The sequence below is a fragment of the Stenotrophomonas sp. GD03819 genome (genome assembly GCF_029841665.1).
GTDB lineage: Bacteria > Pseudomonadota > Gammaproteobacteria > Xanthomonadales > Xanthomonadaceae > Stenotrophomonas > Stenotrophomonas geniculata.
In genome coordinates this window covers 1-111602 of sequence record NZ_JAOCEW010000006.1, presented here as the reverse complement: position 1 = coordinate 111602, position 111602 = coordinate 1, and the positions used below count along the sequence as shown (strand labels likewise).

The following is a 111602-nucleotide window of genomic DNA, read 5'->3' as shown; positions in this document are numbered from 1 at the left end:
GCCGACCTGCTACCGTCTGCGCGGTGCGGCCACGGCCGCCACCGCCCGCCCTGCCACCTGACGGAGCCCGCGTGACCGACGTTCCCCTTACTGCTCCGCCCACCGATGCCTGGCAGTCGCTGCCGCGCCGCGCCTCGCGGCTGGCCGCACTGGAAGGTGCCTTCGGTGGCCTGTTTGTGCCAGGCCTGCCGCTGGCCGCTGCATGGTGGTTCTTCGATCTGCCCGGTGGCGTATGGGTCGCAGCCCTCGGGCTGCTGGTGGGGGCTGCATGTGGTGCGTGGCTCGGCCACCGCCGCCTGGTCCGCACCCGTTGGCGGCTGGACGCACAGGGCCTGGGCCTGCGACGAGACCTGATGTGGCAGCTGGAAACGCGCATTCCCCTGTCGCGCGTGCAGCACCTGGACCTGCGCCGCGGGCCACTGGAACGCCGCGCCGGTCTGGCCACGCTGATCGTGCACACCGCCGGCACCCGCATGAGCGCGGTGACCGTGAGCGGCCTGGACGAGGCGGATGCCGAGCGCCTGCGCGACACCCTGTCCCATCAGCTCGACCAGGACGCCGACGCCCTGTGAGCCTGCCACCGCCTCTGCCTGCAGCACTGCCCGCCGGTGGCGAGGACCACCGCCTGCATCCGTGGTCATGGTTGTTCGTACTGTTGATGCAGCTGCGCCATTACTTCCTGCCGCTGGTCGCGCTGCTGGTGTTCGGCCAGCGGGGTGACCGCGACCCGATGTGGGCGCAGCTGATTCCGCTGACGGCAATTGCCGCACTGGTACTGGTGTCGGTGCTGCAGTACCTCAGCTACCGCTACCGCATCGGCAGTGATGCGATTACCGTGCGCAGCGGTCTGCTGGCGCGCAACCGGCGCGAGATTCCGTTTGCGCGCATCCACAACGTGGAGGTCCGGCAGAACCCGCTGCACCGCCTGTTCGGTGTGGCCGAGCTGCGCCTGGAATCGGCCGGCGGCGTGCGTCCAGAAGCCGAAATGCGGGTGCTGAAGCTGGACCAGGCGCTGGCGCTGGAACGACTGGTGCGCCAGCGCGGGCAGGCGCCGCAGGCCGCCGACGTTGTCGCCGCCGCCTCGATCACCGAGGCCGACACCGAACAGGTACTGCTGCGCCTGTCGAGCTGGGACGTGGTGCGCATGGGGCTGCTCTCCAACCGTGGCTGGGCGCTGGCGATCGCCGCGTTCGGTGTCCTGTTCCAGACCGTGCCGCGACCGGTGATGGACGATGCCCTCCAGCGCGGTGGCCGCGAGGCCTTCGGCTACGCCAGCCACCTGCACCCCGGCGTGGCCGGCGCGTTCCTGCTGCTGGCTGCGGCTCTGTTGCTGGGCTGGCTGGCGCTGCGCGTGTTGTCGGTGGTGCTGACCCTGCTGCGCTACCACGGCTTCACCCTCAGCGAGCAGGATCGCCGCCTGACCGTTTCGGCTGGCCTGCTCAGCCGCACCCGCAGCAGCGTGGCGCGCCGGCGCATCCAGGCCTGGACGCTGCGCGAAGGTACGTTGCAGCGCTGGTTCGGGCTGCGCCAGCTGCGCATCGACAGCGCCGCCGGTGGCCCTGCGCGCGATGAGGATCGCGCCCTGCGCGAACTGGCACCGCTGGCGTCAAGTACGCGTTGCGAGCAGCTGGTGCAGCACCTGCTGCCACAGTTGCAGTGGCCACCCGCGCAGTGGCAGTCCATTCCGCAGCGCGGCTGGTGGCGGCTGTGCCTGGGCGCGCTGCTGCTGGTGCCGCTGCTGGCTGTGGCCGCGTACTGGCGCTGGGGCCCATGGGGCCTGCTGGTGCTTGCGTGGCTGCCGGTGGCGCTGCTGGTCGCGCACCGGCAGATGGCGCGCATGGGCTGGTCCCTGGACGAGCACTATGTGGCGGTGCGCGGCGGCTGGTGGAAGCGCTGGTGGCGCTGGGCCGAGCTGGACAAGGTGCAGGGCCTGCGCCTGCAGCGCTCGCCGCTGGACAGGCTGCTGGGCACCAGCAGCCTGCAGCTGGATACCGCCGGCGCGCATGGCGATGTGGCGCTGACCCTGCACCATCTGCCGCAGGCACAGGCGCAACAGGTGATGGAGCAGCTGGCCGCAGCACTCGCGCGGCGCAAGCTGCGCTGGTGACGGCGGGGCCGGATCCCGGCCGCGCATCCACGCATGGCGTGGATCTACTGTAGAGCCGAGCCCATGCTCGGCTTGACGCAGCCGAGCATGGGCTCGGCGCTACATCACCCCCGTTACCGCTGCGAGGGGCCCCAATAGCCCAGGTCCTTGCGGATCTGCAGATCGCGCACCCAGCTGCCGAACGGCTTGCGCCGCAGCGCGCCCATTTCACCCGACAGGAAATCCTCGGTGGCCGCGATCACGCGCTCGCTGGACAGGCCATCGCGGTACGGGTGGATGGCATCGGCGTAGCGCACGATTTCCGCCTGCAGCGCCGCGTCCGGGTGCAGCGCGCGCTGCAGCATCGCCTGCAGCTGCGCAGGATCATCGAAGTCGATCATGTGCGGCTTGGGCACGCGGTTGCGGAAAGTCACCACTGGCTTGTGCTGGACAATGAACTCCGAAACGATCGACGAGGTATCCGATACCAGCACATCGGCGGCGCGCTGCGCGGCCATCACCTGCTCGGGCTCGATGAAGCGGGCATTGGCACCGGCCAGCGCGCGGTAGCGTTCGAACAGTTCCGGCGGGCACTTCGGGTGCAGGGTCAGCAGCCAGTAGTGATCACCAGCAGCGATATCGGCGGCGATCTGCGCGTGCAGGTGCGGGGCCGCGCTCAACCGTTCAGTGAAGGTCGAGCCGAACAGGATCACCGGGCGCTCGCCGGCCGGAGCACGCAACGCGGCGCTCTCGCCACCGTCATCGCGGAACAGCGGGTCCAGCTTCGGCCAGCCGGTCTCTGCCACCGCGAAATGGCCCTGCAGGGCAGCGATCTCGCGGAACGGCGCAGTGGTGGCCGGCCCCTGCGTGCAGTACAGGTCGAACATGCCGCGCACCCGGAAGTGGCCGCGCGCACTGTCGCGCTTTTCCACGTTGAAGCCATGGAACAGCTGCACCTTGGCCCCCGAAAGGAACGTCGGCACCCAGTTGGCCGCGCTGAATACCGCCCGCGGACGCATTGCCAGGGCCTGCTTCAGGCCCAGGTTGGGCACCCCCGGCAGGCTGCTGCCGGCCGCGCCATCCTCGAACCAGGCTGCTACCTCCTGCCCGGACGCGTGCAAGGCCTGCGCCAACGGGGCGAGAATAGGCAGCGCATAGCGCTCCGTCGCAAACAACAGGTACCCGGCCATCATGTCCTCCACGACCGCTCCCATCGAACGGCCTCGCATCTCGGCGTGCATTATCGCGTTCAACGAGGCCGGGCGCATCGGCGACTGCCTGGCCTCGCTGGCCTTCTGCGATGAGATTGTGGTGGTGGACTCGCAGTCCACTGACGCCACCGTAGCCATCGCCGAGGCCGCCGGTGCCCGCGTGCTGCAGCGCCGGTTCGAGGGTTTCCGCAGCCAGAAGGCGTTCTGCGTCGAGCAGGCCAGCCATGACTGGGTGCTGTGCCTGGATGCCGATGAACGGATCAGCCCGGAACTGCGCGCGGCCATCGAACAGGCCCGCGACGGCGGCTTCAGCGGCCACGCCGGCTACCGTTTCGCCCGCCTCTCGGAGTATTTCGGCAGGTTCCTGCGCCACGGCAACGCCTATCCGGACCGGGTGATGCGGCTGTTCGACCGCCGCCAGGGCGGCTGGCGCGGCAAGCGCGAGATCCACGAGGCGGCCAGCGTCGACGGCAGCGTCGGTACGCTGCGCGGCGACCTGATCCACTACCCGTACCGGTCATTGCAGCAGCAGCTGGCCAAGACCGAGAAGTATGCGCGGATGATGGCCGAGCACGAGTTCGCACGGGGCAAGCGGGCCACCCTGGGCAAGCTGGTACTGGCGCCGGCCTGGCGGTTCTGGCGCGGCTTCCTGTTCCGTGGCGGCTTCCGCGATGGCTGGCATGGCCTGGTCTACGCCTACGTACGCGCCAACTACGTGCGGCAGAAGACCATCATGCTGTGGATGCTGGGCAATGGACAGGCGGTGGCCGACCCGGCGCCTTCCGCGGACCGGCCGTGACCACGCTGTGTCACACTTCGCGGGCGTTGCCTGAAGATCCCCCATGAAAATCCTGTACACCAACTTCCACTACGGCGACGGTGGCGGCCACACCACGTACATCGTCTCGTTGGCGCGTGCGTTGCACGGCCAGCACACGCTCCATGTCGCCGCGCCGGCCGACAGCCGGCTGCTGCGGACCATGGCCGATGAAGGCCTTGCCCGCACACTGCCGATTGCGTTCGGCAGCGGCCTGCCAACGCTGCCCCGGCAGCTGGCCGAACAGCGTGCGCTGCGCAGGCTGGTGCGCGATGAAGGCATCGACCTGATCCACGTCAACGGTGCGCGCGACCACCGCTTCGTGATGCAGGGGCTGCTTGGCATGCGCCGCCCGCCGATCGTGCTGACCAAGCACAACAGCAAACCCACCGATACCTTCGGCAATGTGCTGCGCGCGCGCTGGGCCACCGATCGGCTGATCGCAGTCTCGGCCGACACCAAGCGCCTGCTGGAACAGGGCCCATACCGTCGCTGCCCGATCGACGTGGTCCGCAACGGCGTGGACCTGGAGCGCTACTCGCCACAGCCGGCCGGCACCGGCAGCGCGCTGCGCCAGCAATGGACGCAGGATCCACAGGCGCTGGTGCTGGTCAGCAATGCCGGCACCGACGATTACAAGGGCTGGATCGACCTGGCCCAGGCCATCGCGCGACTGCCCGATGCGGTACGCCCGCACGTGCACATGGCCGTGGCCGGCCACCTGCCCACCGCGCAGCAGCGCGAACAGGTGCAGGCGCTGGGCGAGGTGGCCGCGCAGGTGCACTTCACCGGCCTGCTGGCCGATACCCGCGTACTGATCGCGGCCGGCGATGCTGGCTTCGTGCTGTCCCATGACGTCGAGACGATCTCCTTCGCCTGCCGCGAGATGATGGCCAGCGCCAAGCCGATGCTGGTCAGCGATTACGCGGGCCTGCCGGAAAACATCGAACAAGGCGTCGATGGCTGGGTCGTTGCCACCCGCGACATCGACGCCATCGCCGCACAGGTGCAGGCGCTGTACGCACAGCGCGATGCGCTGCCGGAACATGGCCGGGCAGCACGCCGCCATGCACAGCGGGAGTTCGGCCTGCAGACATTCGCCGACGCCACGCTGGCCAGCTACCACGCCGCCCTGGCCAGCCCCTGAGCCAGGTTGCCCGAACGCTCAATCGGTGATGCTGGGCCCCTGCAGGCGGCGCTCGTGCTCGAGTTCCGCCGCCGACGGCCGGCAGGTGCCGGCGACCGCGTCGGCAGGCACCAGCCACCAGCGGCGACGATTGGAAATGCCCGCCATTTCGGCCTGCGCACGATCAATGCAGGCCTGCATCGCATCTTCGTTCACCAGCAGCCAGCGGTGCTGCGGAACCAGCCGCTGCCAGCGCACGGCTGCCTGCAGCTGTTGATGCCAACGCGCTTCGAACCCAAAGGTGGCCGCAGGACGATCGGCCATCAGCAGGTTCTGCTCTTTCCATGCCACCAGTCCCAGCTCGGCCTGCGGGCCGATGCGTGCGCTGACCTCGCGCATCAGGCCACGGGCCGAGCTGGAATCGTTCAACACCGGATAACCGACCAGGCTGTACAGCACCCAGACCCCGGCCAGAGTAGCGACCAGGGCAACGTGCCTGCGCCGGCGCCCGCACACCCACAGGCTCAAGGCCGACCAGACCGCCATCGCCAGCGCCGCCCAGGCCAACGCATCGGTGGCACCGGGAAGCAACCCGCGGCCATGGGTAAGGCGCACTTCGAAATCCGGATCACCCAGCAGCGCCAGCGCACCGACCAGGCCCAGCGCCAGTGCCAGCAACGCGGTGAATGCGCCCAGCACACGCTGCACATCGCGCCGCCTCAGCAGCCCCGGCAGCAACGGCGCCAATGCCAGGCAGAACATCGGCAATGCCGGCAGGATGTAGACGTCGCGCTTGCCGTGCGGAATGGAGAAGAACAGCACGACCAGCAGCCACCAGGCCAACGGCAGCAGGTAGCGCGCATCGCGCCGGCGCAGCCGCCGGAACCAGGCCGGAAGCGCCCACGGCAGCAGCAGGAACGCGGGGATCCACATCGACGGCATGATCGCCAGGAAGTACCACCACGGCTGGTGATGGTCCCAGGACTGCGTATAGCGCCGTGCGGTCTGCCGGAACAGGATGTCGTCCATGTAGGCGCGATACGGCTCCGAGCCGGTGGCCAGGCCGGCCAGCAGCATCGGCACCAGCCACAACGACACCGCCAGCAGGAAGGCCAGCGGTGCCAGCCAGAAGCGCAGGTCACGCACGTGCAGGCTCACCCGCGGCCAATGCAGCATGGATGCGACTGCGGCCGGCACGATCATCATCAGCGCCAGCACGCCTACGCCCTTGGTGATCACCCCGATGCCGGCGAAGAACCAGCCCATCCACCACCAGCGCCAGGCCGGGCCCAGCAGCAGATGGCGCAGCAGGCCGTAGTTGGCCAGGGTGATGAACAGCACCACCAGCGGATCGATCTGCGCCTTCTTCGCCTGGAAGGTGAAGTGCAGCGCGAACAGCAGTGCCCAACCCGCGTACAGCCCCACCTGCCGCGTCCACAGGCGGCGGCCGAGATCGACCACGCACCACAGCGTGCCCAGCGCGGCCAGCAGCGAGGGCAGCAGGAACGCCACCCGCCAGTGGCCGACCAGGCTGTACAGCGCGGCCTGCCACCACATCAGCATCGGCGGCTTGTCCGAATACAGTTCGGGGCCGCGATGCGGGAACAACCAGTAACCGCTGTCGACCATCTGCTTGGCCACCAGCGCGAAACGTGGCTCATCCGATGGCCACGGATCACGGAGGCCCAGGCCGGCCCCCAGCACCAGCAGGGCCATCACCACCAACAACCACGTCTGGCGCGACGCGTGGGTTTTCAGCATGGGACTCGAAACGGCAGCGGGGGTCAGGCTGCTTTTAACAGACGCGCGTAGAAGAAACCGTCAGCATCGTTTTGACCCGGCAGCCGCTGGCGTGCCACCCCTTCGCAATCCACGCCGAACGCGTCGCCCAGTGGCTGCGCCACGGCATCCGGATGCCACTTCAGGAACGCGCGCACCTGATCGATGTTCTCGGCGCGCAGGATCGAACAGGTGGCATACAGCAGCACGCCACCCGGGCGCAGCATCGACCAGCAGGCTTCCAGCAGGCGCGCCTGCACGCCAACCAGTGCATCGATATCTTCAGCGCGACGGTGGAACATCACATCCGGCTGGCGGCGGATCACGCCAGTCGCCGAGCACGGCGCATCCAGCAGGATCGCGTCGAACGGCACGCCATCCCACCAGGCACCGGGATCACTGGCATCGGCAGCCAGGGTCTGCGCATGTTCGCCCACGCCGGTGCGGGTGTAGGTATCGCGTGCGCGGGCCAGACGGCGCGCGTCGATATCCAGCGCCAGCAGGCGCAGGCTGGGGTCGCGCTCCAGCAGGTGCGCCGACTTGCCGCCGGGTGCCGCGCAGGCGTCCAGCACGCGGGCACCGGCCACCGGGGCCAGCGCATCGGCCGCACACTGCGCCGACAGGTCCTGCACCGAGATCGCGCCCTCGGCGAAGCCGGGCAGCTGATTCACGGCAACCGGAGAGGCCAGGCGCAACGCGTCGGCGCTGAGCAGACTGGCTTCCGCGGCGATGCCGGCTTCGGCCAGCGCTGCCAGTGCCTTGTCACGGCCGCCCTGCTGGCGGTTGGCGCGCAACCACAGTGGCGCCGGTTGCAGGCTGGCGCTGAAGATCGCGTCGGCCTGCGCCGGCCAATCGCGTTCCACCGCATCGGCCAGCCATTCCGGGAAGGCATCGCGCGCGGGCTGTTCCGGGAAACCTTCGCGCTGCGCGCGGCGCAGGATCGCATTGACCAGGCCTGCCTGGCGCTCACGGCCCAGTGCACGCGCGGCATCGACCGTGGCCGACAGCGCCGCGTGCGCCGGCAGCTCGAGCACGTCCAGCTGGGCGAACCCGACCATCAGCAGCGTGCGCAGGTCGGCATCACGCGCCGACAGCGGCTTCTGCATCCACGACTGCAGCGCCGCGTCATAGGTGCTGCGACGACGCAGGACGGCAAAACACAGGGCCTCCAGCAGCGCGCGGTCGCGGCTGTCGGCCAGCTTCGGCAGCGCCCAGGCCAGCTCGGCCTTCAGCGAACGGCCACGGGTGAACACCTGTGCCAGCACACGTGCGGCCAGCATGCGCGTGGCCGCGCCCGGCGCCGCCTTGGCGACGGAGAAATCGCTCTGCTTCGACACCGCTTATGCCCCCACGCGCAGATCGCGGCGGGCGTTGAGGTAGTCGGCCGCAGTAATCGCCTTGCCACCTTCCCGCTGCAGCACTCGCAGGCGCAGCGCGCCCTGGCCACAGGCGATGTCGATGCCATCGCGGCTGGCGGCCAGTACGGTGCCCGGTGCCTGGCCGTGGTCCGCCTCCAGCGCCACCGCACCATGGATGCGCACGCGTTCACCGGCCAGCGTCGCCTCGGCGATCGGCCACGGATTGAACGCGCGCACGGTACGCGCCAGCGCGCCGGCGTCCTGCGCCCAATCCAGCTTCGCTTCGGCCTTGTCCAGCTTGTGCGCGTAGGTCACGCCCTGCTCCGGCTGCGGCCGCGCGATCGGCTTGATGCCGGCACGCAGCAGGCCCAGGCCATCGGACAGCACCTGTGCGCCCAGCTCGGCCAGCTTGTCATGCAGCTGGCCACCGGTATCGGTGGCCGCGATCGGCAGTTCCTGGTGCAGCAGCACCGGGCCGGTGTCCAGGCCGGCCTCCATCTGCATCAGGCAGACGCCGGTCTTGGCGTCGCCGGCCTGGATCGCGCGCTGGATCGGCGCGGCACCGCGCCAGCGCGGCAGCAGCGAGGCATGCACGTTCCAGCAGCCGTGGGTCGGAATGGCCAGCACCGCCTTGGGCAGGATCAGGCCATAGGCCACTACCACCATCAGATCCGGCTGCAGGTCGCGCAGCTGCTGCTGGGCGGCCGCGTCCTTCAGCGACTCCGGCTGGTAGACCGGAATGCCACGGGCCACGGCTTCCAGCTTGACCGGCGACGGCGCCAGGCCACGGCCACGGCCGGCCGGACGATCAGGCTGGGTGTAGACGGCCACGACCTCATGATGGCGCGCCGCCGCGCGCAGCGATGACACCGCGAATTCCGGCGTACCGGCAAAGACAATCCTCATGGCTACCCCACTTGCAGGATGGATTCGTGCAGGAAAGAAAACGGCGCCGTCGGCCGGCGCCGTACAGCCCGCGCGTGCCGCGCAGGCGCGGGCCACCCGAAGGGTGGCCCGGATTGGCGATCACGCCACGTGCTTGCGCTGCTTGGCCAGCTTCTTGCGCACCATCTCGCGCTTGAGCGGCGACAGATAGTCGATGAACAGCTTGCCGTCCAGGTGATCCATCTCATGCTGGATGCAGGTGGCCAGCACTTCGCCGGCTTCCATCTGCTGTTCCTGGCCGTTGCGGTCCAGGTATTTCACGGTGATGGTATCGGCACGGGTGACGTCAGCGAAGATGCCCGGAACCGACAGGCAGCCTTCCTGGTACACCCGGCCCCCGTCCTTGGCGACGATCTCCGGGTTGATGAACACATGCGGTTCATTCTTTTCTTCGCTGACGTCGATGACCATGAAGCGCTTGTGCACGTCCACCTGGGTGGCGGCCAGGCCGATGCCCGGGGCGTCGTACATGGTCAGGAACATGTTGTCGATCAGTTCCTGGAAGGCCGGCGTGGTGACTTCGGCGGCTTCGATCAACGCAGCCTTGGTACGCAGGCGCGGATCGGGGAACTCGAGAATGGGGAGAAGGGCCATGGCTGTTTCCGGATAGGGGGCCGGCACGCCGGCATACGTCGCAGATTCTAGCTCCAACGCTTGCCTTGCGCCCCGGTTTCTGGACTATAGTGCGCGAACCTGTTGGGGAATCAGGGCTTCACACCTATGTTGCTTCGTTTTCGTACGGTCGTCGCCGCGGCGATGCTGACCGTGGCTGCCTATGCTACCGCCGTGGAAGTGAATGGCGGGCACCCGGACACCTATGTGGTCCGAAAAGGGGATACGTTGTGGGATATCGCCGCACGTTTCCTGCAGAAGCCGTGGCTGTGGCCGGAGATCTGGCAGGCCAATCCGCAGATCGCCAATCCGCACCTGATCTATCCCGGTGACGTGCTCAGCCTGGCCTATCTGGACCGGGTGACCGTCGCTGCCAAGCCCGGCCCGCGCCAGGAAGCCCCGATCGATGCCATTCCGCTGGCCCAGGTCGAGCCGTTCCTGAAGCAGCTGAGCGTGGTCGACAGCATCGAGCAACTGCCCTACGTGGCCGGCCTGGAGGAAGAACGCCTGCGCGTCACCAGCGGCAGCGCGGTGTACGTACGCCTGGCCGACGCCCAGCTGGGCCAGCGCTGGGCCGTGGTCCGCCCGACCGTGCGCTATGCCCAGCCCAAGCCGACCGAGGACCTGACCGCCAACGGCGACGTCACCCCGGGCAGCGGCAACCTGTGGCGGGCCTACAACGCCCCCAACCACCGCCGCGGCGTGCTCGGCTATGAGCTGGCCCAGGTCGCCACCGGCACCATCACCCATGTCGCCGGCGGCAAGGTCGAGGCGTCCACCCTGGTGCTGGACAAGAACGAGGGCGGCCGCGAGGTGCGTGCCGGCGACCGCTTGGTCCCGGTCGAGGCCAAGCCGTACGACCTGCAGTTCATTCCCCATGTCCCGGCCGCCGGTGTGGAGGGCGTCGACGTGCGCGTGCTGGCCGTCACCGACATGTTCACCGCCGCCGGCCCGCGCGATGTGATCGCGATCTCGGCAGGCCGCGCGCAGGGCGTGGACAACGGCACCGTGTTCTCGTTGTGGCGCCCAGGCCGCCACGTGGCGCACCGCATGAAGTACCCGACCTCGTCGCGCATGGACGATTCGCTCAGCACCGGCGCAGGCCGGGTCTCGCTGCCGGACGAATACGCCGCGCACGCCATGGTGTTCCGTACCTTCGACAACGTCAGCTACGCGCTGGTGATGCAGGGCGTGAAGCCGGTGCGCGTGGGGTTCAACGCACTGCACCCGGACGCGAAGTAGCCATCGCCAGGCGGCCCGGCCACTGCGTGTAGTGCCGGCCTCTGGCGGGCAGGCACCTCCGGCAAAGTCTGACAGCCACATGCGAAGGCGCCCTAGGGCGCCTTTGTTGTATGCGCTCGATAGTGGGGGGATGACCAACCCAACTGACGAGGCGCTGCTGCGCCTGTTGATGGCAGGCGGCGCGCTGGCACCACGTCGGGCCCTGCTGGAGGCCGCAGGCAATGCGGAAATCGCGATCGCGCAGGGCACCGCGAACTGGCGCGCCCACGGCTGCACGCCAGAGCAGTGCGCCGCACTGGAACGCCCGGACGCCCGGGCCTCGGCCGTGGCACGGCGCTGGCTGGAACACGACAACCAGCACCTGCTGGCCTTCACCGATCCGGCATTCCCCCCGGCCCTTCTGGATGTCCCCAACCCACCCCTTGCGCTGTTCATCGCCGGTGACCCCAGCCTGGCCTGGCGCCCGTCGGTGGCGCTGGTCGGCAGCCGCTCGCCAACGCCGGGCGGACGCGCGCTGGCAGCCCGCTTTGCCGGCTGTTTCGTCGAAGCCGGACTGACGGTGACCAGCGGCCTGGCGGCGGGCATTGACGCCGCCGCCCACCAGGCGACACTCGACGCCGGTGGTTGCACCGTGGCGGTCATCGGCACCGGCCCGGACCGGGCCTACCCGGACAGCCACGCCCGCCTGCAGGCCCGGATCGCTACCGAAGGCGCGGTGCTCAGCGAGTACCTGCCAGGCACGCCGGCACGCCCCGGCCACTTTCCCGCCCGCAACCGGCTGGTGGCCGGGCTGGCACTGGCGACGGTGGTGGTCGAGGCCGCCCAGCGCTCCGGCGCCCTGATCACCGCACGCCTGGCCGCCGAAGCCGGCCGCGAGGTCTGCGCCCTGCCCGGCTCGGTGCTCAATCCACGCGCGGCGGGCTGCCATCGGCTGATCCGTGAGGGTGCTGCATTGGTCGAGCGCCCGGAGGAGGTCCTGGAACTGCTGGCCCCAGCCCTCCGCCAGCAGCTGCCGGGCTTGCAATCACGGTTGGCCACCCCCACTGAACAGGCACCGCCGGTACTCCTGCCGGCGCGCTGGGCCGACGACCCTGACTACCAGTGCTTGTGGCGGGCCCTGGACCACAACCCAAGCAGTATGGATTCACTGATCACGCGCTGTGGATTGACGGCGCCCCAGGTGTCCTCCATGCTGCTGGCCATGGAACTGGCGGGAATCGTGGTGTGCGTACACGGCCGCTACTGTCGAACTCCCTAGTTTCTTCACCTCCACAGCGTCGCGCGACGCAGGCCGAGGGGCAATGAAAGAGAGCATCCTGGACGTACTGCTGTACCTGTTTGAACACTATTTCAGCGAAGATGCGGACCTGATCCGTGACCGCGATTCGCTCCAGAACGGCCTGATCCAGGCCGGTTTCAGCCCAACCGAGATCAACAAGGCATTCGACTGGCTCGATGCCCTGGCCGCGCAGCGGCCGAGCGTGGCCCAGGCACGGGTCGATGGCCCCGTGCGCGTCTACCACGGTCCCGAGCTGGACAAGCTGGACGTGGAATGCCGCGGCTTCCTGCTGTACCTGGAACAGCACGGCATCCTCGACGCCGACCAGCGCGAGCTGGTGCTGGACCGGGCGATGGCCCTGGACCAGGACGAACTGGACCTGGACGACCTGAAGTGGGTCGTACTGATGGTGCTGTTCAACCAGCCTGGCTCCGAGGCGGCGTATGCCTGGATGGAGACGCAGATGTTCATGGACGAGCCAGAACCCCTGCACTGACCGTACACTTGGGGGCATAGCGCATTCAGGAGCGTCCCCGTGAGCGAGTGGTTCCATGCAGAAGGCAACCGGCAGCAGGGTCCGCTGCCAGCGGAACAGTTGGTCGAGTTGTTCCGCAACAACCAGATCTCCCTGGACACCCTGGTCTGGCGCGACGGCCTGCCGCAATGGCAGCCGTTGCGCACCGTGGTCGACGAACTCGGCCTGATCGTGCCGGCGCTGGACGCTGCCACGCCACCCGTGGAACCCGAGCCCGAACCGGAACCGGTGGCACCGCCTCCGCCGCAGCCGCCGGTACTGCCGCCGTCCACCCCCTACACCACCAGTGCATCGGCCACCGCCCTGCCGGCGCCGAAGAAGAAGCTGTCCGGTTGCGCACTGACCGCCATCATCGGCGGCGGCCTGCTGCTGGTGCTGGTACCGATCGTGGCCATCCTGGCCGCCATCGCGCTGCCTGCCTACAACGACTACACCGTGCGCGCCAAGGTCGCCGGCGCAGTGACCGCACTGCAGCCGTTGAAGGACCAGGTGCAGCATTTCGCCGATGACGAAGGCCGTTGCCCCGGTGCCAACGACGCCGGCTTCCCGGCCCCGGGTGACTTCGCCCATGCAGGGCTGTCGGCGGTGAACATCGGTCGCTTCAACAATGGCCACTGTGGCATCGAAGCCACCCTGGCGCTGCCCGGCAAGAGCCTCGATGGCGACCTGCTGTGGCTGGAATACGATCGCGACAGCGGCCGCTGGGAATGCAGTGGCGAAAGCAACGACAAGTACCTGCCGCCGTCGTGCCGCGGCTGAGCCACGCGCACGCCAGCACCTCCAAGGATGATTCAACAGGGAACATGCAATGACTGAGTGGTACTACGCCGAAGGACAGCAACGCCAGGGCCCGCTGCCGGTCCAGGAGATCCGCCAGCGCTTCCAGCGTGGCCAGCTCAACCTGGACACCCTGGTCTGGCGCGAGGGCATGGCCCAATGGGCTGCACTGCGCCAGGTGGTCGACGAGCTCGGCCTGCAGACGCTGGCCGATGCCAGCACTGCCACCAGCAGCGGCGGTTTCGACCTGCGTGGCGACTATGCCGCCATCGACAACGGCAGCGCCCCGCTGCCCGGCACCGGCGCACTCAGCAGCTCGCCATACAGCGCTCCAGCCGCCGCCGGCGGCGGTGGCCACGCACAGCCGGTGGTTGGCGGTGAAGTGGTCTACGCAGGCTTCTGGAAGCGTGTGGCGGCCTACATGATCGACTACTTCGTGCTGGTCATCCCCGGCAGCATCATCGGTGCCATCCTCGGTGCGATCCTCGGCGCCAGCATGGGCGCGGTGGGCAGTGGCGAATCGGCCATCGAGATCGTGGCGCAGCTGGCCAGTGCCCTGATCAACCTCTGCATCGGCATGGCCTACTACACCTGGTTCCACGCCTCGCAGGGCGGCGCCACGCTGGGCAAGATGGCGGTCGGCATCAAGGTCGTGCGTGGCAACGGCGAGCGCCTGACCAAGGCGCGCGCATTTGGCCGCTACTGGGCCATGCTGCTGAGCAGCTTCACCCTCGGCATCGGTTTCCTGATGGCGGCCTTCACCGAGCGCAAGCAGGGCCTGCACGACATGATCTGCGACACCCTGGTGGTCGACCGCTGGGCCTACACCGACCAGCCGCAGCTGCAGCGCCGCGAGCTGGGCACGGTGACCGTGCTGGTGCTCGTGCTGACCGGCCTGCTGTCGCTGGCGGGCGTGGTCCTGCTGGTGTTCGCGGTCGGCTTCATCGCCAAGATGGCCTCATGAACGGCCATCCTCACGCCTGGCTGCTTGACATGGGCTGGCCGGGCGTGATTCCTCTAATAAGGTGAAACCTGAACGCCCGGCACATTACCGGGCGTTCAGTTTATGGATTTGCCCGTGGCCGCTTCACTAATGCGGCCGTTTGCTCCACCCTAGCGGCCCCTCTCCCCCGGTCCGCCCACAGACCTTTCCTGACATGCCCAAGCACCTGCTCATCGTCGAATCGCCGGCCAAGGCCAAGACGATCAACAAATACCTCGGCAAGGACTACACGGTCCTGGCCTCGTATGGGCACGTGCGCGACCTGATCCCGAAGGAAGGCGCGGTCGACCCGGACAACGGGTTCGCCATGCACTACGACGTGATCGACAAGAACGAGAAGCACGTCGATGCGATCGCCAAGGCCGCCAAGGTCGCCGACGACATCCTGCTGGCCACCGACCCGGATCGCGAGGGTGAGGCGATCAGCTGGCACATCGCCGAAATCCTGAAGGAACGCGGGCTGGTCAAGGACAAGCCGATGCAGCGCGTGGTGTTCACCGAGATCACCCCGCGCGCCATCAAGGAGGCCATCAGCCAGCCGCGCGCGATTGCCAGCGATCTGGTCGATGCCCAGCAGGCGCGCCGCGCGCTGGACTACCTGGTCGGCTTCAACCTGTCGCCGGTGCTGTGGCGCAAGGTCCAGCGTGGCCTGTCCGCCGGCCGCGTGCAGAGCCCGGCACTGCGCATGATCGTCGAGCGCGAGGAAGAGATCGAAGCCTTCATCGCCCGCGAATACTGGTCGATCGCCGCCGAGTGCGCACACCCGTCGCAGCACTTCAACGCCAAGCTGATCAAGCTGGACGGGCAGAAGTTCGAGCAGTTCACCATCACCGATGGCGACACCGCTGAAGCAGCGCGCATGCGAATCCAGCAGGCCGCGCAGGGCTCGCTGCATGTCACCGATGTGGCCAGCAAGGAGCGCAAGCGCCGCCCGGCGCCGCCGTTCACCACCTCCACCCTGCAGCAGGAAGCCTCACGCAAGCTCGGCTTCACCACCCGCAAGACCATGCAGGTGGCGCAGAAGCTGTATGAAGGCGTGGCCATCGGCGACGAAGGCACCGTCGGCCTGATCTCGTACATGCGTACCGACTCGGTGAACCTGTCGCAGGACGCGCTGGCCGAGATCCGCGATGTGATCGCCCGCGACTACGGCATCGCCTCGCTGCCGGACCAGCCGAACACCTACCAGACCAAGTCCAAGAACGCCCAGGAAGCGCACGAAGCGGTGCGCCCGACCTCGGCGCTGCGCACGCCGGCCCAGGTCGCACGCTTCCTCACCGACGACGAGCGCCGCCTGTACGAACTGATCTGGAAGCGCGCCGTCGCCTGCCAGATGATCCCGGCCACGCTCAATACCGTCAGCGTCGACCTGTCGGCCGGCAGCGAGCACGTGTTCCGTGCCAGCGGTACCACCGTGGTGGTGCCCGGCTTCCTGGCCGTGTACGAAGAAGGCAAGGACAACAAGAGCGCCGAGGACGAGGACGAAGGCCGCAAGCTGCCGGCGATGAAGCCCGGCGACCGCGTGCCGCTGGAACGCATCCAGGCCGAACAGCATTTCACCCAGCCGCCGCCGCGCTACACCGAAGCGGCGCTGGTGAAGGCGCTGGAAGAGTACGGCATCGGCCGCCCCTCGACCTACGCTTCGATCATCCAGACCCTGCTGTTCCGCAAGTACGTGGAAATGGAAGGCCGCAGCTTCCGCCCGTCCGACGTCGGCCGCGCAGTGTCCAAGTTCCTGTCCAGCCACTTCACCCGGTACGTGGACTACGACTTCACCGCCAAGCTCGAAGACGAGCTCGACGCCGTCTCGCGTGGCGAAGAAGAGTGGATCCCGCTGATGGCCCGCTTCTGGGAGCCGTTCAAGGAGCTGGTGGAAGACAAGAAGGAATCGGTCGACCGTGCCGAGGCCAGTGGCGCGCGCGAGCTCGGCACCGACCCGAAGACCGGCAAGCCGGTCAGCGTGCGCCTGGGCCGCTTCGGGCCGTACGCCGCCATCGGCAGCACCGCCGAAGATGCCGAAGAAAAGCCCAAGTTCGCCTCGCTGCGCCCCGGCCAGTCGATGCACACCATCTCCCTGGAAGACGCGCTGGAGCTGTTCCTGATGCCGCGCGCGCTGGGTGAGGACAAGGGCGAGCCGGTCAGCGTCGGCATCGGCCGCTTCGGCCCGTTTGCCAAGCGCGGCAGCACCTATGCCTCGCTGAAGAAGGAAGACGACCCGTACACCATCGACCTGGCCCGCGCCGTGTTCCTGATCGAAGAGAAGGAAGAGATCGCGCGCAACCGGATCATCAAGGAGTTCGAGGGCAGCGACATCCAGGTGCTGAACGGCCGTTTCGGCCCGTACATCAGCGACGGCAAGATGAACGGCAAGATCCCCAAGGATCGCGAGCCGGCATCGCTGACCCTGGCCGAAGTGCAGCAGCTGATGGAAGAAACCGGCAAGCCGGTGCGCAAGGGCTTTGGCGCCAAGAAGGCCGCCGCGAAGAAGGCCCCGGCCAAGAAAGCAGCGGTGAAGAAGGAAGCGGCGCCAAAGAAGGCCGCTGCAAAGAAAGCGCCTGCCAAGAAGGCCCCGGCCAAGAAAGCAGTAAAGAAGGCCGCCGCCAAGAAGGCCCCGGCGAAGAAGGCCGCTGCAAAGAAGTAGATCCATGCCATGCGTGGATGAGGGGCAAGGTGTGCGGACCAGCGGTCCGCACCTACCGTCCGCGCCGACCACCCCTTCTGCACGCAGCCGGGGGATAATGAAGGCCCACGCCGGGCCGGTCGCCGCCATGAAAGAACTCACCCTGGACTCTGCTGTCGCCACGCTCCGCGCGGGCGGCGTGATCGCCTACCCGACCGAAGCGGTCTGGGGCCTGGGCTGTGATCCCTCGCACGAAGCTGCGGTGCACATGGTGCTGCGGCTGAAGCAGCGCCCGATCGAAAAAGGCATGATCCTGGTCGCGGCCGAGCTGGCGCAGCTGGAAGGCTGGGTGCGCCTGCAGGCGCTGCCCGACGCCCGCCAGCGCGCAGTACTGGCCAGCTGGCCCGGCGCCAACACCTGGATCCTGCCCGCCGGCCCGCGCGCGCAGCCCTGGGTCACCGGCGAACACAGCGGGATTGCGGTGCGCATCAGCGCACACCCGCTGGTGGCCGAACTCTGCCGCGCCTGGGGTGGCCCGCTGGTCTCCACCAGCGCCAATCTGGCCGGCGAACCACCGGCGCGCAGCCGCGAAGAGCTGGATCCCCGCCTGCTGCGCCTGCTTGACGGCATCCTTGACGGACAGACCGGTGGCCTGGCCCAACCCACCCCCATACGCGACGCGCTCAGCGGCAACGTGCTGCGCTCCTGAGCTGCCGATTGCACTGCCGCGGACAATCACGCACGCTGCCGCCATGAGCCTGCTCCGCGCCACCTTCAGCCTGTGCCTGCTGCTGCCGTGGACGTCGTCCGCCGCCGGGGCCGAGGACGTGCGGGTGTACCGCTGCGTTGCCAGCAACGGCGCCGTTGCCCTGCAGGACACGCCCTGCAACAGCGGCCGCCAGCAGGTACGCGACCTGCAGCGCCCGCGCGATCCCGCTCCACGGGTGGTACGCAGTGATGCCACGCCTCCGCCGCCCAGCGAACCCCCGGTCATCCGCGAGCGCGAAGTCCGCCACGTCTACATCCAGCCGCCGCAACCGATGTACGAATGCGTGAGCGAGGATGGACGCCGCTATACCAGCGACAACAACGAAGGCAATCCGCGCTGGGTGCCGCTGTGGACCAGTGTCTGGCTGCCACGCGGCCATCGGGGCCCGGCCTACCCGGGTCCGCGCCCGGCCATCGGCACGCCGATCGGCGAAGGCGCGGGTTATCGCCCTCCCTCGATCGGCATGGGCGTGCAGGTCCCGGCCGGCAGCGTGCTGGTTCGCGACAGCTGCCATGCGTTGCCGCCGCAGGAAGTCTGCGCGCGACTGAGTGACCGCCGCTGGGAGCTGGATCGCCGTTACAACAGCGCACTGCAGAGTGAACGCACCGCCATCAGCAACGAACAGCGCGGCATCGATGCGCGCCTGTCGCGCGATTGCGAACGCTGAGCGCAGCAGGCCGTCGCAGCCTGTACGCTGTGCGCATGAACCGAGTGATCTGGCTGCTTCTGGTGCTGCTGACTGGAAGCGCGTTGGCCGAAGAGGGCGTGATCTACCGCTGTACCTCCAGCAGCAGTGACGTCCCTACCCTGCAGCGCACGCCGTGCCCCACCGGCAGCAAGCAGCAGGTGCTGCGCATACCCGACCCGGCCAACTCGCAGCCGGCCGCCGCTGCACCTGTGGCGGCCGAACCTGCACCCGCCCCTGTCGAAACACCCGCGCCGGTGCCGGCCGGAGCGGCCGTTGCCCCTGCGGCCCCAGCGAAGCCACGACGCGCGGATGAAGGACGCACGATCATGGAGGCAGGTATGGTCGAACACGAAGGAGACGACCAGATCCTCGACAGCGCGACGCTGCGCCGCGATGCTGAGGCCCGCGCCGCCGCAGGTGATGGTCCACCGAAGCCGCCGCTTCCTCCGATCTTCCAGTGCACCGACAGCCAGGGCGGCGGCTACCTGTACGAGTACGAGGCCGCGCCCGGCCGCTGCGAGCTGATGACGGTACAGGGCCTTGGCGGAGTGACGCCGGTGAATGCCGCCAGCTGTGAAGTGGTGCGCGACCACTGCGAAGCGCTTCCCGAAGCGCAGCGCTGCGGTGGTTGGCAGCAGCGCTTCCGCGATGCCCGCGGCCGTGAGCGCTTTGCCGCGCCGGAGAACCGCGATACCGCGCGCGGTGAACGCAAGCGGCTGCAGGACGTGCTGGAAGCCAGCAACTGCCCGGTACCGGGGTGACAGCGGCGGCATGGCCGCACCTGCCCATGGGGTGGATCTGTTGTAGAGCCGAGCCAGGCTCGGCTGCCGTTGGCGGAGTGCAGCCGAGCAAGGGCTCGGCTCTACAGCAGAGCGATCAGAACCCGTAGCGCAGGAATCCACCATCCACTGCGATGCACTCGCCGGTGACATAGCTGGCCGCCGGCAGGCACAGGAAGCCCACGGCTGCAGCCACTTCCTCCGGCTCACCGATGCGGCGCATGGGCGTGCGGTTGATCACTTCCTCGTAGTAGTCCGGGTCCGCCAACGGCCCGGACGTGCGCCGCGTGCGGATGTACCACGGCGCCACCGCGTTGACCCGGATGCCATCCTCGGCCCACTCGACGGCCAGGTTGCGGGTCATCTGGTGCATCGCCGCCTTGGTCATGCCGTAGACCACGCCGCTGCGCACATGGGTCAGGCCGGACACGCTGCCGACGTTGACGATGGACGACGACGCGTGGCGGGCCAGCAACGGATGCGCGTAGCGCGACAGCTCGAATGCCGAGAACAGGTTGGTCTCGAAGATCTTCCGCCATTCATCCTCGGAATACTCGGTGGCCGCCTTGGTGACGTTGCCGCCGGCGTTGTTGACCAGGATGTGCAGGCCATCGCTGTGGTCCTCCACCCAGTCCAGGATCTGGCGGCGGTCCTCGTCGTCGGAGACATCGGCAGCCAGTGCATGCACCTGCATCTGCGGATACACGTCCAGCAGTTCGTCACGCGCTGTCTCCAGCATGTCGATATCACGGCCGACGATCATCAGATCGGCGCCGAAGCCGGCCAGTTCATGCGCGATGGCAAGGCCGATGCCGGCGCTGGCGCCGGTGATCAGGGCGGTCTGGCCGTCCAGGCGCCACCGTTGCTGGGTCATGTGCTCTCCGGGGCCGCGCCCGCTGTGTTTCGATGCGGCAAGGATACGCGCTCACGGCCGCCCCCTGCCGAGGATGCGACACTGCCCGCACGCCCATCACGGAGTGCCGCCATGCGCATCCTGATCCTGTCCACGTCCCTGCTGGCCACCGTGCTGCTGTCCGCTTGCCAGCGCCCGCCCACGCCGAATCCGGAGAAGCCGCCGGAACCGCAGGCCATGGCCCGTGCGATCCAGCAGCCAATGGACCGCGCCAAGCGCGTGCAGAAAACCGTCGATGACGCCGCTGCGAGCGAGCGCAAGGCCGAGGCTGACGCCACGCAGTAACCCCGCGAACGAAAACGCCCGGCCAAGGCCGGGCGTTTCCAGTAGATCCACGCCATGCGTGGATGGCTTCCGGTCAGAACCCGCAGAAGCAGTACGCCAGCGCCTTCACCGGCGTGCCGTTGCCCTTCTCGCGGGCCGCGTTCTCGACAAAGCGCAGCTGCGTATCCACTTCCGGCATCGTGCGCGCCAGCACCATCCGCGCCATGCCCGAGTCGGACAGCATCCAGGCACCGGCACGGCTGCCGGCGAAACCGCTGACGAACTGCGCGAACGGCGTTGCCGCCTTCTCGATGTAGCGCACGCGATAGGCATCGGCCTTGCCCAGCTTGGCGCGGCTGGCGGCATCGGCCACGGCATCCTTCAAGCCACCGAAGGCATCGACCAGGCCTCGTTCCTTTGCCTGCGCACCGCTCCACACGCGGCCACGGGCCACTTCGTCGACGGCCTCGACCGGCTTCTTGCGGGCGTCGGCGACGCGACCGGTGAAGTCGGCGTAACCCTTGTTGATCACCGACTGGATGACCTGGCCCACAGCCGGATCCATCGGGCGGGTGACATCGAACGCCCCGGCGAAACGGGTGGTGCCGACACCATCGGTGTGCACGCCGATCTTGTCCAGCGCGCGGCTGAAGTTCGGCACCATGCCGAAGATGCCGATCGAACCGGTGATGGTCGACGGATCGGCATAGATGCGATCGGCGTTCATGCTGATCCAGTAGCCACCGGAGGCGGCCAGGTCGCCCATCGACACCACCACCGGCTTGCCGGCGGCCTGCAGGGCCACCACTTCACGGCGGATCTGCTCGGAGGCGAACACTTCACCACCCGGCGAATTGACACGCAGCACCACGGACTTCACGTTCTCATCGTCACGCGCGGCACGCAGCAGCGCCGAGGTCGATTCGCCACCGATGCGGCCGGCCGGGAGATCGCCGCCGCTGATTTCGCCGGCGGCCACCACCACCGCCACCTGCGGACGGTTGTCGACCGGGTTGCGGCGCGCATCGAGCTGTCCCAGGTAGGTGCCGAAGTCGACGTTGCGGAAACCACCGTCGGCATCGTCGTCGGCCACGCCGCGCTCGATCATCAGATCCTCGAATTCCTCGCGGGTCTTCAGTGAAGTCACCAGCTTCTGCTGCAGGGCGAACTTGGCCAGGTCACCACCGGCAGCGGCGATGCCTTCCGGCAGCGTGTCGATGCCGGCGGCCAGCTGTGCCGGGTCCAGGCGACGGGCCTTGGCGATGTCGCCCAGGTAGCGCTGCCACACGTCGTTCATCCAGAACAGGTCGGCTTCCTTGGAGGCCGGCGACGCAGCATCGAGCACGTACGGCTCGGCCGCGGACTTGTACTCGCCCACCTTGAACAGGTGCACGTCCACGCCGAGCTTGTCCTGCAGGCCGGAGCGGAAATACTGCCGGTAGCGGCCCAGGCCCTCGAGCACCACCGACCCCATCGGATCCAGGTAGACCTCGTCGGCCTGCGCGGCCAGCAGGTACTGCGACTGGCCCATGCTCTCGCTGTAAGCCACCAGCTGCTTACCGGAGGCGCGCAGGTCCTGCAGTGCGGCGGCGACTTCACGCAGCGAGGCGAAGCCCGACGGCTGCAGCTTGTCCAGCTCCAGCACCACGCGTTCGATCTTCTTGTCTTCCTTGGCCGACTCGATCACCCGCAGCAGGTCGCGCAGCTGGATCTCTTCGGCACCGTTGTCGCCCACCGCCTTGGCCAGCGCACGGCTGACCGGATCAGCGCTGAACTGCTCGACCAGGCGGCCTTCCGGCGCGATCACCAGGGTGGTGCGGTCCTGCAGCGATTTGCTGGCACCGGCGCCCATGCCGGCAGCGATGACGAACATCACCAGCAGCAGGAACAGCAGGCCGAAGAACACCAGGTTGAGGATCAACCGGCGGGTGAAGTTCATGACGTCCCACAGCCCGATGAAGAAACTGGCGACGGGGTTGCGACGCGCCGGGGGCAACGGGGGCACGGGTTGATTCATGGAACGCTCCGGATGGCTTCTTGCCGTGGTGCCAGCATAGCCGGTGCCGCGTGATGCGGCATCGGACACAAGTCAGGGGATCGCCCGCCACGGGTCATCGCGGCGGGCGGGGCGGATCAGGACAGTACGGACTGGCCGATGCGCAGGCTGCTGCGCCGCAGGCGCCAGCCCATCAGGATGGCGGCGGCGGTCAGGCCGACGATCAGGCCGATCCACATGCCCTGCGGGCCCATGCCCAGCCCCAGGCCGAGCCCGGCGCCGAGCGGCATGCCCAGGCCCCAGTACGCGAACATGGCGATGAACATCGGCACGCGGGTGTCCTTCAGGCCGCGCAGTGCGCCGGCGGACAGTACCTGGATGCCATCCGGGAACTGGAAGGTGGCCGCGTACAGCAGCAGGGTGGAGGCCAGGCCGGCCACCGCCAGGTCGTTGGTGTAGACACCGACGATGGCATCGTGGCCGAACAGCAGCACCGCCGCCGACAACGTCTGCGTGCCCATGATGATCGCGTAGCCAGCCCACGCCGCACGGCGCACGCCGAAGCCATCGCCACGGCCGACTGCATGGCCGACCCGCACGGTGGTGGCTTCGGCCACGCCCATCGGGATCATGAAGCACAGCTGCGCCACGTTGATCGCGATCTGGTGCGCGGCCGCTTCATTGGCACCGAGGCGGCCGATCAGCAGCGCGGTGACGATGAACAGGCCGCCCTCCATCAGCACGGTGATGCCGATCGGCAGGCCGGTGCGCAGCAGATCCCAGATCGCCTTCCAGCGCGGCCCTTCGAAGTGCGAGAACAGCTGCAGGTGGGCGAAGCGCTTGGTGAACCACAGGTAGGTGGCGAAGGCGATCGCCTGCAGCCACATCATCACCGCCGAGGCGATGCCCAGGCCCTCGGCACCCATTTCCGGGAAGCCCAGCTTGCCGTTGGCCAGCACGTAGCCCATCGGCGCCAGCACCAGCAGGCCGCCGAAGCCGAGCAGCATGGTCGGCAACGTCCAGTGCATGCCCTCGCTCAGATAGCGCATGCAGAAATACAGGGTCAGCGCCGGGCCGCCCCAACGCACCGCATGCAGGAACGCGGTGGCGCCCGGCACGATGTCCGGCGCGATGCCGAAGGCCGGCAGCAGCGGCGGCACCACGGTGAGGAAGGTGAACATGATCAGGCCCAGGCCCAACGCCAGCCACAGTGCCTGGCGGAACAGCGGGCCGATCTCGCGCTCGCGGCCGGCGCCATGCAGCTGCGACACCGAGGCCGTGAGCGAGATCAGGGTGCCGATCGGGATCAGCATCGGCAGCCACAACAGCGCCGTGCCGATGGTCACCGCGGCCAGGGTCGCGGTGGCGTGGTGGCCGGCAATGACGTTGTCGACGAAGGAGATCAGACCGGTGGATACATGCCCGAGCACAAGCGGCAGGGCGAGCAGACCGGTGGCGCCGACTTCCTTGCTGAAGCGCGGCGTGGAGGTTGCAGTAGACATAAGGTGCTTGACGCGAACTGCGGTTGCGCGCGAAGGGCACAGGCACCGGGTTGCGGCCGGTCATCTTACGCGTGCAGCGCGCGCATTCCCATGACATGGCGTGAATGCTGGGTTCCGGCAGGCCCCAGCATCACGCGTTGCGATCGCGTTACGAACAGGAAAGGGGACGGAGGGGATTAAGTCGTTTCCAGCCCGACTGTGCCGAACACGACTTAATCCCCTCCGTCCCCTTTGTTTACTGACCCGCCTGGCGCTTGAGCCAGGTGTCGCGCTCGGCGGCCGGCACCGCGAGGAACGCGCTGCGAACCGTGTCGCGCTCCTGCGGCGGCGTGCGCTGCGCGACCAGGGTGAGCTGGGCCAGCTGCGCCGGGCTGAGCTGGCGCAGCACGGCCAGCGCGGCCTCGCGCTGTTGCGGCGGCACGAACCCGAACAGGCCGTGCAGCTTGGGGAACTCCAGGCCCAGCTGCGGGCCCAACCGCCAGCCTTCGCGGAACGCCTGGTCCTGCGCCTGGAATTGCTGGCGCAGGCGCTGCTGCTGGTCGGCTGGCAGTGCATTGAATCGCGCAGCGGCCTGACGGATCCGCTCGCGCTCGCCTTCCGGCAGGGCGCGCCAGGCCGCGTAATCGGCCCGACGCTGGCGCTGCTGCGGGGCGTCAAGCTGGGCGAACGCGGCGGGTGTCGTGCTTGTGGTGGCCGGGGCCGTAGCCGCCGGTGAACTGCCTGGCACTGGCGGCGGCAGCGGCACGTTCAAGGTCTGCGGCGCGGCGGACAGCGACAACGGCAGGGCCAGCAGCAGGCTGGCGAGCAGGGTCTTATTCATCGGCGGCAGCGGTTTCCAGCGTGGCACTGGCCGGCTCGGGCCGGCTCGGCTTGGATTGTGATTCGTCCACCGGCAGCGGGCCGCCAGCAGCGGTCCACGCATACAGATCAGCATCGGCCACCAGCGGATAGTCGCGGTCGGCCAGCATGGTGGCGTCGTCCGTAGCCTGCGCAGGGGTCGCGTCCGGCGTGGCGTTGACCTTGCTTGGCGGCAGTGCTTCCACCGTGACGGGGCCCGCCTCACCGACCACGCCTTCCGGCAGCGGTGCGTCGCTGCCAGACGAATGGCCCTGCCAATAGCGCCAGCCCAGCGCGGCTGCCAACAGCACAACCACGGTCACCAGCAGGATCAATGGACCGCGCCAGCGCGGCTTTGCATTCGAACGGCGGCGCTTGCCATTGGCAGTCGTGCGATCTTCACGCTGCGGCGCACGCCAGCCGGAGGTCGGGGCTTCATTGTTGGCCGCCGGCGCGGCCGGCTGCTGCAGCTGCTGCAGGCGTTTGGCGGGCAGGTCGCGGATGCGCAACTGCACCTGTTCGGCCAGCTGGCGCCAGGCCGAGGCATCGGGTTGGCCGTGCGCGTCACGCGGGCAGGCCTCGGCCAGCAGGTGCTGGTAGCCGGCTTCATCCTGGTCAAGCACGCGCATGGCGATACCTTCATCCAGGCTGCCGCCCACCCGCAGCAACAGCGCCAGGCGCGGCGACGGTCCCATCTCGCCCAGCGCGGCCAGCGGCGGTTCCCACTGGCCGCCCACCGGCTCGCGCAGCGCCTGGCGCTGGCCCAGCAGGGTCCAGAAGCGGGTCGGCCACTGCGCCATCGGCAGGTCACTGGCGACCGCGGCAAAGGCACGCATCACCGCCACCAGGGTCTGCTCGGCACGCGCGGCATCGCCGCACTGCAGCTCAGCCACCACCAGGGCGCGGCGCTCGACGCCACGCAGGAACGCCGACAGCGCGCCGGCCGCGGTCGAGGAAACAGGGGCGGGCACAGCCGTCATCGGTCACTCCAAAGGTCTGGGGGAATGATAGCGGCAGGCAATCGACGCCCGTAGGACTTGCGCCCACGGATACTTCGTGCTGCAGGTTGTGCACAGCACCACGCTCCCGGCGCGGGAAACTGCGGCATGCAGCTGAATTCACTCTGTTTCAGCAATGTTTCACACTTAAGTCCTTGATTTTGAATTCCTTTTAAGTATGGCGATTTTTTGACCAACCCAAGCGTGAGCTCGTCGCCATCGGCCTCCTGCGTTCCCGTCGACCGGTAACGCACAACGTTATCCACAGAACATGTGGATAAGCCTGAATCTCCAATGGACACCGATATTTAGGTGACATTTATGATTCAACGGGCGCCGCTCCGCCGTCTCCCACCCCGCCATTCGGGCGCGCATGGCCCGGTACACTGGCCCGATGCTTTCACCGATTCCGACCTTGCAGGTCGCCCTGCCCGTCCCCCTGCCCCGCCTGTTCGACTACCTGTCGCCGGAGGGCGATGGCCCCACGGTTGCGGTCGGCTGCCGCTTGAAGGTGCCGTTCGGCAACCGCGAGCTGGTCGGGGTGGTGGTGGGGCACGGCCAGACCGACGACGGCCAGGGACTGCGCCAGGCGTTGGCCTGGTGCGACCCGCAGCCGCTGCTGCAGGGGGAGCTGTGGCAGAGCCTGCAATGGCTGGCGCGTTACACCCACGCACCGCTGGGCGAAGTCCTCAGCACCGCCCTGCCCGGCCCACTGCGCCATGGCGACACCCTGCCTGACACCCATCACTGGGGCTGGCAGCTGACCCCCGAAGGCCATGCCCAGCGCGGGAAGCTGCGCGCCGGCAGCCGCCCGCGACAGTTGGCAGAACTGCTGGCCGAAGCCGTCGTGGACGAGGACGTGCTGGGCGAACGCATGGAGGACTGGCGGACCGCCGCGCGCAGCCTGGCCAAGCGTGCGCTGGCCGAGCGCGTGGCGATGACGGTGGCACCGCAGCATGCGCAGCCACTGCCCGGCCCCACGCTCAACCCGGACCAGGCCGAGGCCGTGGCCGCGATCAACGCTGCCGAAGGCTTCCAACCCTTCCTGCTGGATGGCGTGACCGGCAGCGGCAAGACCGAGGTCTACCTGCAGGCCATCATCCACTGCCTGGCACAGGGCAGGCAGGCGCTGGTGCTGGTGCCGGAAATCGGCCTGACCCCGCAGACCCTGGCACGCTTCCGCGGCCGCCTCGGCATCGCCGTGCATGCACTGCATTCGGGGTTGAACGACAACGAACGCGCGCGCGTCTGGGCTGCGGCTTCGCGTGGCGAGGCACAGGTCATCGTCGGCACCCGCTCGGCGGTGTTCACGCCATTGCCGCAGGCCGGGCTGCTGATCATCGACGAGGAACACGACGGCAGCTACAAGCAGCAGGACGGCATCCGCTATCACGCGCGCGATTTCGCTCTGGTGCGCGCCAAGGCGCTGGGCATTCCGGTGCTGCTCGGCAGTGCCACCCCTTCGCTGGAAACGCTGCACAACGCCTATGCCGGGCGCTACACCCACCTGCGCCTGAAGCAGCGTGCCGGTGATGCGCGGCCACCGCGCGTGCGCATCCTCGATGTGCGCAAGCGGCCGCTCCACGATGGCCTCTCGGCTGATGTGCTGGCCGGCATCGGCGAGCACCTGCAGCGCGGCCAGCAGGTGCTGGTGTTCAAGAACCGCCGTGGCTACGCGCCGGTACTGCTGTGCCACGACTGCGGCTGGACCGCGCCGTGCAACCGCTGCGATGCACCGATGACCGTGCATGGCGGCGGCCGTCGCCTGCAGTGCCATCACTGCGGCGCGCGGCAACCGGCGCCGCTGGCATGCCCGGCCTGCGGCAGCCTGGCGCTGCAGCCGCAGGGCATCGGTACCGAACGCCTGGAAGAGCATCTCACCGCGGCCTTCGCCGATTTCCCGGTGGTGCGCATCGACCGCGGTACCACGTCGCGACGTGACGCGCTGGAACAGCAGCTGGCGAAGCTGGGCGACCAGCCCGGCATCCTGGTCGGCACGCAGATCCTGGCCAAGGGCCACGACCTGCCGAAGCTGACCCTGGTAGTGGTGGTCGGCATCGACGAGGGCCTGTTCTCGGCCGATTTCCGCGCCAGCGAGAAGCTGGCGCAGCAGCTGATCCAGGTGGCGGGCCGTGCGGGCCGTGCACGTGATCCCGGGGAGGTCTGGCTGCAGACCCATCACCCCGGGCACCCGTTGCTGGAAACCCTGGTGAGTGGTGGCTACCACCCGTTCGCGCAAGCCGAGTTGAACCAGCGACAGGCCGCCGGATTCCCGCCGTTCGCGCATCTGGCGCTGATGCGCGCCGAGGCGCAGCAGGTGGAGCATGCCAATGCATTCCTGCTGGCAGCGCGGCAGCTGCTGGGCGAGCAGAACGTGGTGGAGGCGTATGGGCCGATGCCGGCGCCGATGCCGCGGCGGGCCGGTTACCAACGCACGCAACTGCTGCTGTCTGCCGTGCAGCGGCCGCCATTGCACGGCGTGCTCGGGCAACTGGTTCCGCAGCTGTATGCGCTGCCGGAAGCACGCAAGGTGCGCTGGTCGCTGGATGTGGATCCGACGGACCTGTATTGATCCGGTCGGTGCTGCCGGGCATGGCTCGGCACTACGGTAGAGCCGAGCCATGCTCGGCTGCTTCTCTTTCCAGGAAAAGACCCGGCCCCGCTTACGTCAGCGGCGACATCACGCCGCGCTGGTAGGCCGGCCGCTCGCGCAGGCGGGCATACCAGTCGGCCAGGTGCGGCAGTTCCGGGCGCTGGATCGGCAGTTCGAACCAGGCATAGATCAGCGAGCCCAGCGGGATGTCACCCATCGCGAATTTCTCACCCGACAGCCACGGCTGTTTGGCCAGCGTGGCATCGGCCATCGCCAGGTAGTCACCGGCACGCACGATGGCGGCATTGATGCGCGATTCGTCACGGTCGGCCGGGGCGGTGCGCATGATGCCCCAGATCAGGTCGGTGTACAGCGGCGCCATCCGCGAGGTGCTCCAGTCCATCCACTTCTCGGCCTGGGCACGCTCCATCGGGTCTTCGGCGTATAGGATGCCCAGCGCGTAGCGGGCGCTCAGGTAGCGCACGATGGCGTTCGATTCCCACAGCGGCAGGCCGTGGTCTTCGATCACCGGCACCAGGCTGTTGGGATTCATCGCCTGGTACTCCGGCGTCTGCGTGCCGCCGTGGCTGCCACCGACTTCGATGGATTCATACGGCAGGCCGATCTCCTCGGCGCACCACAGCACCTTGCGGACGTTACTGGAATTGCGGCGGCCCCAGATCTTCAACATGCGGATTTTCCTTGCTGGCAATGCGAGCGGCAACGATACGCCTGATCGGTGCGGGTGTGTGCGTGCAGGATGACTGCATCGGGCTTCCGCCGGGCATGGTCCGGGCGTTACCGGTTCTTCTTCGGCAACGCGCGCACGTAGGACGACTTGCCATCCTTCTTCAGCTCGAACAGGCCGATGGCCGCCAGCAGGTCGCTGAGCTTGCCGTAGCCATAGTTGCGCGGGTCAAAGGAGGCCTGGTTGCCGATCTGGCTGCCGACCGGGCCCAGGTGCGACCAGCCATCCTCGCCTTCTGCCGAGGACACCGCACGGCGCAGCATCTTCACAAGCCGCGTGTCGCTGCGCATTTCCGCGCCGCTCTTGCGCGGGCGCGCATCGTCATTGGCCACCGGCTCGTTCGGTGCCTGTTCGTTCGATGACTGCTCTGCATCCTGCACGCTGGCGTGGGTCTGGCCCAGCGCTTCCAGATAGGTGAACTTCGAGCACGCGTTGACGAACGGTTCCGGCGTTTTCTTCTCGCCAAAACCATACACCTTCACGCCATCGGTCAGCAGGCGCATCACCATCGGGGTGAAATCGGCATCGCTGGAGACGATGGCGAAACCATCGAGGTTGCGCGCGTACAGCAGATCCATGGCGTCGATCACCATCGCCATGTCCGAGGCGTTCTTGCCCTTGCTGTAGGCGAACTGCTGGATCGGACGGATCGCGTACTCGTGCAGCACCGCCTCCCAGCCCTTCAAACGCGGACTCTTCCAGTTGCCATAGGCGCGGCGTACGTTGGCCACACCGTAGCGGGCGACTTCGGCCAGGACCTCGTCGATCTTGGAGGCCGGCGCGTTGTCGGCGTCGATCAACAGGGCGATGCGCTTTTCCGGTTCGCTCATGGGCTCCTCACGGGCCGTTGCCTGAACCTGAGTATCGCCGATCCACGCGGGCGCTGACGTGACAGGGGGCCATCATGCGAAGATGCCAGGCGCTTCCCCCAATGCCCCCACTGGAGTAAGTCGATGAGTCGCGAGCGCGTTCCCCACCTGGTTGTTGTCGGCGGCGGTTTTGCCGGTCTCTGGGCCACCCGTGCCCTGGCCCGCGAGCGCATACGCATCACCCTGGTCGACCGCCGCAACCATCACCTCTTCCAGCCGCTGCTGTACCAGGTGGCCACCGCCGGCCTGTCCGCCCCGGATATCGCCGCACCGCTGCGCCACATCCTCGGCCACCAGCGCAATGTGGAAGTCCGCCTCGGCGAAGTGGTGGCCATCGACAAGCAGGCCCGGCAGATCCGCATGGCCGATGGCAGCACGCTGGACTACGACAGCCTGCTGCTGGCCACCGGCGCCACCCACGCCTACTTCGGCAACGACCAATGGGCCGATGATGCGCCCGGGCTGAAGACGCTGGACGATGCCATCGCGCTGCGCCGCAAGCTGCTGCTGGCGTTCGAGCGCGCCGAGGCCGAACCGGACCCGGCGAAGAAGGCCGCATGGTTGAGCTTCGCCGTGGTTGGCGGTGGACCTACCGGCGTCGAACTGGCCGGCACGCTGGCCGAGATCGCGCGCCATACCCTGCGCAACGAGTTCCGCCACATCGACCCGGCCAGCGCCAAGGTGCGGCTGGTCGAAGCCGGGCCGCGCGTACTGTCCTCGTTCCCGGAAGTGCTTTCGCTGAAGGCGCGCCGGCAGCTGGAAAAGCTGGGCGTGGAAGTGCTGACCGGCACCCCGGTGAGCGACATCGACAGCCAGGGCTTCAGGCTCGGCGATCAGTTCGTGCCGGCACGCACGGTGGTGTGGGCCGCCGGTGTGGCCGCTTCACCGCTGGCGCGCACGCTGGAGGTGCCGCTGGACCGCGCCGGGCGCGTGCAGGTGCAACCCGACCTCACCCTGTCTGGCCACCCGGAACTGTTCGTGGCTGGCGATCTGGCCGTATTGAACCAGGCCAACGGCAAGCCGGTGCCTGGCGTGGCGCCCGCGGCCAAGCAGATGGGCAAGTACGTGGCCGAGGTGATCCGCGCGCGCCTGCACGGCAAGCCCGAACCCGGCCCGTTCAAGTACGCAGACTTCGGCAACCTGGCCACGATCGGCCGCATGGCTGCGATCGTGCACCTGGGCCGGCTGCAGCTGTCCGGTGTGCTGGCGTGGTGGTTCTGGCTGGCCGCGCACGTGTTCTTCCTGATCGGCTTCCGCAACCGCATCGTGGTGCTGCTGAACTGGGCCGTGGCGTACTGGAGCTACCAGCGCAGCGCGCGCATCATCTTCGGTGATGACCAGGACGACCGGCGACCGAAGCGCTAGGGCCGCACGCATGCTCCTGTAGCGCCGAGCCATGCTCGGCTGCACTTCGCGCGGTTTGCAGAAGCCGAGCATGGGCTCGGCTCTACGGCGCCTTCGGTTTCGGGTACCACAGTGCGTTGACGATTACCCAGCGCTGGTCGAAGCGCCCCATGTGGAAGTAGTCGACAAACCACGGCGTTTCCAGCCGCACCGACGCCGCGTTGCCGGTCACGTCCAGCACCGTGCAGCGGCGGTCCCATTGATCCTTCGGGGTCTTCAACGCGCCCTGCTTCGTCAGCGAGACCAGTTCTTCCTTCGACATACGGCGCAGGCCCAGGCGTTCGTCAGGTGTATCGCCGAGCACAGCGCGCTTGGCCAGGTCCGGGTGCAGGGAGCGGGCGACGCGCTGCGGGTCGGCTTCCAGCTGGCCATCGACATAGTCGTGGCAGGTGGTTTCGATGGCCGCGAGGGTGGCCGGGTCGGCGGCGGGGCTCGTTGCTGCGGAAAGAGCGAACAGCAGGGCGATCGTGGACATCCGGGTCTCCAGCGCTGAGGGCTGGGCGATCATGGCATGTGCAAGCCGCATCCACGCATGGCGTGGATCTACTGTAGAGCCGGGCCCATGCTCGGCTTCACCATCAGGCAGCAGCAACAACAGCCGAGCGTGGGCTCGGCTCTACAGAAGCGCGGGATCCGGTGCCTGCAGCCAGGCCAGCTTGCGTTCGCGCGGCTGCTGCTTGAGCTGCCATTCGGCCCGTGACGCGGCGGCCCGGTCCGGGTACTTGCGCACGGCCAGCACGCGCAGCGGTGGCCGCGCCCGGGTGTAGCGCGCGCCCTTGCCGGCCTGGTGGGCGGCGAAACGCGCGTCCACGTCGGTGCTGATGCCAGCGTAATAGCTGCCGTCGCGGCATTCGAGCAGGTACAGGAACCAGGGGCGGAGGGACGGGGCCATGCCCGGATTATGCCGTGCTGCACTGCAGCGGATATACTGGCACCCGAATGCAGGAGAGAGGCGCCGCGCTGGCGCCCGCCGAAGGCGCAGGCTCCCATGATCGCTCAGGCCGGTGGGCTGGAATCCCACCAACCATGCATTCGACTCGCCGAGCTGGAGAGAGGTCACCGGGCACGCCCGGGACGATCCGCCGAAGGGGCACGCGGCCTACGCCGCTGAACTCTCAGGCAAAAGGACAGCGGGAGCGGCACCGGTCATCGTCATCCCGTCATTGCGCAGGCAGTGGCGGTAGTCGCGCATGGCCGGCCCCACCGCGCCCGGAGCCTGTCCCATGCTGCTGTCCATCATCTACCTGATTGCCATTTCCGCCGAGGCCATGACTGGCGCACTGTCCGCAGGCCGCCGCCGCATGGACCTGTTCGGTGTGGTCATGATCGCCTGCGTCACCGCCCTCGGCGGCGGATCACTGCGCGACATCCTGCTCGGCCACTATCCGCTGGGCTGGGTGAAGCATCCCGAGTACCTGGGCTTCACCGTATGCGCGGCGCTGATCGCCACCTGGGTCGCACGTTGGATGCACCACTTCCGCCGCACCTTCCTGGTGCTCGACGGCCTGGGCCTGATCGCCTTCACCCTGATCGGCTGCTCGATCGCGCGCGAGGCCGGCCATGCCATGCCCATCGTGCTGATTGCCGGCATGCTGACCGGCGCGTTCGGCGGCGTGCTGCGCGACATCCTCTGCAACGAGGTACCACTCATCTTCCAGAAGGAGCTGTACGCGATCATCGCGCTGCTGACCGGCGCGGCCTACCTGTTGCTGCTGCACTGGGGCGTGGCCGATGCCACCGCAATCCTGTGCTGCCTCGGCGGCGGCTTCGCGCTGCGCCTGCTGGCGATTCACTACCGCTGGGAAATGCCGAAGTTCGTGTACCACGACGAAGTGCATTGAAGTTCGCGTTCTCCACGTCGCCCAGCGCTTGTTGCCGTGTTGCGTTGGGACGCTGTCTCCAGCGCCGCGGCGCCCATCTGGTCCCTCAGTGGCGGACCACGAATCCCCCCGAGCGCCCACTGGACGGCGCCCGCAGCTCTTCATCGAATGCATCCTTGATCGCGTTGATCGCCGCGCCGCGGTCCATCCCGCCACTCACGACCAGAGCATCTGCGACATGCTGGGCGACGTCTGCCAGGATGCGTCCCCACGCATGCTCCTCTCGAATGCCAGGACGATCGCCATACAGGCCAACGTTCAGCGAAGCATGCAATCCCCGTTCGGCAATCCACACGCGGATCATCTCGATGGAATCCTCATCGCGCTGTGCGGCTTCTGGAATGATCAGTTCTTTCATGGCTGCGGCCACCAAACAGGAAGTGGCATTGTGACGTGACCTGGAGCGTACGTGGAGCGGATCTTCTACAAAGCCCCGCGCTTCGCGGGCTCGACGCTACATGAAGGCCCCATCCATCGTTCTCACCACCCCGGCGATGTACCTGGCGCTGTCGCTCATGCGCAGCGCCAGGCGCATCGCCGGTGCAGATGGGCCGGTCTCCAACTCCGACCGGCCCTGATCGCGGCCGCACCCCCGCAGGCGCTGGCCGCCATCCACACACGTGCCGCACTCAAGCGGCTTCGGACACCTTTACGTCGCGACGGGCGCGCACGGCCGCAGCCAGTCGCTCCAGCACCGTCACGGTGGTGTCCCAGTCGATGCAGCCATCGGTGATGCTCTGCCCGTAGACCAGTGGCTGGCCTTCCACCAGTTCCTGGCGACCACCAACCAGATGGCTCTCGATCATCACGCCAACGATGCGCTGTTCGCCGTCTTCCAGCTGAACGGCGATGTCGTCGATCACCTTCGGCTGGTTCTCCGGATTCTTCAGGCTGTTGGCATGGCTGGCGTCGATCATCAGGCGCGCTGGCAGCTTGGCCTTGGCCAGCACCTGGCAGGCCTCGGCGACGCTGCCCGCATCGTAGTTCGGCTGCTTGCCGCCGCGCAGGATCACATGGCAGTCGGGGTTGCCGGTGGTCGACACGATGGCGGTGCCGCCCTGCTTGGTGACCGACAGGAAGTGATGCGGATTGGACGCAGCACCCACCGCGTCAGCGGCGATCTTCACGTTGCCATCGGTGCCATTCTTGAAGCCGACCGGGCACGACAACCCCGAGGCCAGCTCGCGATGCACCTGGCTTTCAGTGGTGCGTGCGCCGATCGCGCCCCATGCCACCAGGTCGGCGATGTACTGCGGCGAGATCACGTCAAGGAACTCGACACCGGCCGGCAGGCCCAGCTTGTTGATGTCGCGCAGCAGGCCGCGTGCGATGCGCAGGCCCTTGTCGATCCTGAAGCTGCCGTCCAGGTCCGGATCGTTGATCAGGCCCTTCCAGCCCACCGTGGTGCGCGGCTTCTCGAAGTACACGCGCATGACGATTTCCAGTTCACCGGCCAGCGCGTCGCGCAGCGGCTTCAGGCGCTGGGCGTACTCGATGGCGGCCTTCGGGTCGTGGATCGAGCACGGGCCTACCACCACTGCCAGGCGGTCGTCGCGGCCATGCAGGATCTGGTGCAGGGCCGCGCGCGAGGCGCTGACGGTGTCGGAGGCTTCATCGTCACAGGGCAGCATCGCCAGCAGCTGGGCAGGCGGTGTCAGCGGTTCGATGGTGCGGATACGCAGGTCGTCGGTGTGCGGGGGCATTGCGGGAGATCTCCGGAACGTTGGGGGTCCCCAGCGTGGCGGCATGAAAAAAGCCGCCAGGTTCGCTGGCGGCTTTCGGGAATGCGTCTGAAGCTTTCTTCAGGGTGAGCGCAGTCCTTCCTCCGCCAGTGGCTTCGGAAAGTAATACCAGTAAAAGCGGGTGGCGGCTGCGTTCATGGGATCTATTGATAACACAGCTTTTGCGCAGTGCAAAATGTTTCATACGCAACTGGGGACGCGGTTCAGCGAGATGCGCGCCAGCCCGGCCTACGCGGCGGCAACCACGCAACGTTGCTCATTTGCCATGCACTTCCACGTCCAGCAGCAGGCCCTCATGGATGTCGACCCAGCGTTCCAGCACGCGATCCAGTTCCTGCCGGGCCTCGTCCAGCTGCTCGGGGTTGAGCAGGGAACGCGCGGTGTAGAGGTCGGAAACCAACCGCCGCAGGGCCGATTCCTGGATGGCCACCGACGGCCCCTCCAGCCCCGGCAACTGCAACGCCGGGCAGTCGCCAAGAGGGCCGAACAGCGTGACCTGGAGCGTGCTCTGCATGATCGACTTCCCTGCGGATGGACATGGGCAATGTCCTGTTTACCGCGTCCGGGTGACAGGCGCATGTGCCACCCATGCCGAGGACCGGGATCTGCCGGCGTCTGCCGCCCCGCTACAAGGAGGCCAGGTCGGCCAAGTGCTGGGCCATGCTGTCCATCGCGCCTACCGCATGGGTGGTGGTGAAGTACTCATGCCAGCCGGTAGCGGCAATGCCAGCCACCAGCGCATCGACCTCCTCGCGGCTCGCGCAGCGCCAGACCGCATAGAACTGTTCATCGCTGCTATGCGGTACGTCCCTGGCAATGCGGCCCATCGCCAGCGGCGTGATGCGGGCTGGATCGAACTGCTGCATGCCGGCGCCAATACGGGCGAAGAAGGCATTCCGCTGCTCGGGCGGCAGTGTGGTCCAGGCCGGCGTGGCGGTATAGAGCTCGATGAAGGTGTGCGACATGGTGGTTCTTCCTTGAGGTTGACGGGGTTGCGGGTTTGTCGGCCAGCATCCGGCACTACCGGAGCGAGCGCAGTGCGCGTTTGCGGATGTAGGCGTTGGCGTCGCTGTGGCGCTCGTGCTGCCAACGCGTGCACAGCACGCGCAGCCACTTCGGCTGAGTCTTGCCGGCATCATTGAGCCAGTTGCCGACCGAATCCTGCACGTAGCGTTCCGGGTCGTCAGCCAGTGCTTCCAGCATCGGCAATGCATGTCCAGGGTGCTGCTTGAACAGCGCGATATGTGTGGCCCAGACACCGCGCGGACGCAGTGCTTCGCAGGCGAAGCGGCGCAGGTACGGCGAAGTTTCCTGTGTCCACGGTTGCAGGTACTCAAGCGCCTGCATCGGCGCGGCAACGATGTTCATGCGTAGCGCCAGCCACGCCCATTCGCGCACACCGAAGTGTGGATCATCGGCCAGCGCGCGCATCTGCTGCAGCTTCTCTGCCAACGTCGCGGGGACATCGCTGCCGATCAGATAGCAGGCCCAGCCGCGCACGGTGTCGGACGCATGGTCCTGCCATTGCACGGGATCACCCTGCCCCGCCTCACGCAGCAGTTGCGCAGCCAAGGCCATGCGCAGTGTGATGCCCTTGCCTGAGGCATCCTGCATGCGTTGCAGCGCTTCCGGTGCAAGCGCAGGCGCCACCACCTGCAGCAGCGCGGCGAAATCCACTGCCAGGCATTCGGCCAGATGGGTGGTGGGGGCATGGCCGGTGTTGAGTGCATGCAGCCGTTGCGCCGCGATCGCCGGGCTCATGCTGCACGTTCTCGTCCAGCATCGGTGTGCTGCCAGACCTTGTGCAGCAACTGCGACAGCTGTTGCTGTTCATCCGTATCCAACCCATTGAACAGGCCACCGATCCATTGCGTGTGCTGCTCGAACAACGTCCCAGCCAGGCGCGTTCCCTGCGCAGTCAACACGATCTGGAGGCGACGGCCATCTTCGGCATCGCTGCGCCGCTGCAGCAGGCCTTCGCGTTGCAGGCCATCGAGCAGGCCGCTGATGGTGGCGCGGGTCACGCCGGCGCGCTCGGCCAGTTCGTGCGGGGGCAACGTGCCGCCGGCGCCATGCAGCAGGAACAGCACGATGAAGCGGGCTTCACTGAGCCCGTGCGGTGCGAGACGGGTGGCGCAGTCGCGGTCGATGGCGGTGGACAGGGAAAGCAGCTGGAAGCACAGTCGCAGCTGCGCGATGTTGGCTTGCCCGCGTCGCTGCGCCTCATCCATCAGGGCATGGTGCTTGGGTTCGATCATCCTATGAAAGACGCATGATTAGGCGCCTAATCATAAATCGGGACATCTGATCCAGGCAAGCCGGGAAGGCGTTTCAGCAAGCGCTTCCCAGCAGCAGGCGCGCGATCAGTCCACCACCCTCCCGGTGCAGCAGCTGCAGTTCGCCCGCATGCCGCCGCGCCACGTTGGCGGCGACCGCCAGGCCCAGCCCGGCCCCACCCGTGGCGCGGCTGCGTGAGCTCTCGCTGCGCTGGAAGGGCTGCAGCAGGCGGGTGCGGTCGGCCTCATCGATGCCTGGACCGCGATCCATCACGTCAAGGTGCGCCACGTTGCCGCACACGGCTGCCCGCAGTTGTACCGCCCCCGCGTAGCGATCGGCGTTGTCGATGAGATTGTCGATCGCCCGTCGCAGCAGTAGCGCATCCCCCTGCCACCGCAACGTATCCGGCCCGTCGAAGGAGATGTCGATGCCCCGCAGCAGTGCGCTCTGCACGCACTCCTCCAGCAACACGGCCAGATCCAGCGGATGCATCTGCAAGGGCTGCAGCTCACCACGCGCGTAGTCGAGAACCTGCTCGATCATCGCGTCCATGCGCTCGATGTCGGCCACCATCCGCGCCGCCTGTTGCGGTGGCGCGAACTCCGCACGCAGGCGCAGGCCGGTCAACGGTGTGCGCAGATCATGCGCGACGGCGGCCAGCATGCGGGTCATCTCCTGCGCCTGTTCGTGCAGCCGCTCGCGCCCGGCACTGATCGCGCGGGCCAGAACCTGCACCTCGCACGGACCATCGTCCGGAAGCGGTGTACTGGCCTGCAGGTCCACGTTGGCGCTGGCCTCGGCCAGCCGCCGCAGGGGCCGGCCGAGGCGGATTGACGCCCATGCCGCCAGTGGTGCCAGCAGCACGGTTCCTGCCACCAGCGCCAGCACGACCTGCCGGCGCCATGCCGCCAGATCGCTGTGGTCGCTGCCCACCACCTGCCACCGACCATCTGCCTGGCGCACTGCCAGTTCGAACGGCGTCCACTGCATTGCGGTCAGCACCGCGACCTGTGCCTGCAACGCGTCCGCGCGCGCTTTGGCGTCAAGCACGGCCCCGCCTTCGATGACCTGCACCTCCGGCGCCTTGCTCCGCCTGCCCCAGACCAGCTTCACATGCTCCAGCGGCTGGCGCAGCTGCGCGGCAACCAGGTGGGTGAGCCAGTCATTGCTGGTGCCCTCCGGCGCAGACGCGCGGGTTTCGAGATGCAGGCCCAGCGCCGCGGCCGACCGTTCACCGCGCAATACCTGAATGGCTTGGTCCAGGCGCATCGGCGGCGGTGGCGGCCGCGGCATCCAGCCGACCACCGCCACACTGACCAAGGTGGCCAGCACCAGGCTTGCCAGCGCCAGCATCGCGATCCAGCGCGCGGTGGACCAGCGCGCCCTCACAGCACCTGCACCTCAGCGTCGAAGCGATAGCCTTCGCCGCGCAGCGTCTGTACCAGTGCCTCGGCACCCGGTGCGGCGTGGCCCAGCTTGCGTCGAAGGCGACTGATCGCCAGATCAACGGCGCGGTCGACGCTCTCGCTGTCCTCACCGCGGGTCAGGGACATCAGCTGCTCGCGCCCCAACACGCGCCCGGCGCGCTCGGCCAGCGCCAGCAGCAGAGCGAACTCGCCGCGGCTGAGCGCCAGTTCGCTGCCATCGGGTGCAAGCAGGCGGCGCTGATCGGGCAGCAATCGCCAGCCGGAAAAGCGCAGCTCGCTGGCCACCTGGGTACGCAGCTTGTCCTGGCGGCGTAGCAGGGCGCGGACCCGCGCCAGCAGTTCGCGTGGGTCGAAGGGCTTGGCCAGATAGTCATCGGCTCCCATTTCCAGACCGATCACCCGGTCCGGCGCTGTTCCCATCGCCGACAGCATCAGGATGGGGATGGCCCGCGCCTGTAGCCGGCGGCACACCGACAGGCCGTCCTCGCCGGGCATCATCCAGTCGAGCACGATCAGGTCCGGACGTTCGACTTGCAGCAGCACATCCAGCGCCGCCGCGTCGGCAGCCACTCGCACGTGGTAGCCATGCAGCAGCAGGCAGTCGGCAATGGCATCACGGATGCTGGCATCGTCATCGACAACGATGACCCGGGCGGGAGTGTTCATGCGGCCAGTATCGTGCAGGCGTGTATCAGGACGGTATCAACACCGATGTTCCGGTGATACGCCGCTGCGCGCCAATGGACCTCCGCATTCACTCTGGAGTTTCCTGTGCGCCTCACCTTGCTGCCCCTGTTTGCTGCCGCCTTCCCCACGCTGGCCGCCGACACCCCCGAACATGTGCTGCCGATGTGGATGCAGGGCGGCCACCCGACGGTAGCGCTCTCGCTGGATGGTCAAGCCGAGCCGCTGCGCTTCGTGGTCGACAGTGCAGCCGGGGCCACGCTCATCGATGGGCGTGTGGCACGCCGCTACGGCCTGGTCGATGGAAAGGCCGACGTTTCCACTGCCCAAGGCGCCAGTGCCTCGGGGGCACAGCTGAGGCGCACGCGCACTACCACCTGGCAGCTGGGTAGCTGGCAGCTGCGGGCCAGCGCACTGCAGGCTGATCTGGGGTCACTGTCCGGGGGCGACGACCCTGCCATCGACGGCCTCGTCGGCAACGACCTGACCGCGCGCTGGGACACCCGCTGGGACTTCGCTCGAGGTGAGCTATCGCTGTCGAGGACCGGCACTCTCCGCTTCGACGATGACAGCTGCCAGGCCAACGCGCTGCAGGACCGCACTGAAGGCCTGCGCGATTTTGGATTCATCACCCTCACCTTGGACGGAACGAACGTCGCCGCTGTTGCCGTGGTCGATACCGGCGCGGCGCAGACCGTACTCAACAATGCCGCCGCGCACGCGCTCGGGTTGCGTACTGATGGAAGCGATCCCCGCCTGCGCAAGCGAAGCAAGGGCACCGAAGGCCTCGGCGGCAAGCCGCACCCGACCTGGCTGTACACCCTGCCCGGCATGCGCAGCACCGCCTGGCAGCACCCGGCCATGGAGGTCAGGATCAGCGAGCTGCCCGTGTTCAAGGCCATTGGCCTGGACACCCGCCCGGCTCTGATCCTTGGCGCCGATGCCATGCGTGGCGGCCAGGTCGACATCAGCACAGGTGCCGCGCGGATCTGCCTGCGCCGCCAAGCGGCCACGTGACCCTGGGGCCATGACGTGTGCGGCGGGCCGGCGTAGCATCGCGCCACGTCCCACCAGGAGGTTCACGCATGCGCCGTGCTGCCCTGTTGTTGCTGACGCTGTTCCCGCTGGCCGTGCTGGCCGCGCCGCCCCCGTTACCCACCCCGGCCCACATCGACGCCGAAGCCCATCGCTTGATGCATGCCGCCCACGCGCGCGGCATGGCGCTGGCGGTGATAGATGGCGGCAGGGTGGTGCATGTGGCCGCCTACGGCGAGCGAAATGCCGCAGGCGAACCGCTGCGCACCGATACCGTGATGTACGCCGCGTCGCTGACCAAGATGGCGTTCGGCCATCTGGTCGCACAGTTGGCGCAGGACCGGAGGATCGAGCTGGATGCCAGCATTGCTGCGGCGCTGGACACGCCCCTGCCGGAATATCCGCCGGAGCCGAAGAAGTACGCCGACTACCGTGTGCTGGCCGACGATGCGCGCTGGCGCCAGCTCACCCCGCGCCTGCTGCTCAACCATTCCAGTGGCTTTGCCAACTTCGGCTTCCTGGAGCCCGATGGGCGCCTGAAGTTCCACTTTGATCCGGGTAGTCGATATGGGTATTCCGGAGAGGGACTGATCCTGCTGCAGTTCGTGATCGAACGCGGGCGGCTGGGCGAGGATGTGGGCGCGTTGATGCAGCAGCGGGTGTTCGACCGCTTCGGCATGACCCGCACCAGCATGATGTGGCGCGAGGATTTCGTCGCCAACCTGGCCGATGGCTGGACGGCGGAAGGTGTGGCCGAACCGCATGATGAGCGCAGCCGCGTACGTGCGGCAGGGTCCATGGATACCACCATTGCCGACATGGCCCGCTTCGCCGCCGGTTACGTGCGTGGCGACGGGCTATCCGCACCGATGCGCAGGGAGCTGGTGCGGCCGCAGCTGCCCATCACCACGGCCAGCCAGTTCCCCACCCTGCAACCGGAGTTGCCGAAGGCGCAGCAACGCAAGGACCTGGCGGCAGGTCTGGGCGTGGTGACGTTTCTCGGCCCGCAGGGCGCAGGCTTCTACAAGGGCGGCCACGACGATGCAGTGGGCAACACGCTGGTATGCGTGGAGCAGCACCAGCGCTGCGTGGTGATCCTGGGCAACGATGTGCGGGCAGAGGCGGCCTTCCCGGCCCTGGTAGCGTTTGTGCTGGGCGACACCGGCGTGCCGTGGCAGTGGGAGTACGGCGCGGCGAAGGCGTTCGTCAGATGATCGAAGCGTTGCCGTTGCACACAGGTCCCGCAGTCGTGCAGCATGCAGACACGGACGCAATGCAGGAGACAGGATGAATCGCCCAGAGATCGATGCCATTGCCGAAGCGGTGTTGCAGCCGGATGCACGGCGCCTGCGCATCGCCGCACGCCATCGCCAGGCTGCACATCGGCAGCGGCGGCAGCGGGTGGGCGCCGGCGCCAGCCTGATCGGCATGGCGGCGGGCCTGCTGCTTGCGCCGATCACGGAGCTGCCGTGGGTACAGGGCATGATCGCGGGTGGCGCGCTGGCCCTGCTGGCGGCCCACCTGTGGCTGCAGCGGCGCGAGGGCCGCGCGTAGATACCCGCCTGGGAGCGGTATCCACGCATGGCGTGGATCTGATTCGATTCCGACCGGCCCCAAAAAAAACCCCGCCTTCCGGCGGGGTTTTTCATTGCATCGGTAACGCGGGGACTTAGAAGTCCATGCCGCCCATGCCACCCATGCCACCCATGCCACCGGCGCCGCCCATGGCCGGCTCGTCCTTCTTCGGAGCTTCGGCAACCATGGCTTCGGTCGTGATCATCAGGCCAGCGATCGAGGCTGCGTTCTGCAGCGCCGAACGGGTCACCTTGGTCGGGTCCAGGATGCCGAACTGCAGCATGTCGCCGAACTCGCCGGTGGCGGCGTTGTAGCCGAAGCTGCCGGTGCCTTCCTTGACCTTGTTGATGATGACCGACGGCTCGTCACCGGCGTTGGCAACGATCTCGCGCAGCGGGGCTTCCATCGCACGCAGGGCGATCTGGATGCCGTGGTTCTGGTCTTCGTTGGCGCCCTTCAGGCCGGCCAGCGCGGTGATCGCGCGGACCAGCGCAACGCCGCCGCCCGGAACCACGCCTTCTTCAACGGCCGCACGGGTGGCGTGCAGGGCGTCGTCGACGCGATCCTTCTTTTCCTTCATTTCGATTTCGGTCGAGGCGCCGACCTTGATCACGGCAACACCGCCGGCCAGCTTGGCCACGCGTTCCTGCAGCTTCTCGCGGTCGTAATCCGAAGAGGTGTCCTGGATCTGGGTCTTGATCTGCGCCACGCGTGCATCAACGTTGGCCTTGTCGCCGACGCCGTCGATGATGGTGGTGTTCTCCTTGGAGACCTGCACCTTCTTGGCGCGGCCCAGGTCCTTGATGGTGGCCTTCTCGAGCGACAGGCCGACTTCTTCGGAGATCACGGTGCCGCCGGTCAGCACGGCCATGTCTTCCAGCATCGCCTTGCGACGGTCGCCGAAGCCCGGCGCCTTGACGGCCACGACCTTGACGATGCCACGGATGGTGTTGACGACCAGGGTGGCCAGCGCTTCGCCTTCAACTTCCTCGGCCACGATCAGCAGCGGCTTGCCGGCCTTGGCGACGCCTTCCAGCACCGGCAGCAGGTCGCGGACGTTGGAGATCTTCTTGTCGTGCAGCAGGATGAACGGGTCATCCAGGTCAGCGGTCTGCGACTGCTGGTTGTTGATGAAGTAAGGCGACAGGTAGCCGCGGTCGAACTGCATGCCCTTGACCACGTCCAGCTCGTTGTCCAGGCCCGAGCCTTCTTCAACGGTGATGACGCCTTCCTTGCCGACTTCCTTCATCGCGTCAGCGATGATCTGGCCGATCGACTCGTCCGAGTTGGCCGAGATGGTACCGACCTGGGCGATCGCCTTGTCGTCGGCGGTCGGCTTGGAGATGTTCTTCAGCTCGGCCACGGCGGCCGAAACGGCCTTGTCGATACCGCGCTTGAGGTCCATCGGGTTCATGCCGGCGGCCACAGCCTTGGCGCCTTCGCGGATCAGGGCCTGGGCCAGCACGGTGGCGGTGGTGGTGCCGTCGCCCGCGTCGTCGTTGGTGCGGGAAGCAACTTCCTTCACCATCTGCGCGCCCATGTTCTCGAACTTGTCAGCCAGTTCGATTTCCTTGGCGACGGAGACGCCGTCCTTGGTGATGGTCGGCGCGCCGAAGCTCTTTTCCAGCACGACGTTGCGGCCCTTCGGGCCCAGGGTGGCCTTGACGGCATTGGCGAGAACGTTGACGCCGCGCACCATGCGCGAACGGGCGTCTTCACCGAAACGAATATCCTTGGCAGCCATTGCGATTACCTCGATGTTTGCGCCGGGCCGGGCCCGGCGACGAAAAGGGATGTCTTACAGAAAAGCAGGTCGCGCCGAGGCTCAGCCGATGATGGCGAGCACGTCGTCTTCGCGCAGGACCTTGTACTCGACGCCTTCGCTCTTGTACGAGCTGCCGGCGTACTGGCCGTAGATGACCTTGTCGCCAACCTTCAGCGACGGCGCGCGCACGTTGCCGTTGTCCAGCGGCTTGCCCGGGCCGACGGCCACAACTTCACCCTTGGTGGACTTTTCCTTGGCCGAGTCGGGGATGACGATGCCACCGGCGGAGATTTCGTCGGCTTCGATCGGCTTGACCACAACGCGGTCGTGCAGCGGCTTGATGCTCATGAGAGACCTCTTAAGTTATTGATTGGTCTGAAAAAGTCCGGCGATGTTAGCAGTCACACCAGGCGAGTGCCAGCAACGCGCGTGAAAAAGCCCGACAAGTCGGGAGCACGACAGAGATGGAGACCTCCACAGGCCTTTCAAGGGCCGATCCCGAAATTTTTCTCGGGACCGGGAAACCTGCCTCCCTGCGTGGACGCCTGTATAGGGATGCAGTGCGGCAAGCCAAGGGGGCAAGGGGTGCTATTTAGTGATAGATGTCCCACTGTCAGATATCTGACGTTCATTTACGACAAAGTGTCACTGGATCGGCCTTAGGCTCGGCCGCGCATTCCCAATCACAAGGAGTAGTCGATGCGATTGCTGTCCCCGCTTGCCGCCGCCTGCCTGCTGGCGCTGGCCGCCGCGCCGGCCCAGGCCGAGGTCTTCATCAACGAACTGCATTACGACGACAGCACCGCCGCCGGTGACGTCGGCGAAGCCATCGAAGTGGTCGCTACCGCGGGCGAGGACCTGTCCGGCTACCGCCTCTACCTCTACAACGGCAGCAATCCTTCGGCCGCCACGGTCTACGCCAACAACCCGGTTCCGGCCGGCACCGCCGCCGGTTGCGGCAGCGCCACCCTGGCCGTGGTCAGCTACCCGACCAACGGCCTCCAGAACGGCCCGAACGACGGCATCGCCCTGGTCGATGCCAGCGGCAAGGTGGTCCAGTTCCTCAGCTACGAGGGCGCCATCACCGCCTCCGGTGGCCCTGCCGCCGGCATGACCAGCCAGAACATCCCGGTGGCCGAGACCAACAGCACCGCGCCGGGCACCTCGCTGCAGCTGACCGGCAGCGGCAGCCAATACGCCCACTTCACCTGGGCCGAATCGGCCGGGCAGACGTTTGGCAGCTGCAACAACGGCCAGACCTTCAGCGGCGGCGGCACCCCGGGCCCGAACACGCCGCCGTCGGTCTCCACCACCACCCCGGCACAGGGCAGCAGCACCTTCCCGGCCGCGGCCGATCTAGAAGTGGTGTTCAGCGAAACCGTGAACCTGGCCAGTGGCGCATTCGCGCTGAGCTGCGGCACCTCCGGCAGCGTGCCGCTGACCTTCCCGGCCAGCGGCCGCAGCGTGAAACTGTCCACCAACACCGCGCTGGTGGCCGGTGAAGCCTGCCGCTTCGATATCCGCGCCGCGCGCATCACCGACCTGCAGGGCGCGCATCCGGCGGCCGACAGCCGCATCGCGTTCACCGTGGCCAGCACCGGCGGCAACCCCGACCCGGGCAATCCGGGTGTACCGGCCGGCTATTACTCAAAGGTCAACACCAGCAGCCCCAGCCAGCTGCGCTGCTCGCTGCACGCCACCATAAAGGGCCATACCGCCTATCCGTACAGCGGCTCGGGCACCAGCACCTGGACCATCCTGGAAATCGCCGACGAGGATCCGAACAATTCCGGCAGGATCCTGGATGCGTATCGCAACCGCAGCTACGCCAAGGTGACCGACCGCGCCGGCAGCGGCAGTGGCCTGAAGTACAACCGCGAGCACACCTGGCCGAACTCGCTGGGCTTTGCCAGCACCACCGGCGACAAGGGCCTGCCGTACGCGCCGTACACCGACACCCACATGCTGTACCTGACCGATGCGCAGTGGAACGCCGACCGTGGCAACAAGCCGTTCGGCAAGTGCGACGCCAACTGCGGCGAGCGCGCCACCGAGGCCAACAACGGCCAGGGCGGCGGCAGCGGCGGTTACCCGGGCAACTCCAACTGGGTACGCACGCCGGACGGCAACACCGGCACCTTCGAGGTGTGGGGCAAGCGCAAGGGCGACATGGCGCGTGCGGTGCTGTACATGGCCATCCGCTACGAGGGCGGCAAGGATGCAGCCACCGGCCAGTCCGAGCCGGACCTGGAGCTGACCGACGACCGCAGCAAGATCGTCAAGACCAGCAGTTCGCCGGCCTACATGGGCCTGCTGTCCACGCTGATCGACTGGCACCTGTCCGATCCGCCGGATGATGCCGAACGTGCGCGCAATGACGTGATCTACAGCTTCCAGGGCAACCGCAATCCGTTCATCGACCACCCCGAGTGGGCGACCCCGGGCCTGTTCACCTCGGCCAAGCCGGCTACCTGCCATCTGGCCAACTGACCGCGCAACGCAGCGGTCCACTGCCGCCGCCGGGCCCTGACCCGGCGGCGGCCCTATACTCGACGGTCATGTCGACCGTCGATCCCGTCCTGCTGCTGTTGACCACCTGCCCGGACCGGGCCAGTGCCGAGCGCATCGCGCACGCGCTGGTCGGCGAGCGCCTGGCCGCGTGCGTGACCCGCCTCGATGGCGCGCAGTCGACCTACCGCTGGCAGGGCGAGGTGACCACCGACGCCGAGCTGCAACTGCTGGTGAAGACCACCGCAAGCCGCGTCGATGACGCGATTGCCCGGATCGTCGAACTGCATCCGTATGAACTCCCGGAGTGCATCGCGGTCGAAACCCGGGCCGGCCTGCCGGCGTATCTGGACTGGATCCGGGCACAGACCCGAGAGGACACTGATTGAAGACTCTGTTTGCGCGTGGCGCCGCCTTGTGCGCCCTGATGTGGCTCTCGCTGCCCGCCTTCGCCCTGGATGAGAAGGACCTGCTGCCGGTGGACCAGGCGTTCGCGCTGACCGCCACCGCCCCCGAACGCGGCCAGGTGCAACTGCAGTTCAAGATCGCACCCGGCTACTACCTGTATCGCCACCGCACCAGCGTCAAGGCTGATCCGGCGTTCAACGCTGGCGCGCTGCAGATGCCCAAGGGCGACAAGCACCACGACGATTTCTTCGGCGAAGTCGAAACCTATCGCGAACGCCTGCAGGCCACCCTGCCCGGCACGCCGACCGACGCCGTCGGCACCATCAGCCTGGAAGTGCGTTACCAGGGCTGCGCCGATGCCGGTGTCTGCTACCCGCCGCAGAAGCGCGTGGTGCAGGTCACCCTGCCCGGTAGCGGCGCACAGGCCGCGGCGCCGGCCACGCGTGCCGGCGCCACCAGCCCGTTCAACAACCCGCTGGCCGGTGCCGGCAACAGCGGCGGCCTGCGCCTGCCGGGTGCCGCCAGCAACAGCCAGGCGCTGCCGCTTCCTTCGGAGCAGGCGTTCGGCTTCGACGCCATCGCCAGTGACGGCAACACCCTGCTGCTGCGCTTCAGCCCGGCGCCGGGCTACTACCTGTATCGCGACCGCACTTCGGTGAAGCTGGACGGCAGCACCGGCGTGCTGGCCGACAAGCTGCGCTGGCCGGCCGCACAGTCGCATCGGGACGAGCATTTCGGCGATGTCTCGGTCTACTTCAACCAGGTGGAAGTGCCGCTGCCGCTGCGCCGCGCCGTCGCCGATGCGGTCGACAGCACCCTGGTGGTGACGTTCCAGGGCTGCCAGACCGATGGCATCTGCTACCCGCCGATGTCCCGCCGGGTGAAGCTGTCGATCCCGGTCGGCAAGATCAACGCCAGCACCGATCAGTCGCCGCCGCGCAACGAGGTGATCAGTCCGCTGCCTACCGCCAGCGGCGCACCACGCGAAGCCGCCAACGGCGCCCCGTTGCGCCTGCTGCCGACGGTGCCCAATACGGATGCCAGCACCCCGGCCGTTGCAGGCGCCGAAAATGGCAATGAGTTCGCTGCCGATGCGCGCGGTGACAACGCCCTGCGCACGCGCCCACCGGCGACCACGCCGAATCCGGACCGTTCGTTCGTTTGGGTGCTGCTGCTGGCCCTGGCCGGTGGCCTGGTACTGAACCTGATGCCCTGCGTGCTGCCGATCCTCTCGCTGAAGGTGCTGAGCCTGGCGCAGAGTGGCGAAAGCCCGCAGCGCGCGCGCAGCCACGCCCTCTGGTACACGTTGGGCGTACTGGTCGCGTTCGCGGTGATCGGCGCGTTGATGGTCGGCCTGCGCGCGATCGGCAACGCCGTCGGCATCGGCTTCCAGCTGCAGCACCCGGGCGTGGTGGCAGTGCTGGCCTACATCATGTTCGCGGTGGGCCTGAGCCTGTCCGGCGTATTCACCCTCGGCGGTGGTATCGGCAACCTGGGCCAGTCGCTGGCCAGCCGCAGTGGCCCGGCCGGTGACTTCTTCACCGGTGCGCTGGCCTGCGTGGTCGGCAGTGCCTGCGTCGGCCCGTTCATGGGCGGCGCGATCGCCTACGCGTTCATTGCCCCGCCGCTGAAGGCGATGACCGTGTTCCTGTTCCTCGGCCTGGGTCTGGCGCTGCCGTTCCTGCTGATCGGCTTCGTGCCGGCACTGGCGCGCCGCCTGCCCAAGCCGGGCCCGTGGATGGAGACGCTCAAGCACGTGCTGGCCTTCCCGATGTACGCCACCGCGCTGTGGCTGCTGTGGGTGCTGGGCAAGCAGCGTGGCGTGGACGGCATGGCGCTGGTGCTGGGTGGCCTGCTGCTGCTGGCCTTCGGCCTGTGGCTATTCGAGCGCAACCGCTGGACTGGTTCGCGTGCAGTGACCCTGCTCGGCGTGCTGCTGGCGATCGGTGCACTGGTTCCCGCCTGGGGCGTGACCCAGCTGGCACCGCCGGCACGCGCCGCACAGGCCACCAGCGACAACGTGGTCGAGTACTCGCCGCAGTTGCTGGACCGCCTGCGCGCCGACAACCGCGTGGTGTTCGTGAACATGACCGCCGACTGGTGCGTGAGCTGCAAGGCCAACGAGCGCGCCGTGCTGTCGCGGCCGGAGTTCAAGGAACTGCTCAAGCGCACCAACGCGGTGTACATGCGCGGGGACTACACCAACGTCGATCCGCAGATCACCACGTTCCTGGAAGAGCACAAGGCCGTGGGCGTGCCGCTGTACGTGGTGTACGGCCCGGGCGCACCGCCGACCGTGCTGCCGACCCTGCTGACCCAGGCGGTGGTCGAGGAAGCGCTGCTGCGCACCGCACGATGAAGTGGCAACGGCCAGCGCTGCTGTGGACAGCGGTGCTGGCCGCCGGCCTTGGACTGTGGGCCGGGCATCGATTGGCTCCTGCGCCGGCTGCGCCTGAGGCCATGCCAGCGGCGCCCGCCGTTGCGGCTGCGGCACCCGCCTTGCAGGTTGGCGACAGCCTGCCCGCATTGTCGCTGCCCGATCTTGATGGCCGGCCGCTGGACCTGCGCCAGCACGCTGCCGGTCGCCCGCTGTTGATCAATGTCTGGGCCAGCTGGTGCGCTCCGTGCGTGGAAGAAATGCCGGAGCTTGCCCGCTTCGCCCATGCCCAGGGCGACAACGGCGTGCAGGTGCTGGGCCTGGCACTGGATACCCCGGAAGACGTGCGCGGTTTCCTGCAGCGTGTCCCGGTGGATTACCCGATCGTGATCGAGACCCCGGGGCCGCGCGATGCCAGCGTGCAGCTGGGCAATACACAGGGCCTGCTTCCCTACAGCGTGCTGTTCGATGCACAAGGGCGGCTGGTGAAGGCAAAGCTGGGACCATTCGCCCACGGCGAGATCGACAGCTGGGTGAAGTGAGGGGGGTTTTTGCAGGGCTTGCAGCCCTGCACCCGGCTCAATGCAACGCCAACAGCCAAAGCGGGCGTTCCGCGGGTTGGCGGGGCGATGTCGGAGTGCGGGGACGCTGCAAGTACGTCCCTGAAAGCTTGTCAGCCGCATCCATGCGGCTGACACCCCGCACTCCGACACCGCCCCACCTCTGACAGATCTTCGCGGCTGTTGGTAGGTGTCGACCTTGGTCGACACATCTGTCAGATATCGATATTCAGAACGGAGTCAGACCCCGTGCCGACCAACGGTCGGCACCCACCAAAGCAGAACGCCGTTCCGACAGATCGCAGGAAACTGTCGAAGGCGGGGTGGGTCCGGTTGAGGGGGACGGCGCAAGTACGTCCCTGTAGCCTTGGCCACGGCATCCATGCCGCGGACACCCCCGCAACCGGACCCACCCCGCCAACCCACGGAAAGCCAGCTTTTGACGTTGACGTTGCTCCGGCTTGTAGCGGGTGCAGGGCTGCAAAGCCCTGCAACAAAACCCTCCTTGACCGTAGCCCGTCCGCCACGGAGAATTCCGCGACTAATTCTCATTTGCTGTTGCGCAGGATGCGGGCGGCAGCCTTCCTGGCCCTCCTCCTTCGATGTTCAAGAACGTCCTGTTCCAACTGCACTGGCTGCTGGGCATCACCGCCGGCGCCGTACTGGCCGTGATGGGCCTCAGCGGCGCCGTGCTGTCCTTCGAGGATGAACTGCTGCGGGCGGCCAATCCCGGTTTCGCCGAGATTGCCGAGCACCATGCCGACGGTCAGCTTCCGCTTGAACTGAGCGAGCTGGTGCCGCTGCTGCAGGCCGACAGTAATCGCCCCCTGCAGCGCCTGCGCGTGGATGCCACCGGGCTGCGGCCCTCGGTGGCACGCTTCGCCGGTGGCAAGGAACACTGGGTCTACTTCGATCCGTACAGCGGCGAGCGATTCAGCGCCCTGCGCGGGCAGGCGTTCTTCGATTTCGTCGAGGACCTGCATCGCCACCTCGCCGCCGGCGAGCGCGGCAAATGGATCACCGGCAGCTGTGCGATCGCCCTGCTGTTCTTCACCCTGTCCGGCCTCTATCTGCGCTGGCCGCGGCGCTGGTGGCACTGGCGCAGCTGGTTGGCGGTGGAATGGAAGCGCAGCGGCCGTGGCTTCCTGTGGAGCCTGCACTCGGTGGTCGGCACGTGGGTGCTGCTGATCTACCTGATGAGTGCGCTGACCGGCCTGTGGTGGTCCTTCGACTGGTATCGCAGCGCCGCCAACACCCTGCTTGGCGTCGCACCGGCCGCCAAGCACAAGATCGCCACCGGCGCCGCCCTGAACCTGGAACGCGTCGAAGCCACGCTGTACGCACTGCCCGGCGTGCGCACCGGCTACATCGACCTGCGCCTGCCGGAGAAGCCCGGGCAGGCACTGAATGTACGCGTGATGGCCGGTGATCCGTCGCAGCGCGGCGGCCAGCATGACCGCGCGCATGATCTGCTGCAGCTCGACCCAGGCACGGGTGCCACGCTCGATGCCCGCCCCTATGCACGCCAGGGCGTCGGCGCGCAGCTGGCCACCAGCGTGTTCGCGCTCCACTCGGGCAGCTACTTCGGCGTGCCCGGGCGTGTCGTGGTGATGCTCAGCAGTTTGGGCATGAGCCTGTTCTTCATCAGCGGCTGGATGCTCTATCTGGACCGCCGACGCAGCCAGCGCGCTGCGCGTGGCCTGCGCCAGTCGCTGCCAGCAACGCCTGCCGATGGCGGTGGCACGCCGTGGCTGGTGGTGCATGCCAGCCAGAGCGGACTGGGCGAACAACTCGCATGGCGCGCAGCCGCGCAGCTGCAGGCATCCGGTCATGCGGTGCAGGTGCTGCCGCTGGCCCGCGTCGATGCCGTGCAGCTGGCATGCACCGCGCAGGCGCTGTTGGTACTGAGCACCTTCGGCGATGGCGAACCACCGGATGCGGCGCGAGGTGCTGCACGACGGCTGATGGCACAGACACTCGACCTGTCAGGCCTGCAGTTTGGACTGCTGGCGCTGGGTGATCGACAGTACCCGCACTACTGCGGCTTCGGCCGCCAGGTTGATGGCTGGCTGCTCGGCAACGGCGCGCGCCCGTTGTTCGACCGCATCGAAGTCGATGCCGCCTCGGTCGCGGCGCTGCGCCAATGGCAGCTGCAGCTGGGCGCGCTGACCGGCATCGCCACCGATGACAGCGTGCTGCCGGCGGCCACGCAGATGCATGAGTGGCGGCTGCTCGGCCGCGACCGGCTCAACCCGGGCAGCGTGGGCGGCGCCATCTGGCGCATCTGTCTTGCGCCACCGGCCGAGGTGCAGTGGCAGGCGGGCGACATCCTGCATATCGCGCCCCGGCACAACGCGCGGCATGCCAGCGCGGTGTTGAAGGCACAGGGGCTGGATCCGCTACAGCCGCTGCTGGTGGACGGCCACCCACGCACCCTGCTGGCGCTGGCCAGTGAACGCGAGCTGCCCGAGGCCGACGCCGCGCTGGCGGTGCAGGATCCGTGCCTATGGCTGGCCGGCCTGCCGATGCTGCCCGGACGCGAATATTCAATCGCCTCGTGCACCGAGGATGGCGCGGTGGAACTGGTGGTACGACTGGTGCACGACGACACGGGCCGCGCCGGGCTCGGCTCGGGCTGGCTGTCGCTGCATGCACCGATCGGTGCCAGTCTCGTCGCCCGCGTGCACCGCAATCCCGGGTTCCACCGCGTCGCCGGTGCACCGATGGTGCTGATCGGCAACGGCACCGGCATCGCGGGCCTGCGCAGCCTGTTGCGCGAAGCCGCGCATGCAGGCGAGGACGGGCACTGGCTGCTGTTCGGCGAACGCCAGCGCGCGCATGACTTCCTGTTCGCCGACGAGATCGAGGCCTGGCAGGCCAATGGTCATCTTGCGCGGGTGGACCTGGCGTTCTCGCGCGATGGCGACGGTGGCTATGTACAGGATCGCCTGCGTGCGGCGGCCGATGCCCTGCGCAACTGGATGCAGCGTGGTGCAGTCATCCACGTGTGCGGTTCGCTGCAGGGCATGGCCGAAGGCGTGGACCAGGTGCTGCGTGAAGCACTCGGTGATGAGGCGGTGGAAACACTGCTGGAGAACGGCCGCTACCGTCGCGACGTGTATTGATTCCTGCCAGCGCGCATTGGCCTGAGCCGAGCATGGGCTCGGCTCTACAGTGTGCCTGCAGCCGATGTAGAGCCGAGCCGACGCTCGGCTGATTCCCGGCCAGCCGACAAGGAACCGCAGGCTAGGCCGCCGCAGCGCGCGCCTGTGGCATCGACTGCAGACGGAACGCGCCCACCGCTTCCGCCAGCGCATGCACCTGCGCCTGCATCTGCGCTGTCGAAGCACCCACCTCTTCCACCAGGCTGGCGTTGCGCTGGGTACTGGCTTCCATCTGCACGATGGTCTGGTTCACCTGGGCGATGCCGGCATGCTGGTCCTGCGACGCGCTGCGGATACCGGCCAGCAGATCCGCCAGTTGCTGCACGCTGCCGACAATCTCGCCCATCGTGGTGCCGGCCTGTTCGGCCTGCTGGTTGCCCTGGCCCACACGCGCCACCGAATCCTCGATCAGGCCCTTGATCTGTTTGGCCGCCTCCGCGCTGCGTTGTGCCAGCAGGCGCACTTCTGCGGCCACCACGGCGAAGCTGCGGCCCTGCTCACCCGCGCGCGCGGCTTCCACCGCAGCATTCAACGCGAGGATGTTGGTCTGGAAAGCGATGCCATCGATCAGCTGGGTGATGTCGCCGATCCGTCGCGAGGCCTCGCTGATGCCCTGCATGGTCGCGGCCACCTGGCCAACGGCCTCGCCACCGCGCTGGGCCACTGCCGCCGCGCCCTTGACCAGCACGTCGGCACGGCCCGCGGCATCAGCATTGCGGCCAACGGTATCGGTCAGCTCGTGCATCGACGCTGCCGTCTCTTCCAGGTTGGCCGCCTGCTGTTCGGTACGCTGCGACAGGTCATGGTGACCGGCAACGATCCCGCCAACGCCGGCATCCAGGCTGGACGTGGCGTGCTGGATGCGGGTGACGATGCGGCCCAGTTGCGCGACGGTGGCGTTGGCATCGTCGCGCATGCGTGCGAACACGCCCTGCAGCTCACCTTCCATGCGCACGCTGAGGTCGCCGCGGGCCAGCGCGGCCAGAAGCGCCTGCAGATCGCCGAGGTTGGTCTCGAAGGTGGTCAACAGGCGATTGATGCTGGTCGACAACGTACGCACAAAGCCCTGCTTTCCCTCCAGCGCGATGCGCCCGTGCAGGTCGCCGTGCGCGGCGGCGTCGACCAGTGCGGCCACTTCGGTTTCCAACAGGGTTTCCAGCGCACGGCTGCGCCACTCCACCGCCACACCAAGGAACTGACCTTCGTCGATGATGGCGTTGGCAATCAGCTGGTAGCGCACCCCTGCATGGCCGATCTCGCGCTCCTCGCGCTGGCGCACACCGGCCAGGCTGGCCAGTGCCGGATGCAGGCGTACCGCATCGCTCGCCACCAGATCTTCAACCTGGAGGTCAAGCTGCTCCAGCAGCGCCGGATTGGCGTAGGCGACCTGCCCTTCCGCATCAATCACCATCAGCCCGGTCTGCGCGCTGTCCAATGCCTGGCGCACCCGGGTATTGCCGCGCGCCACGGCACGCTCGGTCTCGATGCGCGCACGCAGGCGCTGCTGCATGTCGACCAAGCGCTGGGCCAGCTGGCCGATCTCATCATTGGCGTTGTAGACGCGCAGGGTGGTGTCGAGGCGGTCGTCAGCGATATCGCTGGCGAAGCGCAGGGTGTCCTGGATCGGCTGGCGCACCGCACGCAGCACCAGCATCAGGCTGGTGATCAGCACGCCGGCCACCAGCAGCAGGGTCAGTGCGAACAGCACGCTCATCGTGCGTGCACCGGCCTGCTGGCGCGCCTGCGCCGTGGCCAGCGCCGCCACCTGCGCCTGCTGGAAGGCGGCCAGCGCCGGTGCTACGCCCGCGGCGGTATCCAGCAGCGACTGCGCTTCCACATCCAGGCCGACGCGGGCAGCGGTATACCCCAGCAATGCGGCCTGATACGCCTCCATCCCGGTGCGCAGGGTGTCCTGCGCATCTGCGGGAAGGCCCGCCAGCGCGAGGTCGAACGGCAGCTTTTCCTCGCTGGCGCGGTCGGCGTGAGTGGAGTCACCGTCGAGCAGCAGCAGTGCCTCCTGCCTTCGCATCTTCTGCAGTGACAACGCCAACGACGGCCGCTGCAGCGCATCCACCTGTACCTGCAGGGTATCGGCGGCCTGCTGCAGCTGCGCGGCGAGGCCGGCATCACCACGACCCATCTCGTCGACACGTTCGAACAGGGCGGCCACACCCTGCGAGAACGCGTCGGCGGCTTCGGTCAGCGCCTGCAGGGCCTTGCGCCGGCCAGTATCCATCGGCGTCGCGCGCAGCGCCTGCAGATCGGCCTGCAGTGCCTTCTGCGTGGCCAGCAGCTGCGCGCGGTCGGCATCATCGAAACTGCGTGCATACTGGGTCTGCAGGCGACGCGCTTCGGCCACCCGCGTAGACAGGCTGGCGGCCAGATCGCTGCCGCGCTGGTAGCTGGCCTGGCTGCGCGCAGCCAGTGCGTTGGCATGGCCGGTCCAGGCGTAGACAGCGGCGATCGCGACCAGGCCCAGGCCACAGACCCACAGGGTCGCCTTGAGCTTGTTGGCCACGCTGAGCCGATGCGGCTGCAGCCAGCGCAGCAGGCCGGGGGACGCCGAGTGCAACGCGGCAAGGCGCGTGCGCAGGGACCGGAGGTGGGGGACAACGGCCGACATGACAGACTCCAGGCGGAAAGACGCACCTGTATCGGCCGGATTCAGGGCAACTTTAGCGCCTTCTTCGTCCGGGTCCCCCCGTCGCGGGTGGACGCGGCCTTTGTACAGGGTGCAAGCGACGGGGGCATGACACGGGCGCCGCGCTTGACCTCAACCCCGGTTGGGGGAGCACAGTGGACGTTCCTCCCCGCCCGGTGCCTCCATGACGACGCTCGATGTCCCCCGCTACCTGCAACGCCTGCAGCTGGATGCGCCGCCACCGCGGACCCTGGCTGGCCTGACCCTGCTGCAGCAGCGCCACAACGCACTGCTGCCCTTCGAGACCCTCAGCTGCCTGCTGCGCGACGCGGTGCCGATCGACCTGGACAGCGTGCAACGCAAGCTGCTTGACGACCGCCGCGGTGGGTACTGCTTCGAACTCAATGGCGGCCTGCTGGCCCTGCTGCAGGCACTGGGCTTTGATGCGCAGCCGCTGAGTGCGCGCGTGCTGCTGGCAGCGCATGACGGCGAACTGACCGCGCGTACCCATCTGCTGCTGCGCGTGCATGTGGATGGGGACGACTGGCTGGTGGATGCCGGTTTCGGCAGCCTGACCCCGACCGTGCCGCTGCGGCTGCACGATGCGCAGCCGCAGGCCACGCCGCATGAGCGCTATCTGCTGCAGCGTCTGCCTGACGAGGGCGACTTCGTGCTGTCAGCCGAATCCAGCGACGGCTGGCGGGCGATGTACCGCTTCGATCTGCAGGCGCCTGCACCGATCGACAACGTGGTGGGCAACTGGTACGTATGCACCCACCCCGATTCCAGCTTCCCGGGCCAGCTACGCGTGTCGCTGACCGGACCGGACTGGCGCCGCACCATCGGCAGCGGCAACTACACCGAGTACCGCCCCGGGCAGGCGCCGGACAAGCGCCCGCTGCATGATGTGGGTGATGTGCGTGACGTGCTGCAGCAGCGCTTCGGCATGCAGCTGCCGGACGACCCGCGACTGGACCCGGCCATCAATGACTGGCTGCAGCGCTCGCGCGCCGCGACCTTGTAGGGCCGAGCCCATGCTCGGCTGAGCTGGAGCGGCTGGGCCAACAGCAGCCGAGCGTGGGCGGGCTCTACAGAGCTGCGCGTGCCTGCAGCGCAATGCGGTTGCCTTCGCTGTCGCGGATCTCGGCCACACGCCAGTCACCCGCGTCGGCCGGGCCGAAGCGCAGCTCAGCTCCCGATTGCAGTGCACGGTCGAGGCTCGCATCCAGGTCATCGACGCCGATGTAGATGCGGGCGCCCTGCTCGGAGGGCCGGTAGTCCGCGCCGTGCACCAGCGCAATGCTGGCACCGGCGGCGTCATCGGAGAACGGCAGGTAAGCCATCCGGCAGTCGTGCAGCACGATAGGTTCGTCCACCGCGACCTGCAGCCACCGCTGGTAGAACGTGATGGCCCGGTCCAGGTCACTGGCCGGGATTTCCACATGCAGGATCGGGTTCACTGGCACGCCTTGCTCGGTCCACTCAGATGATGCGCAGGGTAATCGCCTTCAGCACTGCACGGGTGCGATCGCGGGTGCCCAGCTTGTCGAGTATGGCCGACACGTAGTTCTTCACCGTGCCTTCGGCCAGGAACAGGCTGCGCGCGATTTCCTTGTTGCTGTATCCACCAGCCAGCAGGCGCAGGATCGCCACTTCGCGTTCCCCGAAGGTATCGGTGGGCGGTGCTTCGTCGTGGAAGCGGTAACGGGCGCGCACCGGCTCGGTGCTGACCGGCAACAGCAGGGTTTCCCCCGCGGCGACGCGCTCGATCGCTTCACGCAGGTCTGCGGGCACGGCGTCCTTGAGCAGGAAGCCCTGTGCGCCGGCCTCGCTGGCACGCAGCAGCAGATCACTTTCATCGAAGGTGGTCAGCAGCAGGCACGGCGTGGCATCACCGCGCGCGCGCAGCTGGCGCAGTGCCTCGATGCCGTCCATCCCGGGCATGCGGATGTCACTGAGCACCACATCCACGCGCTGGGCAGCCAACGCGTCCAGCAGCGCCTGGCCCTCTTCGGCCTCCAGCACCACGTCTACCCCCAGGCCCTGCAGCAGCGCGCGCAGACCCGCACGCACCAGCGCCTGGTCATCGGCCAAGGCAACGCGGATCGCGGCGCCACTCATGCCGGCAACCATGCGGTCAGGTGCATGCCGCCCTGTGCGGTTCGCGCCAGCTCCAAACGCCCCTGTACGGCCGCCAGGCGCTCGCGCATGCCGGCGATGCCATTGCCCTCGCGGATGCGTTCGGCGCGCTGGCCGTCATCGCGGATATCGATACGCAACCGGGAATCCTCTTCACTGATCGTCAGCCAGACGGTGTCTGCATTGCCGTGGCGGGCGGCGTTGGTCAGGGCTTCCTGCACCAGCCGCAGCACGGTCTCGGCCATCAACGGGTCAGCCACGCGCACCCCGTCGCCGATCTGCAGCTGCAGCTTTGGTCGTGGGAAGGGTGCGGCCAGCGCATGCAGTGCGGTGGCCAGATCGAGGCCGCGATCATCGCGCATCGATTGCACCACCTGGCGGATGTCGGCCAGCAACTCGCCGGACAACCGTTCCGCCAGCACCAGTCCCTCGCGGCCGGCCAGTGCTGGGTCAGCGGCCAGGGCGCGCAGGTTGAGCCGCATCGCGGTGAGCTTGTGCCCAGCCACATCGTGCAGCTCACGCGCCAGGCGCAGGCGCTCGGCATCGCGTGCGCTGTCGGCCAGCAGCGCGCGGGTAGCCAGCAGGTCGGCGTTGACCCGGGCCAGGTCATCGCGGGCCAGCGCCGTGCTGCGGGCATAGTGGGCGGTCAGTGCGGCGAAGGCCTGGAAGCCGCCATAGAGCAGCACGACCAGCAGCGGCTGGCTGAAGCCGCTGTGGCGCAGCGCGGCATACACCGCCAGGTTGGCCAGCAGCGCAACGCCCAGCACGAAGCGCGGCGGCCAGTGCTCGGCCAGCTGTGCGACCAGCACCACCAGCAGCACCGGAGCAGTTCCGGTACGCGGCTGCAGCGCAACCAGCGCAACCGCCAGCAGCGCCTGCAACACCGCAGCGACGGCGCGCACGCGGGATGGCATCGACGCCCAGCCGTGCACCACGAACAGCAACAGGAACACGGCAAGCAGCAGCAGGCTCAGCCCGGCACCGTTGCGCTGTACAGCGAACGACAGGCCCACCGCCAGCACGGTAACCAGGCCGGCAAGGCTGAGAGGACGCAAGAGATGGCGGAACAGGCTGGGCATGGCCAGATGCTGACCGCCGCACACGCCGGCGGCAATGGGTCCAGCGCAGAAAGTGACTTCTGGCACGTCGAATCGATGACCACTGGCCCTGAACCCCGTGCACCGCGCCACCCAGACTGGCGCCACACCGCCACACACACTTCCGGAGCCACTGCCATGATCCGCACCGCCCTGCTCAGCACCGCCCTGACTGCACTGGCCCTGGCCGACAGTGCCCACGCCGCCGACCTGGCCGTGACCGTGCACGACGTCCACGCGCAGAGCGGCACCCTGCGCGTTGCGCTGGTCGACAGCGGTGCCGCCTGGGACGGCAAGGCCAAGCCCGTGCAGGCCCAGCAGGCGGCGCCCAGCGGCGACAGCGCTCACTTCACGTTCAAGGGTATACCGGCCGGCAGCTATGCCGTGCTGCTCACCCACGACGAGAACGACAACGGCAAGCTCGACATCAACCTGGTCGGCATGCCGGTGGAAGGCTACGGCTTCAGCAACAACCCGCAGGTGATGCGCAAGCCGACCTTCGACGAAGCACGCGTCAACGTGCCAGCCGCTGGCGCCGCCATCGACATCACCCTGCGCTGATTCCGCATCCAGACCCGAGGCCACCATGGACCGTCGCCACTTCCTTCGTACCTTGCTCAGCAGCAGTGCCTGCCTGGCCCTGGGCGCCACCGCGCTGCGCAGCGCTCCCGCCTTCGCCGGCGACCCGGCGCGGTTCGCGCAGGGTATGCAGGAACACCCCTGGCTGCTCGGCTGGCGCAGCGTCGGCAGCGAAAGCCTCGGCCCGGCCACCGTGCAGCTGCAGGGAAAGCTGCCGTCAGGCCTGGCCGGTACGCTGTACCGCAACGGCCCGGCGTGGACCGAGCGCGATGGCTTCCGCTACGACCACTGGTTCGACGGCGACGGCATGGTGCATGGCTGGCGTTTCAATAGTGATGGCAGCCTGACCCATCACGGGCGCATGGTCGCCACGCCGAAATTCACCCGTGAACAGAAGGCCGGCCGCTTCCAGTATCCGGCTGCCGGCACCAGCGTTCCCGGTGCGCTGGCGGTACGCAACAACGATGATGCCAACGTGGCCAACACCTCGGTGACGATGATCAATGGCCGCCTGTTCGCGCTGTGCGAATCCGGTTCTGCGTTCGAAGTGGACCCCGATTCGCTGCAGACGCTCGGCCCGGTCACCTGGCGCCCGGACCTGGCCGCGCTGCCGTTCTCGGCGCACCCGCTGACCGATCGCGACGGCAGCCTCTGGAACTTCGGCTCGATCAGCCTGATGGGGGGCCATGGCCTGCTGGTCTGGCACATCGGTGCGGACGGCCAGCTGCGCAGCGCCAATGTGATCGAAACACCCGAGCATGGCTACCTGCATGCCTTCGCGATGACCGACCAGCACCTGGTGTTCGTGATGATGCCGTTCGATTTCACCGGCGCAGGTGGCAGCTTCTTCGAGCGCATGCAGTTCGCACCGCAGCGTCCTGTGCGTATCGCGGTGGTCGCCAAGGATGCGCCGGACAAGGCGCAATGGTTCGATGCCCCGTTCGCGGCGATCTATCACTTCGGCGACGCGTTCACCCGCGATGGCGGCATCGTGCTGCGCGCAGTACGCCATGACGACATCAACGAGGCGCGCTCGCCGATGAAGGAAGCGATGGCCGGTGACGGTGCACATGCGGCCAACAGTGGCGCCAGCCTGGTCGAGCTGCATCTGGACCTGCGTTGTGGACAGGCCCGCTGGGAGACGTTGGGCATCAGCGCGGTGGAGTTCCCGTTGTTCGACCCGCGCTCGACGAACACACGTGGCGCACGGCTGTATGCGCCGACCATCGACGGCCCGGCCACCGCACCGTACTTCAACGCCGTGGCTGCGTTCGACATCGATCGCGGGCGCCGCCAGCGGTGGAACTACGGGCCGGACATCATGGCCGAAGAGCATGTGTTCGTACCGCGCCCGGGCAGCCGCGACGCTGATGATGGCTGGCTGATCGGCACCCTGCTTGACCCGGTCAACAAGCGCAGTGGCCTGGCGGTGCTGGATGCGCGCCATGTGGATGACGGCCCGCTGGCACAGGCCTGGCTGCCGTATGCGGTGCCACTGGGCTTCCACGGCACTTTCGCCGCGCACGGCTGAGTCCACGCTACGCGGACACCGTTGTTGGCATGCTGGGTCTCCCCTGCCCCGTGGAGTCCTGCATGTCCTTGGCCGACCATCGAAGTACGCTGGCACCGCACGGTTTCCTGCGCGTGGCGATCAACCTGGGCAACCCGGTGCTGGCACAGGGCGATGCGCGCTCACCGCGCGGCCCCTCGCTGGAACTGGCTACCGCATTGGCGCAACGGATGGGGGTGCAGGCACGCTTCACCTGCCACGATGCCGCAGCCTCGGTGGTTGCCGCAGCGGGCGAAGACGGCTGGGACCTGGCTTTCCTGGCCATCGATCCGGCACGCACCGACCGCATCGCCTTCAGTGCCCCGTACGTGGAGATCGAAGGCACCTATCTGGTTCGCGAGGACAGCCCTGCGCGGCAGGTGGCCGACCTCGACCGCGAGGGGCTGCGCATCGCGGTGGGGCGTGGCGCGGCCTATGACCTGTTCCTGAGCCGTGAACTGCGCAACGCCACGATCGAGCGGGCGGAGACCTCGGCGGCGGCCATCACCCTGTTCGATCAGCAGCGTCTGGATGCCGCCGCCGGCGTGCGCCAGCCGCTGGTGGCCTGGGCACAGGCGCATCCCGGCCATCGCGTGCTGGCCGACCGTTTCACCGCGATCCAGCAGGCCGTGGCGGCGCCAGCGTCGCGCCCAGCCGAGGCACTGCAGACGCTGTTCGACGAGGTGGAAGCGATCAAGACCGGTCCCTTGCTGGGCGAAGCGTTCGCGCGTGCCGGGCAGGCAGTCACGCTGGTGCGGTGACTGTAGAGTCGGGCCATGCTCGCCTGCTTCTTCGAAAGACCAGTCGAGCATGGTTCGACTCTACAGATGCAAGATCGAGCACCGCGCCACGCTACAGATGCGCGTCTGCCATGTGCCGCACGTGCTCGGCGGCCTGCGCATGCAGCCAGTCGCGGAACGCGAGGAAGCCACGATGGCTGGCCGAGCGCTGCGGGTACACCAGCCAATGTGGCCAGTCGGTCTTCAGGCGCTGGCTGGACAGCGCGACCAACTGGCCCGAATCCAGCAGCAGCCGCGCCCGCGTCACCCGCCCGAGGGCCACGCCCACGCCATCCAGAGCGGCGCGATGGTGTGCCTCCGAATCATCCAGCACCGCCACGAAGCGCGACGGCGGGCTCTGCCCACTCAACGCGAACCAGGCGCCCCATGCCCCGTCCGGATCACCCAGCAGCGGCCACTGGGTCAACGGCACACGGTCGACGCCTCCCATGCGTTCGATCAGCGCCGGGCTCGCCATTGGCAGCAGCCATTCGTCGAACAGCGGCTCCACCACCAGACCTGGCCATTGCCCGCTGCCCAGCCGCAGCGCGGCGTCGAACTGGCGCTGCCGCTCGAAATCAATCAGGCGTTCACTCGACTGCAGGTTGATCTCGATCTGTGGGTGCTCTGCCACGAAGTGACCCAGGCGCGGCACCAGCCAGGCCGACGCCATCGACGGTACTGCGCTGATCGTCAGCACGTGCTCGGCACGTGCGGCATAGGGCTGGAAGGCTTCGTTGATCGCATCCAGATGCGGACCCACCTGGTCGAGCAGGCGCTGGCCCTCCAGGGTGAGGGTGACACCACGCGGCTGGCGGATCAGCAGCGGCTGCCCGAGCCGTTCTTCCAGCTGCCGCATCTGATGGCTGAGCGCGCTGACGGTCAGGTTCATCGACGCCGCCGCGCGCGACAGGTTGCCGAGCCGGGCGGCGGCCACGAAACCCTGCAGGGCATGGAGCGGTGGGCGGGACATCAGGCTTGAATTCCTCTCAAGGCACGCTTGCGGAAATGTCGCTTTTTTCCCCGTCCATGCTGCCCGTATCGTGCAATCCACTCAAGTGGAGGCACGCTCATGAACATCTTCGGCGGCTTGTTGTTCCTGCAGGGCCACGTGGCCAGCACCGAGCTGGCACGCCAGCTGGCCAGCCCTACCACACCTGCCCCGCAGTGCGCGCAGCAACCGGCTGCGCCTGTTCAGCCGCCGAGAACCCGTTGAACGCTCCTCACCCTGCGTACCAGCGTTGGACGTGTTCAGGCAGCCACGGGATCGGATCGATATCCAATGCCCGACAACCGTCGAGGGTGTCACGCAGCGCGCGCTCGCCGGGGCCACTGGGCAGCCGCAGGCCTTCCTCCTCCGGAAGTTGCACCGCAGCCCAGTCGTGCAGCTGGTCCATGCGCAGGCACAGGGCGGCCCGCAGCCACGCCTTCAGTGGATAGCAGCGATAGCCTTGTTCGCCCAACGCGAGAATTGCATGCGACAAGGCCTGGTTGGCACCACGTACCCATTCGGTGCGACCTCCAGCCTTGTCCTGGACCGTCATCGGCGCCGGCGCGCGGTGCGCCTTGAACGGCGAACGCAGCTGCAGCTCCAGATCTCGCGCATCGCGCTCGCTTTCCGCTTCCACCAGTGCACCGGCGTCGAGGTCGAAGAACTCGAACCAACGCCGGTGCAATGCGCTGATGCGTCCGAGCGGATCACGTGAGAAACCGATCTTCGCGTAGTCTTCCCACGCACAGGGGAAGACGTAGGCGAAGACACGACCGTCGATGCGGATATCCGACTGCATGTGCGCAGGCTGCCTCGACAACAGCCCGGGTGCAACCGGGCGTTACCGTGGACGCTGCAGCGCCTCCTGCACCGCCGCAGCCACGTCGGTGTTGTCGATGTAACTGCCGTCGTTCCAGCGCACGTGCTGACGGTAGCCGGCATCAACGCCGCGCACGCGCTTGCCCAGCAGTTCCGACCCCGCGCCCTTGGCCCACAATGGCACCAGTGCATTGGAATGGTTGCCGGTGGGACGGAAACTGATCCCGGGCATGCGGCCGCGGCCGTTGTTGCGTACCGGAGAGAAGGCAACGGCCTGTGCATCCGGGCCCATCGGCATGCTGTTGTCGTGGTCGGTGGTAACGATCAGCAGGTTGCGCTCCCAGCCACCGTTACGCTCGATCCAGTCGACCACCGCCGTCACCGCGTTATTGAACTCCATGGTCTCTTCGATCAACCGGCCATACTGCGGCTGATCGCTGCACTGGCCGTAATGCCATTCGGTGCCGCAGGCACTGGTGTGTGCGGCCCAGTCGGTGGCGCCACCTTCCACCATCAGGTACAGCCCCTTGGACGAGCGCTGCTGCAGGAACTGCAGCGCGCCGCGGGTCATGGTCGCCAGATCGGGGACGCTGTCGATCTTCCTCACTCCCGAAGGCGTGGCTGCATCCTTGCCCAGCACCTGCAGGCGGCGCGCCTGCTGCAGGGTGTTGGCCACGCGCGGTACACCGATCAGCGGCCTGTCGGCCGGCAACCGTCCCTGCGCCAGCGCGGCGAACGCTTCCTTGCTGCGGATCAGGCGCCACGGTCCCGCCGGATTGCCGGCGATGGTGCTGCCCGCTTCCAGCTGCTGCCAATCCTGCTGCGACACCCACTCCCATGGATTCGCGCAGCCCTCTGCGTTTGCGGCGTCCGTGCCTTCGTTGCAGGCGCGGCCGTCGACGCTGTAGCCCGGGCCTCCGGTGCCCATCACCAGGTCCATGTGGCCCTGCGCCAGCATCTGGTGCGCAATGGCGTGATAGCTGCTACGCGATTCGTTCTGCGCTGCGAATGCGGCCGGTGTGGCGTGCGCGAACGGTACCGAAGTCACTACACCGGTCGCCATGCCCAGGCGCTTGGCGCGCAGCGTATTGAACTCGACCGGCTGGCCATCGTTGTTGTAGTTGATGGCGTTGTTGTAGGTCTTGATGCCCGAGGACAACGCGGTGCCCGCCGCCGCACTGTCGGTAGCCACCGCGGCCAGGTACTGGTAGCCGGCAAACGGCAGGTCCTGCGCAGGAACCGGCGTGTCATCCCAGGCCTTGCCCGGGTCGTAGCCAAGCGTCTGTGCGTTGTCGCGGGTCGGCTGGCTGCTGGCATTCAACGGGAAGGTGGTTACCGCCAGGCGCAGCGGGAAATCCGCATAGGGTGCGCCTTCGCGGCGGCCATACTGCCAGTAGGCCGCCGCGTCCCAGGTACCCCAGCCGGCACCGTCGTTGATCATCACGATCACATTGAGCGGACCGGCTTCGGCGGAGGAAACAGCCTCGGTGCGCAGGTTGGGCTGGCAGCCGCCAAGTGCGGCCAGCGCGAGCAGCAACGAAGAATGAAGCCAGCGGCGTGGAATGCGTGCAGTCATCGGATGTCCCGTCGGGCCATCGGCGGCCCGCAATGATGTTACGTTATATCGTTGCAATATTTCAGCTTCGTGCAGCCGCCGCACACTATCCTCCAGGGCCCCCACTGTCATCGTCGTTTCCATGCCGCTTCCTGCTCCTGCGCGTGCACCGCTGTCGTCCATCACCCTCGATGCGGCAACCTTCGCAGTGATTCACCAGCACAACGCGGACATCGCCAGGCAACCGGCCTCGCTGACCAAGCTGATGACCGCCTACGCGGCTTACGAGTGTGTCGAGGAGCGCGGGCGCTCGTGGGAGGACGAAGTCACCATCGCCGCCGACGACGTGCATGCGGTCGCCGACGATGAAACGCGCATGGGCCTGGTGCCCGGCGAAACGGTCACGCTCGCGCGCCTGCTGGAAGGCTTGATGATCGTCTCCGGCAATGACGCGGCGCTGGCGGTCGCGCGCCACCTGGACGGATCGCAGCCTGCGTTCCTGGAGCGCATGAACCGGCACGCGCGCCAGCTCGGCCTGCGCAGCACTTGGTTCGCCAGCGTCTCCGGCATCACCACGCCGCATCATGCGTCCAGCGCGCGCGACATGGCGGTGCTGGCCGCGTGCCTGTTGAACGATCATCCGCAGATCCTGGCGGTCACCGCGCAGCGCGCGTTCGCGCACGGCAGCTTCAGCCGCAACAACCAGAACGCCCTGCTTGGCGATGACGGCGTGGATGGCTTGAAGACCGGCTACACCCAGGCCGCAGGCTTCTGCCTGGCCGCCACCGCATGCCGGGTGGTACACGGGCGGGACGAGCCGGTACGCCTGATCACCGTGGTATTGGGCTCTGAGAGCCGCGACGCGCGCGACGCATGGGTGCGCGATCAGCTGGCGGCAGGATTCGCCACGCTGGCCGGCAGTACCGCCGGGGCCTGACCTTCGAAGCGGCTCAGCGACGCTTGACCGTCGCCACGATCAGCCGCTGCAGCTCGGCCTCGGCGTCGGTCTTGTCCAGCGCGCCCGCGGCCACACCCTCGGACAGGGTTTCAGCCGCACCCAGGATCGCCCAGCGTCCCGCCAGCGGCACCGAGCCGTCGCTGGCGAACGGGCCCAGCCAGGCGTCGCAGTTGTCGATGAAGTCCTGCTGGTAACGCCGCCGCACCTCGTGCAGTTCCGGCGCACCCACCAGCGCGGCGAGGATGCCCTGCACTTCACTGCCCTGGCTGAGGATGCAGTCGATGTAGCCGGAGGCGATGGCTGCCGCACGGTCGGCCAGCTGCGCCCGGGCGCGGCCGATACGCTCGTGGAAGACCACCGTCTGCCGCCCGTCATAGTCATCGTAGAGCGCGGCCAGCAGGCCGTTGCGGGTCACGAAGTGATCGTACGCCACCGGCTTGGTCACGCCCGCCGCCTCGGCCAGCCGTCCCAGCGTCAACGCGTCGGTGCCCTCTTCGCCAACCAGCGCCCAGGCCACGTCCAGCAACTGGCGGGCGCGTTGCTCGCGGGTCAATCGGCGGCGCGTGGGAGCGGCGTTGGCAGGCATCGGCGGAACACGGTGATCAACTCATCGGAGTACCGATTTTACGGCCGATTTCCATGGCGGTCTGCAGATGCGCCTGCGCGGCACCGCTGTCGGCGTCGAGCAGCAGTTCGGACGACAGCACGCGCGCGCCACAGTAGTCGAAGATGCCCATGTCGATCTGGGTCTTCATCGCCGTGCCATAGCCGCGCCGTTCGATCATTTCCGCGCCCGCACCGCCAACGCCGACCAGATGCACGCGCAGGCGCTGCAGCTTCTTCTGCACCTTGCCATCGGCACCGTCCTGGTACGCCCAGCCCTGGGTGAACACGCGATCGATCCATCCCTTCAGCAAGGCAGGGAACGACCACCAGTACAGCGGGTAGACCAGCACCAGCGTATCGATGGCGTCCAGCCGCGCATGCTCGGCCGCCACATCGGGCGGAACCGGGCCGGTCCCGCGGAACAGAGCCTGGTCATCGCGGTTGAAGCGCGGATCGAAGCCTTCGGCGACCAGGTCGGCGTGGGTTACGGTGTTGCCGGCGCCGATGGCCCGGATGGCGTCGCCTATGCGCTGGGCGATGGCATGGGTGAGCGATCCGGTTTCCGGGTGGGTGGTGACGATGAGACTGTGCATGGGTAAATCTCCAGGAATCATTACCTACCAATAGTAAGTAATGATTTCAGGATCACCAGCGCCACCGATGGGACGCTGTTTTTGCGTTCACCGTATAGTGCGCCGCATCCCGTGGAGGTCCCCGACGATGCACCGACGCCTGCTTGCTCCCCTGCTGTTCCTGCTGCTGGCCACGATGGCGCCGACGGCCGTAGCCGGCGAGCTCACCCCATCCGAATCGGCCGCCCTGCGCCAGGACGTGCAGGGGATGCTGGCCGCGTTCGCCCGCGGCGATGCCGAGCTGATCATCGCCCGCACGCATCCCAGCCTGAAACGCCTGGCCGGCGGTGATGAGGTATACGCCCGATCAACCCGCGACACGGTCAAGGCGCTGCACGAGGCCGGCGTCACCATCATCAGCGACGAAGCTGGGGTACCGACCCGTACCTATGCCGCCGGCGACGAGGAGGTCTGCTTCGTCCCGCGCTACTCGTTGCTGCGCGTACGTGAATCCCCGATCCGCAGCACCTCGTTCATGGTCGCCGTGCGCCGCGTCGGCGCCGCGCAATGGAGCTATCTGGATGGCGCGGGGTTGCTCGACAACCCTGAGCTGCTCTGGCAACTGCTGCCAGCGCTGGAGCCTGGCGTGACGCTGCCCAGGGGTGGAGTGGAAACGCTGTAGCGCGATTGCTGGGCGTCGGTACGCTCCGGCGCATCCATCTACGCATGGCATGGATCTACCGGCTGTCCGTTAGCGGAACAACGCGTTCAACGCGGCCCCGGAAGCCGCCTGCTGCAGCCCATCGAAACGCCCCTCCTGCACGATCGGCTGTGTGGCCTGTATCAGCCCACCCCATGCCGCACGCGCAAGCGCACCGCCCAGGCTGACCCGGCGAACACCAAGTGCTGCGATGTCCTGCAGGTTCAGCGGTGTCGGTCCACCAACCAGCAGGCTCACCGGTTTTGACCCTGCAGTGGCAACCACCGCGCTGATCTGCTCGCGCGTGCTGATGCCAGGCGCATACAGCACATCGGCACCGGCCTCGGCATAGGCCCGCAGGCGCTGCAGGGTGTCCTGCAGATCCGGCACGCCGACGAAGAAATTCTCCGCACGCCCGACCAGCAGCACGTCACCGCCTGCGCGGTCGATGGCTGCACGGGCAGCGCGCAGGCGCTCGACCGCCTGGTCGATCGAACGCAGCGGTGCATCGGTGACGCCGCTGGCATCCTCGATCGACAACGCCGCGATGCCGGTGTCGATCGCTGCAGCCACCGCCTCCTCCACCGCCTGCGGCGTCGCGCCGAAGCCATCACCGAAGTCGGCATTCAACGGCAACGGGGTCGCCGCCGCCATCAGGCGCAGATGCGCCAGCGTGGCCGGCAACGAAACCGCGCCATCCGGCCGCCCTTCGCTCCAGGCGCAGCCGGCACTGGTGGTGGCCAACGCCAGGAAGCCTTGCCGCTGCAGGTAGCGCGCACTGCCCACGTCCCACGGGTTGGGCAGCACGAAGCACCCCTGCGCGTGCAGTTGGCGGAAAGACGCGCGCTTGTGCTGTGTGTCGGCATCGGGCGAGGTCATGGCAGGGCTCCGGGGCGGCAGACCTGCACCCTAGCCCGCCGTGCGGTCGCGCTCAATGGCATCGAAGCCGGCCATGCATGAAGTGATGCCCCCTGCTTATTGGACGCCACCGGCAGCCCTGCCCGAGCGTACGTGGTTGTCCACACCAGTGCCGCCACGGAGCCCTTCATGCAGCCTGACCCGCAGCCCCTCATCGACGCCGGCGATGATGACGCCCACTGGGCCGACCTGCTCTCGCCGGCACGGCGCCGCCTGATCGCTTCGGCGGGTCTGGCCGCCGGTGGCCTGGCCAGTGCGTCGACCGGCACCGCAGCACCGCGCGGCAACGACGCGGTGAATACCACCGAGCCTGGCCGCCCCGGCTTCCGTGTCATCGTGCCGCCAGCGCCGGAAGGGCGCAGCCCCTGGGGCCAGGCCACAGCCAGCGAACCGACCCTGCGCCCGGCCAGCGTGCGTCCCGGCGAAGCCACCCTGCCCGCGACCCCACGCGCCTACACCGACATCAAGAGCTATCACGCGCATATCTACTTCGACGAGGACAGCTTCGAGAAGGCTGCGCTGCTGCGACGCTGGGCGGCCGAGCGCTTCCCGGTGGAGCTGGGCAACTGGAACCTGGAGCCACGCGGACCACACGTCACCCCGTCGTTCTATTTCGGCTTCACCAACGACCTGCTGCCGGTGCTGGTGCCCTGGCTGCAGCTCAACAGCCTGGGCCTGACCATCCTGATCCACCCCAATACCGGTGATGGCCGTGCCGACCACCTGTATTACGCCTTGTGGGTGAACCGCGCGCAGCCGGTGAACGCCTACAACTGGCCGGCACCGAAGCCGGGGGAACGGGAGCCGCTGGAGGAGGTGTTCCCGAACGTGGTACCGACGGTGCCGCTGGAGACCTGACCCGCCTTTCCGGTGGGTGCGTAGCTTGCTGCGCATCTTGGGACGCCCTTCGGTGGGTGCGTAGCTTGCTGCGCACCTTGAGCCCCCCTCCGGTGGGTGCGTAGCTTGCTGCGCACCGAACTTCCTTCTTCCACGCGTGGCGCGGCTCCCCCGGCAAGGCTCTTGCCGCCATCGTCGCCCTACGTGCACGCATCCCCCGCCCGCACGGCGTTCAGCGCGCCTTGATCCGCCGCCCCGCGTAGGGCCGCAAGCGCTTCGGCAGGTTTCAAACAAACGATTGAAACGCAGCAAACTTCGCCGAACTGGACAGCATCCGCCGGTTCCGCCAGACTGCCGCCCTTTCCCGTCTTCCGGATCCCATGGCGAAGCTGCTGGTCCTGCACGGCCCCAACCTCAACCTGCTCGGCACCCGCGAGCCGGAGGTCTACGGCCACACCACGCTGGCCGACATCGACCAGGCGCTGGCGGCCCAGGCCTCGGCCGCCGGGCACGCGATGGAGAGCCTGCAGTCCAATGCCGAGCACGTACTGGTGGACCGCGTGCAGGCCGCGCGCGACGACGGAACCGCTTTCATCCTGATCAACCCCGCCGCCTTCACCCATACCTCGGTGGCCCTGCGCGATGCGCTGGCGGCGGTGGCGGTGCCGTTCATCGAGATCCACCTGTCCAATCCGCATACCCGCGAACCGTTCCGCCAGCACAGCTACTTCAGTGACAAGGCCGTGGGCGTGGTCTGCGGCTTCGGCGCCGACAGCTACCGCTACGCGATGGACGCGGCGCTGCTGCGCGTGCAGGCGGCCCGCGCGTGAACGTGCTGCCGCGCGTGCTTGCCGGCGTTCTGGCGTGGGCCGGTCTCTGCGGTGCGGCCACGGCGTTCGACCGCAAGGACGAAGGCATCGACTGCGCACGTCCGACCACCACGATGGAGAGCGACCTGTGCGCCTCGGACGTGGCCGCAGCCGCTGATGTCGAACTCAATGCGGTGTATGCACAAGCCCGGCGCCAGCTGCGCACACCCGCCAACGGTGGCGGCTGCAGCTATTGCGGCGATGCCGAGCAGCAGCTGGTCCTGGCCCAGCGTGCCTGGATGCAGCTGCGCGACCACGACTGCAACGCCGTCTATGCCCTCAATTCCGATGGCACGGCGCGCAACGGCGCACAGATGCGCTGCCTGATCACCCTCGCGCGCGACCGCACACGGCAGCTGCGCGAGTTCTACGAACTGCTTTGACCCGAGCGCGATGCGCTTCCCACCACACTGACATCAAGAGCAAAGAGGCCACCATGGATCTCCGCAAAATCAAGAAGCTGATCGACCTGCTGGAAGAGTCGAACCTGGCTGAAATCGAAATCAAGGAAGGCGAAGAGTCGGTGCGCCTGTCGCGCGCCCCGGTGGCCGGCTATGCCGCCCCGGTCGCCGCCCCGGTGTATGCCGCTCCGGCTGCTCCGGCGCCGCAGGCGATGCCGATGCAGTCGCCGACCGAAGCTTCCACCGGCGGCACCGCCAAGCCGGGCCCGGCACTGCCGGAAGGCCACGTGCTGCGCTCGCCGATGGTCGGCACCTTCTACGCCTCGTCCGCTCCGGACAAGCCGGCCTTCGTCAGCGTGGGCCAGCAGGTCAAGGAAGGCGAGACCCTGGCCATCATCGAAGCGATGAAGATGTTCAACCCGATCGAAGCCGACAAGTCCGGCACCATCGTCGCCATCCTCGGCGAGAACGGCCAGCCGGTGGAATTCGACCAGCCGCTGTTCGTGATCGGCTGAGGGGCACGCCATGCTCGACAAAGTCGTCATCGCCAACCGAGGGGAAATCGCGCTGCGCATCCTGCGCGCGTGCCACACCCTCGGCATCCGCACGGTGGCCGTGCACTCCACGGTCGACCGCAACCTCAAGCACGTGGCCATGGCCGACGAGTCGGTCTGCATCGGCCCGGCGCCGTCGCCGCAGAGCTACCTCAACATCCCGGCACTGATCGCCGCAGCGGAAGTCACCGACGCCCAGGCCATCCACCCGGGCTACGGCTTCCTGTCGGAGAACGCCGACTTCGCCGAGCGGGTGGAAGAGTCCGGCTTCATCTTCATCGGCCCCAAGGCCGACACCATCCGCATGATGGGTGACAAGGTCGAAGCCATCCGCGCGATGAAGTCTGCCGGCGTGCCGTGCGTGCCCGGCTCGGGCGGCCCGCTGGGCGAGGACATCGTCGCCAACACCAAGATCGCCCGTGAGATCGGCTACCCGGTCATCATCAAGGCAGCCGGTGGCGGCGGTGGCCGCGGCATGCGCGTGGTGCACGCCGAAGCCTCGCTGAAGACCTCGATCGAAACCACCAAGAGCGAGGCCAAGGCCGCGTTCGGCAATGGCGAGGTCTACATGGAGAAGTTCCTGGAGAATCCGCGCCACGTGGAGATCCAGGTGCTGGCCGACGGCCAGGGCAACGCCATCCACCTGGGTGAGCGCGACTGCTCGATGCAGCGCCGCCACCAGAAGGTGGTGGAAGAAGCGCCGGCCCCGGGCATCACCGCCGAGCAGCGCGAGCAGATCGGCAAGGTGTGCGTGGAAGCCTGCATCCGCATTGGTTATCGCGGCGCCGGCACTTTCGAGTTCCTGTACGAGGACGGCCGCTTCTACTTCATCGAAATGAACACCCGCATCCAGGTGGAACATCCGGTCACCGAAATGGTCACCGGCATCGACCTGGTGGCCGAGCAGCTGAAGATCGCCGCCGGCCAGAAGCTGTCGATCAAGCAGAGTGACGTGGTGCTGACCGGCCATGCCATCGAATGCCGCATCAACGCCGAAGATGCAGAAACGTTCGTGCCGAGCCCGGGCACCATCACCGGCTTCCATCCGCCGGGCGGCCCCGGCGTGCGCGTGGACACCCACATCTACAGTGGCTACCGCGTGCCGTCGAACTACGACTCGATGATCGGCAAGCTGATCGTGCACGGCCCGGACCGCGAAACCGCCATTGCCCGCATGCGCGTGGCACTGAGCGAAATGGTGGTCGATGGCATCAAGACCAACGTCGCCCTGCAGCAGCGGATCATGCGCGACAAGGGCTTCCAGGCCGGTGGCCAGAACATCCACTACCTGGAAAAGCGTTTGGCCGAACGCAAGAACAAGCCGATCGCGCTGACCTGATCGGTGCCCGGTGCTGGACATGAAAAGGGCGGGGATATTCCCGCCCTTTTCTGTTGCTGCAGGGCCGAGTCCCTGCCCGGCTTGCCAGAAGCCCGGCCGAGCGTGGGCTCGGCTCTACAGCAGGCGCATCAGCGCTTGTCGGCCGCTTCGGCCGGAATCTGCGAGTTCGCCAGCGGACGCACGCCATTGGGCGAGGTCGGGTCGACGATCACCATGGTCTCGGTCGAACCATCCGGCCACACCACCTGGAAGGTGCTGCCCGCCGGCAGCGACGCGAACGGCATGCCGCTCTGCGCGCGATAGACCGCGGCCACCTGGCTGGCACCGGCACGGCGCACGTCTTCCTGCGCCTTCACCGTGGTCAGTTCCACCTTCGACAGATGCCGGTAGCGATCTTCATAGGTATCGATCATCAACAGGCCAACCGCGCCGGCCGAGTAGGCCACGAACAGGGCCACCCAGAACCAGAACTTGGCCCCGTGCAGGAATCGGCGGTAGTTCATTGCTCGTTCCTCTTTCCAACCAATCGCTTGATCCATTCCTTCATCTTCCCAGCGCCCTGCCGCGATACCGCAGCGTCATACACGAAATCCCGGAAATCCTGCGTACCATCCTGCGAACAGATCCCTCCGTTCGCACAAAAACTGTTGACCAGCACACTGTCTGCCCCACACGGTAGACCGAGTTCGCAGGCCGCAAGCCGCCAAGCGAGTTCACTGAGCTGCTCGCCCGCCACCAGGCCGTTGAGCGCACGGTCACCCGAGGCGCGCACGCCCATGCCCGGTGCGATCGCCATGAAGGCCTCCGGGTCGCGCGAGGTGCGCACCCGTTCAACCAGGTCACGGCGGTACTCGGGGCTGTCCTGCAGCGGCTCTCCCTCGGCGAACAACGCAGCCTCTGCAGCCAGATTGCCTTGTGCGGCCGCCTTGCGACGTTCGGACAGCACCAGGGCCGTGCCCAGCTTGTCGCCCGGCACGAAACCACCACAACGCTGCGCGACGCGTTCGCGCGCCTGCACCATCGCCGGCGCGGCGGTCAGGCCCAGCCCGGCCAGCACGTTGTTGTCCAGGCGGTAGCCACCCGGATCGACCGCGTACTGCGCGCAATAGTCATAGACACGGCTGAGCATCCAGCGCGCCTCGTGGTTGCCTTCGTCCGCCTGCACACGCAACCGCTGTGCATAGGCATACAGGTCGGTGGCGTCTTCGATATCGGCGCGGAGATCCAGGGGCAGCCCGGACGGCAATGCATTGCCACGCTCGAAGGGTGCCAGGCGGCGCGCGAGCGCCTCCGGCATCACCGGCAGCGGCGCCGCACTGTCAGTGGCTGCCACCCCACCTGCCAGATCCGCCGACGCCAGCGAAGAGGTCGCGGCATGGCCGCTGGCCCGATAACCGGCCACGCCCAGCACGGCCACGGCCGGCAGTACGAGCAACCAGGTTTTCAGGGTCGGAGCGAAGGCCATCGGCGGCGGTGAGCGATGCGGCGGACAGGAAAGCACGAAGTTTAGCAAGGCCCGACGGGCCTGTCTGAACGGGCTTCGTTCATCTCGGAGCGGCATCTCAGGCGATACGGAGACGCCCCGATGGTCTAGCATGGCCCCCTTTCCCGCGATTGCCCCCACCGCCATGCCGTTTCTGGAACTGACCCTGCGTTGCACCGAAGCTACCCAGCCCCGCTATGAGAATGCGCTGGAGGACGTCGGCGCACTGGCCGTCACGCTGCTTGATGCCGAGGCCGATACCAGCAACGAACAGGCCATCCTCGAGCCGGGCGTGGGCGAGACCCCGCTGTGGGACACGCTGGTGCTGAGCGCGCTGTTCCCCGCCGACAGCAACGCGCTGTTGCTGCTGGCCGCACTGGAATCCTTCGATCCGGAACTGGACTGGAGCAGCGGCAGCTTCCGCGCGGTCGAGGATGAAGACTGGGAACGCGCCTGGATCGACCAGTTCCAGCCGATGGACTTCGGCAGCCGTACCTGGATCGTGCCGTGGAACCATGAACTGCCCGATGCCGCACAGGCCGCCGATGCCGCCGTGGTGCGGCTGGACCCGGGCCTGGCGTTCGGTTCGGGCACCCACCCGACCACCGCACTGTGCCTGCGCTGGCTGGACCAGTTGGCAGGCGATGGCCTGCTGCAGGGCCAGCGCGTGCTCGACTTCGGTTGCGGCTCGGGCATCCTCGCACTGGCCGCGCTGAAGCTGGGCGCCGCTGAAGCCATCGGCGTGGACAACGATCCGCAGGCCCTGGTCGCCACCGCCGACAATGCCGAACGCAACGGCGAACAGGCCCGCATGCACGTGTACCTGCCGCAGGACGAACCGGTCGCGACCTATCCGATCGTGGTCGCCAACATCCTCGCCTCGGCGCTGGATGCGCTGGCCGAACTGCTGGCCGCGCGCGTCGCTGCCGGTGGCCGCATCGCCCTGTCCGGCATCCTGCATGGCCAGGAAGGTGAACTGCTGCAGCGCTATGCGGCCTGGTTCGACGATCTGCAGGCCACCCAGGATGGCGACTGGATGCGCATCACCGGCGTGCGCCGCGCCTGATCGTGGTTGAATGACCGCTGGATCCGAGCCCGCGCCCTGAGCATGTCCGAGCCGAACCCACCGCGCCGTCCCCTGGCCACCTTCCTGCGCACCGCGCCGGAAGGTGAGCCCGCGCCTGCGACCGATGCGCGCATGCAGGACGAAGCCGGGCACACAGCGCCTGTGGAGCAGATTCCCGTCGAGCCCATCGACCTGGCAGGCCCACCGGCGACAGAAAGGCGACACGACGATGACGTTGTCATCGTTGATGAAGCAGCGGCCATCGAACCGGCGCCGCTCGCGGTGCAGGCAGCAGCGGCCGCCAGTGATGCCCCCAGCTTCCTGGGCAGCACGCGCGCACGCACGCTGCCAGCACCCCGCTGGCACTGGCTGCTGGTCGCCGGGCTGGCATTGCTGCTGGTACTGCAGAGCGTGCTGGCCGACCGCGCGCGGTTGGCCGCCGACGCCGGCAACCGCGCGTGGCTGGGCACGCTGTGCGGCGTCCTGCACTGCAGCCTGCCGGCCTGGCACGAACCCACGGCGTTCACCATGACCAGCCGCGAGATCCGGCCGCTGCCCGGGCAGGCCGGTGTGCTGCAGGTGCAGGCCAGCATCCGCAACGACGCACGTTGGGCACAAGCGTGGCCAGACCTGCGCCTGTCACTGTCCGATGCCGATGGCCGGGTGATCGGCAGCGGCGTGTTCACGCCCGCGCAGTACCTGGGTGAGAACCCCGGCGCAGCCCTGCTGGAACCGGGCCAGAGCGCACGCGTCGCGTTCCGGGTACAGGAGCCCGCCGCATCCACCGTCGCATTCACCTTCGACTTCCTCTGACCGGGAGAGGCGACCAGCCGTGGCAGGCCGGGCACGCTCGCGCTAGACTGGCCGCCACCACCTCGTCCGGCCGCGCGCTCCGCGCGCACGGGCCAACCGAATCGGGAACCCCCTTGAACGCTGTCCTTTCTCGTCCTGACAACAGTCGTGGCGCTCCCCGGCCACCGCTGCGTGAACACGTCGCCCAGTCCGTGCGCCGCTACCTGCGTGACCTTGATGGCTGCGATGCGGACGATGTCTACGAGATCGTGCTGCGCGAGATGGAGATCCCGCTGTTCGTGGAAGTGCTCAACCACTGCGAAGGCAACCAGAGCCGCGCCGCGGCGATGCTGGGCATCCACCGTGCCACCCTGCGCAAGAAGCTGAAGGAATACGGCATCAGCGCCTGAGCGCACCGATGTGTAGAGTCGAGCCATGCTCGACTGCTCCTGCGCCGGGCAACACGTGAAAGGCAGTCGAGCATGGCTCGACGCTACAGAAGCGGGGCAATGCCGTTCCAGTAGAGCCACGCCATGCGTGGGTGGACGCCCGGCGGAATCAGCCACCCCCGCCCGCCTTCCAGTAATACCGCACCACGTGGAAGAACACCGGCGCGGCGAAGCACACCGAATCCAGCCGGTCGAGCATGCCACCATGGCCCTCGATCATGTGGCCCCAGTCCTTGATGCCACGATCACGCTTGATCGCCGACATCACCAGGCCGCCCCAGAACCCCATCAGGTTGATCAGCAGCGACAGGCCGAACGCCTGCAGCGGCGTGAACGGGGTGATCCACCACAGCGCCGCACCCAGCGCGCTGGCACTCAGCACGCCGCCCACGAAGCCCTCCACCGTCTTCGACGGCGACAGCTTCGGCGCGATCAGGTGCTTGCCCAGCAGCTTGCCCCAGATGTACTGCAGCACGTCCGAGGACTGCACCACGATCACCAGGAAGGCGAACAGCAACACGTTGCGCGACGGATCATGGCCGGGCACGTGCAGGTTCAGCAGCAGCGGCACATGCGAGATGCAGAACACGCAGATCATCAGCCCCCACTGGACCTTCGCGGTCCGCTCCAGGTAGTGCGTGGTATCACCACCGATGGTCGACAGGATCGGCAGGAACAGGAACGCATAGACCGGAATCAGCAGCGTGTACATGCCGTACCAGTCGATCCACACCAGGTAGTACTGCCACGGCAGGACGATGTAGAACGCGGCCAGCAGCGCGTAGTAGTCGCCCGAGCGGGTCGGCGCCAGGGTGATGAACTCGCGCAACGCGAACAGCGAGATGATCGCGAACAGCACGATCACCCCGGCACGTCCGAAGAACAGCGCCAGCCCGACCACGATCGCCATCACCCACCAGGCGCGGATGCGTGACACCAGGTTGGCGATGACTGCACTGGGCTGGCCGCGCTGGCGCCAGCGCAGGGTCTCGGCCACCAGCGTGGCCAGCACCAGCACCGCGCCGACACCAGCAAACAGCAGGCCAGTCTGCTGGCCGACACTCTGCGTTGCCAGATCGCCAGATACATCCAACACGAAACTCATGCACGACCTCCATTCGGCGCCAGGTCCAGCAGCGCCTGCCGGCTGCGGGCCAGGAAGGCGGCCTTGTCCTCGTCGGCCTGCAGTCGCAGCGGCGTACCGAAGGTAGCCGTGCACAACAAGGGCAGCGGCAGGAAGCGGCCCTTGGGCATCACCCGCTTCAGGTTGTCGATCCACACCGGCACGAACTCCAGTTCCGGCCGCTGCCGCGCCAGATGGTAGATGCCGCTCTTGAACGGCAGCAGCGGCTCGTCGCCGACATTGCGCGTGCCTTCCGGGAACAGGATCAGCGAACAGCCTTCATCGACCGCTTCGCGCAGCACCTGCAACGGGTCCTGCTGGCGATGCCCGGCCTCGCGCTCGACCAGCACGCCGTTGAACACCGCGTCGATCAGGTAGCGGCGCAGGCCGTCGCGCTGCCAGTACTCCGCCGCCGCCACCGGACGCACCTGGCGGCGCAGGGCCAGTGGCATCGACGACCAGATCAGCACGAAGTCACCGTGGCTGGCGTGGTTGCCGTAGTAGACGCGGTGCTCGCTGGACGGCGCGCAGCCGATCCACAGCGCGCGCGCGCCGGTCACCACATGGATCGCGCCACTGCAGGCGCGGGCAATCAGTTCGGCGAACATCCATCCCTCCCGTTCACGTCTGCGGCCACAGCACCGCCAGCAGCACCAGCACCAGCTGCACCGCCGTCAGCAGGTACTGACGCAGCAGCAGGCGGCGCATGCCGGCCCATCGCAGATCCCATCCCCGCGACGGTTCCGCTCCCGGTGTGCGGCGCAGGCCACTGTCATGCAGCAGCCGGTCGATGCGTTGCGCCGCGGCCTCATCATTCAAGCCTTCATCGCGCAGCAGCTGCAGCAGGCTGGCATCGAGTGCCACCCGCCACGCGTGATAGGCCTGGGCGACGCCTGCCACCACGCTGAGCAGCATCAGTCCGGCGGCAAGCATCGCCAGCCCGGGCTCGATGCCGAGCAGCAGCAACGCCACCAGCAGCAGCCCCAGCGACAGGCCTGCCGGCCAACGCCCCTGCCGCAGCAGCAGCTGCATGGTCGGAATATCAGGCGTGGTGCTCATGCAGGGTCTCCGGCGGCAACGGTGATCGCACGCAGGTGCGCCTTGCCCAGCACGATGCCCGGACGCGCGGCACGCACGATCGCCACCGCCGCATCGGCACCCGCCGCACGACCGCTGCGCAGCAGCCAGGTCGCCACGCTGGCCGCACTGCGCGAGTAACCCAGCGCGCAGCACACCAGCACCGGCCCGTGCGTGCGAAGGCGCTCGATGGCCTCCGCTGCCTCGCGCAGCTGCTCCGGTTCTGGCACCACCAGGTCCAGCATCGGCACACCGGCGTACGCCGCACCCGGCGCGCAGCAGGACAGCTCGGCACAGGCATCGACCACGCCCACCAAAGGTGTCGGCAATGCCGTGCAGGGAATCCGGCCCAGCCACACGCCGTCCAGCACCGGCAACGGCTGCGGCACGCGTCGCGTCCACAACCGCGAATTGATCCAGGCCGCGCCCAGGTACGGCGCCAGCAGCCAGCGTGCCGCCATGGTCAGGCGACCATCGGCACGCTTCTGGAACACCGCCGTACCCAGCCCGGCATAGGCCAGCGCCACCAGCAGCAACGACACCCCCGGCCACAGCAGCCACAACGCCGCGCCACGCAGAAGCACCACCGGCACCAGCAATACGGCGGCCGCCAGCAGGTACAGCGCGGCCAATCGCCAACGTTTGGCATCACCCGCAGTACGCCAGGCGCGCAGCGGCGGCGTGCCCTGCTCCGGCCACAGCCATACGCACAGCCAGCCGGCCAGCAGCCCGGTCGGGATGTCGATGAAATGGTGCTGGAACGTGGTCAGCACCGAGACACCGATCAGCAGTGCCCACACATGCAGCACCCAACGCCACACGCCGTGCAGGTACTGCGCGAACTTCACCCACAGCACGATCAGCAGCACGATGTGCAGCGATGGCGCCTGGTTGAACGGCTTGTCGAAGCCCAGCAGCACATCGAACAGCCAACCGAACACGCCGCCAATCTCCGGCCGCTCGAAACTGAAGCGCAGCGGCCACAGCAGGAAGCAAGTGACCGCGATCAGCTGTGCACTGAACAGCCGCAGCGCATGCCGGTCCAGTTCCAGACGTTGCCGGCACAGGAAGAAGGAGACCGCGTAGAACAGGTCGATCGACCAGTACGGCACGATCGTCCACGGCACGAAGGGAATGCGCGTCTCCCAGGCGAACGCCATCACCGGCAGTTCGGGATGGCGACCAGCCATCCAGTTGGCGAAGCCGTAGCTGGCGAAGAAGAACGGACCCAGCAGAGCCAGCCACAGCAGGGCGCGCCGCCAAGGGCGCCCTTCCGCGGCCAGTGGGGTTGCGGCCAGCGTCGCCATCACGCGGTCCGGCGCGCCAGCGACACGGTGAAGATGCCGAAGTCATCGATGCGCTGCGCCACCTTCTCGAACCCGGCCAGGCGCACCAGCTCATCCATCTCCTGCTGGGTACGGCGGCGCATCACCCACGCGGCGCCGCCTCGATGGCTGGTCAGCGCGCGGGCGATGAATTCCAGCTGCGGGTGCCAGGGCTGGCCGGTGTAGGCCAGGTAGCCGCCCACCGGTACGGTTGCGGCGATGCCCTGCAGCGAGCGCAGCACGGCGTCGTTGTCGGGGAATAGTTCGTACAGGCCCGATACCACCGCCAGCGTAGGCGCCGGGTCCACCGCCGCCAGTTGCGCCGGATCGAACGCATCGCCCTGCTCGAAGTGGGCGATGTCGGCTGCACCGAGGCGCTCGATCAAGGCCTGGCCCTGGGTCACGTTCAGATCGCTGAAATCACGCAGCACGATGCGGTCGGCGCGCTGTTCGCCCTGGCCCAGCGCTTCCAGCACATAGCGGCCATGGCCGGCGGCCACGTCCAGCACGCGCACCGGCGTGCCCCGCCCGCGCAGTCGCTGCGCAGCATCGCGCAGCAGTTCCTGCAGGTGCTGGCCGCGCACACGGATGCCGCGCCAGCCGATTGCATCCAGATAGTTGCGGTCGACCATGCGGCCCAGCGGGCCCTTGCCACGCGCTTGGTCGCGATAGATGTAGTCCAGCGTGCTGCCGGAATCGAAACCGGTCTGCAGGCCCAGCGCGATGCCTTCGGACAACGTGCCACCGAAACGCAGGCCGCCACGCACCACGCGCCAGCGCAGGTCGGCCAGGCTGTTGCGTTCCGGTGGCCAGGCCAGGATCTCCGATTCCTCGAAGGTCGGACCATGCCGGTGTGCGTCACGACGCGACAACTCGCGCAGCGGTTCGGCGAAGCGCGCCTGGATGAAACTGCGGATGCGCGCCAGTGCCGACGCCCGATCGCGCTCGCCCAACGTGTCGTGGAAGAAGCCCGGCAGGTGCACGCGCTCCTTGATCGGGCTGGACAGGCGCTCGTAGAAGCGGTCCTGCGGGCCACGATGCACGACGAAGTCCGAGCCGGACACCAGCAGCTGCACCGGCACGCTGATCGCCTGCGCATCGGCGACGATGCGGTCGGCCGCTTCGTACAGGCCCAGCAGCACGCGCACCGAGATCGGGCGGGTGATCAGCGGATCGGTACGATAGCTTTCCACCCGTGCCGGGTCGTGGGTCAGCCACTGCGGCTTGACGTAGCTGTTGACGAAGAAATTGCCGCGCAGCTTCTGCATCAGCGCCAACCCAGCGCGTGCGAACGGCACGTACAGCTTCACCTTGAAGGCGGGCGAAGCCATCACCAGCGCACGCAGGCGCGGCGCGTAATCGTGCACCCAGGTCGCGGCGACCACCGCCCCCACGCTCTGCGCGATCACCACGATGTCTTCCACCGCGATACCGTGCTCGGCGCCGATGTGGGCAATGAAGCTGTCCAGGTCACGCACCAGCGCCGGGAAGCCCGGTGCATCGCCACGTGCGCCCGGCGAACGGCCATTGCCGCGCGCATCCCAGGCGAAGAAGGCGGTGTCGGGCAGGTCCAGCTCATCGACCAGGTGGGTGACCCGGCCGGAGTGCTCGTGGCCGCGGTGCAGCAGCACGATGGCCTTGGTGGCCGGGGTTGCGGTGGTGCCCGCCCAGTACCGGTAGAACAGCGGTACCTGGTCGAAGCTGTGGAATTCCCGTTCCTGCGCCTGACGCATGCAATCTCCTGATTGTCTTTTTGTATCTGCTTGATTAATTCGGCGAAACCGCCGCTTCCCGCAGTCCGCGACGGACGCGGTTGATCATCGTCAGCACGCACAACACTGCCATGGCTGCAGCCACGCCGCTGACCGTCAGTGCACCGCCCCAGCCGAAGGCCAGCAGCAAGCCCAGCGCACCGATCACGAAGGCGCGGTCGCTCTTGCCCATCGGGCCGTCATAGCGGCGGCTGGCACCGACCATCAGCCCCAGCACGCCGGCGTACTCGCTCAGCGCCGCCGTCCAGGCCAGCAGCCACAGCGCCTCCGGGCGCACGCCGGGTACGCTGAGCAGGCTCAGGTACAGCGCCGCATCGGCGATCACATCGCACAATTCGTTCAGATAGGCGCCCAGCCGCGATTGCTGGCCGAATTCGCGCGCCAGCATGCCGTCCACCGCGTTGAGCGCCATGCGCAGCAGCATCCACAACGGCAGCAGCAGATACAGCAGAGGCTGGGCAGGCGCGCAGCACCACACGGCCGCGGCCACCAGCAGCGAGACCACGGCAGCGGCCACGGTCACCGTATTGGCAGTGATCCCCATGCGGAACAGACCGCGTACGGCTGGACGCAACAGGTCCTGGAAACGTCCCTTCAATGCATAGATCGACATGATCCGTACCCGCTGATCCTTGGCAGTGCGGGCACAGCCTACCCCATCGTTGGCAGATTCCGACAACCCGGCTCTGGTCCGCAGACCAGACTCCGGATCGGGCCGGATCGGTGTGCCCGACCCGGCCTTAAGCCGATTGCCACGGCAAATTACCCCTTCCAGCGCCCGCCACGGGCCCCCACCGCCTACAATATCGGCCCCGCTCCGCTGCCGATTCTGTCCCATGACTGCTGATCTGTTGCCCGTCCGCCGGGCCCTCCTCTCCGTTTCCGACAAGACCGGTCTGGTCGAGCTGGCCACTGCGCTGGCGGCACGCGGCGTGGAGCTGCTGTCCACCGGCGGCACCGCCAAGGCGATCCGCGATGCGGGCCTGGCCGTGAAGGACGTGGCCGAGGTCACCGGTTTCCCGGAAATGATGGACGGCCGCGTCAAGACCCTGCACCCGATGGTGCACGGTGGCCTGCTGGGCCGTTCGGGCCTGGATGATGCGGTGATGGCCGAGCATGGCATCGGTGCCATCGACCTGCTGGTGCTGAACCTGTACCCGTTCGAGTCGGTCACCGCCAAGGCCAACTGCACCCTGGCCGACGCGGTCGAGAACATCGACATCGGCGGCCCGGCCATGCTGCGCTCGGCGGCCAAGAACTTCGCCCGCGTGGCGGTGGCCACCGATCCGTCGCAGTACGCCGAACTGCTGGCCTCGCTGGCGGCCAACGACGGCCAGCTGTCGGCCGCCACCCGCTTCGCGTTCTCGGTGGCCGCGTTCAACCGCGTCGCCCAGTACGACGCGGCGATCAGCAACTACCTGTCGGCGGTCACCGCCACCGACGCCGCCGTGCCGGCCCGTGCCGAGTACCCGGCGCAGATGAACTCCACCTTCGTCAAGGTGATGGACCTGCGCTACGGCGAGAACCCGCACCAGAGCGGCGCGTTCTACCGAGACCTGTACCCGGTGCCGGGCACCCTGGCCACGTTCCAGCAGCTGCAGGGCAAGGAACTGAGCTACAACAACCTGGCCGATGCCGATGCGGCGTGGGAGTGCGTGCGCCAGTTCGACGCGCCGGCCTGCGTCATCGTCAAGCACGCCAACCCGTGCGGCGTGGCCGTCGGTGCCGGCAACGGCGATGCCTACGAGCTGGCCTACGCCACCGACCCGACCAGCGCCTTCGGCGGCATCATCGCCTTCAACAAGCCGCTGGACGCTGCCACCGCCAAGGTCATCCTGGACCGCCAGTTCGTGGAAGTGCTGATCGCCCCGGATTACGAGCCGGCCGCGCTGGAATACGCGCAGAAGAAGGCCAACGTGCGCGTGCTGCGCATCCCGCACGGCGACGGCCTGAACAACTTCGACAGCAAGCGCGTCGGCTCGGGCCTCCTGCTGCAGTCCTCGGACAACCGCGGCATGACCCGCGACGAACTGAAGGTGGTCAGCAAGCTGGCGCCGACCGACAAGCAGTTCATCGACCTGCTGTTCGCCTGGAAGGTGGCCAAGTTCGTGAAGTCCAACGCGATTGTGTACGCCAAGGACAACCGCACGATTGGCGTGGGCGCCGGGCAGATGAGCCGCGTGTACTCCGCGCGTATCGCCGGCATCAAGGCGGCCGATGCGAACCTGGTAGTCGAGGGTTCGGTGATGGCCTCCGACGCGTTCTTCCCGTTCCGCGACGGCATCGATGCCGCTGCTGCCGCCGGCATCAAGGCGGTCATCCAGCCGGGCGGTTCGATGCGCGATGCCGAAGTGATCGCCGCCGCCGACGAACACGGCCTGGCCATGGTGTTCACCGGCGTGCGCCACTTCCGCCACTGATCCTGGAGCGACACGGATGTCCGCAGTTTCGATGAAACCGCTGGCCGTGCTCGCCCTCACGGGCGCGGCCGTGCTGGCCGGGTGCAAGCCTGCTGCCGAGCCCAGCATGGCGCCGAAGGTGGATGCGCCTGCGGTGGCACCCACCGCGCCAGAACAGCATGTCAGCCGCACCGCGCGGCTGCAGGCCTTCCTGGTCCAGCGCTACGGCAAGAACGCCAGGCTCTCCGGGCAATGGCACGGCAGCTGGAACGACGACGGCGAAACCCGCCCGATGGACTGGCACGTCTGCGCCGAGCAACCGGTGGTGAGTGGCGACAGCTGGCAGCAGTTGCTGGCGGTCTGCGGCGCACTGTCCGAGGGCGCGCACATCGACGCAGGAACGATCGACTTCTTCGTGCTGCGCCCGAAGGGCGATGGCTTCGAGGTGACCAGCGAACTGACCGGCGAGCGCTTCGGCAGCGGCGGCCAGCCCGGCACCGTCAGCGTCATCCGCGCCGGCAGCGACTTCTATGGCTTCCGGGTCGAGGACGGCTGGTTCGGGCAGGGCTTCTCGCTGCTCTCGCAGTCGCTGATCCTACCAGGCCCCAAGGGCCTGGTTGCCAGTGGCAGCGTGCGCAGCCATATCGACAATGACGCCCAGTACGAGTGCGACAACCTGGGGGCCAGCAGCGACCCGGACACCGTCGAGGACTGCCGCACCCGCCGTTTCAGCATCGATTTCGCACTGCGTTTCGACGACAGCGATCGCAGCGCGCGCGTCTGGCCGCTGCTGATCGAGGAAACCGGCACCACCTGCGGCGGCAAGCAGGTCCGGCAGCAGCACCGCTTTACCCTGGACCCGAAGACCTGGGCCTATTCCTTCCCCGAATCGCTGCGACGCGAAGGCTGCGAGTGAAGCACCTGCGCCGCCGGGGACATCGACTTTCCCCTCCCACGCAATCTGGAATCTCGTGATGAACGTACTTGTCATCGGCTCTGGCGGCCGCGAACACGCCCTGGCATGGAAGCTGGCCCAGTCCTCCCGTGTCACCGAAGTGATCGTGGCGCCCGGCAACGCCGGCACCGCCAGCGAAGACAAGTGCCGCAACGTGGCGGTGAAAGTGACCGACATCGACGGCCTGCTGGCGCTGGCCCAGGCTGAAGGCGTGGCGCTGACCGTGGTCGGCCCGGAGGTACCGCTGGTGGCCGGCGTGGTCGACCGCTTCCGTGCCGCCGGCCTGCGCATCTTCGGGCCGACCGCCGCCGCCGCGCAGCTGGAAGGCAGCAAGGCCTACGCCAAGGATTTCCTGGCCCGCCACAACATCCCCACCGCGTTCTACGCCGTGCACACCGACGTGGACGCCGCCCTGTCCTACATCCGCGAGAAGGGCGCACCGATCGTGGTCAAGGCCGATGGCCTGGCCGCCGGCAAGGGCGTGATCGTGGCAATGACCCTGGCCGAAGCCGAGGACGCGGTGCGTGACATGCTGTCGGGCAACGCCTTCGGCGACGCCGGTGCGCGCGTGGTGATCGAAGAGTTCCTCGACGGCGAGGAAGCCAGCTTCATTTCGATGGTGGACGGTGTGCATGCACTGCCGATGGCCACCTCGCAGGACCACAAGCGCGTCGGCGACGGCGACACCGGCCCGAATACCGGCGGCATGGGCGCGTATTCGCCGGCGCCGGTGGTAACCCCGGAGGTGCACGCCCGCGTGATGCGCGAGGTGGTGAACCCGACCGTGCAGGGCATGATCGCCGACGGTATCCCGTTCACCGGTTTCCTCTACGCCGGCCTGATGATCGACGCCAGCGGCGCACCGAAGGTGATCGAGTTCAACGTGCGCTTCGGCGACCCGGAAACCCAGCCGGTGATGCTGCGCCTGCAGTCGGATCTGGTCGAACTGGTGGAAGCCGCCATCGACGGTCGTCTGGACCAGATCGACGCACAGTGGGATCCGCGGCCGTCGCTGGGCGTGGTGCTGGCGGCGAAGCCGTACCCGGAAGCGCCGATCACCGGCGACGTGATTTCCGGCCTGGACGACGTGCCGGCCAGTGCCAAGGTGTTCCATGCCGGTACGGCATTGGATGCACAGGGCCAGGTGCTCAGTGCCGGCGGCCGCGTGCTGTGCGTGGCTGCACTGGGTGACAGCGTGCGCGACGCGCAGGCGAACGCCTATGCCGGCGTGGCCAAGGTGACCTGGGCCAACGAATTCCACCGCAACGACATCGGTTGGCGCGCGATCGCACGCGAGGGGTGAGACCTGGTAGATCCACTACACAGCTTCCTGCATGGAACCAGATCACGGATTCTGGGAGTCTTCACCGTCCTCGGCATGGAAGCCGGGACGGTGCGCTTCGGGAAGAAGCGACGCACGTCAAGCGAAGGAAATTACGCTGAGTGAATCTGCTACTTCGCCGAGTCAAGATAACGCTTCCAGTTCTCGAAGAGCCGCGCAACATTCTGCTCATGTGAGTGCGCAGCCGGATCATACCCATCAGAAGCTGGCATGTACCTGACAAAGCTCTCCAGAGACTCCGGGTAATCAAAATCAGCGTAGATCCTCTCAACCTCTCCGAGCGGATCAGCAATCTCATCGCGCTTAGCGTAAGCGTCCGCGAGAAATGCAACCAGCCATCTTCTGAAAATCTCATCCTCGTTTGAGTTCTTGTCGAATGCCGCCAACTGCGCAGCTACGCTATTACGCTCATCGGGAAAAGCCCCTTCAAGTCTTTCAATCAAGGAGTTCAGATTGAACTTCTCTTCCAGTCCCTTCTGCTCCGACGCGCAGTGCTTCGCAACCTCAAAGTCAATCAGATGGCGCCCCAGTGCCCACGCCACCTCGGTCTGACTCCAGGGCCCATAGGGTTGAATACAGTCATACGTTCTCATGTAGACACTCACTTCTTGTTTGGTATTCCGTTCATGCTGCCACCTTCCACAAATCTTTGATGGGTCAAGTCGCCAGCCTTGTCGACTATGTATTCAAACCGACCAGCCTTTCCATTGAGTTCACCGGGTAGCTGAGTCAGAGTGCGAACCACGCCGTCGCCTCCTGTCAATGGAGTATGAACACCTGCTTCTGCAGCGGTCTCTCGCATAAAGGTCGCTGAATTGTGCCCAGCGTCCGCTTTGAGTGCACTTCCAACAGGCCGGGAATTCAAAAGTGCCCGACCTTCTGCACTCAGAGCTTTGGATGCCGCAACACCTGCTCCACCGGCACCTGTAACTCCTGCGATATCAGCAGCGATACTGGTAGCTGCCGATACGACACTTGGATTGGCCATCGCAACCATGCCAGCTTCGATCAGCACTGGGGCAGCCATTGCCGCTGTAACGGCGATTGCGGCCGGTCTCATCGGCTCGTATACGGCGCCATTTCCGGCAGCAATATCTCTCCGATGCTGCTCAACGAATCGCTCTGCGGCCTGCCTTCCATCCGCATCGACGAACCTGTACGGATTCCCGTTCGCGTACCGATACCGATTGAACTGCTCAACTGGCATTTGGTGAGCGGTAACTGGGTCTACCGACAGAAACACGCCCAATTGTGGATCCATGTAGCGCTGTTGCATGTAGCTCAGCCCTGTAGCCGAGTCGCTCACATGTCCGGCGTACCCAGGTCCATCCGTGACCTGACCGCCTACCACGGCCCCGTAGGGTTCGTAGTCATATCGCTTGATGACGTTGCCGTTGGCATCGCTTTCCGCCACAACCGAGCCGAGGGCATCAGTGTGAATGTATGTGATCGTTGTCTGGGCGATTGCGGATGGTGACAGGCCAAGGCCCATCAGCAGCACGCAGCACAGCCAGACGCCTATGGCACCCAGCTTGCGAGTTCGATCTTCAAATCCCCCGAGGCGGGTCGACACACCGCCTGCAGTTCCCCCGAACCTGCGCATCATTCCAATCCATGAAAGAGCCTTGAAGCAAGGCTTGGCATTCATAGCACAGGAAGGCAGTCATCGGAGTCCAACTCCAGGACTGAGGCCAGAGGGACCATTCTGAATTGGACCAGGCCCTTGGCTATAAACCTCTCGAGGGATTGAACGGCTACCGGAAGCGCATGACTGCCCGCCATGGGCTGGTACTACTGAAGCAGCCGATCAGCGGCCCGCATTACCAACAGCCATGCCGGTCAAACGAAAAGCCCCGACCAACGCCGGGGCTTTTCATCAGAACGGGGCCGGAAACAGGAACCGAACCAAAGATCTATGCCTTACGCGGTGAACAGCGCCTTCATCTTCTTCAGCGCGTTCGCTTCAACCTGGCGGATACGCTCAGCCGACACGCCGTACTCGTCGGCCAGTTCCTGCAGCGTCACCTTGCTGTCGGCATCCAGCCAGCGGCGGCGGATGATGTCGCGCGAACGCGCATCCAGCTCGGCCAGGCCTTCGCGCAGCAGCTGCATCTGGTTGTCTTCGCTGTCGGCACGTTCGTAGGCCATCGACGGATCTTCGTCGTTGGCAACCAGGAACGCGGCCGGCGACGGCGGCGCGTGTTCGTTGTCCTCGTCGGTCGGTGCATCGAAACCGATATCGCGACCGGACAGGCGCGATTCCATTTCCATGACCTCGCGCTCGGACACGTTCAGGTCCTTGGCGACGGCGCTGACTTCCGCCGCGTTCATCCAGCCCAGGCGCGTCTTCGACTTGCGCAGGTTGAAGAACAGCTTGCGCTGCGCCTTGGTGGTGGCGACCTTCACGATGCGCCAGTTCTTCAGGATGAACTCGTGCATCTCGGCACGGATCCAGTGCACGGCGAAGGAGACCAGGCGCACGCCCATGTCCGGGTCGAAGCGCTTGACCGCCTTCATCAGGCCGATGTTGCCTTCCTGGATCAGGTCGCCCAGTGCAAGACCGTAGCCGTTGTAGCCGCGGGCCACGTGCACCACGAAGCGCAGGTGCGAATGCACCAGCTCGCGGGCGGCGTCCAGATCGTTGCCGTCGCGGAAGCGACGGGCCAGGTCCTGTTCGTCATCGACCGACAGCACCGGGATCTGGTGCACGGCACCGATGTAGGCGTCCAGCGAACCGAGCGCACTGGGAATCGGGAGATTGTTTGCCACAAGGGCAGTAGAGGTGTTCTGGCTCATAGGCACCCATCTTAGCAGTCCGGGATTTGGACTGCTAAAGGAGGAAAAAGTTCCAGCATCCTATTGATGCAACACTGGTCCCAAACAGAGCCCTACCGTAGCGCGATTTGATGACAGTGGCGAGCGCGCTTTTCGGGATTCACAATCCCTTGGAATTCAATCAATTACCTGCCGGAAACCGGCCGATTCCGGTCAAGGTTAGCTGAACAGGCCGTCCCCGGACGCCCATTCAGGGCCGGAAACGTTGCCCGGCGTTCAGCCCCGGACCGGCACCGCCGCTCAGAGCGCCGAACGCGGCGGCAGCGACCAGTCGACCGGGGCCTGGCCGCGACGCTGCAGGTACTCGTTGGCCATCGAGAAATGCCGGCATCCCAGGAAGCCACGGTGGGCCGACAACGGCGACGGGTGCGGCGACTTCAGCACGCGATGGCGACGGGTATCGATGACCTTGCCCTTCTGCTGCGCATAGGCGCCCCAGAGCATGAACACCAGGCCTTCGCGCTCGCGGTTGAGCACGTCCACCACGTGGTCGGTGAAGCCCTCCCAGCCACGGCCCTGGTGCGCACCGGCCTTGCCCTCTTCCACGGTCAGCACGGCATTGAGCAGCAGCACGCCGCGCTGCGCCCACGGGATCAGGCAGCCGTGGTCCGGGCGCGGGATACCGAGATCGCTCTCGATTTCCTTGTAGATGTTCAGCAGCGACGGCGGCACCGGCACGCCCGGCGGCACCGAGAAACTCAGGCCATGCGCCTGGCCACGGCCGTGGTACGGGTCCTGGCCGAGGATCACCACCTTCACCTGCTCGAATGGCGTGGCATCGAACGCGGCGAAGATCTGCGGACCGGGCGGGAACACCGCCGCACCACTGGCCTTGCGCTGGCGCAGGAAGCTGGACAGCTCCCGCATCTGCGGCTGCATCAGGTAATCGCCGACATGCTGTTTCCAGCTCGGTTCCAGCTGGATCGTCGGGGTGCCGGCTACTTCATCCATCATCGAATCAGGGGTCCATCGTTCAATCGGGCCAGGCGCAGCTGGAACAGCACCTTGGTGACCAGCAGCCGTTCTTCAATCGGCTTGAGCACCAGGTCGTTGGCGCCGGACTGCAGCAGCCCGGTCTGGTTGTGCGGGTTGCCATCGCCGGTCATCACCAGCACCGGCAGGCGGCGCTTGCCGTAGCCGAAGTCCACGCGCACGCGCTGCACCACGTCGCGGCCGCTCAGCTCGCCCTTCAGGGTGACGTCGGTCAGCACCAGGTCGATGCGATGGCGGCTGCGGCCCAGCGACTCGGCGGTGAGCAGGGTGAACGCCTCTTCGGCGCTGACCACGTGCAGCACGTTCAACTGCTGTCGCTCAAGCATGCGCTTGGTGGCCTCGGCGACCACGCGGCTGTCCTCGATATAGAGGATGGTGGCGCCGGGAATGGTCTGCGGCTGCACATAGCCACGGACGAAGGTCGCCAGTGCCTCGTGGCCCAGCGCCTTGTCGAAATAGTCGGTGACGTACTCGGTGAAGCGGCGCTGCTCCAGGTGCTGCTGGGCATCGCCGGAGACCACGATCACCGGCACATAGGCCTGGCCCGCCGCTTCGCGCACCATCCGCGCCAGCGCCAGGCCGTCGCCATCGCGCAGGGTCAGCGAGGTCGTCACCAGGTCGACCGGGCCCTGCGCCAGCGCCTGCTGCGCGTCTTCGATGCTGTCGCAGCCGATCACCTCCACGCCAGGCAGGTCACGCTGCAGGACGTCGGCGATCAGCTTGCGGACCAGCTTCGACCCGTCGACCACCATCACCCGCGTCGCGGGCCCTTCAAGGTGCTTCAGCGCTTGCGGTTGCATGCCGGTCTCAGGTGTCGGTCGGGCGGGTCTGGCGCAGGAAATGGCCGGTCACCAGCCACGCGCCCAGCCAACCCAGCAGCAGCGTGCCGAGCAGGACCAGGCTGCCATGCAGCAGGTCCAGGCCATGCAGCACGAACGGGCTGCCATAGCTGCGCGAGAGTTCGGCCAGCGGCACGCGCAGGGCGGCGCCGGCCGCAGCAATCAGGGCCAGCGCCACCGCGCCGGCACCCAGTCCATACCACGCGCCCAGGTACAGGAACGGGCGGCGAATGAAGCCATCACTGGCGCCGAGCAGCTGCAGCACGCCGATCTCTTCGCGACGCGCCTGGATATCCAGGCGCACGGTGTTGCCGACCACCAGCGCGGCGCCCACGCCGAGCAGTACCGACAGCACCTGCACCAGCCGTGCGCCGAACGCCAGCCAGGCATCCAGACGCTGGCGCCACAGTGCGTCGTGCTGCACCAGGTCGGCCTCGGGCAGGCTCTCCAGCGCGCGCGCCAGGCGTGCGTCGTCCTTGCCCTGGCCCGGGGTGATCACCAGCAGCGAGGGCAATGGATTGTCGTTGAGTGCGTCGATCGCCTCACCGAGGCCGGCATCGCGCAGTTCCTGCAGGCCCTGCTCGGGCGTGCGCACGTTCACTTCGGCCACGTCGTCGCGGTCGCGCAGCTGGCCGGCCAGGCGCAGTGCGCCGGGACCATCGACGTTGCCCTTCAGGAACACGTTGATGTCGCGCGACTGCTGCACGCTGCCGGCGAACTGCTTGAGGTTGTCCAGCGCGATCGACAGGCCAAGCGGCAGGGCCAGTGCCAGCGCCATGACCATCACCGTCAGCAGGGTCGCCCACGGCTTGCGGCAGGCGCGGCCAAGGCTGAACACCACGCTGTGCACGTGGTGCTGGAACCAGACGCCCACGCGCGAGGGCGCGGCGGCTTCGCTGTTTTCGTTCTTCGCCATGCGTTACTCCGCCAGGTCCTGCGGCGAGATGTCATCCACCAGCCGGCCGTGGTCGAGGATCAGCACGCGCTTGCGCATGCGACGCAGCAGCGGCAGATCGTGGCTGACCACCAGCACGCTGGTGCCGCGCGAGGGCAGCTCGGCGAACAGGGCCATGATCTCCGCGGCCAGGGTCGGGTCGAGGTTGCCGGTCGGCTCATCGGCCACCAGCAGCTTGGGTTCGCCGACGATGGCGCGGGCGATGCCGACGCGCTGCTGCTCGCCGGCCGACAGCTGCGAGGGCAGCGCCTTCTCGCGATGGCCCAGGCCCATCCGCTCCAGCACCGAGCGCACGCGCTTGTTGATGTCGCCACGGCGGGTGCCGCGCAAGATCAGCGGCAACGCCACGTTCTCGGCGATCGAGCGGTCCATCAGCAGGCGATGGTCCTGGTAGACCGCACCCACCGCGCGACGGTGGCGGGGCACGTCGCCGCCACGCACCTTCAGCAGGTTGCGCTCGTCGAACACCACCGCACCGCGGCTGGGCCGCTCGTCCAGGTGGATCAACTTGAGCAGGGTGCTTTTGCCCGCACCGGAATGGCCGGTGACGAACAGCATCTCGCCCGGCGCGACCTCGAAGCTGACATCGGTCAGTGCCTCGTGGCCACCGGCGTACTGTTTGCTGACATTGTCGAAGCGCAGGACACTCATGCCCCGATTATGCAGGACCGGCGCGACGTCGTGGAGATGGTGGGTGCCACCGGCCCCGCCTGGTGGGTGCCGACCGTTGGTCGGCACACCTTTCAAAGCCACCCGACCAACGGTCGGGTGCTACCCGCTGATCGGCAGTACCGATCAGTTGCCCGACAGCATCCGGCGGATCTTGCGGCCAATGCGGGTCAGGAACGAATCACCGGTATCAGCGGCGGTACGCACCGGCTTGGCCACCACCTGCACCGGGGTGACCGGGCTGGCGCCATTGCCGGCAGCGCTCTGCACGCCCTCGGCACCTTCGACCGGACGGCCGTGGCGACGACGACGGCGCTTGCGCGGCTTGTGCTCGCCGTCCACCGCACCTTCCGGTGCGCCTTCGGCGCGCGGCGGGCGCGGCGGACGCGGGGCCTGGGCAACGGCGCCTTCGGCACCGGCGGCCGGGGCGGCAGCGCCTTGTTCGCCCTCCACGCGCGGCTTGCGCGGGCCACGCGAGCGGCGCTCGCCGCTGCGCTCACCGTCGCGACCACCACGGCCACCACCGCCTGAACGGCCGCCACTACGGCCACCGCCCCGACGCTCTTCCTCGGCGGCGCGGGCTTCGCGCGCTTCGCGGAAGATCTGGCCGACGCTTTCGTTGTCCTCGCCTTCCTCGCCTGCTGCGGGGGCCGGGCGTTCCGGGCGCGGCAGCGGGGTCAACAGTTCCTTGGTCACCGGCTCGGACGGAATCTTCTGCTCGATATAGGCCTCGATGTCCGGCAGGCCCATTGCATAGCGCTCACAGGCGAAGCTGATCGCGTCTCCCTCTTCACCCAGGCGCGCGGTACGACCGATGCGGTGCACGTAGTCTTCGGCATCGAACGGCAGGTCGTAGTTGTAGACGTACTTGATGCCGTCGATGTGCAGGCCGCGCGCAGCCACGTCGGTGGCCACCAGGATTTCCAGCTGGCCCTTCTGGAAGCGGTTGAGCAGGCTCTCACGCTTCTTCTGCGGCACGTCGCCGGACAGCACGCCCACGCGGTAGCCGGCCTTTTCCAGCGAACGCGCCACACGCTCGACGAACACCTTGGTGTTGACGAAGACCATGGTGCGCGCGCCTTCGCTGCGCGACAGCAGGCCCAGCAGCAGCGGGATCTTCTCGTCGTCGGCCGGGAAGTAGATGCGCTGGCGCACGCGCGCGGCGGTGATGGTCTCGGCTTCGACCACCAGCTTCTGCGGCTCGTTCATGTGCTCGTAGGCCAGCTCCAGCACGCGATGGCTGAGGGTGGCACTGAACAGCAGGGTCTGGCGGGTGGTGCGCTCGGGCATGCGGCGCAGCAGGAAGCGGATGTCCTTGATGAAGCCCAGGTCGAACATGCGGTCGGCTTCGTCCAGCACGCAGATCTCGCAGGCGTGCAGCGACACCACCTTGTGCTGTTTCACGTAGTCGATCAGGCGGCCCGGGGTGGCGATGATCACGTCCACGCCCTGCTGCAGCAGTTCGCGCTGCTTGTCGTAATCCACGCCGCCGTAGACCAGCGCGAAACGCAGGCCCAGATCGGAACCGAACTTGACCGCATCCTTGTGGATCTGGATGGCCAGTTCGCGGGTCGGGGCGAGGATCAGCGCGCGCGGATCTTCCGGCTTGCGGTCGGCCAGGGCCGGACGCGTCAGCAGGCGGTTCACGACAGCGACCAGGAAGGCCAGGGTCTTGCCGGTGCCGGTCTGAGCCTGGCCGGCAACATCACCACCGGGCAGCGCGACGGGCAGGGTCAGCGCCTGGATCGGGGTGCAACGGGTGAATCCGGCTCCTTCAAGACCGGCCTGCAGGGCCGGGTGCAGCTCGAAGGAGGAAAAGGTCAAATCGGTCAGCGGTTTGTCGCTCATGAGTCCGTCTTGGTATGGCCGCCGGCCCGTGGGGCGGCTGGCACTTCAGCGTCTAGGGGCACCGTCGCAAACTGCGGCCCCTGCGGCGGGTTGGCAGGCTGGGACCACCCGGTCCGTGCGCCGCACAATGCCCCAGTTTAACGCACTCGGGCCAGCAAACCGGAATGACCTGTCTCATAAAGTCAAGAGACGGCGCCCTTCACCCAGCCACACCGGACTTGAACGGCCCTGCCAGGCCCGCTGGTGTCGCCCACTGCCAGCCCCATGTACAGGAAGACAGTGAAATCCGACACATACCCGGTATCGAAGCGATCACGATACGCTGGGTTCCAGCCGGCGCCTGTCCCTGCCCTGCGATAGGGGTACACTGCCGGCCGTGAGCGTCCAGGCATCCCGCCGAACGCACCGCGGCAGTGCGCCGCGAGGCAACGACGAGGGTCGCGCCACCGGGCATGGCCCAGTTCACCCACCTCCGGCATGGCCGGGTGCAATCCAAGACGAGAAACCAAGATGAGCGACAAGGTTGTACATGTCGGCGACGCCGACTTTGATAGTGCAGTGCTGAATTCCAAGGAACCGGTGCTGGTCGATTTCTGGGCCGAGTGGTGTGGCCCGTGCAAGATGATCGCCCCGGCGCTGGACGAGCTGGCCGACGCCTACCAGGGCCGCGCCAAGATCGCCAAGGTCAACGTCGACCACAACCGTGCGCTGGCCGCCAAGTACCACGTGCGTTCGATTCCGTACCTGGTCGTGTTCAAGGACGGCGAGAAGGTTGGCGAGCAGATCGGTGCGGTGGGCAAGGCCCAGCTGGCCGGCCTGCTGGACAAGGCCCTGGCCTGATTCCTGCTGTTCTCCGGCAGCCGCCGACCGCGGCTGCCGGCGGGCGCCCCGCGCCCATGATGAATGCTGTTCCCGGCAGCCCTTGCACGGCGCCGCAGGCCGATGATAGTGTCGGCATATCCGGCCGCGTTCGCGTGCCGCACCCTCTGGACGCAGTTTCCTCCAGACCCATTCCCAACGTTCGCCGCCCCAGCCGGGCGCTCGCACCTTCAAGCGAGGAATAACGCTCTTGTCCGATAACACTTCCGAAACCGGCAGCGCCGATGCGCCCGCCGAAAAGCGCGTGCGCAAGCCCCGCGTGAGCAAGGCCGCCGCCCCGGCAGCCGCCGAAACCAGCGCCGCTCCGGCGCAGCCGACCCTGCCGCTGGCCGCCGCGCCCGAGGCACCGGCTGCTGCCCCCGCACCGAGCGCGCCCGCCGCCGAGGCCCCTGCCAGCAGTGGCGGCGGCGAAGGCGGTGAGGGTCGCGAATCCGGCCAGCCGCGCCAGCAGAACCACCAGGGGGGCGGCCAGAACCAGGGCCAGAACCCGTACAACCAGAACGGCCAGCAGGGCCAGGGGCAAGGCCAGGGCAACCGCCGCGACCGCTTCCGCAACCGCCGCGACCGTGACCGCAACAACCGCTTCCGCGACGATGGCCTGCCCAACGACGGAGGCGAGCAGCAGCCGTTCGTGCCGCGCCCGCACGCCAACGTGCCCGAGGGCTTCCCGGTCTACTCGCTGAGCGACCTCAAGCGCATGCCGGCACAGAAGCTGCTGGAAATCGCCGAGCAGCTGCAGATCTCCGAAGGCGTGGCCCGCGCCCGCAAGCAGGATGTGATCTTCGCCCTGCTGAAGGTGCTGACCCGCCACGGTGACGGCGTCGCCGCCGACGGCGTGCTGGAAATCCTGCCGGACGGCTTCGGCTTCCTGCGCGCGGCCGAAGCCAGCTACCTGGCCGGCCCGGACGACACCTACATCTCGCCCAGCCAGATCCGCCGCTTCAACCTGCGCACCGGCGACCACATCTCCGGCCGCATCCGCTTCCCGAAGGACGGCGAGCGCTACTTCGCGCTGAACATCGTCGACACCATCAACGGTGAGCCGATCGAAGCGTCGAAGAACAAGGTGCTGTTCGAGAACCTGACCGCCCTGTTCCCGCGCCGCCGCTTCACCCTGGAGCGTGGCAACGGTTCGTCGGAAGACATCACCGGCCGCATCCTCGACCTGATGGCCCCGCAGGGCAAGGGCCAGCGCTCGCTCATCGTGTCGCAGCCGAAGGCCGGCAAGACCATGATGATGCAGCAGGTCGCTACTGCCATCACCACCAACCACCCGGACGTGCACCTGATCGTGCTGCTGATCGACGAGCGCCCGGAAGAAGTGACCGAAATGCAGCGCACCGTGCGCGGCGAGGTCATCAGCTCGACCTTCGACGAGCCGGCCGCGCGCCACGTGCAGGTGGCCGAAATGGTCATCGAGCGCGCCAAGCGCCTGGTCGAGCACAAGAAGGACGTGGTGATCCTGCTCGACTCGATCACCCGCCTGGCCCGTGCCTACAACAACGTGGTGCCGAGCTCGGGCAAGGTGCTGACCGGTGGCGTGGACGCCAACGCCCTGCACCGCCCGAAGCGCTTCTTCGGTGCCGCGCGCAACGTGGAAGAAGGCGGCAGCCTGACCATCATCGCCACCGCGCTGGTCGACACCGGCTCGAAGATGGACGAGGTGATCTACGAAGAGTTCAAGGGCACCGGCAACAGCGAAGTGCACCTGAGCCGCCGTATCGCTGAAAAGCGCGTGTTCCCGGCCATCGACATCAACCGTTCGGGCACCCGCCGCGAAGACCTGCTGATCGAGCCGGAACTGCTGCAGAAGATCTGGATCCTGCGCAAGCTGCTGCATCCGATGGATGAAATGGCCGCGATGGAGTTCCTGCTCGACAAGATGAAGAACACCAAGTCCAACGACGAGTTCTTCGGTTCGATGAAGCGGTAAACCATCGAAAAGCACGTGAGAACAGGGCCTTCGGATTTCCGGAGGCCCTTTTTCTTGGCGGAATGCGCAGGGTTGAGGGCATGGCGAAATCCATGACTCTGACCACCAACCTTGACCACCAGACAGCTCAATGCCCCTCCATCAGGACGGGATATGAGCAAGAATCGCTATCTGCAACGCCTTGGGCACTCTTGGTACGTCCGTATCAAGGTTCCAACCGCACTACGCGGAATCGTAAAAAGCACACACATCCGGCGTGCGCTGAACACACGCGACCTGGATGACGCAAACCGCAGGAAGTGGGCGGTCATCTCTCAGGTGCATGAGCACTTCCAAGCGCAGGCCAGTAATCCGAACCTTGGTCTGGCTCTTGTCATATCTCCCTCTAGAGCTATTGAGCAAGATGCGGCCCCATCTCCCGCGCAGGTCAACTCGCAGAATCTCCGCCCCTCAGCCGGTCTGGATGCGCTTTCAGAGGAATGGGCCGCAACTAGCAACCTCAAGACTGTTCGGTTTCAACGACAGCAGGCTTACAAAGAGTTGCGCTGCTACTTGGGTAACAACCGAAGCCCTACGGCTGTCACCGGCGCTTTGGCAGCCTCGTATGTCGATGAATGCCTACTTGAATCCAAGGACAGCCCCAGCACTCGTAGACGCAAGCTCAGTGCCCTAGCGGCATTCTGGGAATGGATGAGCAGTCGATGCTATCTGCCCAAAGGTACCAATCCTTGGAAGGGCTTCCGCATCCGTGCGGAGGACTCATCAAACACGCCCAAGAAGCGTCCGTACACAATGCAAGAGCTGGTCCAGCTCTTCTCAGGAGAACCTAGCTACCCAGCACTTCGGGAGGTGATGGTACTCGGCCTGTATACGGGCGCCCGAATTGATGAAATCTGCTCGATCAAACGCGGGGATGTTCGCGTGGAAGATGGCTTCGTGTACATCCATATCTGCAAGAGCAAGACAGCCGCCGGTACACGCACGCTGGCAATCTGGCATCCCATTGCTAAGGGACTGCTGATGCGACGCCTCAAGCAAAAAGAAGCAAAGGCAGCCCAGCTATTTCCTGAACTGAAGGGGGGAGGCTATGACAACAAGCTCTCTTGGCGTGTGGGTCAAGCTTTCCGCTATCACAGAAACGGACGCGGACTAACCGGGGCAACCGATTTCCACTCGCTACGCAGGACGTTCATCACTCGCCTAGAGAACCTCGGCGTAGACCAGGTCCGCATTGCGAGGTACGTCGGACACTCGCTACCCACTCTCGCCTTCCAGCTCTATAGCGGAGGCGCTACTGAGGCCACGCAGGCAGCGACAGGGCAAATGATTGCTTACCCAAAGGAAGTCGAACAGGCAATTACAGCCTTCATCGATTGCGTTGGATAGAGACGAGTTCCGTCGTTCAGGGACCGCCGAATCTACACGCTCCGGAAGCCGCCCTAAATAGTCCAAGGCGAGATGCTTTTCTGCCTCCTGCAGTCATGGCCTTTGGCGTGGTTCTTGTACATCGAATCCTATGCGAATCAGCAACATGGGATTCTTTTAGCGTGTCCAATGTTCCCAGCTACACCTGACCAACAACAGAAAAATCACTTAACGGAGAACACATTTTGAACACTGAACAACGCATGCGACTAGCTGATGGATACATTGCACACCTCTCGGACATGAAACCCGAATACTTCGTAACTTTGACCTATCGACAGCCTCAAAGAGACCAAGCTGCCGAGATAGGCATGAGAGGATTCGTGCTCAAGCTGCTCAATAGATTGCCGAAACGTGTACGAAAGAACTTTGGAGGACTGGTCTGTGCTGAGCGCCATACCGATACCAAGTTCGAGGGTACATACCACTTCCACTTCCTACTCTGGGGCCTGGACGGTGCGATGACCGAACCATTTGTTTGGCTCCAAGAGAACGTGCGAAGAGCTGCCTCAGAGCTCTATCCAAGACTTCCAGGTCCAAAGTGCGATTGCGAGGAAGCGGCAAGGAACAAGCGTCCCAAGACATGCAGAGGAGGACTGAGTTGCCGTGGACCTCAGTTGTCAGGACCCAACTGGGTCGACGTCCAACGAATTGAGTTCACACCTGAAGTCGTCCATGAGTACAGCATCGCAGACATCCGCAGAGTAGACCGGCCAGCGGGGGCACAGCTAATGCAAATTGGCCCAAGCGGGGTCACGGGAACTTTGCTGCCGGGAGGACCACTATGAACTTCAATGCATTATTCACTTAGAACAATGATGTCCCAAGGCCACGGCTCACGATACTGAATTGCCAAATGCTCATCCATCACTAGCGAATAAAGCTCAATCTTGTAGTCTTCCGCTTGCTCCCACCCTGCTGCCAGCTGCCTCGCTGACGTCCTATCAGGAACAACTATTCGGGCAATGTCAGGCGTGAAGGTCACCTCATCAGCCAAGACACGCCACTCGCGCTCCCAAGTGAAGTCGACAGGTTGGTCGATGTCTGGCTCATATCTCACATGACGCCACTGCATATGGTCTGAAAGTGTTTCGTACTCGGAAGCAGGCCCATATATGACAGGGCGCCCACCAAGTCCGAACACGTATCGCTTATCGAACATGATGCCAAATGGTGAATAGCGAGAGTAGCCATTGTCATTCACTAGACGGCCGGCTATTCCTTGAAGCGGCGACTCCGTGAAACAGACGCAGCCATGCCCGCCCCGCACATGACCCCGGCCCCCAAGAATTCTTCGTTCAGAGACTATCCTTTTCAGGACACCTATGGCGTCCTGGTCGTCGGTGCCCTTGGTAAAATGAACCAGATAACGGGAGATGTCGGGACGACTCAAACGCGATTCCTCGAAGCTGAAAAATTCAGCGCCATCTGAACGAAGATTGCTAGATGGCGCTCTGAATAACCGCCACAAGGCCCGTGATTGCACCTAGGATGCCAGTTAGTGCAGAAAGCCACACGGTAAGCTGTGCTCGGCTTTCGTGCCGCGCCTTCTGCTCTTTCCGTATTTCTTCACGAAGGGTGCGAATGCCTAGGTCCGTCAAGTACCAGCGCCCCGTTTGGCTACCTTCATACCATTGGTCGGATAAGCTGCCATCCGCACTTCGGACATGTGGCACGGGCACTCGTAGTCGATTGGCTTTGAGCCGAAGCTTCTTAGTTAAGTGGTCATCTTCTTCTTCCTGCTGCAGTTCAAGCTCGAAGCGTCGAGTGGATTCGAGATAAGCAACCTTTTCTCTGTCCTTGGCTTGGCGAGCATTGGTCAGTTCTCTTGCATAGTCGTCCTCGATTAGCGACCTGGACCACGCCAAACGGGTACCAGCAGGCAGAAACCTATGAACTAGTCTGTAGAGGCTGGGCATATCTGAGCCTATCCAGCTGAAGCTGACAGAGTTTTGGAGACAGTCGTCATCAGGTCTGCGAGCACTCGTTAAGGCCTCTAGCCACGACGCGGCGGCGGCGGCGGAATGTATCCCTTCCCAGGAGTGCGCAGTCCACCGTCACCGGGCCTTCCTGACGGAGGACGTTGTGGTGGCGGAGTCGGTGGTCGATTGGGAGGATTGGACGGATTCTTGTCGGACATGCTGTTTTCCTTGTGAGGACAAATTTACGTATATGAAGGCTGCCATGAAGCAAACGCCTGTGACGAAAAGGACTGCACCTAGAGCGTTGAGGTTCCCTGTTATGCGAGCGAAGATTCCCCCTGGAGTATTGCTATAGATGGACCCGTCATCGCACTGACGAATTGCCTGCCGCAATGCAAGGTGGCTGAAGAAGTAGGACGAGAGAATTGCCAGAGAACTAAGTCCCCAACCTACCCAAGATAGCAAGAGCAGAATGGGCTCAAGTATCGCGTCGGGGCCAACGATGTCCTTCACAAAAACGAAGGAGATGCCGAGCGCTCCCCCAGAAAGAGACAAAACGGCTTTGTCAAAGTCATCCTGAGCCTTCTGCTCGGCCGCAATAAGCCACTGCCTATACTCATTGGGAGGGCGCTTGGCGGGCTCGCACGTGCTGTCGTCAGCTGCATTCATCGTTCAACACCCCCAGGCCATACAACAATGACCCTGACGCCAATATGCTCTGCGTACTTCACGACATCACCAGTGCCGCCGAGGCCGCGCGCGCACTTTCCATCCCAAGCAGCGACAAGAATATCGCAATGTTCGACGATATATTTTCCCGCCGCCATGTAGGCTTCTTCCGAGGGGCTGTTGAACTCTAGAGTTGTAGTCCTTGTGGCTTTCCCAAGCAAAATCCCGTACTCAAGCCGACTTTTTTCATCAAATGTCGTCTCGTATTTCTGGGAAGGTACAACGACCTCAAGCTCTCCATTCCACTCAAGTACTGCACGAGCGAAGAGGTGGTCCCCTCCTTCTGCCAGGGCACATACACCAACTACCTCTCCGCTCTCAGAGAAAATTTTCTCCAACTGCCTTTTAAGCAGTACTGCTGCTACCGTTGGAAGGTCTTGGTGTCCCGAGAATCCAATCTTCATAGAGCACCCCGAGCAGCAATTCGCCAATAGTGACGACCAAGGCGAGTGAGACGACAGCTTAGGCTGTTAATTGCCGCGTAGTACATATGCTCGTTGCCGACTGGCTCCAATAGCTTGGCCGCTCGAAGCTTCTGTAGCATCGAAAAGACCTCTTCATGCTCTGGATGGTCTGGCTCTGCGTCCGGCTCATAGCTTGGGTCGAGAGGCAGCTCGTAGCTCTCTGTAGGAAAGATGCTTGGAAGCCTTCTCAGAAGTGGGAGCGGGACGGCGGGCTCGCATTTGCGCAGAGCATTCAGTCTCTCAAGGTTGCTCTTGAAAGTTGGCCGCTGACTCCAAGCTCCCAACGATTCGCTGAGATACGAATACGCTGTCGCTACTGTCACGTGACCAAGTACATCAGACGCGCCGCCGTCGAGGGCGCCGCCAAGATAGAAGGAGAACACACCCTGCCCGTTGTTCTCCCCTGCCGGTTGGTCGGCTCTGCTTGCTGAAAGGATGGCAACTCCCGGACGAAGAAGCGACAAATCCCCGCCAATGACACCTGTTCCTCCGGCGCCACCGGAGAAGCAGCAGTCGAGGATGATGATTACCTCGCCAACCTTTGATTCGCGCACCTGGGATAGGATTCTGGAGAAGGCGACTCCCTCATCTCCAGCCTGTCCATCGGTCGTGCACAGAGTGACATCACTGGCTTCCGCTTGGCCGTGGCCCGCGAAATACAGCACAGCAACATCTGCGCCTGGAGCCAGCAATGCCACGATGTTCGACATGAGCTCAGCCTTAGTCACTCTAGACCTGTCGCTCGTGACGGAAACTACTTCAAAGTTCGGCGAATTATCCTCATGTCGCTCAAACATAGGCCGCAGTGCATCAACGTCGTTTACGCATCCTCGCAATGGCGTGAAGTTGTCGTAGTTGTCAATTCCGACAAGCAGTGCTCTGCGCATCACAGCCCTTCAATGAACTTCTTGATGCCATCCCATGACCACTCAACAATCGAGTAGCCAGCCATGAAATCAGGCTTAGTGCGGTCATTGGTGTAGGCCCAAACTCCGAGAACTGGCTTTCCTTCTTTGCGAGCGCAAGCGACCTCCCACTGTTGTCCAGTGGACTTCAACGAGTTGCTGCTGATAAGGGCGATTACGCCGTCTGAGCGTCGGATGCGAGTCTCGACTTTACTCTTCCAATCCGATTCGTAGGCTTCCTTCACTGACATGTCGACGTATTCGAACGGGCAGTTCGTGAGAAGTGACTGCCCTTTCAAAAAGTCCCGCATCCGCTCATCTTCGATTGCGAAAGCGACAAAAATGACCTTCTTACCCATGTATACAACTCCCTTTGACGTACATCGTGTGAACTGCCTTTTCGCAATACTAAATTTTTCCTGAACGCATTCCAAGTCAAATTCTATACATCTTGGGACGGCCTCCCGCCCGTTCCAAAATCCATGCCAGAATGGTATTCTCACAACATCTAAACGTTATGAGACGCCGATGGAAATGATTGGCTATGCACGTGTCAGCTCAGCGGGCCAATCGCTCGACGTTCAGTTGGACAAGCTGGGCAAGGCGGGGTGCGGCAAGGTCTACCAGGAGAAGCGCTCTGGTCGCCAGGCCGAGAACCGCCCTGAGTTGCAGGCAGCCTTGGAGTATCTGCGCGATGGGGACGTGCTGGTGGTATGCCGCCTGGACCGCATGGCCCGGTCAGTACTGGACCTTGCAAAGATTGCTGACCGTCTGAGGCAGAAGGGGGTCAGCCTACGAGTGCTCGACCAGGGTTTGGATACGACCACCTCAGAGGGCAAGCTTATGTTCAACCTTCTTGGAGCCTTTGCAGAGTTCGAGGCCGATATCCGAGCTGAGCGCCAACGAGATGGCATCGCGCTCGCTCAGCAGAAGGGCACCCAGTTCGGCCGCAAGAAGGCGCTCACGAGTGCACAGGAGGAACGCATTCGTAGGCTGCGGGCGGAAGAAGGGTTCAGTATTGAGCAACTGGCTGAGCGCTTCTCCATCAGCCGTAGCAGCGTGTACCGTGCCCTACAGGCCGGCACTACGGCTTAAGGACTTCAAGAAGAGCTTCACGCTTCCTGGCTCGGAGCGCTCGAAAGCGAACCAATAAGGCCTCTTCCTGCGCATTGGTGGCGCGCAGCTCGCCTTCCTTGGTAGCCGCAGGCTCGGCTACGGCGCTCACTCTGCCGCAAATGAGTTCGTCCAAAGACCTGTTCAAGGCGTCGCGCAGGTCAACCAGAACGCGGAAGCTAGGGGTTTCGCGCCCATTCTCCCAGGCCGAAATCGAAGCCTTGGTGACACCGATGGCAAAGCCCAGTTGCTCCTGTGTCAGGCCGGAAGCTGCACGCGCTTCCCGCAATCTATCGCCAAAGCTCTTCATGTCGATTGCCTGCTGAACTAGGCAACCAAAATATGGAGAGTCCGCACCGCTGTCGTTCGGCCACGCTTGACTCCACATGTTCGGAATATCCATACTTTCGGCGTGTGGGCAGCCCGAACAAGCTAACCCGGTCGGAGCATTTAATTGTTCGCGCGGGAAGGTGTGCTCGGTTGTGTCCCTAAGCCCTTGCCCAGGAGGAATTAGAGGCGGCTGACTAGACCGTAAGGTGCTTGTGAGTCAGTCGAAGCTTGCTAGGGCGGGATGCAGTCATCATTCGATTAGGGGACATCTGTGAAAAGGAATGAGCCGCCCTCTGACAGTAACGGAACGTACGCGCTGCCCGACCACATACGTAAGAACCTAAAGAGGCACCAACGGCACGCACCGGGCATGACATGCCTGGAGTGCGGATACGCCGGTCTCATGGGCATCAAATCCAGTTTGAAGCCGTGGTACGCGACTTGGTGGGGAAGCACGCTTCTCTCAACCGCAGCAGCATGCGCCGCATTTGTCCTGTTCGGTGGCATAGGAGTAGCGGCTGCATTCATTGTTGGTGCCGTGGTCAGCGGACTGTCAATGTCTGGAAGCCGTGACATCTACTCCTGCCCGAACTGCGAGGCAGACCTTCAACGCCGCTAGGCGAGTCTCTCTTCTCTTAGAACATCCTCTGCGCCAAAGGAGAACCATGCGCCCCGCTCTCCCCATCTGCACCGCCCTAATTCCAATCCTCCTCGCTGGTTGTGACCAGCTCACGGCAATGGGTGGCCCAAGTGAAATGGTCTCATTCGGATTCGTCAGGCCCACGTCATGCGAGCGGCGCGGCCCTGTCAGCTTCAACTGCGTGATGCGCAATCACATGAGCGCCCCTAGAGAGGCCAACATGGAGTGCGTAGGTTTCGACGGTCAGAAACGCATGGTCGGCAGACCCAAGAATGTGCACGCAATGATGGGCGTTACCTTGATGCCAGGAGAAGAGCGAGTTGCCACTATCTTCTATGAGAAGGGGGTCACCAGCTTGGTGTGCGTAGACGTGAAGGACAGCATCCCAACGTTCAACAAGGTGGAAGAGCTGATTGCCGACCCTAACGCCAAGGACATAACCTCAGTTCTTGCCCTGTAGCGGGCAAGTGAGGCAGCGGAGACCAAAGCAGCGTCCGAGCTAAAGGCTCAACAAGTTTGGCCTTTCGCGGCTTCGCGCAGGTAGGGACTCCTCTCAACGAGGAGCGTAGCTGCTCAGCGAAGCTCAGAAACCATGTTCTTACATTCATTGCATTCAAGGACAACTCATATGCTGACCCGGCTCGCTATTGTGGCCTCCCTAGCAATTGTCCCCCTATCCTCGCCAGCACAGGGGCTTCTCACCGTCACTGGTCAGTGGGAGTACCACGACGCATCCCGTATGGAAACGGACGAAGGACTCAACGTCTGCTTTCAGCTGGATGCCGCCTCGGTGGCGCGGAATCCACAGTTGCAACAGTTGGGAGGTGCCTTGTGCCTGTCAAACCCCTCGGAAGCAGCCGAGCTTCTTGGGGTCGTACCGACCGGGCAGAAGCCAGGATGCAAATACATAGCAAAGGGAACGGCCAGCGTTGTGCTAGCCAATGTGAAGTTGCTGCCAGAAGATGAGATGTATGACGAGCGCATTGAAGCCCGTCTCATGCAGGTAAGGGTGAATCGAGTGACCTCCCCACTTGGCAGTGACTGTGACCGACGTGCCGATGCATCAAAGGGGTTCACCTCAGTCTACGACGTTATCTCTGCGCTGAGGTCTCATCCAAGCTATGCAGGGACATCACCGTCGGACTTCGTGCGCATAGATGCCAGCACCGGGTTCGCCGAACTCGATGCAAGCACTCAGATGTGGCTACCGCCTGGCTCCTCGAACACGCTGGTGACCCACTACGAAGGCAACTCAGGCTTGCATGAGTTGAACGTCTATCGGTATGAGGATGGCAAGTGGCGCAACGTGAGCAGAGATGCCCTGCCTGGCTATTCCGAGAACGCCAGCCAGTTCAAGGGGACGAACTTCTATTTGGACAACCGAGGTGGCAAGCCTGTGGTGAGGAGTCTGCCAGGAAAGAAGGCTTGGCGCTTCTCTGATGGCAGGTTCGTACTGGAGGATTGACCCCCTCCAGAGCTTGAACCCGGACCTTGCACCCCAACAGGGCCTCATCTCGCCATTGCCCACTGGGCTAGCCGACCTGCGCACGGTGCTTCAAAAGCGTAATAGAACCGCAAAAAAGACTACGAAATCATGGGCTTGACTGTCTGAGAAGATGTGAAATCCTAAAGAAGCTCAGTGCTGCATCCGATGGATGAGATGGCCGCGATGGAATTCCTGCTCGACAAGATGAAGAACACCAAGTCCAACGACGAGTTCTTCGGTTCGATGAAGCGCTGATCCACGGCGCTGCATCGGAAGAAACCTGCCGCTCGCTGCGGCAGGTTTTTTTTTGCCTGCAGGGCGACGCACTTCACTTCGCCGCCGCCCACTTTTGGCGATAATCCGCCGGCCCCTGCCCGGCCCTGACGGCCTGGCCACCGATTCCCGCTGTCGCCCCTTCCGGAGAACCGGTCGGGTCCAGCCTCCTGCCGGATCCGTCGACGCATGCGAACGCTGTCTCCCCGCCTCAACCTGGGCAAGCTGATCCTCGCCCTGGCCCTGCTCAGTGCCATCATCGCCCTGGCCAACACCCTGCTGGCCAGCTACCGGGTGCAGCGCGACCAGCTGGTCGGCAACACCCTGGAAGCCAACCGCGTCTATGCCACCAAGCTGGCCGAGACCACCCAGAACTTCCTGCTGGCTGCGCAGCAGCAGCTGGCCTATGCCGCGACCCGCCTGGGCGAGCACGACCTCGATCCGAAGCAGGCCCAGGATGAAGCCAGCCGCCTGCAACTGCAGTCCAGCAGCTTCAACTCCTCGCTGGTGGTGGACGCCGACGGCCTGGTGATCGCCACCTCGCCGCAGACCCTGCAGCTGCAGGGTGAGGTGCTGCACAGTGTCGGCAACAACGCGGCACTGGCGGCGCGCCAGCCGATGATCAGCGATCCCTACCAGTCGGCTACGGGCAAGCTGCTGGTGTCGCTGTCGCACCCGATCTTCGACCGCCAGGGTCGCTATCGCGGCTATGTAAGCGGCACCCTGTACCTGCGCCAGCGCAGCGCACTGCACACGCTGCTGGGCAAGCACTACTACCGCGACGGCTCCTACCTGTACGTGGTGGACCGCAATGGCCGCCTGCTGTACCACGCCGATGGCAAGCGGGTGGGTGACTACGTGGTCGGCAACCCGGCGGTGAAGGCCGTGGTGCGCGGGGAGCGTGGCGCACAGCAGGTACGCAACAACCGTGGTGTGTCGATGCTGGCCGGCTATGCGCCGGTGGCGGCCACTGGCTGGGGCATCATTGCCCAGCGCCCGACCGAGGCCACCCTGCAGCCGCTGTCACGGTTGATGACCGCGGTGATCTGGAATGCGATTCCGCTCGGCCTGCTGTCGCTGCTGGTTACCTGGTGGTTCGCGCGCCGCATTTCGATGCCGCTGTGGCAGCTGGCGCGCAATGTGCAGGGCGGCGAGGACACCGGCAATGCGATCAACCATGTCAGCGGCATCCGCGCCTGGTACTTCGAGGTCGCCCAGCTCAAGCAGGCCGTGCTGCACAGCTTCAATGCCCTGCAGGATCGTATCGGCACGCTCAACCGTGCCAGCCGCACCGACCCGCTGACCGGCCTGCTCAACCGCCGCGGGCTGCAGCAGGCGCTGGACGCGCTGCAGGTGCAGGGCATTCCGTTTGCGATCCTGGCGCTGGACATCGATCGCTTCAAGTCGATCAACGACAGTTACGGGCATGACGTCGGCGACAACGCCATCGTCCACATCGCCGACCAGATGCGCCGCTACTCGCGCGACAGCGATATCCTCTGCCGCGCTGGTGGCGAGGAATTCCTGCTGCTGCTGCCGGGCATCAGTACTGAATCGGCCCGTCAGGCCGGTGAACGCCTGCGCCAGCACATCGCCGACCATCGGTTCGAATCGGTCGGCACCATCACCGTATCGCTGGGCGTGGCCCACTTCCCCAGCTTCCATGTCGACGCCGAGCAGGCATTGCGGCTGGCCGACAAGGCGCTGTACATGGCCAAGGAACAGGGCCGCAACCGGGTGGTGGTCTACCCGTACGCCGACTGACGCGGAGCCGGGCTGCCCGGCTCCGCAGCGGGTCTCAGCTCTGTTGCAGCGGGGTCAGCAGGCGCAGGCCGGGCTTGGCGCCGTCCACCATGTAGACGCCGCCTTCCGGCAGCAGATCGCTGCCGGCCTGCTCGACCGGGTCGGCCTCGTGCCACGGCACGCTCTGCCGCGGCCCCGGAATGAAAGCGCGCCAGCGGCCATAGCGTTCCGCCTCTGCATTGGGATCATGGTTCAGGGCGAAGTTCACCGGGATGCGAACCGTCCAGCTGTCCCGGGTGCTGTCCTCGCCGGTGGTCGGTGGCTTGAAGGTCCAGGTGCGGGCGGTGCTGACGCTGGCTCTGGCCAGGATGTCGCGCATCTTGGCCAGGGTCCGCTCGGACGCGACCACAGCCATGTTCACCTGCTCGGCGGCCACGTCGGCCACTGTTCCGTCACGCGCCACCTTGACCAGCAGCAGCACCTCACCCTGGCCACCGTTACGGTAGGCCGCCTCCGGGTAGCGCGGCGGTGTCATGTGCAGCGGGGTCACCGAACCAGTGGCCTCAGGATCGTACTCGCTGAAGTCGACACTGGTCATGCTGATTTCATAACCGCCGTCGGCCGCAGCCTTGCCGCGCAGGCGAACGCGCAAAGGGGCCCTCGTGGCCACCGCCTGGCCATCACGCAGCGTGGGCTCGAAGCGCCAGCCACCGATGGTGCCTTCGACGAAGGAGGCGATGCTCGGGGCGACCATGGCTTTCTGGTCCAGCACCAGCGAACTGACCGCGCCCTCCGGCGTGACCTCGATATGACCGGACAGCACCATGCTCATTTCCGCAGTCGCACGTACAGCGCGTGCGGTCTGCGCAGTGGCGTCACCTGCAAGCAGGGGGGCGCCGGCACCGACGGCCAGCGCGAGGGCGAGAAACAGTGGAGAACGCATCATTGCCGGATCCTTGGTGATGAACAGCGAGCGTACCTCAGTCCCAATACCCATGACAGCCGGCTCAGGCCAGCCGGTGTGCACCCGCATAGGGCGGCGTATCCGGATAGTCCCCTCGTGCGAAGCGTTCCTGCAGGCCCTGCCACCAGCCCGGGTCGAACAGGTGCCGGTAGTGCTCGCGCACGGCTGCCAGCTCCGTAGCCGGCAGGCCCATGAATGGACCGAAGCGCTCGGGAAACACATCGCGCGGGCCAACATGGAACCAGGGCTCGTCGGCCATGGCCTCCTCCGGCGTACGCGGCTGCGGCCACGCACGGAACACGCAGTCGCTGACCAGGCACAGCTCGTCATAGTCGTAGAACACGGCCCGGCCGTGCCGTGATACACCGAAGTTCTTCGGCAGCATGTCACCGGGGAAGATGTTGTTGCGCGCCATGTCGGTGATCGCCTGCGCGTAGTCGAGCACCGCTGCACGTACCGCCTCCCCGCCCTGCTCGCGCAGGTACAGGTTCAATGGACGGAAACGGCGCTGCACGTAGCACAGTGCGATCTCCACCTCATCGCCATCAACGCGTACGCTCTGCGCGCACTGCTGCAGCAGTTCGTCCAGCAGGGCCGGCGCGAAACGCGCGCGCGGAAAGCGCAGATGACGATAGGGCTGCGCATCGAGCAGGCGGCCGACACGATCGAGATTGAACACCAGCGCGTACTTCTCTTCCACCTGCTGCCGCGACATCGCCTTGGGCCACGCGAAACGGTCGCGGATCAGCTTGAACACCAGCGGATAGCTGGGCAGGGTGAACACCGCCATGACCATGCCCGGCGTGCCTTCGGCATGCACCAGCCGCTCCTGCGGGTGCTCGTTGAAGTGGCGGAAGAACGTGCGGTAGCGCTCGGTCTTGCCCTGCTTGGCACGTCCCAGCACCGTGTAGATCTCATCGATGGGCTTGCCCGGCAGCAGGCTGCGCAGGAACACCACGGCATCGCCCACCGTACCCAGATCGGCCTGGAAGTAGCTGCGCGACACGCCAAACAGATGGGCAACATCACGGCGCCGGGTCAGCACCGCATCGGCACGCAGGCCGCGCGCGTCGTTGACCAGGGCAATCACGCAGGGTGAGAAGCGGTGCTCGCCGAATACACGTCCAACCAGATAGGCGCGGCGCTCGCGGTAGAACACGGTGTCGAGCAGTTCGATGCTGCGTACCGGCGTGTCCCCCCAATGGGCGAGGTCGTCCTGCAGGCGAACGGCGATGGCCGCCGCGCAGCGCAGCTGGTGCACGTACGGAATGTCGAAACGATAATCGGCCAATACGCGTTGCAGGGCCTCCACCGGCCGCGTCGGCGAGACGGCATAGGTATGGCGCGCGACGGGATGGGTGATTGCATCGGAAGGCTCGACGTCGAAAGCAATGAATTCCAGCGCCGGGTCCACGCCGCGGGTAGCGAACAGGCGCCGCGACAGCGTGTTGTAGAAGGTCTTGTACAGCTCGGCGTCGATCAGGCCCTGCAACAGCGCGCTGTAGCCAGCGTGCACCTGCAGCCACAGCGCGCGCTCGCCGATCGCGTCACCGGCGAGGCGGCGCAACGCATCCATCTGCTCGGCGATGCACAGGTCGTAGAGGGCGATGCGCTCGACTGCATCCTGTCGCGCACCGGCCCAGTCGCGCTGCTCGAAGCGCTGCCGCGCCCGCGCGGTGATCGCCGCGAAGCGGGCATGGTACTGCTCGAAACCATCGCGGATGGCACCGGCGATACGCGGCGCCAGCTCGGTAGCGATGTCAGGCTTGGACATGCATGGCTCACCCGGGAGGACCGGCTTTACCATACGCTGGCGTGG

Annotated in this window: 108 protein-coding genes, 1 pseudogene and 2 riboswitches; of the genes and pseudogenes, 51 read left to right on the top strand and 58 right to left on the bottom strand. The window is 66.4% G+C overall.

Translation table 11 applies throughout. The annotated features are described in order from the left end of the window. Positions 1-71 precede the first annotated feature (71 nt). Both N5D45_RS05525 and N5D45_RS05520 read left to right on the top strand, forming a co-directional pair. A complete protein-coding gene (locus N5D45_RS05525; protein WP_043397520.1) occupies positions 72-572 on the top strand; it encodes a PH domain-containing protein in 501 nt (166 codons plus the stop codon). Further along, entirely contained in the window at positions 569-2107 is a 1539-nt protein-coding gene (locus tag N5D45_RS05520; protein WP_279938536.1) for a PH domain-containing protein, read from the top strand. Before N5D45_RS05525 ends, N5D45_RS05520 begins: the two co-directional genes overlap by 4 nt. Before the next feature lie 113 nt (positions 2108-2220). Here the strand turns inward: N5D45_RS05520 and N5D45_RS05515 are convergent, their stop codons facing one another. Beyond that, a complete protein-coding gene (locus tag N5D45_RS05515) occupies positions 2221-3279 on the bottom strand; it encodes a CDP-glycerol glycerophosphotransferase family protein (protein ID WP_043397515.1) in 1059 nt (352 codons plus the stop codon). On the opposite strand from N5D45_RS05515, the gene N5D45_RS05510 reads away from it, so the two are divergent. Together N5D45_RS05510 and N5D45_RS05505 are read left to right on the top strand one after the other, a co-directional pair. After that, on the top strand, positions 3278-4096 hold the full coding sequence (locus N5D45_RS05510) for a glycosyltransferase family 2 protein (RefSeq protein WP_010481187.1): 819 nt from the start codon (positions 3278-3280) through the stop codon (positions 4094-4096). The genes N5D45_RS05515 and N5D45_RS05510 overlap by 2 nt on opposite strands. Positions 4097-4139: 43 nt before the next feature. After that, positions 4140-5261, top strand: coding sequence for a glycosyltransferase family 4 protein (locus tag N5D45_RS05505; RefSeq protein ID WP_043397511.1), 1122 nt, complete (start codon positions 4140-4142; stop codon positions 5259-5261). Positions 5262-5279: 18 nt separating this feature from the next. Here the strand turns inward: N5D45_RS05505 and N5D45_RS05500 are convergent, their stop codons facing one another. The 4 genes from N5D45_RS05500 to def form a co-directional block, all read right to left on the bottom strand. Further along, positions 5280-7001, bottom strand: coding sequence for a glycosyltransferase family 39 protein (locus tag N5D45_RS05500; protein WP_197617701.1), 1722 nt, complete (start codon positions 6999-7001; stop codon positions 5280-5282). 23 nt (positions 7002-7024) lie between these two features. Further along, on the bottom strand, positions 7025-8356 hold the full coding sequence (rsmB, locus tag N5D45_RS05495; RefSeq protein WP_279938535.1) for a 16S rRNA (cytosine(967)-C(5))-methyltransferase RsmB: 1332 nt from the start codon (positions 8354-8356) through the stop codon (positions 7025-7027). 3 nt (positions 8357-8359) lie between these two features. Continuing rightward, complete coding sequence (fmt, locus tag N5D45_RS05490; RefSeq protein WP_010481179.1) at positions 8360-9283, bottom strand: methionyl-tRNA formyltransferase; 924 nt, start codon at positions 9281-9283, stop codon at positions 8360-8362. 120 nt (positions 9284-9403) lie between these two features. After that, on the bottom strand, positions 9404-9916 hold the full coding sequence (def, locus tag N5D45_RS05485; protein ID WP_010481177.1) for a peptide deformylase: 513 nt from the start codon (positions 9914-9916) through the stop codon (positions 9404-9406). A 126-nt stretch (positions 9917-10042) separates the two neighbouring features. Here def and N5D45_RS05480 point away from each other — a divergent pair, with 126 nt between their 5' ends. The 9 genes from N5D45_RS05480 to N5D45_RS05440 all read left to right on the top strand — a co-directional run bounded on the left by N5D45_RS05480 (position 10043) and on the right by N5D45_RS05440 (position 19608). Next, positions 10043-11176, top strand: a complete 1134-nt coding sequence (locus tag N5D45_RS05480) for a LysM peptidoglycan-binding domain-containing protein (RefSeq protein WP_010481176.1) — start codon at positions 10043-10045, stop codon at positions 11174-11176. 130 nt (positions 11177-11306) lie between these two features. Further along, complete coding sequence (gene dprA, locus N5D45_RS05475) at positions 11307-12434, top strand: DNA-processing protein DprA (RefSeq protein WP_279938534.1); 1128 nt, start codon at positions 11307-11309, stop codon at positions 12432-12434. A gap of 43 nt (positions 12435-12477) precedes the next feature. Continuing rightward, positions 12478-12951 carry a DUF494 family protein gene (locus tag N5D45_RS05470; RefSeq protein ID WP_005411195.1) on the top strand — a complete coding sequence of 158 codons (474 nt, stop codon included), beginning with the start codon at positions 12478-12480 and terminating at the stop codon, positions 12949-12951. A 39-nt stretch (positions 12952-12990) separates the two neighbouring features. Continuing rightward, positions 12991-13749: a pilin gene (locus N5D45_RS05465; RefSeq protein ID WP_019338922.1), complete on the top strand. Its 759-nt coding sequence runs from the start codon at positions 12991-12993 to the stop codon at positions 13747-13749. A gap of 49 nt (positions 13750-13798) precedes the next feature. Further along, positions 13799-14731 carry an RDD family protein gene (locus tag N5D45_RS05460; protein ID WP_010481172.1) on the top strand — a complete coding sequence of 311 codons (933 nt, stop codon included), beginning with the start codon at positions 13799-13801 and terminating at the stop codon, positions 14729-14731. 193 nt (positions 14732-14924) lie between these two features. Further along, complete coding sequence (locus N5D45_RS05455; protein WP_279938532.1) at positions 14925-17411, top strand: DNA topoisomerase I; 2487 nt, start codon at positions 14925-14927, stop codon at positions 17409-17411. Positions 17412-17508: 97 nt separating this feature from the next. Next, positions 17509-18099, top strand: coding sequence for a Sua5/YciO/YrdC/YwlC family protein (locus N5D45_RS05450; protein ID WP_019338925.1), 591 nt, complete (start codon positions 17509-17511; stop codon positions 18097-18099). A 43-nt stretch (positions 18100-18142) separates the two neighbouring features. Beyond that, complete coding sequence (locus N5D45_RS05445; RefSeq protein ID WP_279938531.1) at positions 18143-18826, top strand: DUF4124 domain-containing protein; 684 nt, start codon at positions 18143-18145, stop codon at positions 18824-18826. A 35-nt stretch (positions 18827-18861) separates the two neighbouring features. Continuing rightward, on the top strand, positions 18862-19608 hold the full coding sequence (locus N5D45_RS05440; RefSeq protein ID WP_279938530.1) for a hypothetical protein: 747 nt from the start codon (positions 18862-18864) through the stop codon (positions 19606-19608). A gap of 115 nt (positions 19609-19723) precedes the next feature. Here N5D45_RS05440 and N5D45_RS05435 read toward each other — a convergent pair whose 3' ends face one another. Next, on the bottom strand, positions 19724-20500 hold the full coding sequence (locus N5D45_RS05435; RefSeq protein WP_010481164.1) for an SDR family oxidoreductase: 777 nt from the start codon (positions 20498-20500) through the stop codon (positions 19724-19726). A 111-nt stretch (positions 20501-20611) separates the two neighbouring features. Between N5D45_RS05435 and N5D45_RS05430 the strand changes: the two genes are divergently transcribed. After that, positions 20612-20824, top strand: coding sequence for a hypothetical protein (locus tag N5D45_RS05430; RefSeq protein ID WP_134959224.1), 213 nt, complete (start codon positions 20612-20614; stop codon positions 20822-20824). Positions 20825-20897: 73 nt separating this feature from the next. Here N5D45_RS05430 and sppA read toward each other — a convergent pair whose 3' ends face one another. The 4 genes from sppA to N5D45_RS05410 form a co-directional block, all read right to left on the bottom strand. Then, positions 20898-22820 (bottom strand): signal peptide peptidase SppA, encoded by a 1923-nt coding sequence (gene sppA, locus N5D45_RS05425; protein ID WP_019338929.1) that lies wholly within the window; start codon positions 22818-22820, stop codon positions 20898-20900. Positions 22821-22936: 116 nt separating this feature from the next. Next, on the bottom strand, positions 22937-24301 hold the full coding sequence (locus N5D45_RS05420) for an MATE family efflux transporter (RefSeq protein ID WP_010481157.1): 1365 nt from the start codon (positions 24299-24301) through the stop codon (positions 22937-22939). Positions 24302-24536: 235 nt separating this feature from the next. Then, a complete protein-coding gene (locus tag N5D45_RS05415) occupies positions 24537-25121 on the bottom strand; it encodes a DUF3106 domain-containing protein (RefSeq protein WP_010481155.1) in 585 nt (194 codons plus the stop codon). Next, a complete protein-coding gene (locus tag N5D45_RS05410; RefSeq protein WP_057504206.1) occupies positions 25114-26118 on the bottom strand; it encodes a hypothetical protein in 1005 nt (334 codons plus the stop codon). The genes N5D45_RS05415 and N5D45_RS05410 overlap by 8 nt, the downstream gene beginning before the upstream one ends. A 412-nt stretch (positions 26119-26530) precedes the next feature. Between N5D45_RS05410 and N5D45_RS05405 the strand changes: the two genes are divergently transcribed. After that, positions 26531-28708 (top strand): primosomal protein N', encoded by a 2178-nt coding sequence (locus N5D45_RS05405; RefSeq protein WP_164192997.1) that lies wholly within the window; start codon positions 26531-26533, stop codon positions 28706-28708. 91 nt (positions 28709-28799) lie between these two features. Here the strand turns inward: N5D45_RS05405 and N5D45_RS05400 are convergent, their stop codons facing one another. Both N5D45_RS05400 and N5D45_RS05395 read right to left on the bottom strand, forming a co-directional pair. Continuing rightward, positions 28800-29420, bottom strand: a complete 621-nt coding sequence (locus tag N5D45_RS05400) for a glutathione S-transferase (protein ID WP_279938529.1) — start codon at positions 29418-29420, stop codon at positions 28800-28802. A gap of 107 nt (positions 29421-29527) precedes the next feature. Beyond that, positions 29528-30307 (bottom strand): NYN domain-containing protein, encoded by a 780-nt coding sequence (locus N5D45_RS05395; RefSeq protein ID WP_046984251.1) that lies wholly within the window; start codon positions 30305-30307, stop codon positions 29528-29530. Positions 30308-30430: 123 nt separating this feature from the next. Between N5D45_RS05395 and N5D45_RS05390 the strand changes: the two genes are divergently transcribed. Continuing rightward, on the top strand, positions 30431-31711 hold the full coding sequence (locus N5D45_RS05390; RefSeq protein WP_049452933.1) for an NAD(P)/FAD-dependent oxidoreductase: 1281 nt from the start codon (positions 30431-30433) through the stop codon (positions 31709-31711). Between the two features lie 82 nt (positions 31712-31793). On the opposite strand, the gene N5D45_RS05385 is transcribed toward N5D45_RS05390, so the two are convergent. Both N5D45_RS05385 and N5D45_RS05380 read right to left on the bottom strand, forming a co-directional pair. Then, a complete protein-coding gene (locus N5D45_RS05385) occupies positions 31794-32225 on the bottom strand; it encodes a nuclear transport factor 2 family protein (RefSeq protein WP_057504204.1) in 432 nt (143 codons plus the stop codon). Between the two features lie 141 nt (positions 32226-32366). Next, entirely contained in the window at positions 32367-32642 is a 276-nt protein-coding gene (locus N5D45_RS05380) for a GIY-YIG nuclease family protein (RefSeq protein WP_057504203.1), read from the bottom strand. A 40-nt stretch (positions 32643-32682) separates the two neighbouring features. Then, a riboswitch (glycine riboswitch) is annotated at positions 32683-32772 on the top strand. A gap of 13 nt (positions 32773-32785) precedes the next feature. Further along, positions 32786-32889, top strand: a riboswitch (glycine riboswitch). 84 nt (positions 32890-32973) lie between these two features. Here N5D45_RS05380 and N5D45_RS05375 point away from each other — a divergent pair. Then, entirely contained in the window at positions 32974-33591 is a 618-nt protein-coding gene (locus tag N5D45_RS05375; protein ID WP_005411215.1) for a trimeric intracellular cation channel family protein, read from the top strand. An 85-nt stretch (positions 33592-33676) separates the two neighbouring features. Here the strand turns inward: N5D45_RS05375 and N5D45_RS05370 are convergent, their stop codons facing one another. The 8 genes from N5D45_RS05370 to N5D45_RS05335 all read right to left on the bottom strand — a co-directional run bounded on the left by N5D45_RS05370 (position 33677) and on the right by N5D45_RS05335 (position 39742). Beyond that, the gene (locus tag N5D45_RS05370; protein WP_010481144.1) at positions 33677-33988 is read right to left on the bottom strand and encodes a DUF5076 domain-containing protein; all 312 of its coding nucleotides are present in this window, start codon (positions 33986-33988) and stop codon (positions 33677-33679) included. A 271-nt stretch (positions 33989-34259) separates the two neighbouring features. Continuing rightward, positions 34260-35333 (bottom strand): 3-deoxy-7-phosphoheptulonate synthase, encoded by a 1074-nt coding sequence (locus N5D45_RS05365; RefSeq protein WP_010481143.1) that lies wholly within the window; start codon positions 35331-35333, stop codon positions 34260-34262. 295 nt (positions 35334-35628) lie between these two features. Next, entirely contained in the window at positions 35629-35886 is a 258-nt protein-coding gene (locus tag N5D45_RS05360; RefSeq protein ID WP_049413052.1) for a hypothetical protein, read from the bottom strand. Between the two features lie 112 nt (positions 35887-35998). Beyond that, positions 35999-36337, bottom strand: a complete 339-nt coding sequence (locus N5D45_RS05355; RefSeq protein WP_057504202.1) for a DUF6616 family protein — start codon at positions 36335-36337, stop codon at positions 35999-36001. 55 nt (positions 36338-36392) lie between these two features. Then, complete coding sequence (locus N5D45_RS05350) at positions 36393-37133, bottom strand: DNA alkylation repair protein (protein WP_057504201.1); 741 nt, start codon at positions 37131-37133, stop codon at positions 36393-36395. After that, positions 37130-37630, bottom strand: a complete 501-nt coding sequence (locus N5D45_RS05345) for a MarR family transcriptional regulator (RefSeq protein WP_049413049.1) — start codon at positions 37628-37630, stop codon at positions 37130-37132. Before N5D45_RS05345 ends, N5D45_RS05350 begins: the two co-directional genes overlap by 4 nt. Positions 37631-37703: 73 nt before the next feature. After that, positions 37704-39002, bottom strand: coding sequence for an ATP-binding protein (locus N5D45_RS05340; RefSeq protein ID WP_049413048.1), 1299 nt, complete (start codon positions 39000-39002; stop codon positions 37704-37706). Between the two features lie 32 nt (positions 39003-39034). After that, positions 39035-39742, bottom strand: coding sequence for a response regulator transcription factor (locus N5D45_RS05335; protein WP_049413046.1), 708 nt, complete (start codon positions 39740-39742; stop codon positions 39035-39037). Positions 39743-39847: 105 nt separating this feature from the next. On the opposite strand from N5D45_RS05335, the gene N5D45_RS05330 reads away from it, so the two are divergent. From N5D45_RS05330 to N5D45_RS05320, 3 genes are all read left to right on the top strand, one after another. Further along, positions 39848-40777, top strand: a complete 930-nt coding sequence (locus N5D45_RS05330) for an aspartyl protease family protein (RefSeq protein ID WP_049413044.1) — start codon at positions 39848-39850, stop codon at positions 40775-40777. Between the two features lie 68 nt (positions 40778-40845). Next, entirely contained in the window at positions 40846-42009 is a 1164-nt protein-coding gene (locus N5D45_RS05325; RefSeq protein ID WP_279938528.1) for a serine hydrolase, read from the top strand. 73 nt (positions 42010-42082) lie between these two features. Continuing rightward, positions 42083-42349 (top strand): hypothetical protein, encoded by a 267-nt coding sequence (locus tag N5D45_RS05320; RefSeq protein ID WP_049413040.1) that lies wholly within the window; start codon positions 42083-42085, stop codon positions 42347-42349. 115 nt (positions 42350-42464) lie between these two features. Here N5D45_RS05320 and groL read toward each other — a convergent pair whose 3' ends face one another. Both groL and N5D45_RS05310 read right to left on the bottom strand, forming a co-directional pair. Next, positions 42465-44114 (bottom strand): chaperonin GroEL, encoded by a 1650-nt coding sequence (gene groL / locus N5D45_RS05315; RefSeq protein ID WP_005411226.1) that lies wholly within the window; start codon positions 44112-44114, stop codon positions 42465-42467. Positions 44115-44195: 81 nt separating this feature from the next. After that, on the bottom strand, positions 44196-44483 hold the full coding sequence (locus N5D45_RS05310) for a co-chaperone GroES (protein WP_019338944.1): 288 nt from the start codon (positions 44481-44483) through the stop codon (positions 44196-44198). 351 nt (positions 44484-44834) lie between these two features. Here N5D45_RS05310 and N5D45_RS05305 point away from each other — a divergent pair, with 351 nt between their 5' ends. From N5D45_RS05305 to N5D45_RS05285, 5 genes are all read left to right on the top strand, one after another. Then, positions 44835-46625 carry an endonuclease gene (locus N5D45_RS05305; RefSeq protein WP_057504198.1) on the top strand — a complete coding sequence of 597 codons (1791 nt, stop codon included), beginning with the start codon at positions 44835-44837 and terminating at the stop codon, positions 46623-46625. Between the two features lie 68 nt (positions 46626-46693). Beyond that, positions 46694-47032 carry a divalent-cation tolerance protein CutA gene (cutA, locus tag N5D45_RS05300; RefSeq protein ID WP_010481118.1) on the top strand — a complete coding sequence of 113 codons (339 nt, stop codon included), beginning with the start codon at positions 46694-46696 and terminating at the stop codon, positions 47030-47032. Further along, positions 47029-49410: a protein-disulfide reductase DsbD gene (locus tag N5D45_RS05295; RefSeq protein ID WP_057504197.1), complete on the top strand. Its 2382-nt coding sequence runs from the start codon at positions 47029-47031 to the stop codon at positions 49408-49410. Before cutA ends, N5D45_RS05295 begins: the two co-directional genes overlap by 4 nt. Then, on the top strand, positions 49407-49970 hold the full coding sequence (locus tag N5D45_RS05290; protein ID WP_049452950.1) for a TlpA disulfide reductase family protein: 564 nt from the start codon (positions 49407-49409) through the stop codon (positions 49968-49970). Before N5D45_RS05295 ends, N5D45_RS05290 begins: the two co-directional genes overlap by 4 nt. A gap of 620 nt (positions 49971-50590) precedes the next feature. After that, a complete protein-coding gene (locus tag N5D45_RS05285) occupies positions 50591-53113 on the top strand; it encodes a sulfite reductase flavoprotein subunit alpha (RefSeq protein WP_057502399.1) in 2523 nt (840 codons plus the stop codon). A gap of 121 nt (positions 53114-53234) precedes the next feature. Here the strand turns inward: N5D45_RS05285 and N5D45_RS05280 are convergent, their stop codons facing one another. Then, entirely contained in the window at positions 53235-55775 is a 2541-nt protein-coding gene (locus N5D45_RS05280) for a methyl-accepting chemotaxis protein (RefSeq protein WP_279938527.1), read from the bottom strand. Positions 55776-55977: 202 nt separating this feature from the next. On the opposite strand from N5D45_RS05280, the gene N5D45_RS05275 reads away from it, so the two are divergent. Beyond that, positions 55978-56817: an arylamine N-acetyltransferase gene (locus N5D45_RS05275; RefSeq protein WP_019338949.1), complete on the top strand. Its 840-nt coding sequence runs from the start codon at positions 55978-55980 to the stop codon at positions 56815-56817. Positions 56818-56881: 64 nt separating this feature from the next. Here the strand turns inward: N5D45_RS05275 and N5D45_RS05270 are convergent, their stop codons facing one another. Genes N5D45_RS05270 through N5D45_RS05260 form a run of 3 tightly spaced genes read right to left on the bottom strand, consistent with a single transcriptional unit; the run spans position 56882 to position 59011 of the window. Continuing rightward, positions 56882-57253: a VOC family protein gene (locus tag N5D45_RS05270; RefSeq protein ID WP_019338950.1), complete on the bottom strand. Its 372-nt coding sequence runs from the start codon at positions 57251-57253 to the stop codon at positions 56882-56884. Positions 57254-57275: 22 nt separating this feature from the next. Further along, entirely contained in the window at positions 57276-57914 is a 639-nt protein-coding gene (locus N5D45_RS05265; protein WP_029550907.1) for a response regulator transcription factor, read from the bottom strand. Further along, positions 57911-59011 (bottom strand): histidine kinase, encoded by a 1101-nt coding sequence (locus N5D45_RS05260; protein ID WP_057502402.1) that lies wholly within the window; start codon positions 59009-59011, stop codon positions 57911-57913. The genes N5D45_RS05265 and N5D45_RS05260 overlap by 4 nt, the downstream gene beginning before the upstream one ends. Positions 59012-59167: 156 nt before the next feature. On the opposite strand from N5D45_RS05260, the gene N5D45_RS05255 reads away from it, so the two are divergent. The 3 genes from N5D45_RS05255 to N5D45_RS05245 all read left to right on the top strand — a co-directional run bounded on the left by N5D45_RS05255 (position 59168) and on the right by N5D45_RS05245 (position 61918). After that, a complete protein-coding gene (locus tag N5D45_RS05255) occupies positions 59168-59590 on the top strand; it encodes a DUF2141 domain-containing protein (RefSeq protein ID WP_057502403.1) in 423 nt (140 codons plus the stop codon). Positions 59591-59615: 25 nt separating this feature from the next. Further along, positions 59616-61139: a carotenoid oxygenase family protein gene (locus N5D45_RS05250; protein ID WP_057502404.1), complete on the top strand. Its 1524-nt coding sequence runs from the start codon at positions 59616-59618 to the stop codon at positions 61137-61139. 62 nt (positions 61140-61201) lie between these two features. Beyond that, positions 61202-61918 carry an ABC transporter substrate-binding protein gene (locus N5D45_RS05245; protein ID WP_279938526.1) on the top strand — a complete coding sequence of 239 codons (717 nt, stop codon included), beginning with the start codon at positions 61202-61204 and terminating at the stop codon, positions 61916-61918. 91 nt (positions 61919-62009) lie between these two features. Here the strand turns inward: N5D45_RS05245 and N5D45_RS05240 are convergent, their stop codons facing one another. After that, positions 62010-62909 (bottom strand): LysR substrate-binding domain-containing protein, encoded by a 900-nt coding sequence (locus tag N5D45_RS05240; protein WP_010481100.1) that lies wholly within the window; start codon positions 62907-62909, stop codon positions 62010-62012. A 99-nt stretch (positions 62910-63008) separates the two neighbouring features. Here N5D45_RS05240 and N5D45_RS05235 point away from each other — a divergent pair, with 99 nt between their 5' ends. After that, positions 63009-63152 (top strand): hypothetical protein, encoded by a 144-nt coding sequence (locus tag N5D45_RS05235; RefSeq protein WP_167345302.1) that lies wholly within the window; start codon positions 63009-63011, stop codon positions 63150-63152. 7 nt (positions 63153-63159) lie between these two features. Here the strand turns inward: N5D45_RS05235 and N5D45_RS05230 are convergent, their stop codons facing one another. Both N5D45_RS05230 and N5D45_RS05225 read right to left on the bottom strand, forming a co-directional pair. Next, a complete protein-coding gene (locus N5D45_RS05230) occupies positions 63160-63726 on the bottom strand; it encodes a GIY-YIG nuclease family protein (protein WP_057502405.1) in 567 nt (188 codons plus the stop codon). Between the two features lie 42 nt (positions 63727-63768). Then, on the bottom strand, positions 63769-65322 hold the full coding sequence (locus N5D45_RS05225; protein ID WP_057502406.1) for an alkaline phosphatase: 1554 nt from the start codon (positions 65320-65322) through the stop codon (positions 63769-63771). Between the two features lie 121 nt (positions 65323-65443). Here N5D45_RS05225 and N5D45_RS05220 point away from each other — a divergent pair, with 121 nt between their 5' ends. After that, entirely contained in the window at positions 65444-66238 is a 795-nt protein-coding gene (locus N5D45_RS05220; protein ID WP_053443589.1) for a D-alanyl-D-alanine carboxypeptidase family protein, read from the top strand. Positions 66239-66251: 13 nt separating this feature from the next. Here N5D45_RS05220 and N5D45_RS05215 read toward each other — a convergent pair whose 3' ends face one another. Both N5D45_RS05215 and N5D45_RS05210 read right to left on the bottom strand, forming a co-directional pair. Continuing rightward, on the bottom strand, positions 66252-66845 hold the full coding sequence (locus N5D45_RS05215) for a TetR/AcrR family transcriptional regulator (protein WP_029379726.1): 594 nt from the start codon (positions 66843-66845) through the stop codon (positions 66252-66254). Between the two features lie 16 nt (positions 66846-66861). Further along, positions 66862-67458, bottom strand: coding sequence for an NAD(P)H-dependent oxidoreductase (locus tag N5D45_RS05210; protein WP_057502407.1), 597 nt, complete (start codon positions 67456-67458; stop codon positions 66862-66864). A 127-nt stretch (positions 67459-67585) separates the two neighbouring features. Here N5D45_RS05210 and N5D45_RS05205 point away from each other — a divergent pair, with 127 nt between their 5' ends. Continuing rightward, positions 67586-68119, top strand: a complete 534-nt coding sequence (locus tag N5D45_RS05205) for a hypothetical protein (protein WP_010481085.1) — start codon at positions 67586-67588, stop codon at positions 68117-68119. Between the two features lie 69 nt (positions 68120-68188). On the opposite strand, the gene N5D45_RS05200 is transcribed toward N5D45_RS05205, so the two are convergent. Further along, positions 68189-69016, bottom strand: coding sequence for an isocitrate lyase/phosphoenolpyruvate mutase family protein (locus N5D45_RS05200; RefSeq protein ID WP_279938525.1), 828 nt, complete (start codon positions 69014-69016; stop codon positions 68189-68191). Between the two features lie 168 nt (positions 69017-69184). Between N5D45_RS05200 and N5D45_RS05195 the strand changes: the two genes are divergently transcribed. The 5 genes from N5D45_RS05195 (at position 69185) to accC (ending at position 73055) form a co-directional block, all read left to right on the top strand. Then, on the top strand, positions 69185-69913 hold the full coding sequence (locus N5D45_RS05195; RefSeq protein ID WP_049452973.1) for a DOPA 4,5-dioxygenase family protein: 729 nt from the start codon (positions 69185-69187) through the stop codon (positions 69911-69913). A 359-nt stretch (positions 69914-70272) separates the two neighbouring features. After that, the gene (gene aroQ, locus N5D45_RS05190) at positions 70273-70722 is read left to right on the top strand and encodes a type II 3-dehydroquinate dehydratase (RefSeq protein WP_010481082.1); all 450 of its coding nucleotides are present in this window, start codon (positions 70273-70275) and stop codon (positions 70720-70722) included. After that, the gene (locus N5D45_RS05185) at positions 70719-71144 is read left to right on the top strand and encodes a lysozyme inhibitor LprI family protein (RefSeq protein WP_049452977.1); all 426 of its coding nucleotides are present in this window, start codon (positions 70719-70721) and stop codon (positions 71142-71144) included. Before aroQ ends, N5D45_RS05185 begins: the two co-directional genes overlap by 4 nt. 53 nt (positions 71145-71197) lie before the next feature. Further along, positions 71198-71677, top strand: a complete 480-nt coding sequence (accB, locus tag N5D45_RS05180; protein ID WP_032129560.1) for an acetyl-CoA carboxylase biotin carboxyl carrier protein — start codon at positions 71198-71200, stop codon at positions 71675-71677. Positions 71678-71687: 10 nt separating this feature from the next. Further along, positions 71688-73055, top strand: a complete 1368-nt coding sequence (accC, locus tag N5D45_RS05175) for an acetyl-CoA carboxylase biotin carboxylase subunit (RefSeq protein WP_010481079.1) — start codon at positions 71688-71690, stop codon at positions 73053-73055. Between the two features lie 128 nt (positions 73056-73183). On the opposite strand, the gene N5D45_RS05170 is transcribed toward accC, so the two are convergent. Next, positions 73184-73558: a hypothetical protein gene (locus tag N5D45_RS05170; protein WP_010481078.1), complete on the bottom strand. Its 375-nt coding sequence runs from the start codon at positions 73556-73558 to the stop codon at positions 73184-73186. Beyond that, positions 73555-74520, bottom strand: coding sequence for a hypothetical protein (locus N5D45_RS05165; RefSeq protein WP_010481077.1), 966 nt, complete (start codon positions 74518-74520; stop codon positions 73555-73557). Before N5D45_RS05165 ends, N5D45_RS05170 begins: the two co-directional genes overlap by 4 nt. Positions 74521-74683: 163 nt before the next feature. Here N5D45_RS05165 and prmA point away from each other — a divergent pair, with 163 nt between their 5' ends. The 3 genes from prmA to fis all read left to right on the top strand — a co-directional run bounded on the left by prmA (position 74684) and on the right by fis (position 76806). After that, positions 74684-75604 (top strand): 50S ribosomal protein L11 methyltransferase, encoded by a 921-nt coding sequence (prmA, locus tag N5D45_RS05160; protein ID WP_049452982.1) that lies wholly within the window; start codon positions 74684-74686, stop codon positions 75602-75604. A 42-nt stretch (positions 75605-75646) separates the two neighbouring features. Beyond that, positions 75647-76417, top strand: coding sequence for a DUF3426 domain-containing protein (locus N5D45_RS05155; protein ID WP_019338964.1), 771 nt, complete (start codon positions 75647-75649; stop codon positions 76415-76417). Between the two features lie 113 nt (positions 76418-76530). Continuing rightward, on the top strand, positions 76531-76806 hold the full coding sequence (gene fis / locus N5D45_RS05150) for a DNA-binding transcriptional regulator Fis (RefSeq protein ID WP_005419706.1): 276 nt from the start codon (positions 76531-76533) through the stop codon (positions 76804-76806). Between the two features lie 148 nt (positions 76807-76954). Here fis and N5D45_RS05145 read toward each other — a convergent pair whose 3' ends face one another. Genes N5D45_RS05145 through N5D45_RS05120 form a run of 6 tightly spaced genes read right to left on the bottom strand, consistent with a single transcriptional unit; the run spans position 76955 to position 82755 of the window. After that, positions 76955-77950: a phosphatidate cytidylyltransferase gene (locus tag N5D45_RS05145; RefSeq protein ID WP_010481069.1), complete on the bottom strand. Its 996-nt coding sequence runs from the start codon at positions 77948-77950 to the stop codon at positions 76955-76957. After that, positions 77947-78576, bottom strand: a complete 630-nt coding sequence (locus tag N5D45_RS05140) for a lysophospholipid acyltransferase family protein (protein WP_010481067.1) — start codon at positions 78574-78576, stop codon at positions 77947-77949. The genes N5D45_RS05145 and N5D45_RS05140 overlap by 4 nt, the downstream gene beginning before the upstream one ends. Positions 78577-78589: 13 nt before the next feature. Beyond that, positions 78590-79027, bottom strand: a complete 438-nt coding sequence (locus tag N5D45_RS05135) for a hypothetical protein (protein ID WP_057502409.1) — start codon at positions 79025-79027, stop codon at positions 78590-78592. Then, positions 79024-80352, bottom strand: a complete 1329-nt coding sequence (locus tag N5D45_RS05130; protein ID WP_057502410.1) for a phosphatase PAP2/dual specificity phosphatase family protein — start codon at positions 80350-80352, stop codon at positions 79024-79026. Before N5D45_RS05130 ends, N5D45_RS05135 begins: the two co-directional genes overlap by 4 nt. Further along, positions 80352-82103: a bifunctional alpha/beta hydrolase/class I SAM-dependent methyltransferase gene (locus tag N5D45_RS05125; protein ID WP_057502411.1), complete on the bottom strand. Its 1752-nt coding sequence runs from the start codon at positions 82101-82103 to the stop codon at positions 80352-80354. Before N5D45_RS05125 ends, N5D45_RS05130 begins: the two co-directional genes overlap by 1 nt. A gap of 34 nt (positions 82104-82137) precedes the next feature. Next, positions 82138-82755, bottom strand: a complete 618-nt coding sequence (locus N5D45_RS05120) for a CDP-alcohol phosphatidyltransferase family protein (protein WP_010481057.1) — start codon at positions 82753-82755, stop codon at positions 82138-82140. 223 nt (positions 82756-82978) lie between these two features. Between N5D45_RS05120 and purH the strand changes: the two genes are divergently transcribed. The 3 genes from purH to purD are packed head-to-tail and all read left to right on the top strand — an operon-like array spanning position 82979 to position 86799. Then, complete coding sequence (gene purH, locus N5D45_RS05115) at positions 82979-84562, top strand: bifunctional phosphoribosylaminoimidazolecarboxamide formyltransferase/IMP cyclohydrolase (protein WP_057502412.1); 1584 nt, start codon at positions 82979-82981, stop codon at positions 84560-84562. Positions 84563-84578: 16 nt separating this feature from the next. Continuing rightward, the gene (locus N5D45_RS05110; RefSeq protein ID WP_057502413.1) at positions 84579-85457 is read left to right on the top strand and encodes a hypothetical protein; all 879 of its coding nucleotides are present in this window, start codon (positions 84579-84581) and stop codon (positions 85455-85457) included. Positions 85458-85515: 58 nt separating this feature from the next. After that, complete coding sequence (purD, locus tag N5D45_RS05105) at positions 85516-86799, top strand: phosphoribosylamine--glycine ligase (RefSeq protein WP_057502414.1); 1284 nt, start codon at positions 85516-85518, stop codon at positions 86797-86799. 149 nt (positions 86800-86948) lie between these two features. Here the strand turns inward: purD and N5D45_RS05100 are convergent, their stop codons facing one another. The 8 genes from N5D45_RS05100 to rhlB all read right to left on the bottom strand — a co-directional run bounded on the left by N5D45_RS05100 (position 86949) and on the right by rhlB (position 94977). Further along, positions 86949-87380: a DUF2247 family protein gene (locus N5D45_RS05100; RefSeq protein WP_158003716.1), complete on the bottom strand. Its 432-nt coding sequence runs from the start codon at positions 87378-87380 to the stop codon at positions 86949-86951. A 59-nt stretch (positions 87381-87439) separates the two neighbouring features. Then, entirely contained in the window at positions 87440-88411 is a 972-nt protein-coding gene (locus N5D45_RS05095) for an RHS repeat-associated core domain-containing protein (protein ID WP_239519187.1), read from the bottom strand. Positions 88412-88758: 347 nt separating this feature from the next. Continuing rightward, the gene (rpoH, locus tag N5D45_RS05090) at positions 88759-89634 is read right to left on the bottom strand and encodes an RNA polymerase sigma factor RpoH (protein ID WP_006473441.1); all 876 of its coding nucleotides are present in this window, start codon (positions 89632-89634) and stop codon (positions 88759-88761) included. 279 nt (positions 89635-89913) lie between these two features. Then, a complete protein-coding gene (gene ung / locus N5D45_RS05085; protein ID WP_019338973.1) occupies positions 89914-90627 on the bottom strand; it encodes a uracil-DNA glycosylase in 714 nt (237 codons plus the stop codon). Then, positions 90624-91466, bottom strand: a complete 843-nt coding sequence (locus N5D45_RS05080; RefSeq protein WP_019338974.1) for a response regulator — start codon at positions 91464-91466, stop codon at positions 90624-90626. Before N5D45_RS05080 ends, ung begins: the two co-directional genes overlap by 4 nt. 7 nt (positions 91467-91473) lie before the next feature. Then, complete coding sequence (gene ftsX / locus N5D45_RS05075; RefSeq protein ID WP_010481047.1) at positions 91474-92421, bottom strand: permease-like cell division protein FtsX; 948 nt, start codon at positions 92419-92421, stop codon at positions 91474-91476. Between the two features lie 3 nt (positions 92422-92424). Further along, entirely contained in the window at positions 92425-93111 is a 687-nt protein-coding gene (ftsE, locus tag N5D45_RS05070) for a cell division ATP-binding protein FtsE (protein ID WP_005419728.1), read from the bottom strand. Positions 93112-93255: 144 nt separating this feature from the next. Then, the gene (gene rhlB / locus N5D45_RS05065) at positions 93256-94977 is read right to left on the bottom strand and encodes an ATP-dependent RNA helicase RhlB (protein WP_010481045.1); all 1722 of its coding nucleotides are present in this window, start codon (positions 94975-94977) and stop codon (positions 93256-93258) included. A gap of 510 nt (positions 94978-95487) precedes the next feature. Here rhlB and trxA point away from each other — a divergent pair. The 3 genes from trxA to N5D45_RS05050 all read left to right on the top strand — a co-directional run bounded on the left by trxA (position 95488) and on the right by N5D45_RS05050 (position 99175). Beyond that, complete coding sequence (gene trxA / locus N5D45_RS05060) at positions 95488-95817, top strand: thioredoxin (protein WP_005411275.1); 330 nt, start codon at positions 95488-95490, stop codon at positions 95815-95817. A gap of 229 nt (positions 95818-96046) precedes the next feature. Continuing rightward, positions 96047-97789 (top strand): transcription termination factor Rho, encoded by a 1743-nt coding sequence (gene rho / locus N5D45_RS05055; RefSeq protein ID WP_029379723.1) that lies wholly within the window; start codon positions 96047-96049, stop codon positions 97787-97789. A 153-nt stretch (positions 97790-97942) separates the two neighbouring features. Further along, complete coding sequence (locus N5D45_RS05050; protein ID WP_279938522.1) at positions 97943-99175, top strand: tyrosine-type recombinase/integrase; 1233 nt, start codon at positions 97943-97945, stop codon at positions 99173-99175. 838 nt (positions 99176-100013) lie between these two features. Here the strand turns inward: N5D45_RS05050 and N5D45_RS05045 are convergent. The 5 genes from N5D45_RS05045 to N5D45_RS05025 form a co-directional block, all read right to left on the bottom strand. After that, positions 100014-100607 (bottom strand): hypothetical protein, encoded by a 594-nt coding sequence (locus N5D45_RS05045; RefSeq protein ID WP_279938519.1) that lies wholly within the window; start codon positions 100605-100607, stop codon positions 100014-100016. 49 nt (positions 100608-100656) lie between these two features. After that, positions 100657-101133 carry a hypothetical protein gene (locus N5D45_RS05040; protein ID WP_279938517.1) on the bottom strand — a complete coding sequence of 159 codons (477 nt, stop codon included), beginning with the start codon at positions 101131-101133 and terminating at the stop codon, positions 100657-100659. A gap of 668 nt (positions 101134-101801) precedes the next feature. Next, complete coding sequence (locus tag N5D45_RS05035; RefSeq protein ID WP_279938516.1) at positions 101802-102269, bottom strand: hypothetical protein; 468 nt, start codon at positions 102267-102269, stop codon at positions 101802-101804. Continuing rightward, positions 102266-103216, bottom strand: a complete 951-nt coding sequence (locus N5D45_RS05030; protein WP_279938515.1) for a caspase family protein — start codon at positions 103214-103216, stop codon at positions 102266-102268. The genes N5D45_RS05035 and N5D45_RS05030 overlap by 4 nt, the downstream gene beginning before the upstream one ends. Continuing rightward, entirely contained in the window at positions 103216-103593 is a 378-nt protein-coding gene (locus N5D45_RS05025) for a TIR domain-containing protein (protein WP_279938514.1), read from the bottom strand. Before N5D45_RS05025 ends, N5D45_RS05030 begins: the two co-directional genes overlap by 1 nt. A gap of 169 nt (positions 103594-103762) precedes the next feature. Between N5D45_RS05025 and N5D45_RS05020 the strand changes: the two genes are divergently transcribed. Next, positions 103763-104329 (top strand): recombinase family protein, encoded by a 567-nt coding sequence (locus tag N5D45_RS05020; protein WP_279938513.1) that lies wholly within the window; start codon positions 103763-103765, stop codon positions 104327-104329. Here the strand turns inward: N5D45_RS05020 and N5D45_RS05015 are convergent. Further along, a complete protein-coding gene (locus N5D45_RS05015) occupies positions 104319-104657 on the bottom strand; it encodes a helix-turn-helix transcriptional regulator (RefSeq protein ID WP_197598678.1) in 339 nt (112 codons plus the stop codon). The two genes, N5D45_RS05020 and N5D45_RS05015, sit on opposite strands and share 11 nt — an antisense overlap. A 685-nt stretch (positions 104658-105342) precedes the next feature. Here N5D45_RS05015 and N5D45_RS05010 point away from each other — a divergent pair. The 4 genes and pseudogenes from N5D45_RS05010 (at position 105343) to N5D45_RS04995 (ending at position 108840) form a co-directional block, all read left to right on the top strand. Next, a complete protein-coding gene (locus N5D45_RS05010) occupies positions 105343-105777 on the top strand; it encodes a hypothetical protein (protein ID WP_265952182.1) in 435 nt (144 codons plus the stop codon). A 168-nt stretch (positions 105778-105945) separates the two neighbouring features. Next, complete coding sequence (locus N5D45_RS05005; protein ID WP_279938512.1) at positions 105946-106782, top strand: hypothetical protein; 837 nt, start codon at positions 105946-105948, stop codon at positions 106780-106782. A gap of 137 nt (positions 106783-106919) precedes the next feature. Further along, positions 106920-107058: pseudogene (locus N5D45_RS05000) on the top strand (transcription termination factor Rho); the annotation flags it as partial. A 207-nt stretch (positions 107059-107265) separates the two neighbouring features. Beyond that, the gene (locus N5D45_RS04995) at positions 107266-108840 is read left to right on the top strand and encodes a sensor domain-containing diguanylate cyclase (protein ID WP_228354854.1); all 1575 of its coding nucleotides are present in this window, start codon (positions 107266-107268) and stop codon (positions 108838-108840) included. 34 nt (positions 108841-108874) lie between these two features. Here the strand turns inward: N5D45_RS04995 and N5D45_RS04990 are convergent, their stop codons facing one another. Both N5D45_RS04990 and aceK read right to left on the bottom strand, forming a co-directional pair. Further along, a complete protein-coding gene (locus tag N5D45_RS04990) occupies positions 108875-109765 on the bottom strand; it encodes an energy transducer TonB (protein WP_279938511.1) in 891 nt (296 codons plus the stop codon). 61 nt (positions 109766-109826) lie between these two features. Continuing rightward, positions 109827-111557: a bifunctional isocitrate dehydrogenase kinase/phosphatase gene (gene aceK, locus N5D45_RS04985; RefSeq protein ID WP_057502416.1), complete on the bottom strand. Its 1731-nt coding sequence runs from the start codon at positions 111555-111557 to the stop codon at positions 109827-109829. Between the last annotated feature and the right edge of the window lie 45 nt (positions 111558-111602).

Excerpts from the sequence above, each read along its gene's own strand:
- N5D45_RS05460 (WP_010481172.1), top strand. The coding sequence starts at position 13,799 with ATGACTGAGTGGTACTACGCCGAAGGACAGCAACGCCAGGGCCCGCTG.
- N5D45_RS05210 (WP_057502407.1), bottom strand. The coding sequence starts at position 67,458 with ATGCACAGTCTCATCGTCACCACCCACCCGGAAACCGGATCGCTCACC.
- aceK (WP_057502416.1), bottom strand. The coding sequence starts at position 111,557 with ATGTCCAAGCCTGACATCGCTACCGAGCTGGCGCCGCGTATCGCCGGT.
- N5D45_RS05340 (WP_049413048.1), bottom strand. The coding sequence starts at position 39,002 with ATGCTGGCGCTGGCAAGCCTGGTGCTGGCCACCTTGGTCAGTGTGGCG.
- groL (WP_005411226.1), bottom strand. The coding sequence starts at position 44,114 with ATGGCTGCCAAGGATATTCGTTTCGGTGAAGACGCCCGTTCGCGCATG.
- N5D45_RS05430 (WP_134959224.1), top strand. The coding sequence starts at position 20,612 with ATGCGCATCCTGATCCTGTCCACGTCCCTGCTGGCCACCGTGCTGCTG.
- N5D45_RS05420 (WP_010481157.1), bottom strand. The coding sequence starts at position 24,301 with ATGTCTACTGCAACCTCCACGCCGCGCTTCAGCAAGGAAGTCGGCGCC.
- N5D45_RS05005 (WP_279938512.1), top strand. The coding sequence starts at position 105,946 with ATGCTGACCCGGCTCGCTATTGTGGCCTCCCTAGCAATTGTCCCCCTA.
- N5D45_RS05470 (WP_005411195.1), top strand. The coding sequence starts at position 12,478 with ATGAAAGAGAGCATCCTGGACGTACTGCTGTACCTGTTTGAACACTAT.
- N5D45_RS05205 (WP_010481085.1), top strand. The coding sequence starts at position 67,586 with ATGCACCGACGCCTGCTTGCTCCCCTGCTGTTCCTGCTGCTGGCCACG.
- N5D45_RS05310 (WP_019338944.1), bottom strand. The coding sequence starts at position 44,483 with ATGAGCATCAAGCCGCTGCACGACCGCGTTGTGGTCAAGCCGATCGAA.
- ftsE (WP_005419728.1), bottom strand. The coding sequence starts at position 93,111 with ATGAGTGTCCTGCGCTTCGACAATGTCAGCAAACAGTACGCCGGTGGC.
- N5D45_RS05020 (WP_279938513.1), top strand. The coding sequence starts at position 103,763 with ATGGAAATGATTGGCTATGCACGTGTCAGCTCAGCGGGCCAATCGCTC.
- N5D45_RS05200 (WP_279938525.1), bottom strand. The coding sequence starts at position 69,016 with ATGACCTCGCCCGATGCCGACACACAGCACAAGCGCGCGTCTTTCCGC.
- cutA (WP_010481118.1), top strand. The coding sequence starts at position 46,694 with ATGTCGACCGTCGATCCCGTCCTGCTGCTGTTGACCACCTGCCCGGAC.
- N5D45_RS05040 (WP_279938517.1), bottom strand. The coding sequence starts at position 101,133 with ATGCCCAGCCTCTACAGACTAGTTCATAGGTTTCTGCCTGCTGGTACC.
- aroQ (WP_010481082.1), top strand. The coding sequence starts at position 70,273 with ATGGCGAAGCTGCTGGTCCTGCACGGCCCCAACCTCAACCTGCTCGGC.
- N5D45_RS05220 (WP_053443589.1), top strand. The coding sequence starts at position 65,444 with ATGCCGCTTCCTGCTCCTGCGCGTGCACCGCTGTCGTCCATCACCCTC.
- N5D45_RS05170 (WP_010481078.1), bottom strand. The coding sequence starts at position 73,558 with ATGAACTACCGCCGATTCCTGCACGGGGCCAAGTTCTGGTTCTGGGTG.
- N5D45_RS05365 (WP_010481143.1), bottom strand. The coding sequence starts at position 35,333 with ATGCCCCCGCACACCGACGACCTGCGTATCCGCACCATCGAACCGCTG.
- N5D45_RS05325 (WP_279938528.1), top strand. The coding sequence starts at position 40,846 with ATGCGCCGTGCTGCCCTGTTGTTGCTGACGCTGTTCCCGCTGGCCGTG.
- N5D45_RS05025 (WP_279938514.1), bottom strand. The coding sequence starts at position 103,593 with ATGGGTAAGAAGGTCATTTTTGTCGCTTTCGCAATCGAAGATGAGCGG.
- N5D45_RS05515 (WP_043397515.1), bottom strand. The coding sequence starts at position 3,279 with ATGATGGCCGGGTACCTGTTGTTTGCGACGGAGCGCTATGCGCTGCCT.
- N5D45_RS05155 (WP_019338964.1), top strand. The coding sequence starts at position 75,647 with ATGTCCGAGCCGAACCCACCGCGCCGTCCCCTGGCCACCTTCCTGCGC.
- N5D45_RS05400 (WP_279938529.1), bottom strand. The coding sequence starts at position 29,420 with ATGTTGAAGATCTGGGGCCGCCGCAATTCCAGTAACGTCCGCAAGGTG.
- N5D45_RS05010 (WP_265952182.1), top strand. The coding sequence starts at position 105,343 with ATGCGCCCCGCTCTCCCCATCTGCACCGCCCTAATTCCAATCCTCCTC.
- N5D45_RS05385 (WP_057504204.1), bottom strand. The coding sequence starts at position 32,225 with ATGTCCACGATCGCCCTGCTGTTCGCTCTTTCCGCAGCAACGAGCCCC.
- rhlB (WP_010481045.1), bottom strand. The coding sequence starts at position 94,977 with ATGAGCGACAAACCGCTGACCGATTTGACCTTTTCCTCCTTCGAGCTG.
- N5D45_RS05135 (WP_057502409.1), bottom strand. The coding sequence starts at position 79,027 with ATGAGCACCACGCCTGATATTCCGACCATGCAGCTGCTGCTGCGGCAG.
- prmA (WP_049452982.1), top strand. The coding sequence starts at position 74,684 with ATGCCGTTTCTGGAACTGACCCTGCGTTGCACCGAAGCTACCCAGCCC.
- purD (WP_057502414.1), top strand. The coding sequence starts at position 85,516 with ATGAACGTACTTGTCATCGGCTCTGGCGGCCGCGAACACGCCCTGGCA.
- sppA (WP_019338929.1), bottom strand. The coding sequence starts at position 22,820 with ATGAATCAACCCGTGCCCCCGTTGCCCCCGGCGCGTCGCAACCCCGTC.
- N5D45_RS05215 (WP_029379726.1), bottom strand. The coding sequence starts at position 66,845 with ATGCCTGCCAACGCCGCTCCCACGCGCCGCCGATTGACCCGCGAGCAA.
- N5D45_RS05050 (WP_279938522.1), top strand. The coding sequence starts at position 97,943 with ATGAGCAAGAATCGCTATCTGCAACGCCTTGGGCACTCTTGGTACGTC.
- N5D45_RS05245 (WP_279938526.1), top strand. The coding sequence starts at position 61,202 with ATGTCCTTGGCCGACCATCGAAGTACGCTGGCACCGCACGGTTTCCTG.
- N5D45_RS05510 (WP_010481187.1), top strand. The coding sequence starts at position 3,278 with ATGTCCTCCACGACCGCTCCCATCGAACGGCCTCGCATCTCGGCGTGC.
- N5D45_RS05505 (WP_043397511.1), top strand. The coding sequence starts at position 4,140 with ATGAAAATCCTGTACACCAACTTCCACTACGGCGACGGTGGCGGCCAC.
- N5D45_RS05370 (WP_010481144.1), bottom strand. The coding sequence starts at position 33,988 with ATGAAAGAACTGATCATTCCAGAAGCCGCACAGCGCGATGAGGATTCC.
- N5D45_RS05145 (WP_010481069.1), bottom strand. The coding sequence starts at position 77,950 with ATGAGTTTCGTGTTGGATGTATCTGGCGATCTGGCAACGCAGAGTGTC.
- purH (WP_057502412.1), top strand. The coding sequence starts at position 82,979 with ATGACTGCTGATCTGTTGCCCGTCCGCCGGGCCCTCCTCTCCGTTTCC.
- N5D45_RS05195 (WP_049452973.1), top strand. The coding sequence starts at position 69,185 with ATGCAGCCTGACCCGCAGCCCCTCATCGACGCCGGCGATGATGACGCC.
- accB (WP_032129560.1), top strand. The coding sequence starts at position 71,198 with ATGGATCTCCGCAAAATCAAGAAGCTGATCGACCTGCTGGAAGAGTCG.
- N5D45_RS05290 (WP_049452950.1), top strand. The coding sequence starts at position 49,407 with ATGAAGTGGCAACGGCCAGCGCTGCTGTGGACAGCGGTGCTGGCCGCC.
- def (WP_010481177.1), bottom strand. The coding sequence starts at position 9,916 with ATGGCCCTTCTCCCCATTCTCGAGTTCCCCGATCCGCGCCTGCGTACC.
- N5D45_RS05110 (WP_057502413.1), top strand. The coding sequence starts at position 84,579 with ATGTCCGCAGTTTCGATGAAACCGCTGGCCGTGCTCGCCCTCACGGGC.
- N5D45_RS05320 (WP_049413040.1), top strand. The coding sequence starts at position 42,083 with ATGAATCGCCCAGAGATCGATGCCATTGCCGAAGCGGTGTTGCAGCCG.
- fmt (WP_010481179.1), bottom strand. The coding sequence starts at position 9,283 with ATGAGGATTGTCTTTGCCGGTACGCCGGAATTCGCGGTGTCATCGCTG.
- N5D45_RS05030 (WP_279938515.1), bottom strand. The coding sequence starts at position 103,216 with ATGCGCAGAGCACTGCTTGTCGGAATTGACAACTACGACAACTTCACG.
- N5D45_RS05275 (WP_019338949.1), top strand. The coding sequence starts at position 55,978 with ATGACGACGCTCGATGTCCCCCGCTACCTGCAACGCCTGCAGCTGGAT.
- N5D45_RS05445 (WP_279938531.1), top strand. The coding sequence starts at position 18,143 with ATGAGCCTGCTCCGCGCCACCTTCAGCCTGTGCCTGCTGCTGCCGTGG.
- N5D45_RS05500 (WP_197617701.1), bottom strand. The coding sequence starts at position 7,001 with ATGCTGAAAACCCACGCGTCGCGCCAGACGTGGTTGTTGGTGGTGATG.
- N5D45_RS05255 (WP_057502403.1), top strand. The coding sequence starts at position 59,168 with ATGATCCGCACCGCCCTGCTCAGCACCGCCCTGACTGCACTGGCCCTG.
- N5D45_RS05035 (WP_279938516.1), bottom strand. The coding sequence starts at position 102,269 with ATGAAGATTGGATTCTCGGGACACCAAGACCTTCCAACGGTAGCAGCA.
- N5D45_RS05360 (WP_049413052.1), bottom strand. The coding sequence starts at position 35,886 with ATGCAGAGCACGCTCCAGGTCACGCTGTTCGGCCCTCTTGGCGACTGC.
- N5D45_RS05260 (WP_057502402.1), bottom strand. The coding sequence starts at position 59,011 with ATGCCCAGCCTGTTCCGCCATCTCTTGCGTCCTCTCAGCCTTGCCGGC.
- N5D45_RS05235 (WP_167345302.1), top strand. The coding sequence starts at position 63,009 with ATGAACATCTTCGGCGGCTTGTTGTTCCTGCAGGGCCACGTGGCCAGC.
- N5D45_RS05390 (WP_049452933.1), top strand. The coding sequence starts at position 30,431 with ATGAGTCGCGAGCGCGTTCCCCACCTGGTTGTTGTCGGCGGCGGTTTT.
- dprA (WP_279938534.1), top strand. The coding sequence starts at position 11,307 with ATGACCAACCCAACTGACGAGGCGCTGCTGCGCCTGTTGATGGCAGGC.
- N5D45_RS05395 (WP_046984251.1), bottom strand. The coding sequence starts at position 30,307 with ATGAGCGAACCGGAAAAGCGCATCGCCCTGTTGATCGACGCCGACAAC.
- N5D45_RS05250 (WP_057502404.1), top strand. The coding sequence starts at position 59,616 with ATGGACCGTCGCCACTTCCTTCGTACCTTGCTCAGCAGCAGTGCCTGC.
- N5D45_RS05345 (WP_049413049.1), bottom strand. The coding sequence starts at position 37,630 with ATGATCGAACCCAAGCACCATGCCCTGATGGATGAGGCGCAGCGACGC.
- N5D45_RS04990 (WP_279938511.1), bottom strand. The coding sequence starts at position 109,765 with ATGATGCGTTCTCCACTGTTTCTCGCCCTCGCGCTGGCCGTCGGTGCC.
- N5D45_RS05410 (WP_057504206.1), bottom strand. The coding sequence starts at position 26,118 with ATGACGGCTGTGCCCGCCCCTGTTTCCTCGACCGCGGCCGGCGCGCTG.
- N5D45_RS05080 (WP_019338974.1), bottom strand. The coding sequence starts at position 91,466 with ATGCAACCGCAAGCGCTGAAGCACCTTGAAGGGCCCGCGACGCGGGTG.
- N5D45_RS05165 (WP_010481077.1), bottom strand. The coding sequence starts at position 74,520 with ATGGCCTTCGCTCCGACCCTGAAAACCTGGTTGCTCGTACTGCCGGCC.
- N5D45_RS05140 (WP_010481067.1), bottom strand. The coding sequence starts at position 78,576 with ATGTTCGCCGAACTGATTGCCCGCGCCTGCAGTGGCGCGATCCATGTG.
- N5D45_RS05015 (WP_197598678.1), bottom strand. The coding sequence starts at position 104,657 with ATGAAGAGCTTTGGCGATAGATTGCGGGAAGCGCGTGCAGCTTCCGGC.
- N5D45_RS05380 (WP_057504203.1), bottom strand. The coding sequence starts at position 32,642 with ATGGCCCCGTCCCTCCGCCCCTGGTTCCTGTACCTGCTCGAATGCCGC.
- accC (WP_010481079.1), top strand. The coding sequence starts at position 71,688 with ATGCTCGACAAAGTCGTCATCGCCAACCGAGGGGAAATCGCGCTGCGC.
- N5D45_RS05120 (WP_010481057.1), bottom strand. The coding sequence starts at position 82,755 with ATGTCGATCTATGCATTGAAGGGACGTTTCCAGGACCTGTTGCGTCCA.
- N5D45_RS05450 (WP_019338925.1), top strand. The coding sequence starts at position 17,509 with ATGAAGGCCCACGCCGGGCCGGTCGCCGCCATGAAAGAACTCACCCTG.
- N5D45_RS05265 (WP_029550907.1), bottom strand. The coding sequence starts at position 57,914 with ATGAGTGGCGCCGCGATCCGCGTTGCCTTGGCCGATGACCAGGCGCTG.
- trxA (WP_005411275.1), top strand. The coding sequence starts at position 95,488 with ATGAGCGACAAGGTTGTACATGTCGGCGACGCCGACTTTGATAGTGCA.
- ftsX (WP_010481047.1), bottom strand. The coding sequence starts at position 92,421 with ATGGCGAAGAACGAAAACAGCGAAGCCGCCGCGCCCTCGCGCGTGGGC.
- N5D45_RS05225 (WP_057502406.1), bottom strand. The coding sequence starts at position 65,322 with ATGACTGCACGCATTCCACGCCGCTGGCTTCATTCTTCGTTGCTGCTC.
- N5D45_RS05435 (WP_010481164.1), bottom strand. The coding sequence starts at position 20,500 with ATGACCCAGCAACGGTGGCGCCTGGACGGCCAGACCGCCCTGATCACC.
- N5D45_RS05230 (WP_057502405.1), bottom strand. The coding sequence starts at position 63,726 with ATGCAGTCGGATATCCGCATCGACGGTCGTGTCTTCGCCTACGTCTTC.
- N5D45_RS05285 (WP_057502399.1), top strand. The coding sequence starts at position 50,591 with ATGTTCAAGAACGTCCTGTTCCAACTGCACTGGCTGCTGGGCATCACC.
- N5D45_RS05415 (WP_010481155.1), bottom strand. The coding sequence starts at position 25,121 with ATGAATAAGACCCTGCTCGCCAGCCTGCTGCTGGCCCTGCCGTTGTCG.
- N5D45_RS05125 (WP_057502411.1), bottom strand. The coding sequence starts at position 82,103 with ATGCGTCAGGCGCAGGAACGGGAATTCCACAGCTTCGACCAGGTACCG.
- N5D45_RS05455 (WP_279938532.1), top strand. The coding sequence starts at position 14,925 with ATGCCCAAGCACCTGCTCATCGTCGAATCGCCGGCCAAGGCCAAGACG.
- rpoH (WP_006473441.1), bottom strand. The coding sequence starts at position 89,634 with ATGAGCCAGAACACCTCTACTGCCCTTGTGGCAAACAATCTCCCGATT.
- N5D45_RS04995 (WP_228354854.1), top strand. The coding sequence starts at position 107,266 with ATGCGAACGCTGTCTCCCCGCCTCAACCTGGGCAAGCTGATCCTCGCC.
- N5D45_RS05240 (WP_010481100.1), bottom strand. The coding sequence starts at position 62,909 with ATGTCCCGCCCACCGCTCCATGCCCTGCAGGGTTTCGTGGCCGCCGCC.
- N5D45_RS05335 (WP_049413046.1), bottom strand. The coding sequence starts at position 39,742 with ATGAACACTCCCGCCCGGGTCATCGTTGTCGATGACGATGCCAGCATC.
- N5D45_RS05280 (WP_279938527.1), bottom strand. The coding sequence starts at position 55,775 with ATGTCGGCCGTTGTCCCCCACCTCCGGTCCCTGCGCACGCGCCTTGCC.
- N5D45_RS05350 (WP_057504201.1), bottom strand. The coding sequence starts at position 37,133 with ATGAGCCCGGCGATCGCGGCGCAACGGCTGCATGCACTCAACACCGGC.
- N5D45_RS05440 (WP_279938530.1), top strand. The coding sequence starts at position 18,862 with ATGAACCGAGTGATCTGGCTGCTTCTGGTGCTGCTGACTGGAAGCGCG.
- N5D45_RS05130 (WP_057502410.1), bottom strand. The coding sequence starts at position 80,352 with ATGGCGACGCTGGCCGCAACCCCACTGGCCGCGGAAGGGCGCCCTTGG.
- N5D45_RS05480 (WP_010481176.1), top strand. The coding sequence starts at position 10,043 with ATGTTGCTTCGTTTTCGTACGGTCGTCGCCGCGGCGATGCTGACCGTG.
- ung (WP_019338973.1), bottom strand. The coding sequence starts at position 90,627 with ATGATGGATGAAGTAGCCGGCACCCCGACGATCCAGCTGGAACCGAGC.
- N5D45_RS05375 (WP_005411215.1), top strand. The coding sequence starts at position 32,974 with ATGCTGCTGTCCATCATCTACCTGATTGCCATTTCCGCCGAGGCCATG.
- N5D45_RS05305 (WP_057504198.1), top strand. The coding sequence starts at position 44,835 with ATGCGATTGCTGTCCCCGCTTGCCGCCGCCTGCCTGCTGGCGCTGGCC.
- N5D45_RS05355 (WP_057504202.1), bottom strand. The coding sequence starts at position 36,337 with ATGTCGCACACCTTCATCGAGCTCTATACCGCCACGCCGGCCTGGACC.
- N5D45_RS05405 (WP_164192997.1), top strand. The coding sequence starts at position 26,531 with ATGCTTTCACCGATTCCGACCTTGCAGGTCGCCCTGCCCGTCCCCCTG.